At 69.1% G+C, this 112670-nt stretch carries 100 protein-coding genes and 1 pseudogene; 40 read left to right on the top strand and 61 right to left on the bottom strand.

Annotated features, from left to right (window positions below; translation table 11 throughout):
- The first annotated feature begins 433 nt into the window (after positions 1-433).
- On the top strand, positions 434-1039 hold the full coding sequence (locus SYV04_RS37335) for a hypothetical protein (protein ID WP_321550820.1): 606 nt from the start codon (positions 434-436) through the stop codon (positions 1037-1039).
- Here SYV04_RS37335 and SYV04_RS37330 read toward each other — a convergent pair.
- From SYV04_RS37330 to SYV04_RS37310, 5 genes are all read right to left on the bottom strand, one after another.
- Positions 1027-2010 carry a hydrolase gene (locus SYV04_RS37330; RefSeq protein WP_321550826.1) on the bottom strand — a complete coding sequence of 328 codons (984 nt, stop codon included), beginning with the start codon at positions 2008-2010 and terminating at the stop codon, positions 1027-1029. The genes SYV04_RS37335 and SYV04_RS37330 overlap by 13 nt on opposite strands.
- Before the next feature lie 75 nt (positions 2011-2085).
- Complete coding sequence (locus SYV04_RS37325; RefSeq protein WP_321550819.1) at positions 2086-2379, bottom strand: YkgJ family cysteine cluster protein; 294 nt, start codon at positions 2377-2379, stop codon at positions 2086-2088.
- A gap of 39 nt (positions 2380-2418) precedes the next feature.
- Entirely contained in the window at positions 2419-3588 is a 1170-nt protein-coding gene (locus SYV04_RS37320) for a hypothetical protein (RefSeq protein ID WP_321550818.1), read from the bottom strand.
- 25 nt (positions 3589-3613) lie between these two features.
- On the bottom strand, positions 3614-4570 hold the full coding sequence (locus tag SYV04_RS37315; protein WP_321550817.1) for a GNAT family N-acetyltransferase: 957 nt from the start codon (positions 4568-4570) through the stop codon (positions 3614-3616).
- A 3-nt stretch (positions 4571-4573) separates the two neighbouring features.
- Positions 4574-5248 carry a hypothetical protein gene (locus SYV04_RS37310; protein ID WP_321550816.1) on the bottom strand — a complete coding sequence of 225 codons (675 nt, stop codon included), beginning with the start codon at positions 5246-5248 and terminating at the stop codon, positions 4574-4576.
- Positions 5249-5405: 157 nt separating this feature from the next.
- On the opposite strand from SYV04_RS37310, the gene SYV04_RS37305 reads away from it, so the two are divergent.
- Entirely contained in the window at positions 5406-6386 is a 981-nt protein-coding gene (locus tag SYV04_RS37305; protein ID WP_321550815.1) for a DUF481 domain-containing protein, read from the top strand.
- A 75-nt stretch (positions 6387-6461) separates the two neighbouring features.
- Here the strand turns inward: SYV04_RS37305 and SYV04_RS37300 are convergent, their stop codons facing one another.
- From SYV04_RS37300 to SYV04_RS37220, 17 genes are all read right to left on the bottom strand, one after another.
- The gene (locus SYV04_RS37300; protein WP_321550814.1) at positions 6462-6893 is read right to left on the bottom strand and encodes a cytochrome C oxidase subunit IV family protein; all 432 of its coding nucleotides are present in this window, start codon (positions 6891-6893) and stop codon (positions 6462-6464) included.
- Positions 6894-6905: 12 nt separating this feature from the next.
- Entirely contained in the window at positions 6906-7568 is a 663-nt protein-coding gene (locus tag SYV04_RS37295; protein ID WP_321550813.1) for a cytochrome c oxidase subunit 3 family protein, read from the bottom strand.
- On the bottom strand, positions 7558-9237 hold the full coding sequence (locus tag SYV04_RS37290) for a cytochrome c oxidase subunit I (RefSeq protein WP_321550812.1): 1680 nt from the start codon (positions 9235-9237) through the stop codon (positions 7558-7560). Before SYV04_RS37290 ends, SYV04_RS37295 begins: the two co-directional genes overlap by 11 nt.
- Positions 9221-10267 (bottom strand): cytochrome c oxidase subunit II, encoded by a 1047-nt coding sequence (gene coxB, locus SYV04_RS37285; protein ID WP_321550811.1) that lies wholly within the window; start codon positions 10265-10267, stop codon positions 9221-9223. The genes SYV04_RS37290 and coxB overlap by 17 nt, the downstream gene beginning before the upstream one ends.
- Positions 10264-11139: an SCO family protein gene (locus SYV04_RS37280; protein WP_321550810.1), complete on the bottom strand. Its 876-nt coding sequence runs from the start codon at positions 11137-11139 to the stop codon at positions 10264-10266. The genes coxB and SYV04_RS37280 overlap by 4 nt, the downstream gene beginning before the upstream one ends.
- 16 nt (positions 11140-11155) lie before the next feature.
- Positions 11156-11617, bottom strand: coding sequence for a hypothetical protein (locus tag SYV04_RS37275; protein ID WP_321550809.1), 462 nt, complete (start codon positions 11615-11617; stop codon positions 11156-11158).
- Positions 11614-12828 (bottom strand): hypothetical protein, encoded by a 1215-nt coding sequence (locus tag SYV04_RS37270; RefSeq protein WP_321550808.1) that lies wholly within the window; start codon positions 12826-12828, stop codon positions 11614-11616. The genes SYV04_RS37275 and SYV04_RS37270 overlap by 4 nt, the downstream gene beginning before the upstream one ends.
- Positions 12825-13388 carry a c-type cytochrome gene (locus SYV04_RS37265; protein WP_321550807.1) on the bottom strand — a complete coding sequence of 188 codons (564 nt, stop codon included), beginning with the start codon at positions 13386-13388 and terminating at the stop codon, positions 12825-12827. The genes SYV04_RS37270 and SYV04_RS37265 overlap by 4 nt, the downstream gene beginning before the upstream one ends.
- Positions 13385-13930, bottom strand: a complete 546-nt coding sequence (locus tag SYV04_RS37260; RefSeq protein ID WP_321550806.1) for a DUF3341 domain-containing protein — start codon at positions 13928-13930, stop codon at positions 13385-13387. Before SYV04_RS37260 ends, SYV04_RS37265 begins: the two co-directional genes overlap by 4 nt.
- A gap of 2 nt (positions 13931-13932) precedes the next feature.
- Entirely contained in the window at positions 13933-15375 is a 1443-nt protein-coding gene (gene nrfD, locus SYV04_RS37255; RefSeq protein WP_321550805.1) for an NrfD/PsrC family molybdoenzyme membrane anchor subunit, read from the bottom strand.
- A 2-nt stretch (positions 15376-15377) separates the two neighbouring features.
- The gene (locus SYV04_RS37250) at positions 15378-18677 is read right to left on the bottom strand and encodes a TAT-variant-translocated molybdopterin oxidoreductase (RefSeq protein WP_321550825.1); all 3300 of its coding nucleotides are present in this window, start codon (positions 18675-18677) and stop codon (positions 15378-15380) included.
- Positions 18674-19336 (bottom strand): cytochrome c3 family protein, encoded by a 663-nt coding sequence (locus tag SYV04_RS37245; RefSeq protein WP_321550804.1) that lies wholly within the window; start codon positions 19334-19336, stop codon positions 18674-18676. Before SYV04_RS37245 ends, SYV04_RS37250 begins: the two co-directional genes overlap by 4 nt.
- Before the next feature lie 472 nt (positions 19337-19808).
- Positions 19809-20174 carry an HNH endonuclease gene (locus tag SYV04_RS37240; RefSeq protein WP_321550803.1) on the bottom strand — a complete coding sequence of 122 codons (366 nt, stop codon included), beginning with the start codon at positions 20172-20174 and terminating at the stop codon, positions 19809-19811.
- Positions 20175-20178: 4 nt separating this feature from the next.
- Positions 20179-20832, bottom strand: coding sequence for a ligase-associated DNA damage response endonuclease PdeM (gene pdeM, locus SYV04_RS37235; RefSeq protein ID WP_321550802.1), 654 nt, complete (start codon positions 20830-20832; stop codon positions 20179-20181).
- Positions 20802-23315, bottom strand: coding sequence for a ligase-associated DNA damage response DEXH box helicase (locus SYV04_RS37230; protein ID WP_321550801.1), 2514 nt, complete (start codon positions 23313-23315; stop codon positions 20802-20804). Before SYV04_RS37230 ends, pdeM begins: the two co-directional genes overlap by 31 nt.
- On the bottom strand, positions 23302-24897 hold the full coding sequence (locus tag SYV04_RS37225; RefSeq protein WP_321550800.1) for an ATP-dependent DNA ligase: 1596 nt from the start codon (positions 24895-24897) through the stop codon (positions 23302-23304). The genes SYV04_RS37230 and SYV04_RS37225 overlap by 14 nt, the downstream gene beginning before the upstream one ends.
- A 2-nt stretch (positions 24898-24899) precedes the next feature.
- Complete coding sequence (locus SYV04_RS37220; protein WP_321550799.1) at positions 24900-25922, bottom strand: ligase-associated DNA damage response exonuclease; 1023 nt, start codon at positions 25920-25922, stop codon at positions 24900-24902.
- Positions 25923-26221: 299 nt separating this feature from the next.
- Between SYV04_RS37220 and SYV04_RS37215 the strand changes: the two genes are divergently transcribed.
- The 3 genes and pseudogenes from SYV04_RS37215 to SYV04_RS43835 all read left to right on the top strand — a co-directional run.
- Positions 26222-27715: an anthranilate synthase component I family protein gene (locus SYV04_RS37215; protein WP_321550798.1), complete on the top strand. Its 1494-nt coding sequence runs from the start codon at positions 26222-26224 to the stop codon at positions 27713-27715.
- Positions 27712-28275, top strand: coding sequence for an anthranilate synthase component II (locus SYV04_RS37210; RefSeq protein ID WP_321550797.1), 564 nt, complete (start codon positions 27712-27714; stop codon positions 28273-28275). Before SYV04_RS37215 ends, SYV04_RS37210 begins: the two co-directional genes overlap by 4 nt.
- 3 nt (positions 28276-28278) lie before the next feature.
- Positions 28279-28434, top strand: a pseudogene (locus tag SYV04_RS43835) (COR family subclass B1 metallo-beta-lactamase); the annotation flags it as partial.
- Between the two features lie 7 nt (positions 28435-28441).
- Here SYV04_RS43835 and trpA read toward each other — a convergent pair.
- The 6 genes from trpA to aroF all read right to left on the bottom strand — a co-directional run bounded on the left by trpA (position 28442) and on the right by aroF (position 34002).
- On the bottom strand, positions 28442-29233 hold the full coding sequence (gene trpA, locus SYV04_RS37205; RefSeq protein WP_321550796.1) for a tryptophan synthase subunit alpha: 792 nt from the start codon (positions 29231-29233) through the stop codon (positions 28442-28444).
- The gene (gene trpB / locus SYV04_RS37200; RefSeq protein WP_321550795.1) at positions 29230-30441 is read right to left on the bottom strand and encodes a tryptophan synthase subunit beta; all 1212 of its coding nucleotides are present in this window, start codon (positions 30439-30441) and stop codon (positions 29230-29232) included. The genes trpA and trpB overlap by 4 nt, the downstream gene beginning before the upstream one ends.
- Positions 30438-31085 carry a phosphoribosylanthranilate isomerase gene (locus SYV04_RS37195; RefSeq protein ID WP_321550794.1) on the bottom strand — a complete coding sequence of 216 codons (648 nt, stop codon included), beginning with the start codon at positions 31083-31085 and terminating at the stop codon, positions 30438-30440. The genes trpB and SYV04_RS37195 overlap by 4 nt, the downstream gene beginning before the upstream one ends.
- A complete protein-coding gene (locus SYV04_RS37190) occupies positions 31082-31861 on the bottom strand; it encodes an indole-3-glycerol phosphate synthase TrpC (RefSeq protein ID WP_321550793.1) in 780 nt (259 codons plus the stop codon). Before SYV04_RS37190 ends, SYV04_RS37195 begins: the two co-directional genes overlap by 4 nt.
- Before the next feature lie 92 nt (positions 31862-31953).
- Positions 31954-32970, bottom strand: coding sequence for an anthranilate phosphoribosyltransferase (gene trpD, locus SYV04_RS37185; RefSeq protein ID WP_321550792.1), 1017 nt, complete (start codon positions 32968-32970; stop codon positions 31954-31956).
- A gap of 6 nt (positions 32971-32976) precedes the next feature.
- Complete coding sequence (aroF, locus tag SYV04_RS37180; RefSeq protein WP_321550791.1) at positions 32977-34002, bottom strand: 3-deoxy-7-phosphoheptulonate synthase; 1026 nt, start codon at positions 34000-34002, stop codon at positions 32977-32979.
- 224 nt (positions 34003-34226) lie between these two features.
- Between aroF and SYV04_RS37175 the strand changes: the two genes are divergently transcribed.
- From SYV04_RS37175 to SYV04_RS37165, 3 genes are read left to right on the top strand one after another with little or no spacing between them, the layout of a single operon-like run.
- The gene (locus SYV04_RS37175; RefSeq protein WP_321550790.1) at positions 34227-34859 is read left to right on the top strand and encodes a CPBP family intramembrane glutamic endopeptidase; all 633 of its coding nucleotides are present in this window, start codon (positions 34227-34229) and stop codon (positions 34857-34859) included.
- A gap of 19 nt (positions 34860-34878) precedes the next feature.
- The gene (locus SYV04_RS37170) at positions 34879-36810 is read left to right on the top strand and encodes a serine/threonine-protein kinase (protein WP_321550789.1); all 1932 of its coding nucleotides are present in this window, start codon (positions 34879-34881) and stop codon (positions 36808-36810) included.
- Positions 36811-36827: 17 nt separating this feature from the next.
- Entirely contained in the window at positions 36828-38561 is a 1734-nt protein-coding gene (locus SYV04_RS37165; protein WP_321550788.1) for a serine/threonine-protein kinase, read from the top strand.
- Between the two features lie 15 nt (positions 38562-38576).
- On the opposite strand, the gene htpG is transcribed toward SYV04_RS37165, so the two are convergent.
- The 3 genes from htpG to SYV04_RS37150 all read right to left on the bottom strand — a co-directional run bounded on the left by htpG (position 38577) and on the right by SYV04_RS37150 (position 41679).
- Positions 38577-40508 carry a molecular chaperone HtpG gene (gene htpG, locus SYV04_RS37160; RefSeq protein WP_321550787.1) on the bottom strand — a complete coding sequence of 644 codons (1932 nt, stop codon included), beginning with the start codon at positions 40506-40508 and terminating at the stop codon, positions 38577-38579.
- A gap of 101 nt (positions 40509-40609) precedes the next feature.
- On the bottom strand, positions 40610-41167 hold the full coding sequence (locus SYV04_RS37155; RefSeq protein WP_321550786.1) for a hypothetical protein: 558 nt from the start codon (positions 41165-41167) through the stop codon (positions 40610-40612).
- Positions 41164-41679 (bottom strand): restriction endonuclease, encoded by a 516-nt coding sequence (locus tag SYV04_RS37150; RefSeq protein WP_321550785.1) that lies wholly within the window; start codon positions 41677-41679, stop codon positions 41164-41166. Before SYV04_RS37150 ends, SYV04_RS37155 begins: the two co-directional genes overlap by 4 nt.
- Before the next feature lie 195 nt (positions 41680-41874).
- Between SYV04_RS37150 and SYV04_RS37145 the strand changes: the two genes are divergently transcribed.
- From SYV04_RS37145 to SYV04_RS37130, 4 genes are all read left to right on the top strand, one after another.
- Positions 41875-43584, top strand: a complete 1710-nt coding sequence (locus SYV04_RS37145; protein ID WP_321550784.1) for a dipeptidyl-peptidase 3 family protein — start codon at positions 41875-41877, stop codon at positions 43582-43584.
- A gap of 10 nt (positions 43585-43594) precedes the next feature.
- Positions 43595-44350 (top strand): fatty acid desaturase, encoded by a 756-nt coding sequence (locus SYV04_RS37140; RefSeq protein ID WP_321550783.1) that lies wholly within the window; start codon positions 43595-43597, stop codon positions 44348-44350.
- Between the two features lie 66 nt (positions 44351-44416).
- The gene (gene msrP / locus SYV04_RS37135; RefSeq protein ID WP_321550782.1) at positions 44417-45415 is read left to right on the top strand and encodes a protein-methionine-sulfoxide reductase catalytic subunit MsrP; all 999 of its coding nucleotides are present in this window, start codon (positions 44417-44419) and stop codon (positions 45413-45415) included.
- Between the two features lie 3 nt (positions 45416-45418).
- Positions 45419-46039, top strand: a complete 621-nt coding sequence (locus SYV04_RS37130; RefSeq protein ID WP_321550781.1) for a protein-methionine-sulfoxide reductase heme-binding subunit MsrQ — start codon at positions 45419-45421, stop codon at positions 46037-46039.
- Positions 46040-46100: 61 nt separating this feature from the next.
- On the opposite strand, the gene SYV04_RS37125 is transcribed toward SYV04_RS37130, so the two are convergent.
- From SYV04_RS37125 to SYV04_RS37100, 6 genes are all read right to left on the bottom strand, one after another.
- Positions 46101-46505, bottom strand: a complete 405-nt coding sequence (locus tag SYV04_RS37125; protein ID WP_422724008.1) for a response regulator — start codon at positions 46503-46505, stop codon at positions 46101-46103.
- 251 nt (positions 46506-46756) lie between these two features.
- On the bottom strand, positions 46757-47992 hold the full coding sequence (locus SYV04_RS37120) for a hypothetical protein (RefSeq protein WP_321550779.1): 1236 nt from the start codon (positions 47990-47992) through the stop codon (positions 46757-46759).
- Complete coding sequence (locus SYV04_RS37115) at positions 47989-50511, bottom strand: TonB-dependent receptor domain-containing protein (RefSeq protein WP_321550778.1); 2523 nt, start codon at positions 50509-50511, stop codon at positions 47989-47991. The genes SYV04_RS37120 and SYV04_RS37115 overlap by 4 nt, the downstream gene beginning before the upstream one ends.
- Before the next feature lie 2 nt (positions 50512-50513).
- Complete coding sequence (locus tag SYV04_RS37110) at positions 50514-52160, bottom strand: serine/threonine protein kinase (protein WP_321550777.1); 1647 nt, start codon at positions 52158-52160, stop codon at positions 50514-50516.
- 64 nt (positions 52161-52224) lie between these two features.
- Positions 52225-53469, bottom strand: coding sequence for a DUF1501 domain-containing protein (locus SYV04_RS37105; protein ID WP_321550776.1), 1245 nt, complete (start codon positions 53467-53469; stop codon positions 52225-52227).
- Positions 53470-53477: 8 nt separating this feature from the next.
- Positions 53478-55046, bottom strand: a complete 1569-nt coding sequence (locus SYV04_RS37100) for a DUF1800 domain-containing protein (RefSeq protein ID WP_321550775.1) — start codon at positions 55044-55046, stop codon at positions 53478-53480.
- Between the two features lie 249 nt (positions 55047-55295).
- Between SYV04_RS37100 and sitA5 the strand changes: the two genes are divergently transcribed.
- Genes sitA5 through SYV04_RS37085 form a run of 3 tightly spaced genes read left to right on the top strand, consistent with a single transcriptional unit; the run spans position 55296 to position 58278 of the window.
- Entirely contained in the window at positions 55296-56777 is a 1482-nt protein-coding gene (sitA5, locus tag SYV04_RS37095) for a SitA5 family polymorphic toxin (RefSeq protein ID WP_321550774.1), read from the top strand.
- An 11-nt stretch (positions 56778-56788) separates the two neighbouring features.
- A complete protein-coding gene (locus SYV04_RS37090; protein WP_321550773.1) occupies positions 56789-57400 on the top strand; it encodes a hypothetical protein in 612 nt (203 codons plus the stop codon).
- A 14-nt stretch (positions 57401-57414) separates the two neighbouring features.
- Positions 57415-58278, top strand: coding sequence for a cobalamin-binding protein (locus tag SYV04_RS37085; protein ID WP_321550772.1), 864 nt, complete (start codon positions 57415-57417; stop codon positions 58276-58278).
- Positions 58279-58281: 3 nt separating this feature from the next.
- Here the strand turns inward: SYV04_RS37085 and SYV04_RS37080 are convergent, their stop codons facing one another.
- Positions 58282-58671, bottom strand: coding sequence for a response regulator (locus SYV04_RS37080; RefSeq protein WP_321550771.1), 390 nt, complete (start codon positions 58669-58671; stop codon positions 58282-58284).
- Positions 58672-58849: 178 nt separating this feature from the next.
- Between SYV04_RS37080 and SYV04_RS37075 the strand changes: the two genes are divergently transcribed.
- Entirely contained in the window at positions 58850-60598 is a 1749-nt protein-coding gene (locus SYV04_RS37075; RefSeq protein ID WP_422724007.1) for a BamA/TamA family outer membrane protein, read from the top strand.
- An 11-nt stretch (positions 60599-60609) separates the two neighbouring features.
- Here SYV04_RS37075 and SYV04_RS37070 read toward each other — a convergent pair whose 3' ends face one another.
- A complete protein-coding gene (locus SYV04_RS37070) occupies positions 60610-61380 on the bottom strand; it encodes a hypothetical protein (protein WP_321550770.1) in 771 nt (256 codons plus the stop codon).
- Positions 61381-61496: 116 nt separating this feature from the next.
- Here SYV04_RS37070 and SYV04_RS37065 point away from each other — a divergent pair, with 116 nt between their 5' ends.
- Positions 61497-63704, top strand: a complete 2208-nt coding sequence (locus tag SYV04_RS37065) for a S9 family peptidase (protein ID WP_321550769.1) — start codon at positions 61497-61499, stop codon at positions 63702-63704.
- Positions 63705-63802: 98 nt separating this feature from the next.
- Here the strand turns inward: SYV04_RS37065 and SYV04_RS37060 are convergent, their stop codons facing one another.
- From SYV04_RS37060 to SYV04_RS37050, 3 genes are all read right to left on the bottom strand, one after another.
- Positions 63803-64006, bottom strand: a complete 204-nt coding sequence (locus tag SYV04_RS37060) for a cold-shock protein (RefSeq protein ID WP_321550266.1) — start codon at positions 64004-64006, stop codon at positions 63803-63805.
- 135 nt (positions 64007-64141) lie between these two features.
- Positions 64142-65350: a 2-oxoglutarate dehydrogenase complex dihydrolipoyllysine-residue succinyltransferase gene (gene odhB, locus SYV04_RS37055; RefSeq protein ID WP_321550768.1), complete on the bottom strand. Its 1209-nt coding sequence runs from the start codon at positions 65348-65350 to the stop codon at positions 64142-64144.
- Positions 65340-68222, bottom strand: coding sequence for a 2-oxoglutarate dehydrogenase E1 component (locus tag SYV04_RS37050; RefSeq protein WP_321550767.1), 2883 nt, complete (start codon positions 68220-68222; stop codon positions 65340-65342). The genes odhB and SYV04_RS37050 overlap by 11 nt, the downstream gene beginning before the upstream one ends.
- Before the next feature lie 300 nt (positions 68223-68522).
- Between SYV04_RS37050 and fabI the strand changes: the two genes are divergently transcribed.
- The 9 genes from fabI (at position 68523) to SYV04_RS37005 (ending at position 78667) form a co-directional block, all read left to right on the top strand.
- Entirely contained in the window at positions 68523-69344 is an 822-nt protein-coding gene (fabI, locus tag SYV04_RS37045) for an enoyl-ACP reductase FabI (protein ID WP_321550766.1), read from the top strand.
- Between the two features lie 142 nt (positions 69345-69486).
- Positions 69487-69870, top strand: coding sequence for a response regulator (locus tag SYV04_RS37040; RefSeq protein WP_321550765.1), 384 nt, complete (start codon positions 69487-69489; stop codon positions 69868-69870).
- The gene (locus tag SYV04_RS37035; protein ID WP_321550764.1) at positions 69867-70730 is read left to right on the top strand and encodes a chemotaxis protein CheW; all 864 of its coding nucleotides are present in this window, start codon (positions 69867-69869) and stop codon (positions 70728-70730) included. Before SYV04_RS37040 ends, SYV04_RS37035 begins: the two co-directional genes overlap by 4 nt.
- Entirely contained in the window at positions 70727-71938 is a 1212-nt protein-coding gene (locus SYV04_RS37030) for a CheR family methyltransferase (protein ID WP_321550763.1), read from the top strand. The genes SYV04_RS37035 and SYV04_RS37030 overlap by 4 nt, the downstream gene beginning before the upstream one ends.
- Positions 71935-72483 carry a chemotaxis protein CheW gene (locus SYV04_RS37025; RefSeq protein WP_321550762.1) on the top strand — a complete coding sequence of 183 codons (549 nt, stop codon included), beginning with the start codon at positions 71935-71937 and terminating at the stop codon, positions 72481-72483. Before SYV04_RS37030 ends, SYV04_RS37025 begins: the two co-directional genes overlap by 4 nt.
- Positions 72473-74656, top strand: coding sequence for a hybrid sensor histidine kinase/response regulator (locus SYV04_RS37020; RefSeq protein WP_321550761.1), 2184 nt, complete (start codon positions 72473-72475; stop codon positions 74654-74656). Before SYV04_RS37025 ends, SYV04_RS37020 begins: the two co-directional genes overlap by 11 nt.
- Positions 74653-75720, top strand: a complete 1068-nt coding sequence (locus SYV04_RS37015) for a chemotaxis protein CheB (RefSeq protein WP_321550760.1) — start codon at positions 74653-74655, stop codon at positions 75718-75720. Before SYV04_RS37020 ends, SYV04_RS37015 begins: the two co-directional genes overlap by 4 nt.
- A 3-nt stretch (positions 75721-75723) precedes the next feature.
- Complete coding sequence (locus SYV04_RS37010; RefSeq protein ID WP_321550759.1) at positions 75724-77319, top strand: methyl-accepting chemotaxis protein; 1596 nt, start codon at positions 75724-75726, stop codon at positions 77317-77319.
- A 10-nt stretch (positions 77320-77329) separates the two neighbouring features.
- Positions 77330-78667, top strand: a complete 1338-nt coding sequence (locus SYV04_RS37005; protein ID WP_321550758.1) for a hypothetical protein — start codon at positions 77330-77332, stop codon at positions 78665-78667.
- A gap of 86 nt (positions 78668-78753) precedes the next feature.
- Here SYV04_RS37005 and clpA read toward each other — a convergent pair whose 3' ends face one another.
- From clpA to SYV04_RS36990, 3 genes are read right to left on the bottom strand one after another with little or no spacing between them, the layout of a single operon-like run.
- Complete coding sequence (gene clpA, locus SYV04_RS37000; RefSeq protein WP_321550757.1) at positions 78754-81048, bottom strand: ATP-dependent Clp protease ATP-binding subunit ClpA; 2295 nt, start codon at positions 81046-81048, stop codon at positions 78754-78756.
- Positions 81049-81051: 3 nt separating this feature from the next.
- Positions 81052-81375 (bottom strand): ATP-dependent Clp protease adaptor ClpS, encoded by a 324-nt coding sequence (locus SYV04_RS36995; RefSeq protein ID WP_321550756.1) that lies wholly within the window; start codon positions 81373-81375, stop codon positions 81052-81054.
- A 40-nt stretch (positions 81376-81415) separates the two neighbouring features.
- Positions 81416-82567: a GNAT family N-acetyltransferase gene (locus SYV04_RS36990; protein WP_321550755.1), complete on the bottom strand. Its 1152-nt coding sequence runs from the start codon at positions 82565-82567 to the stop codon at positions 81416-81418.
- 168 nt (positions 82568-82735) lie between these two features.
- Between SYV04_RS36990 and SYV04_RS36985 the strand changes: the two genes are divergently transcribed.
- Together SYV04_RS36985 and SYV04_RS36980 are read left to right on the top strand one after the other, a co-directional pair.
- On the top strand, positions 82736-83296 hold the full coding sequence (locus tag SYV04_RS36985; RefSeq protein ID WP_321550754.1) for a NifU family protein: 561 nt from the start codon (positions 82736-82738) through the stop codon (positions 83294-83296).
- Positions 83206-84147, top strand: coding sequence for a class I SAM-dependent methyltransferase (locus SYV04_RS36980; protein WP_422724013.1), 942 nt, complete (start codon positions 83206-83208; stop codon positions 84145-84147). The genes SYV04_RS36985 and SYV04_RS36980 overlap by 91 nt, the downstream gene beginning before the upstream one ends.
- On the opposite strand, the gene SYV04_RS36975 is transcribed toward SYV04_RS36980, so the two are convergent.
- Positions 84125-85009 (bottom strand): ferredoxin reductase domain-containing protein, encoded by an 885-nt coding sequence (locus tag SYV04_RS36975; protein ID WP_321550753.1) that lies wholly within the window; start codon positions 85007-85009, stop codon positions 84125-84127. The genes SYV04_RS36980 and SYV04_RS36975 overlap by 23 nt on opposite strands.
- A 117-nt stretch (positions 85010-85126) precedes the next feature.
- Here SYV04_RS36975 and SYV04_RS36970 point away from each other — a divergent pair, with 117 nt between their 5' ends.
- Complete coding sequence (locus SYV04_RS36970; RefSeq protein WP_321550752.1) at positions 85127-86218, top strand: THUMP domain-containing class I SAM-dependent RNA methyltransferase; 1092 nt, start codon at positions 85127-85129, stop codon at positions 86216-86218.
- Here the strand turns inward: SYV04_RS36970 and SYV04_RS36965 are convergent.
- The 3 genes from SYV04_RS36965 to SYV04_RS36955 are packed head-to-tail and all read right to left on the bottom strand — an operon-like array spanning position 86186 to position 89161.
- Positions 86186-87811, bottom strand: coding sequence for a sensor histidine kinase (locus SYV04_RS36965; protein WP_321550751.1), 1626 nt, complete (start codon positions 87809-87811; stop codon positions 86186-86188). The genes SYV04_RS36970 and SYV04_RS36965 overlap by 33 nt on opposite strands.
- A gap of 20 nt (positions 87812-87831) precedes the next feature.
- A complete protein-coding gene (locus SYV04_RS36960) occupies positions 87832-88770 on the bottom strand; it encodes a TIGR02266 family protein (RefSeq protein ID WP_321550750.1) in 939 nt (312 codons plus the stop codon).
- Between the two features lie 16 nt (positions 88771-88786).
- Positions 88787-89161: a response regulator transcription factor gene (locus SYV04_RS36955; protein ID WP_321550749.1), complete on the bottom strand. Its 375-nt coding sequence runs from the start codon at positions 89159-89161 to the stop codon at positions 88787-88789.
- Positions 89162-89242: 81 nt separating this feature from the next.
- Between SYV04_RS36955 and SYV04_RS36950 the strand changes: the two genes are divergently transcribed.
- Entirely contained in the window at positions 89243-90640 is a 1398-nt protein-coding gene (locus SYV04_RS36950) for a M20/M25/M40 family metallo-hydrolase (RefSeq protein ID WP_321550748.1), read from the top strand.
- Here SYV04_RS36950 and sitI6 read toward each other — a convergent pair whose 3' ends face one another.
- From sitI6 to SYV04_RS36920, 6 genes are all read right to left on the bottom strand, one after another.
- Positions 90641-91363 (bottom strand): SitI6 family double-CXXCG motif immunity protein, encoded by a 723-nt coding sequence (gene sitI6, locus SYV04_RS36945; protein WP_321550747.1) that lies wholly within the window; start codon positions 91361-91363, stop codon positions 90641-90643.
- Positions 91364-91385: 22 nt separating this feature from the next.
- The gene (gene sitA6, locus SYV04_RS36940; RefSeq protein WP_479691454.1) at positions 91386-92108 is read right to left on the bottom strand and encodes a SitA6 family polymorphic toxin lipoprotein; all 723 of its coding nucleotides are present in this window, start codon (positions 92106-92108) and stop codon (positions 91386-91388) included.
- Between the two features lie 9 nt (positions 92109-92117).
- The gene (gene pip / locus SYV04_RS36935; protein WP_422724012.1) at positions 92118-93056 is read right to left on the bottom strand and encodes a prolyl aminopeptidase; all 939 of its coding nucleotides are present in this window, start codon (positions 93054-93056) and stop codon (positions 92118-92120) included.
- A 64-nt stretch (positions 93057-93120) separates the two neighbouring features.
- Positions 93121-94314, bottom strand: a complete 1194-nt coding sequence (thrS, locus tag SYV04_RS36930; RefSeq protein WP_321550744.1) for a threonine--tRNA ligase — start codon at positions 94312-94314, stop codon at positions 93121-93123.
- Positions 94315-94533: 219 nt separating this feature from the next.
- The gene (locus SYV04_RS36925) at positions 94534-95142 is read right to left on the bottom strand and encodes a TetR/AcrR family transcriptional regulator (protein ID WP_321550743.1); all 609 of its coding nucleotides are present in this window, start codon (positions 95140-95142) and stop codon (positions 94534-94536) included.
- A gap of 13 nt (positions 95143-95155) precedes the next feature.
- The gene (locus SYV04_RS36920; RefSeq protein WP_321550742.1) at positions 95156-95683 is read right to left on the bottom strand and encodes a PaaI family thioesterase; all 528 of its coding nucleotides are present in this window, start codon (positions 95681-95683) and stop codon (positions 95156-95158) included.
- Positions 95684-95751: 68 nt separating this feature from the next.
- On the opposite strand from SYV04_RS36920, the gene fabF reads away from it, so the two are divergent.
- Positions 95752-96993 carry a beta-ketoacyl-ACP synthase II gene (gene fabF, locus SYV04_RS36915; protein ID WP_321550741.1) on the top strand — a complete coding sequence of 414 codons (1242 nt, stop codon included), beginning with the start codon at positions 95752-95754 and terminating at the stop codon, positions 96991-96993.
- 9 nt (positions 96994-97002) lie between these two features.
- Here fabF and SYV04_RS36910 read toward each other — a convergent pair whose 3' ends face one another.
- On the bottom strand, positions 97003-98178 hold the full coding sequence (locus SYV04_RS36910) for a small ribosomal subunit Rsm22 family protein (RefSeq protein ID WP_321550740.1): 1176 nt from the start codon (positions 98176-98178) through the stop codon (positions 97003-97005).
- Between the two features lie 61 nt (positions 98179-98239).
- Between SYV04_RS36910 and SYV04_RS36905 the strand changes: the two genes are divergently transcribed.
- From SYV04_RS36905 to SYV04_RS36895, 3 genes are read left to right on the top strand one after another with little or no spacing between them, the layout of a single operon-like run.
- Entirely contained in the window at positions 98240-99247 is a 1008-nt protein-coding gene (locus tag SYV04_RS36905) for an ABC transporter ATP-binding protein (protein WP_321550739.1), read from the top strand.
- Positions 99244-100047 (top strand): ABC transporter permease, encoded by an 804-nt coding sequence (locus SYV04_RS36900; protein WP_321550738.1) that lies wholly within the window; start codon positions 99244-99246, stop codon positions 100045-100047. Before SYV04_RS36905 ends, SYV04_RS36900 begins: the two co-directional genes overlap by 4 nt.
- 4 nt (positions 100048-100051) lie before the next feature.
- Complete coding sequence (locus tag SYV04_RS36895) at positions 100052-100843, top strand: ABC transporter permease (RefSeq protein ID WP_321550737.1); 792 nt, start codon at positions 100052-100054, stop codon at positions 100841-100843.
- Here the strand turns inward: SYV04_RS36895 and SYV04_RS36890 are convergent.
- Complete coding sequence (locus tag SYV04_RS36890) at positions 100840-101649, bottom strand: metallophosphoesterase (RefSeq protein ID WP_321550736.1); 810 nt, start codon at positions 101647-101649, stop codon at positions 100840-100842. The genes SYV04_RS36895 and SYV04_RS36890 overlap by 4 nt on opposite strands.
- A 196-nt stretch (positions 101650-101845) precedes the next feature.
- Here SYV04_RS36890 and SYV04_RS36885 point away from each other — a divergent pair, with 196 nt between their 5' ends.
- The 3 genes from SYV04_RS36885 to SYV04_RS36875 all read left to right on the top strand — a co-directional run bounded on the left by SYV04_RS36885 (position 101846) and on the right by SYV04_RS36875 (position 105423).
- On the top strand, positions 101846-102961 hold the full coding sequence (locus tag SYV04_RS36885) for an esterase/lipase family protein (RefSeq protein ID WP_321550735.1): 1116 nt from the start codon (positions 101846-101848) through the stop codon (positions 102959-102961).
- A 95-nt stretch (positions 102962-103056) separates the two neighbouring features.
- Positions 103057-104151, top strand: a complete 1095-nt coding sequence (locus SYV04_RS36880) for a lipase secretion chaperone (RefSeq protein ID WP_321550734.1) — start codon at positions 103057-103059, stop codon at positions 104149-104151.
- A 150-nt stretch (positions 104152-104301) separates the two neighbouring features.
- Entirely contained in the window at positions 104302-105423 is a 1122-nt protein-coding gene (locus SYV04_RS36875; RefSeq protein ID WP_321550733.1) for a hypothetical protein, read from the top strand.
- Between the two features lie 16 nt (positions 105424-105439).
- On the opposite strand, the gene SYV04_RS36870 is transcribed toward SYV04_RS36875, so the two are convergent.
- Complete coding sequence (locus SYV04_RS36870; RefSeq protein WP_321550732.1) at positions 105440-105838, bottom strand: RidA family protein; 399 nt, start codon at positions 105836-105838, stop codon at positions 105440-105442.
- 116 nt (positions 105839-105954) lie between these two features.
- On the opposite strand from SYV04_RS36870, the gene SYV04_RS36865 reads away from it, so the two are divergent.
- Positions 105955-107580, top strand: coding sequence for a peptide chain release factor 3 (locus tag SYV04_RS36865; protein ID WP_321550731.1), 1626 nt, complete (start codon positions 105955-105957; stop codon positions 107578-107580).
- A 150-nt stretch (positions 107581-107730) separates the two neighbouring features.
- Positions 107731-108702 (top strand): serine/threonine protein kinase, encoded by a 972-nt coding sequence (locus tag SYV04_RS36860; protein ID WP_321550730.1) that lies wholly within the window; start codon positions 107731-107733, stop codon positions 108700-108702.
- Between the two features lie 9 nt (positions 108703-108711).
- Here the strand turns inward: SYV04_RS36860 and SYV04_RS36855 are convergent, their stop codons facing one another.
- Positions 108712-109254 (bottom strand): hypothetical protein, encoded by a 543-nt coding sequence (locus tag SYV04_RS36855; RefSeq protein WP_321550729.1) that lies wholly within the window; start codon positions 109252-109254, stop codon positions 108712-108714.
- A 56-nt stretch (positions 109255-109310) separates the two neighbouring features.
- Here SYV04_RS36855 and SYV04_RS36850 point away from each other — a divergent pair, with 56 nt between their 5' ends.
- Positions 109311-110813, top strand: coding sequence for a carboxypeptidase M32 (locus SYV04_RS36850; protein ID WP_321550728.1), 1503 nt, complete (start codon positions 109311-109313; stop codon positions 110811-110813).
- Between the two features lies 1 nt (position 110814).
- Here the strand turns inward: SYV04_RS36850 and SYV04_RS36845 are convergent, their stop codons facing one another.
- Positions 110815-111168, bottom strand: a complete 354-nt coding sequence (locus SYV04_RS36845) for a four-helix bundle copper-binding protein (protein WP_321550727.1) — start codon at positions 111166-111168, stop codon at positions 110815-110817.
- 331 nt (positions 111169-111499) lie between these two features.
- The gene (locus tag SYV04_RS36840) at positions 111500-112666 is read right to left on the bottom strand and encodes a ribonuclease D (RefSeq protein ID WP_321550726.1); all 1167 of its coding nucleotides are present in this window, start codon (positions 112664-112666) and stop codon (positions 111500-111502) included.
- Positions 112667-112670: the final 4 nt, after the last annotated feature.

Here is a 112670-nt window from a genome sequence, read left to right as displayed (position 1 = left end):
GCGGTACGGGGCAGTACGGGGCAGTACGGGGCAGGGCGGTGGGGTTGGGGCGGTACGGGGCAGTACGGGGTAGGGCGGCGGGGTCGGGGCGGTACGGGGCAGTACGGGGCAGTACGGTGTGGGGCGGTACGGGGGAGTTGGGCGGTGCGGGGCGGGTGGAGTGGGTCGGGCGGGTAGGGCGGGCGGTACGGCGGGTCGGGCGGCGGGCAGGGCGGGTCGGGCGGCGTGGGGTGGTGGGGCGTAGCGGTACCGTGGTGGGGATGGGGTCGGTCGAGGACGGGCGAGAAGGCACGGCGGAAGCACCTCGTGGCAACACGCCGGGTTGGAACGGCTCGGGGGTAAGGGCGAGTGGCGGGACGGAAGAGCCGGTTCCCGGTAGGTCAAGCACCTGCCGGGGCCGGCTGTCCTGGTCTTTGGGGGGAGGGTCGTGGGCATGAGGGCGGCGGTCACGCTAGGAGTTGCGGGGCTCCTGCTCGGGGGAACGGCGGCGGCGCAGCCTTCGGAGGTCACCCGCAGGACGCAGGACCCGGAGCGGCTGGCACCTCTTGGGCTGCTGCTGGATGCGGGAGTACCGGGAGGGGCAGGGCTGTCGGCGGCGTTCCGTCCATCGAGGCACGTGCGGCTGCACGTGGGCGCCACGCACAACGGCATCCGCCTGGGAGGCCGAGCGGGCCTGACGTTGTTACCCCTGAAAGGCTGGCTCACACCCAGCGCTTCATTCGAGGTGGGGCACGCGCTCTGCGGAGACGTGGAGAAGCTGACGCGGCGCATGGCGGACACGTCGCTGCCACCCACACCTTCGATGGAACGCGTGGGCTACTCCTACGCGAGCACGCACCTGGGCATCGAGTTCGGTAGGCCCGAGCGCTACATGTTCTTCCTGCGCGGCGGGCTGAGCTGGGTGCAGGTGGATGTGCCGGACGTGCGCGGCATGGCGGAGCCCTTCCTGGAGCGCCTCGGCACCGAGGGAGCTCAGGGCGGCCGCTTCTACTACACGATGCCGTCGGCGAAGCTGGGCTTCATCGTCTACTTCGGCTGAGCGGCGTTCACCGCATCGAAGAACGCGAGCACCTGGGCCTCGCCCCAGAATCGCGGCGAGTGCATGCGGCCCGAGACGAAGCCCACGTGGCCTCCCCGCTCGGTGAGCACGATGCTCAGGTGCGGATTGCTCGAGGCCTGGGGCGGGATGACGGGCTCCTCCAACATCGGATCATCGCAGGAGCTCAGCAGCAGCGTGGGCCGCTGGATGGCGTGGAGTCGAGGCCCGGAGGACGCCTCCGCGTAGTAGTGGGCCGCGTCCCGGAAGCCGTGCAACGGCGCGGTGACGGAGTCATCGAAGGCGCGGATGGTGTGCGCGGCCTCCATGGCCTTGCGATCGAAGGCGCCCGGAAAGCGCCGCAGCTTCTCGCGGCCCTTGTGCTTGAGCGTGCGCAGGAAGCGGTCTCGGTAGAGGCGCTGGAAGGGGCCGGGCCGATCCAGCTTGCGGCAGCAGGCGTCCAGGTCATACGGCGCGCTCACGGAGGCCGCGGCGGCCACGGGAGCCTCCGCGCCTGTCTCCTCCAGCAGCCGGCAAAGCACGTTGGCGCCCAGGGAGAAGCCCACCGCGTACAGCGGTCCGGTGATCCGGGTGCGCAGGTACTTCATCACCGCGAGCGCGTCGCCGATCTCTCCCGAGTGGTAGGAGCGCGCCAGGCGGTTGGGCTCGCCGCTGCAGGAGCGGAAGTTGAGGGCGGTGGCGCCCCAGCCCCGCTCGGCGGCGCCGCGGAGGATGGCGGTGACGTAGCCTGCCTTGGAGGAGCCCTCCAGCCCATGGAGCGCCAGGACGTGCGGCGACCCGGGCGCGCCATCGAAGGTGTCCAGGTCGACGAAGTCCCCATCGGGCAGCTCGCGCCGCTCGCGGCGCACCAGGGGCGCGCGGGAGGGGCGCACGAGCGCGGCGTAGATGGTCTGCGAGTGCGGAGAGGCCAGGCCGGCGGCGGGAGTGAAGGGCTCGTTCGGTTGGAAGCGCACGGAGCGGCGATAGCGCCAGGGGCTCGGCGAGACAAGTGCCTGGCGGGTCGTCCGGAGGGGCAATTGCCCGCCGGTTCACGCTCCGCCGCGGGCCCGGCGCATGGAGGTACAGCCCTTCTCGCGCGTCGCCTCGGCCTCGGCGGTGAGGCCAAAGAGGGCCAGGTACTTGTGGACGCGCTCCTCCAGCGTGGGCGCTTCAATCAAGCGGCACACCTCGTCGGCTCCATAGTCCCGACAGACCTGGGGCCTGCGCTCGTAGACGGAGCACAGGTTGTCGGCGCTGAGGTGCGGGCAGCGCATCCCCAGCGGCTTGTCCAGCGCGGCGATGTCCGGCGCCACGCAGCAGGCGCCACAGCGGGTGCATTCCATGGGCTCGGCTCCAGGTGACGCCAGGAGGCGTCACACCGCTCAACGCGGAAGCACCTGCTTCACTTCTCCGAAGTTGTCCACCTTGACGGACACCTGCTGGCCCTTCTTCCAACCGAGGTACTCCTGCTCGGTCTTGGGCTCATAGGTGTTCTGCTTCTTGCCGTCGTCCTCGTACTCGACGTGGACGGTGTACTTCTCCTCGCGGCGCAGGCGGTCGGCCGCGCTCACCGACAGCTCCGGCCAGCGCGGAGGCTCTCCGTCCCCGCCCGCGGCGTCCTTGCGCCCCAGCTCCTTCCACTCGTACGTGTCATAGCTGCACTGCTGGGCGTAGACCGGCTCGTTGCGGTAGCGCGTCTCGTTGTCGCAGTCCTCGTAGGACTCGCTGCAGTACTTCGTCACGTCCTCGCAGACTTCCTCCTTGAAGCCGTTGCCCTTGTCGCGCGTGCGGCACTTCTCCTCGGTGCCGCAGGCCACCTTGCGTGACTTCGTCCGGCACACGCGCTCGGTGCCGTCCGCCACCTTCCGGGTGCCGCGCTGGCGCGAGACACAGCCGCGAACGTTCTCCACGCCCGCCACCTCGCCCGCGCCGTTGACGGGCATGCGCGGCGCCTGGTTCTTCAGCTCATCCTGCCAGCCCTGCTTCGTCACCGCCGTGAAGCGCTCCTGGAACACGGTGCGCCGCCACTCGGTGTTCGTGACCTGGCCTGTGTAGTCGTGTGTCTGGGAGCCCCACCAGCCGAACACCAGCGTGGTGAAGCAGCAGAAGACCGGGATGCCGATGAGCACCATGCCGACCTTGCCCAGCCCCTTCTTCGGAGGCTTCGCGGGCGGCGGAGGCTGCTGGCGCGGGGGCTGGGGCGGAGGCATGCCGGGATCGGCCTCCTCCTTCAGGGCCTTGGCGTCCCCCGTGCGCTCGGCGCTGCAGTGCTTGCAGGCCGTCTGGTCGCCCCGGTTGGAGGCGCCGCAATAAGCGCAGAACCAGTCCGCCCCGGCGTTGGCCATCTCCAGGGCCTTCTCATCGTTGACGCCCTCGCGCAGGGACTTGCCCGTGGCCGCATCCGTGCCCCCGAAGTCGAACTCGGACTCCTTGCCCGTCAGCTCGCGCGGGTTGTTGCAGGTGGGGCACTTCTTGTGCCGGGCGAGGATGCCCTTCGTGTCACACGAGGTGCAGTTCCACGTGCCCTCGATGATCCGGATGCGCTTGGCCATGCCCCCATCCTAACCGCAGCCGGCCCTAGACCCAGAGGGCCCGGGGGATAGGCGTAGCCTCCGCCAGCGCCAGGCCCGGCCGCAGGGAGCGCAACATGGGCAGCGAGCCTTCCCGTGCCTCGCGCACCGCGCCTGGAACACCGGCCAGCAGTGGCGCCGCCGCGGGCTCCTCCCACAGCACCACGCGCGACAGGCCCGCGCGGTGGGCCACGCGCCGGGCGGACCGCAGCAGCGCGGCCGCCGCCTCCGGCGTGCGCGCGTCGAACATCAAGACCATCAGGGTGCTGCTCTTGCCCACCATGTACCAGAGCGCGGTGGACTCACCCGCCGTGGCGCCGTTGGCCTCGGGGCGAGGGCGCGGCAGCAGCTCCGAGTAGATGCGCTCCCGCTCCAGGTGCCAGTCGAGCTGCGCGGGGGTGGGCCAGTAGAAGAAGGGCACCTCGGGCCTTCGCATGCGCGCGAGCGCGGAGCCCATCTCCGTCTCCGGCAACAGCCGGTCCACCCCCTCGGAGGGCTCGCCGGGCTCCGGCTCGAAGCGCCAGTCCCACGCCGGCGTCTCCCGGTAGCCAGAGCGGCGGTAGAGCGGGGCGCCCACATCCGAGAGGAGCAGTGCGCTGTGGACGCGGGGCGAGGCACGCTCGAGCTCCGAGGCCAGGAGGTCCATCAGCCGGGTGGCATGGCCCTTCCCACGCAGCCGCTCCTCGGTGAAGACGCTGGCGATGGCGTAGCTGTCCCCGGCCTCCAGCGAGCCGTCGGCGGCGCGCAGGAAGCTGTCGGTGCGGTACGTCTCGCACGAGGCGAGCACCTCTTGGTTGTCCGCGCACAGCAGCCACGTCTTCAGCTCCGCCTGGGCCCAGGGGTGGGAGCGCAGCCGGTACTCACGCGTGACGTAGCCCTCCACGGTGAGGGGCGGCCCCCAGGCGGGGTAGTTGACGAGGTCCCGCTCGTACCTCTGGGCGTCAGTGGCGAGGACGAGGCGCATGGCTCACAGGCTGACGGTGACCGGGACGCGGAAGTGGAGCAGCATGTACGCCTGTCCCACGTGGAAGATGGAGGCATCCAGCGGTTTGATCTCGTTGAAGGTGCCCAGCTTCTGGGGGACGTACAGCGCCGAGGCCCACCCGAAGCTGACGAGGAAGCTCTTGCTGATCTGGAACTCGAGATCCGCGCCGAGCTGAAGCCCCGGCCGCAGGAAGTGCGTGTCCGGCAGCCGGTCCGAGAACAGATACGCGTACGTGAGGATCAACCCCGCATCGAGGGACAGGCGCACCGGGCTGGGCGTGAGCCCGAGGCCGAAGCCCAGCGGCTTCCACGTGGCGCCATACATGCCCGTGTCCCGGTACTTCGGCGAGATGATGATGCTGTCGGGGATGAGCTTGACGACGCCGGGCGCGTAGCGAATCTCGCTGATGCCCGAGAGCCGGCGGCGCTGGCTGCGGGGGATGAGGGCCTGGTTCTTCTTCAGCCACTCCTTGTCGAGCACCGCCTCCACGGAGATCTTCAACCCGGTGTGGATGGGCTGATCCTCGAACACCGGCCCGAAGAAGAGGAAGGCGGCGGGGCCGACGGCGATGTCCACGGGGGCGGTGATGCGCCGTTGGGCCATGGAGGCGCCGGGAAGCAGCAGCACGGACAGCAGAGCCAAGGGGGCGAGCTTCATGGCGGTTCCCTCCAAAAGGGCGGCGAGCGCCCAGGACTCAGAGTAAAAGGCCTGCGCGACAATGTCGCCAACCCCTCCGCAACGGATGGCCTCCTGGCGCGTCAGTCGCTCACGCTACTCCGGCAGTCGGGGTGGCTCCTCACTGGATGATTCGCACATGTTGACCGCATTCCTCATCGCTACCTCGCTCCAGACCCAGACTCCTGCTCCTCCCGCTTCCACCGCCGCGGACGCCGCCTCCGAGCGAGCCGCCGCCGCCGCCGAGAAGGCCGCCGCCGCCGCCGAGAAGGCCGCCGAGGCCAGCGCCCGCATGGCCGACGCCGCCGAGCGCCTGAGCCAGTCCCTCACCCAGCCGCCTCCGGCTGCTCCCGCCGCGCCGGCCGCCCCCGCCGCGGAGGCGAAGAAGGACGAGGCCCCGAAGGAGGACCCCTGGAAGGGCACCGTGGGCCTGGGACTCATCGCCCTGTCGGGCAATGCCTCGACGTTGACCTTCAACGGCCTGGCGTCCGCCGAGCGCAAGACGCGCCAGTGGATCTACTCCGCCAAGCTGCAGGCGGTGTACGGCCGCAGCCGCCTTCCGGCCACCGAGACGGAGGAGGAGCGCACGCAGGTGGTGGCGCTCGCCGCCGCCGCCCAGGTGCGAGGAGACCGACGCTTCACCAAGGTGGTGAGCGGCTACCTGCTGGCGGGCGCGGAGACGGACCACATCAAGAGCGTGGAGGCACGCGGCATCGGCGAGGCCGGCGCGGGCATCAGCTGGTGGGACGAGAAGGACGAGCAGGGGCGCTCTACCTGGCTGCGCACGGACCTGGCCTTCCGCTACTTCCGCGAGACGCGCTTCCAGTACTACCCCACCCGGATGGACCTGCCGGACGTGGACCTCGGAGGTCCGCGCGTGGGCATTTCGCTGGGCTACGGCCTCTCCAAGGACATCATCTTCACCGAGGAGGCGGAGGCGGTGCCGAACGTGCTCGGCGAGTCGCGCCTGCTCTTCAACAGCACCTCCAAGCTGTCGGCCCGGCTGACGGAGTCCCTCTCGCTGGGCACCAGCCTGATCATCACCTACGACAGCGCGCCTCCGGTGGGGAAGGTCTCCACCGACACGGCGCTCTCGGCCAGCGTCGAGGTGGCCTTCTAGCCACCCCGCAGACGCCACGCGGCGCCGGGGAGACCCTCGGCGCCGCGCGGAGACAGCTTGCGGACCTGAAGCGAACTACGGGTGCGTGTCGGGCGGCTTGAGCTGGCCACCGTGCGTGGACGCTGGCTGCTTGTGCGGCGGGAAGTTCAGGTCCGGCAGATCGCTCAGGTGCGAGCCCGGCGGGTTGGCGCCACGGAAGCGGGTGGCGAAGTCCGCCATCGGGGCGATGATCATCAGCACCACGAAGAGCACCGACACGCCGATGACCAGGCGGTTGGCTCCCTTGTGGTCCACCAGGTGCATGAAGAACAGCAGCACCAAGGTGCCCTTCACGGTGGCGATGACGAGCGCCAGCAGCAGGCCGAAGTCCGGCAGGTGCATGCGGCCCGTCACCACCGTGATGATGGTGAAGATGAGGAGCGCACCCCAGACGATCCAGTAACGACCTGAACCGTGGTGCTCCTGCATGTTGTGCTCTTCCGAGCGGGACTCGTTGGCCACGGACATGATGCGCGGCTCCTAGATGAGGTACAGCAGGGGGAAGAGGAAGATCCACACCAGGTCGACGAGGTGCCAGTACATGCTGCCCAGCTCGACCGCGACATAGTTGTTGGGGCCAAAGTTCTTCTGGCGCACGGCCCGAATCGTCAGCCACAGCAGCACGCCCATACCGATGGTGACGTGGAAGGCGTGGAGCCCCGTGGCCATGAAGTAGACCGTGTAGAAGATGGGGGCTCCGGCGGTCTGGATCTTCGCGTAGTGGTAGTACTTACCCGGCAGCGCGCCGTCGTGGATCTTGTGGCTGTACTCGAAGCCCTTGATGACGAGGAACGCGGCGGCCATGACCAGGGTGAGCGTGAACATCAACGCCACCAGGTTGTTCTTGCCCTCCTTCGCGTAATGCACGGCGAGCGCCGCCGTGAGCGAGGAGGTGATGAGCACCACGGTGTTCACCGTGCCCATCACCAGGTCCAGGCTCCGGCTGGCCTCGGCGAACGCCTCCGGGAACAGGAAGCGGTAGCAGGCGTAGCAGGCGAACAGACCGGCGAAGAGCAGCACTTCGGTCGACAGGAACAACCACATGCCCAGGCGGGCCGCGTGGTTCTGGACCTCCAGCGAGGCGAAGTGGCCCGCCAGCCGGGGAACGGGCCCCGCTCCCGCGGGGTGAGCACTAGACTGCATCGGGCACCTCGGCCTTCTTCGGATCCACGTAGAAGTGCGGCTCTTCCGGGTAGGTGGGCTGCGGGCCCACGAAGTTGTGCGTCGGCGGCGGCGACTCGCTCGTCCACTCGTAGCCCTTGCTGCGCCACGGGTTCTTGCCCGACGCCCGGCCGTACACCAGCGCGTGCGTCAGGTAGATGGCGATGATGATGAAGCCGAAGGCCAGCAGCGAGGCGCCCGCCGTGGAGGCCACGTTCAGCGCCTGGAAGCGCTCCGGGTAGTCATAGTAGCGCCGGGGCATACCCGCGTTGCCCAGCAGGAACTGGGGGATGAACGTGGCGTTGAACCCCAGGATGATGAGCGCCGCGGACACCAGGCCCCACCCCTCGTGGTACATGCGCCCGAACATCTTCGGGAACCAGTAGTGCAGCGCCGCCAGGAAGCCCATGATGGTCGCGCCCACCATGATGAAGTGGAAGTGCGCCACCACGAAGTAGGTGTCGTGCCAGGGGATGTCCAGCGACGTGGTGCCCAGCGCGATGCCCGTCATGCCGCCGAACACCGTGAAGAACAGGAAGCCGCAGAAGTAGGCAAACGGCGTCTTGAAGTCCACCGCGCCCTTGTAGACGGTGCCCACCCAGTTGAAGACCTTGATGGCGGTGAACACGCCCACCAGCATGGTCAGCACGCCGAACACGCCCGCGTCGAAGGTCGACTGACCCGACACGAACATGTGGTGGCCCCAGGCGAAGAAGCCCACGAACGCGATGCCAATCGAGGAGTAGGCCACTGCGCGGTAGCCGAAGATGTTCTTGCGGCTGTAGGTGGCGACGATCTCGCTCATCACTCCGAACGAGGGCAGCACCATGATGTACACGGCCGGGTGGCTGTAGAACCAGAACAGGTGCTGGAAGAGCACCGGGTCGCCGCCGCGCGCCGGGTCGAACATGCCGATGTTGAACAGGTTCTCACCGATGACCAGCAGCATCAGCAGGCCGATGACGGGGGTGGCCAGCACCTGGATGCAGCTGGTGGCGTAGGCGGCCCACACGAACAGCGGCAGCTTGAACCAGGTGATGCCCGGCGCACGCATGGTGTGCACCGTGACGATGAAGTTCAGGCCCGTGGCGATGGAGCTGAAGCCGATGATGAAGGCGCCGAAGAGCACCGGCGCCACCGTCGTCGTCGTGTGCGTGCTGTAGGGCGCGTAGAACGTCCAGCCCGTGTCCAGGCCGCCGTTGAGCATGCCCCACACGGCGAACAGCGCGCCCGTCATGTAGATGTAGAAGCTGGCCAGGTTCAGCTTGGGGAAGGCCACGTCCTTGGCCCCCAGCATCAGCGGCAGCACGAAGTTGCCGAACGCCGCCGGGATGGCAGGGATCATGAACAAGAAGATCATGATGATGCCATGCAGCGTGAACGCCCGGTTGTACGTCATGGCGTCCATGACCGTCGGGCCCGGCGTGAGCAGCTCCAGCCGGATCGACATCGCGAAGATGCCGCCGATCAGGAAGAAGAACAGCACGGCGCCCAGGTACATGAGCCCGATGCGCTTGTGGTCCACCGTGAGCAGCCACGACTTGATGGTCGTGCCGTCGACCAGGTAGCTCGGGTGGGCGTGATGATCGCCATGGTGAGGGTCCTGCGCGGGCAGGGCACCCTCGGCGGTGGTGCTATTGGACGGGGTCATAAGCGGGTCCCTCCGAGGCGCCCTCGCGGACGTTCGCGGTGCGCAGCGACTTGATGTACTCGACGATGGCGGCCGTCTCTGGGCCCTGCAGCTTGCCCTGGAACGTGGGCATCACGTTCTGGTAGCCGGACACCAGGTGCGCACCCGGGTCCATCATCGACTGGGTGATGTAGGCCTCGTCCACGCGGATCGTCTGTCCGTCGGCGAGCTTCTCGTTCCGGTCATACATGCCCAGGAAGGTGGGGCCGATGTGCGGAGCGCCGTCCACCGAGTGGCACTTGAAGCAGCCCTGCGTGCCGGCCAGTTTCTGGCCCTGCTCCACCATGCGCGCCACGGGCGGCACCAGCGAGGTGTCGGCCAGCGCGTCCTGGCGGTTCTGCAGCCGGCCGCGGTTCTGCTCCTTCATCCACTCCTCGAAGTCCTCCGGCGCGAGGACGACCACCTCGGCCAGCATCTTCGAGTGGGACAGGCCGCAGTACTCGGTGCAGAGCACCTGGTAGGTGCCCGGCTTGGTCGCCTCGAACCAGATCTGCGTGTAGCGACCCGGCAGGGCGTCCATCTTGATGCGGAAGGCCGGCACGTAGAAGGAGTGCAGCACGTCCCGCGAGGTGATGAGCAGACGCACCGGGCGGTTGGCCGGCACGTGCAGCACGTTCACCCCGTTGGGGCCTTCCGGATAGGCGAACTTCCACATCCACTGCTTGCCCATCACGTAGACGTCCATCGCGTCCTTGGGAGGCGTGGTCACCCACACGAAGTCCCGGAAGCCGATGGCGAACCACGCCAGGAAGAACACGAGGGGCACCGAGACGAAGAGGAACTCCGTCTTCAGTGAGGGGACCACGTACTCGGTGGTCTGGTTGGGCGTGCGCCGGCGGAAGCGGAAGAAGAAGAACAACGCCGCCAGACCCACGCCCGCCGACATCACCATGGTGGTGCCGACGACGAAGTAGTGGAGGACGTCGATTCTTTCCGCGAACGTCGACGCGCGCTCCGGGAGGAAGAGGATTTTATTGGCAATATCGCTCATGCCACAGCGCCTTTCTTCAGCTCGCGCCTCCAGAAGTAAATCAACATCCCCGAGAGGGCCAGGAACACCAGCATCCCTCCCGTGCGGATGAACCCGAAGATGTAGAAGCCGTACCGCCGCGAGGCGGTGTCATACTTGAAGCAGGACAAAACGATGCGGTCGAAGCTGGTGCCCACCCGTCCGCCGGCCGCCTCGAGCAGCGCCAGCTTCATGTCCTTGGCGGGGAACGTGGTGCCGTACAGGTACCGGGAGATGCTGCCCTCGGGCGTGGTGACGTGTACCACGGCGGGGTGGGCATACTGCTTGGTGGCCGCGTCGTAGGTGTACTTGAAGCCCACGGCGTCGGCGAGCTTGCGGATGTTCTCCTCGTTGCCGGTGAGGAAGCGCCAGGGCGCCGTCTCCGGCTTGCCCATGGCCTGCAGCTGGCGCAGGCGCCGGTGCTTGCTCTGGGCGGGAGTGTCCTTCGGGTCGATGCTGACGGTGACGGCCTCGTAGTCCTTGCCCAGCTCCAGCCCCAGCTCGCGCATGGCGCTCACCTGGCCGTTGAGCACCAGGTTACAGAGCATGGGGCAGTCGTAATACACCAGCGTCACCAGCGTGGGCTTGTCCTTGGGGAGGACCTGGCCCAGCGTCACCTCGTTGCCCTCCTCGTCCGTGAAGCGCGCCATCAGCGGCAGCGGCTCGCCGATGTGCTCCTCCACGTCCACCCCGGCCAGCTGCGGAGGCAGTTCGGCGTTGCTGACCGCCTCGGTGATGGGGCGCGGGGTAATGCCACCGCCCGGCAGCGCGAAGGCCGGCGCCGTGGCGACCAGCACCAGCACCGCCAGAGCGGACCCGGCGAGCCGGGTGAGAGTGGAGAGGGAGGGGGACATCTGAATCGAGGTCAGGCTAGCGAGGCGTGGGGGTAGGGGAGGGGGGCGTCTCCGGCGCGGGGGCCGGGGCCGGAGGAGGCGGAGGGGGCCGCTTCGCGTCGGCGATGACGCGCTCCATGGCCTGGTCGATCGGCGTGAGCGCGGCGGCGCCCTGCTCGCCCGTGCCGTTCTTCAGGGCCTCGTGCTGGCCGCGGATCTTCTCCTCGGCGTGGAAGTCCTGGTCGAAGAGGCGCTGGTTGACGATGCCGATCTCGTACTGCCCCATCGCCGCCGGCTTGCCCGGAGGGCCGTCGGGGAGAATCGCGTTCTCGGTGGCCACCTGAATGCGCCAGGCCCAGATGCCGCCGACGATGAAGATGACCAGCGAGATGATGCCCACCTGGATGACCTTGGAGAGGACCAGATGGTCCTCCTCGGCCGCCACGCCATGCGCGCCGACGATGACGCGCGACTCCTGCTCCACCTGGGTCTTCTTCATGGCTGCACGTACCTCAGGGACTCAGAGATGTACGGGTCCTTCACCGGCACCGTGTACTTGCCGCGGATGCGGTACAGCGCGAAGGCCACGGAGGTGCCGCCCACGCCCACGAAGGCGGTGATGAGCGTCCAGTGGAAGGACGGGCCGCTCTGGTTGAAGGCCGGCCAGATGAGCCAGTACAGGTCCACCGCGTGGATGACCAGCAGGTACACGGCCACCACCGCCAGCTTGCGCGGCTGCAGCTTCAGGTTGCGCGACAGCAGGATGCCGAACGGAAGCAGGAAGTGCAGGAAGAAGATCGCGATGGACATGTTCCGCCACCCGCCGAAGATGCGCAGGTTGTACCAGGGCGCCTCCTCCGGGATGTTGGCGATCCAGATGAGCATGAACTGGGAGAAGCCGATGTAGGCCCAGAACGCGGTGAAGGCGAGCATCAGCTTGCCCAGGTTGTGGAAATGAGCCGGTGTCACCAGGTTGCCGTAGAGGTCCTTGCCCTGAGCGTTCACCGTCACGATCGTCAGCACGCAGAAGGCGGCCAGGAAGCTGCCGGCGAAGTAATAGACGCCGAAGATGGTCGACTGCCAGAGCGGCGTGAGGCTCATCATCCAGTCGAAAGCAGCGAAAGTAATGGTGAGCGCAAGGAAGGGTAGGGAACCCGGGGAGAACATGCGCGCCTTGACGGTGAGTGCGAGCTCACCCACCTCGTCCTGCCGCGTGCTCCAGGAGTGCAGGCGGTGGCTGACGAACGTCCACACGCCGAAGTAGATGAGCTGGCGCACGGCGAAGAAGGGCACGTTCAGGTAGCCGTGCTGCTTGTGGCTCAGGTGCTCGAGCTCCACCTCGTTGAAGCCCTCCAGGAGCCGCGCGTCCGCGCCGGGCACCCAGGGGTAGAGGTGCTTGAGGCCCAGGGCCACGCCCACGAAGAGCAGGGCGAAGATGGGCACCGAGATGGCCATCGTCTCCATGGCCCTGCGCAGCACCGTCATCCACTTGGCCTTGGCCGTGTGGAAGATGGCCACCATGAGCAGGGCGGCCACGGAGATGCCCACCCAGTACACGAAGGCGATGAGGTAGCTGTGCGAAGCGGCGCGAGCGCCCTCTTCGCCGCCAATGAAGGCCCCGACGGCCGTCAGCACCAGGCCGAGGATGCCCAGGCCGCCCGCCAGCGGCATGAGCTTGGGCGTTCCGGTGTAACGCTCCACGGAAATCATCGGTTCTCCTGAGGAAGGGGCTGCGCGCCGCCCGCGCGAGCGGACTGGAGCGCGCGCACGTAGGCGACCACGGCCCAGCGCTCCCGGGTGTTCAGCTCGCCGCTGAAGGACGGCATGACGCCGTAGCCCTCGTTGATGGCGGCGTAGAAGTGGCCGGTAGGCTTGCTCGACAGCTCCAGCAGCGACGGAGGCAGGCGCAGGCCCATGTTCTCCGCGACGACGCTGTTACCGTCGCCGAGCACGCCGTGGCACTGCGAGCAGACGATGTTGTACTTCTTCTGCCCCAGTTGCAGCAGGGCCTTGTCCACCGGAATGGCCTGGGGGAAGGCGTTGACGAACTGAGCCCCAACACGGCCCGTCGTCAGCCCCGGGTCACCCACCAGCCGCTCGCGCGGGATGGTGCCCTCGGGCGGCGTGCGCATGGAGCGCCCGTCGGCCCAGAACTCCGAGGCCTCGTAGTACTCGTACTTGGACTGGTCCTCCATGCGATGGAGGACTTCCGAGGGGATTTCGCAGCCAGTGAGGGTCGCGAGCCCCACGGCGGGGATGAGCCACCTCATTCCTTCTCTCCCGTGACGACGGTCACCTGGGTGGCGCCCAGGGACTCGAGCTGCTTGGTGGCGTCCTGCACATTGACTCCCACCGTCGCCGGCACGCTCAGCCAGAAGCCGTGCGTGGAGGCGCTGCGGAACGCTTCGTGCTCGAACACCGGGTGGTAGGGCTGCGGCAGCCGGCTGAGGCCCAGCAACCCGAAGAAGATACCGAACGCCGCCATGAGCACCCCCAGCTCGAAGGTGATGGGGATCCACGCCGGCAAGCTCAGCAGCGGACGACCACCCACGTTGATGGGGTAGTCGATGGTGTTCATGAACGTCTGCATGGCCAGGGCGGTGCAGACGCCGGTGATGCCACCGCCCAGGGCGATGAAGGGCACCTTCGAGGGCGGCAGACCCAGCGCCTCGGACCCGCCGTGCAGCGGGTACGGGGAGTAGGTGTCCATTCCCTGGAAGCCCTTGAGACGCATCTCGTTGGTGGCCTTCACCAGGGCGTCGGGCGTGGCGAACTCGGCCAGCACCCAGCTATCGAGAACCGGGGTGTCCATGGCTAGTGGGCTCCGTGGGTGAGGGTGCCGGCGGCGGCGGTCTCCGCGCCGTGCTCACCGTGGTGGTGGGCGGCATGCTTGAGCTCCAGCTGCAGCTCCTTCACCTCGCTGATGGCCACCGCGGGGATGAACTTGAGGAACAGCAGGAAGAGCGTGCCGAACAGGCCCAGCGTGCCGATGTAGATGGACCAGTCCACCCAGGTGGGGCTGTACATGTCCCACGCCGAGGGCAGGAAGTCCTGGTGCAGCGAGGTGACGATGATGATGAAGCGCTCGCACCACATGCCGATGTTCACCATGATGGAGGCCACCCACATGATGGGGATGCTGGTCCGGCACTTCTTGAACCAGAAGATGTTCGGCGTAATCACGTTGCAGGCGATCATCAGCCAGTACACGCCGGCGTAGGGGCCCCGGGCGCGGTTCACGTAGAAGGTCCAGATCTCGAACTGGCTCTGCGAGTACCAGGCGATGAAGTGCTCCATCATGTACCCGTAGGACACGATGAGGCCCGTCGCGAGGATGACCTTGTTCATGTTCTCCAGGTGCCGGTCGGTAATCACATCGCGCAGGCCCATGTACTTGCGGGCCGGGACGATGAGGGTGATGACCATGGCGAAACCGGAGAACACGGCGCCGGCCACGAAGTAGGGCGGGAAGATCGTCGCGTGCCAGCCGGGCAGCAGCGACACGGCGAAGTCGAAGGACACGATCGTGTGCACCGAGACCACCAGCGGCGTGGAGAGGCCGGCCAGCAGCAGGTAGGCGATCTTGTAGTTGTGCCAGTGACGGCCCGAGCCACGCCAGCCGAGGCTGAACATGCCGTAGAGCACGCGCTGGAGCTTCGTCTTCGACGAGTCACGCAGCGCGGCCAGGTCCGGAATCAGGCCCACGTACCAGAACAGCGCCGACACCGTGAGGTAGGTCGAGATGGCGAACACGTCCCACACCAGCGGCGAGCGGAACTGCGGCCACGCGCCCAGGGTGCTGGGGTACGGGAAGAGCCAGAAGGCGAACCAAGGACGGCCGGTGTGCAAGAGCGGGAAGAGGCCCGCGCACATCACCGCGAACAGCGTCATCGCCTCGGCGAAGCGGTTGATGCTGGTGCGCCACTTCTGCTGGAAGAGCAGGAGGATGGCGGAGATGAGCGTACCGGCGTGGCCGATACCCACCCACCAGACGAAGTTGATGATGTCGAAGGCCCAACCCACCGGCTGGTTGTTGCCCCACACGCCGATGCCGTTGATCAGCGTGTACGTCACGCCGATGACCAGCAGGCCGAGGGCCGACAGGGTGCAGCCGAACAACATGAACCAGCCCTTGCCGGGCTTCTGCCAGACGTAGTCCAGCAGGGTGTCGTTCAGCGTCCTGTCGTCGTGGTGCGGCGGGACGAGATGCCGAGGCTCGAGCGGATCGAGCGCGGCGTTGGCAGCGGTCTCGGCCATGGTCAGTGCTCTCCTTCGTGCGCCTTGGGCGCTTGAGCCAGGGCGGGATTCGGGTTGCGCAGGCGCACCAGGTGAGCGGTGCGCGGCTGGGTGCCCAGCTCGTTCAGCAGCTTGTAGTAGCGCTCGTCGGTGTGCAGAGCGGTGACGCGGGCCGCGTCGTCATTGAGCGAGCCGAAGGTGATGGCTCGGGTGGGGCACGTCTGCTGGCAGGCCGTCTGCAGCTCGCCGCGCTGCTTGCCGTCCCTGTCCTCGAAGGTGATGGGGCGGTTCTCGACGCGGGCGCTGATGCGCACCCGCTCGATGCGCTGGACGCAGTAGGTGCACTTCTCCATCACGCCGCGGTTGCGGACCGTGACGTCCGGGTTCATCAGCATCTTCTCCGTGGGCGTCTTGCCCTTGGAGTAGTGCAGGTAGTTGAACCGGCGGACCTTGTAGGGGCAGTTGTTGGAGCAGTACCGCGTGCCGACGCAGCGGTTGTACACCATCTCGTTGAGGCCCTCGTCCGAGTGGACGGTGGCGTTCACCGGGCAGACGTACTCGCAGGGCGCCTTCTCGCAGTGGACGCACATCACCGGCTGCATGACGATCTGCGGATCCGCGTCCGGCGAGGCCTTGTTGGCGTAGCCGCCCTCGAAGATGCCCTGGCCGGTGAAGTAGCGGTCGATGCGCAGCCACTGCATCTCACGGCTGCGGGCCACCTGGTCCTTGCCCACCACCGGGATGTTGTTCTCGGCCTGGCAAGCCACCACGCACGCGGCGCAGCCGGTGCAGCGCGACAGGTCGATGGCCATGCCCCACTTGTACTCGTCCTTCGGGTACGGGAAGGGGGGCAGGTTGTTGTAGCGGTTGCCCGGCGCGTCCAGGTCCCCGCGGGTGCGGTGCAGGGCGGTGAAGGCCGGGTTGTCGTGGGGCTTGATGGACTTGTTGTCCCGGTTGCCCCACTCCTGCAGCGTGAAGTCCAGGGCCACGGGACGGCCGGCCGTGCTCCAGTGCTGCTGGGTGGACACGAGCTTGTGCGTCTTGCGCGTCTTGGTGACGGTGGCGCCGCTGTCGAACCAGGGCGCGTTCACGCTGCGCAGCAGGTTGGCGTTGAAGCCGATGTCCTTGGCGGACGTCTCGTGCAGGCCGGTGCGGCCGTAGCCCAGGGGCAGGGTGATGGCGCCATCGGCGTGGCCGGGGAGGATCCACACGGGGACCTCCAGCTTGCGGCCGCCGTAGCTCAGCTCCACCACATCGCCGACCTCGACCTTGAGCTCCTCGGCCGACTTGGGGCTGATGAGGGCCGGGCTGTCCCAGACGAGCTTGGTGATGGGGTCCGGCAGCTCCTGCAGCCAGGCGGAGTTCGCGAAGCGTCCGTCGAAGACCTTGTAGTCGGCGACGAAGTTGATCTCGAACTGGCCGGCGGCCACCGGCTGGGGCGGGGTGTAGGCGTTGATGAGGGCGGTGGCGCCGTCCGGGTTGCCCGCGGCCTCCACGGCGGCGGCGGTGGTGCCGGCGATGATGCCCTCGGAGACGAGCGTCTCCCACTTGGACTCGAAGTCCCCGGCCGCCTGCGGCTGGCCGCGCCAGAAGTCGCGCAGCAGCTGGTAGGAGGGGCGGAAGGGCTCGTCCAGGAAGAGCGCCAGCAGCTCGGACTCCGGCACGCCGTTGAAGAGCGGCTGGATGAGCGGCTGGGCGATGGAGACGGTGCCATCGACGGAGCGACCATCGCTCCACGTCTCGAGCTGGTGGGCGGCCGGAACGAACCAGTCGGTCAGCGCGGAGGTCTCGTCCTCGTAGAGCGAGGTGTAGAGGACCGACAGCTTCGTGCGGTTGGGGTTCTTCGCGGGGTCCAGCGCGTCGGCCAGGCCCGCGTCCACCGGCAGCGAGTACACCGGGTTGAAGGCGGTGATGACCAGCGTGTCCACGCGGCCGGCCTTGATGTCCTCGGCCAGCTCACGGACGCTGGCGAAGCCCGCGGGCTCGGTGGTGGTCGGCACGAAGCGCACCGTCTTGCCCACGTTGCCCAGCGCCACGTTGATGGCGTAGGCCAGGGCATGCACCGCGGCGGGCTGGCGCTCACCGGCCAGCACCACGCTGCGGCCCGCGGCGCCGCGCAGGTCACCCACGATGGCCTCGACCCACTTCTGGGCGGTGGCCGGCACGGGAGCCTTGGAAGCGGCGGCACCCGCCGCACCCGCGGCCGCGCCACCCAGGGCCTGGGCCACGGCGGCGGCCAGGCCGAAGATCTCCTGGGACTTCACGCGCAGGCGGTGGTCCGCCATGCCGCCGGTGATGGAGTAGCGCGTCTCCGCCACGTAGAGGCGGTTGAGGTTCTTCGCGTCATCCCTGCGGTCGGCGAACTGGCGCGCGTAGGCGAGGTTGGCCGGGCGGGCCTCGAGGAAGTCCGCGTCCAGCGAGAGGATGACGTCCGCGTTGGTGAAGTCGTAGAGCGCGGTCAGCGGCTGGCCGAACACCGCCTGGGCCGCCTCGAGGGAGGGGTCCTGGGTGATGGGCGCGTAGCTGTGGAAGCGCGCGCTGGGCAGCTTCTGGCGGATGCGGTCGCGCAGGTGCCCCATGAGCGGCGAGTTGAGGGGCTCGGTGAGGAAGCGCAGCCGGGCGCCACCATCGGAGGCGGTCGCCTTGTTCACCAGCGCGGAGATGTCCTCACCCAGCGTGCGCAGCGAGCGCGGCGCCTTGCCCTGGCGCAGCACGCGAGCGCGCTGCGGGTCATACAGGGAGATGAGGAACGCCTGCTCGAAGGGACCGGCGGCGCCCTGGTTGATGGGGTGCTGGGGGTTGCCCTCGACCTTGACGGGGCGACCCTCGCGGGCGGTGATGAGCAGGCCGGAGGTGTGGCCGGCGAACGTCATGCCCGAGGCGTAGTGCAGCGGGTTGCCGGGGGCGAGCTCCGGCGGCGTCTTGGTGAAGGGCACCAGGCGCTCGTCCGGGGGCCGCGTGCTGCAGGCGGTCGCGCCGGCCAGCGCCAGCGAGGCGCCGATGAGCTGCATGAACTCACGGCGGGCCACGCCGGTGGGCGGCAGGTCCGCGCCCTCGGGGAACTCGGGGCCCACGGTCTCGAGGTACTCGGGCTTGCCGAGCCGCTCCTCGAGGCTGCGCCAGTAGGTGCGGCCATAGCCACCCTCGTTGGCCACGCCCGCCGAGGCGGCATGGTCCAGCGCCGCGCCGACTTCGTCATGCGCGTGCGGGTGGTCGTGGTCGTGGTCGTGCTCCTGTGCTGCTGCCGGCCGGTCCGAATACACCGGGAGCGCGAAGGAGGAGGGAGTGTCCTGCGACGGAGCGCCGTCGTTCTTCGGGATCATCGGTGGCATGTGGTGCAGCTCGTGCGCGAGTGAACGTTGTAGTCCTTGGCCAGCTGCTCCCCGAGCTCGTGAGCCTTCTGGGGGTCAGCGGGCGGGGCCCAGGTCATGCTGGTGATGAACTCCTGCGGCCGCAGGTTCGGCTTGGGGTTGCGGTGGCAGTCGAGGCACCAGCTCATCGTGAGCGTCGAGTGCTGCTCGATGGCGGCCATCTGGTCCACGCGGCCGTGGCAGGTGGCGCAGCCCACGCCCTTGGCGACGTGGATGGAGTGGTTGAAGTAGACGAAGTCCGGCAGGTTGTGGACGCGCACCCAGGGGATGGGCTGGTCGGCGAAGAAGGCCTTGCGCACCTCGGTGAGGTACGGGCTCTTGTTCCAGACCTGCGCGTGGCAGGACATGCACACGGTGGTGGAGGGGATACCCGCCGAGGGCGAGTTCTCCACCGTCCAGTGGCAGTAGCGACAGTCGATCTGTTCGTCACCGGCGTGGTGGCGGTGATCGAACTCGATCGGCTGTTCGATGGGGCGCTGCTGGCCAGTGACGTGAGGCGAGCGCACGTACGCCATCAGGCCGCCGATCGCGATTGCGGGGACGGCGAGGAGTGCCGCGGCGGAAGCCCGCGACACCGTATTCGTCCAGCGAGGGAAGAGAGGGCCGCTCATACCAGGACCAGGGGCAAGCAGGGGACAGCACAGAGACGCGACAGGGAGGAAAAGAGGCCTCGCCGGGAGGCAACGGCACACGGCGGGAGGCAAAGAGGGTTCATCTCGTCGATGTGATCAGCGGGACGCTCGAGGCGTGCGTGAGGCATGGCAATCACGTTCACAGTCGACGACCAAATCCTGAAGAGATGCCGAGGGCGGGTCCCTCCTCCTGCACCCGACCCAACGCGGCGCGGGACCATCGACCATCGACTCCCCACTGTCAACCTTCTTTCGTTTCCCAAGAAACCCGCGAGGTGGCGAATAGCACGGCGGCACGCGCGACGTGCAGCGCAGAGGGGCTCGGGCGATGAAGTGCGCTTCTGGCGAGCGGAAGCGTCGGTGAATCGGCGGCGATCAGCGGCGCGCGCAGTGCTCGAAAGGGAAGCCACCAGCAGCCGGTTTGATGCGGCCCATCAGCCAGGGCGCTTTCTCAGTCGGGCTCGGGGGCGTCCGGGTCCCGCCAGCGCTCGCGGCGGCGCTCCTGGAGGCGGGCCACCAGTTGCTGGGCGCGCGCATCCTTATGATAGCGGGGGTCGTGCCGGGTGCCCTTGCCCTGGTTGCAGCGGGCGCAGGCCAGGCCGAGGTTCTCCAGGGAGTCGGTGCCGCCGTGGACCCGGGGGATGATGTGCTCGATGGTGGCCCGGCTGATGGGCTCGCCGGTGAGGTCCACCATCAGGTGGGCGTTGCAGTGCAGGCACTTGCCGAGCCACACCTCGCGGCCCCGGAAGTCGGCGCGCTCGAAGGTGGAGTCCGTGGCGATGATGTCGAGGACGCGGCGGCGCTTGGAGGCACTCACGGACCTACACCTCGACCACGGCGGTGTCGGCGATGGCGAAGATGCGCTCGCCCGGGCGCCGGGTGACGTTCACGCCCCCCGTGAAGGCGCTGAATGCAGGGAGTATGCCGACCTCGGGCCCGACGTGGAAGCAGGGCAGGCGCACCCGGTCCTTGCCCAGGGGCAGGCGCACCACGGGGTGGAGGTGGCCGGCCCAGAGGTAGCGGCCTGTCGCGGGTTCGGGGTGGTGGGCGAAGCGGAAGGGGCCCTCGTCCGTGTGCTCCTCCTGGACGTCGATGCGCCACTCGGGGGGCAGGAGCTTGAGGTGCCGGTCGTGGTTGCCTCGGACCAGGACCATCTCCACGGCGTCATGGCCTGCTCGCCAGGTGGCGATGCGCTGGGTGACGGCGGGGGTGATGCCGCGCCGGGAGTGGATGAGGTCTCCCACGAGGAGCAGGCGCCGGGCCCCGGTGCGGTGCAGGGCTTGGGACAGGCGCTTCAGGTCGTCCTCCAGCACGCCGGTGGGCAGGGGGATGCCGTGCTGCTGGAAGCTCTCGGGCTTGCCCCAGTGCAGGTCGGCCACGGCGAGCAGCCCGGCTCGAGGCCAGTACAGGCCCCGCTCGGGCAGCAGCTCCAGCTCCGTTCCGCTCAGGCGGACCTGGCATCCTCGCGTTGCCATCGCTCCTTGAGGCGCTGTACCCGATCCAAGAGGGACTCATTGGAGAGGCTCGCGCTGATGCGCTCGACGACGAGCGGGAAGGCCAGCGGCGTGGGCCGCCGGACGTGGACCAACTCCAGGGGAGAGCGCTCCAGGCGCTCCAGGGTGGCGGTGAGCCGGTTCTGCTCGAACTGCTGCTCCAGCACCTCGCGTCTGGCCTGGGTGAGCAGCAGGTTCTCCGGGTCGTATTTGAGGAAGACGTCGTAGAGCAGCGAGGCGCTGGCCTGGACCTGGCGCGTGGACTTCCGGGCGCCCGGCAGCCCCGGGAGGATGAGCCCCGCCACGCGCGCCACGTCCCGGAACTGGCGCCGCGCCAGCTCGCTCAGGTTGACGCTCTCGAGGATGTCCTCCACCAGGTGCTCGCGGGTGAAGAGGGCGGGGCGCAGCACCTCCTCATAAGGAAAGAAGTCCGGCGAGAGGAACTCGATGCCGTAGTCGTTCACCGAGAGGCTGAAGGTGGCCTTGCGCAGGCGGGTGAAGCGCAGCGCCAGCAGGGCCGCCAGGCCCTCGTGTACCAGCCTCCCCTCGAAGGGGTAGAGGAAGAGGTGGTAGCCGTCGCGCGTCTCGCACTCCTCGGCGAGGCAGGTGCCCTCGGCGGGGATGCGTGAGAGCTTCGCCTGCGTGTCGAGCACCGGCCAGGCGGCGGCAAGCTCCTCGGCGGTGACGTCTCCCTGGCGAGCACCGTTCAGGGTGCGGCGCACGGCGGCGGCCAGCGAGCCGGAGATGGCCAGGCGGCTGCCCATCCAGCGCGGCGTCTGCGTGGGCTTGGTCTTGGCGGGCTTCACGTACGCCGTCATGTCCTTGAAGCGGCTGAACTCCAGCCGCTTGCCCGCGAAGAGGAACGTCTCTCCGGGCCGCATCCGGCTGATGTACGACTCCTCGATGGAGCCCAGGCGGGCGCCGTTCCAGTAGCGCAGCTGCACCGTGGCGTCCGAGGTGATGGTGCCGATGTTGAGCTTGTGCATCCGGGCGATGCGCGCGTCGGCGACGACGAAGCGGCCCTCGTGCTCCACCACGCGGCGGAACTCGGGGTAGGCCTTGAGGGTGGGGCCGCCCTCGCGCACCAGCGCCAGCGTCCACTCGAACTCCTCGTCGGTGAGGCCCTGGTAGCTGGTGGCCTCGCGCACCTCGGCGCGCATGGCCTCGCGGGTGAAGCCTCCGCCCATGGCGCAGGTGACGAGGTGCTGGGCCAGCACGTCCAGCGGCTTGCTCAGGGGCAGGCGGGACTCGACCTCGCCACGCTGGAGCGCCTCGCGCGCGGCGGCCATCTCCACCAATTCCAGGGCGTGGGTGGGGACGAAGAGCAGGTGGCACGTGGCTCCGGGGCGGTGGCCGCTGCGGCCCGCGCGCTGGAGGGAGCGGCCGATGCCCTTGGGGCTGCCCACCTGCACCACGCGCTCCACGGGGCCGAAGTCCACGCCCAGGTCCAGCGAGGAGGTACACACGACGATGCGCACCGAGCCGTCCTTGAGGCCTCCTTCCACCCGCTCGCGCTCCTCGCGGTCGATGGAGCCGTGGTGGAGGGCGAGTTGCTGCTCCCACTCGGGGCGGGCGAAGCGCAGGCCCTCGAACCAGCGCTCCGCCTGGGAGCGGGTGTTGGTGAAGAGGAGGGTGGAGCGAGCCGGGTCGAGCCAGGCCGCCACCTTCTCCAGCATGGCGAAGCCGAGGTGCCCGGCCCACGGGAAGCTGTCCACGCTGTCGGGCAGCAGCGTGCTCACCTCGATGGGGCGCTCGATGTCTGCGCTCAGGACGGTGGGCGTGGTGAGCGGGCCCACCACGGCCCGCGCGGCCTGGTCGAGGTTGGCGAGGGTGGCGGACAGGGCCCAGGTGCGCACGGTGGGGGCGAAGCGGCGCAAGCGCGCCAGGGCCAGCTCCATCTGCGTGCCGCGCTTGGTGCTCAGCAGCTCGTGCCACTCGTCGACGATGATGGCGCGCAGGCCCGCGAAGCGCTCGGAGGCCTGCTCACCGGCGAGCAGCAGGGAGAGCGACTCCGGGGTGGTGATGAGCACCTCGGGCAGCCGCTCGCGCTGGCGCTGGCGCACGGAGGAAGAGGTGTCTCCGGTGCGGCTCTCCACGGAGATATCCCCGTCGAGCACGGCCAGCGGCTCGTTCAGGGCCAGCTCGATGTCGCGGGACACGGCGCGCAGCGGCGTCACATAGAGGATCTGCAGCCCCTTGCGTCCACCCTCGGCCACGTCGGCCAGAGGACCCATATAGGCGGCGTACGTCTTGCCGGCGCCGGTGGGGACATGGATGAGCCCGCTCTCGCCGCGCGAGTAGGCCTCCCATGCGTGCTCCTGGAAGGGGTAGGGCGTCCATCCGCGCTCGCGGAACCAGGCGCGGAGCCTGTCGAGCGGCTTGCCCTCGGGCTTCGGGACAGAGACGAGGGGCCTGGCCCCGCGCTTCTTGGCCCGGGAGGTCCCCTTGCGCCTAGTGCTGGGCATGGAGCAACTCCTTGAGGCGATCGAGGGTGTCGGCGTCCTGTGGCTTCTTGTCCAGGCGCCAGCGGGCGATGCGCGGGAAGCGCAGGGCGATGCCCGACTTGTGTCGAGGCGAGGAGGCGATTCCCTCGAAGTGCAGCTCGAAGACCTGCTCGGGGGACACGGAGCGGACGGGACCGAACTTCTCGCGCGTGTGGGCGCGGATCCACCGGTCCAGCTTGGAGATCTCCTGGTCGGTGAGCCCCGAGTACGCTTTGGCCACGGGCAGCAGGTCCTGCCCGTTCCACACGGCGAAGGTGTAGTCCGTGTAGAGCGAGGAGCGGCGCCCGTGCCCAGGGTGCGCGTAGAGCAGCACCGCGTCCACGGTGAACGGATCGATCTTCCACTTCCACCAGTCGCCGCGCTTGCGCCCGTGCTGGTAGGTGGACTCCAGGCGCTTGAGCATGAAGCCCTCGACGTTGCGCTCGCGCGACTCCTGCCGCAGCAGGGCCAGCTCCTCCCACGAGTCGGTCTCCACCGGAGGCGACACGGTGAAGCCGCGTTTGTCCTTCAGCAGGGCCTCCAGTCGTGCCCGGCGCTCGCGCAGGGGCTTTCCCCGGAGGTCCTCTCCGTGCTCCTCCAGCAAGTCGTAGGCGATGAACGTGGCGGGCGCCTCGCTGAGCACCTTGGCCGTCAGCTTCTGTCGGCCGATGCGCCGCTGCAGCCGGCTGAAGGGCAGGGGCTTCCCGCTCTCGTAGGCGAGCACCTCTCCATCCAGCACCGTGCCCTCGGGCAGCGCCTCGGCGGCGTGGGTAATCTCCGGGAAGCGCTCGGTGATGAGCTCCTCGCCTCGGCTCCACAGGTACACGCTGCCCGCTCTTCGGATGAGCTGGCCGCGGATGCCGTCCCACTTCCACTCGATGAGCCAGTCCTTCATCTCGCCCAGCGACTCCGCCGGCTGCTCCAGCGGCGAGGCCAGATAGAAGGGGTATGGGCGGGACGCATCCCCGTCCGACACATCGGGCGAGATCAGCTGCTCGAAGAACTCACGCGAGGGAGACCAGGTGCCCATCAGCCGGTGGGAGAGGGTGGCCGGCGGCAGCTCCGCCACCTGAGCCACGGCGCGCACCACCAGCGTGTCCGAGACGCCCACGCGCAGCTCTCCGGTGAGCAGCTTGGTGAGCAGGAACAGCTCGCGGCGGGGCAGCACCTTCCACCAGGACAGCACCTGCTCACGCTGATCGGCGGGCTCCAGCTCGCGCAGGGGCAATAGCCGCTGCTCCAGCCACCAGGACAGGGGCATCTCCTCCGGCAGGGCGGGGCGCTCGTACTGGTCCAGCATCAGGGCAATGACCTCCGCCAGGTCCCCCACGGAGGCGTACACCTCGGCGAAGAGCCAGTCGGGGATGTCCGTCAGCTCCTGCGTCCACTGCACCAGCACCTTGGTCGTGAGCAGTCGCTTCAGGCGCCGGCCGGTGAGGAAGTACAGGGCCCAGGCCGCGTCCTGGGGAGGCGCCTCCCGGAAGTAGCGCACCATCGCCTCCACCTTGGCGTTGGTGGAAGTGGTGGAGTCCAGCGCGTCATAGAGGTCCGCGAAGCGTCGCATGCTCAGTCCTCCGCCTCGCCCTCGAAGGGGGTGGACAGCGGCGCGGCATCCAGCCCCTTCTCGCGCAGGTAGCGCGCCAGCTGCTCGCTGTAGCCGTGGGTGGCGAGCACCCGGCTCGCCTGGGTGTCCTCCACCGTCTGGAGCAGCTCCGGCCAGTCCGCGTGGTCCGAGAGCACGAAGCCCCGGTCGAAGCCGCGCCGGCGCCGGTTGCCACGCACGCGCATCCACCCCGAGGCGAATGCCGTGGCCGCGTCCCCGAAGCGGCGCATCCACGTGGAGCCGCCCGCGCTCGGCGGTGCCAGCACCAGCGCTCCCGTGAAGGAGGCGCCCTTCTCCGTCTCCGAAACGAGCTGCGTGGGCACCATCGCCACACCCGCCTCGCGGTAGCAGCCCACCAGGCCATTCACGGCGCCGTGGATCAACACGGGCCGGTCCGTGAGCCGCGCGAGTTCTCCGAGGATGCGCTGCGCCTTGCCCAGCGCGTAGCAGAACAGCACCGAGGCACGCCCCGCCTCGCGGTTGCCGTCCCACCAGCGCAGGATGTCCTCGGCCACCAGGCGCGGGTCATCCCAGCGGTAGATGGGCAGCCCGAAGGTGGCCTCGGTGATGAAGGTGTCGCAGCGCACCACCTCGAACGGTGTGCAGGTGGGGTCCGGCGTGCGCTTGTAGTCGCCGGAGACGATCCACACCTCGCCCCGGTGCTCGATGCGGATCTGCGCGCTGCCGAGCACATGGCCCGCGGGGTGGAAGCTCACCGTGACGTCGCCCACGGCGAGCCGCTCTCCGTACTCCAGCGTGGCCAGCTCCGAGTCCGCGCCCAGGCGCTTGCGCAGCAGCCCCTGTCCGGCCCGGGCGCCGAGGTAGCGCCGGCTGCCGCCCCGGGCGTGGTCGCCATGGGCGTGGGTGATGAGGGCCCGGTCCACCGGGCGCCACGGGTCGATATAGAAGTCCCCCGGCGGGCAATAGAGGCCCTGGGGTGTCACCGAGACCAGCGGCGGTCTGTCCTGGAACGGGTAGGCACCCAAAGCCCCATTTGATTAACGACGTGATAGGTAGGTGGCCACGGAAGGGGGCACGCGGGGAATTCGCTACCCCGAAGCCCAAGCGAGCAGGCAGCGGCTCGACGGCCCTCCACCCTTCCTGATAGGTAGGAAAGGGAAGAAGTGGGAGCGGGGGGCGTTGTGGGGGGACTGTCGCCCTTTCCACATTTCGCCGGGCGGGGGAGACTTGGCTGTCAGCTCGCCAAGAGAGCCCTGCCCCCGGGTGGGATTCACGCGGCGCTGCAAAGAGCCCTCTCATGCACGGAGAGGGGAGAGCGAAGACCATGAACGCACAGGAGCGGAAGGCGGCGTACCGCCAGCGCGCGGAGAAGGGCGAGGCGGTCCCCGTCTCGGTGGATCTCCCTTCGGATCTCGACACGCCGCTGTCGGCCTACCTCAAGCTGGGCCCGGGCCCTCGGGGGTTCATCCTCGAGTCGTGTTACGGCGGCGAGCGCTTCGGGCGCTACAGCCACGTGTGTACCGCGCCCACGGGTCGTGTCCGGCTGGATCGCAACGGGGGCACGCTGTGGCGCGGCGAGCGCGAGGAGCGTCGCGACGGCAAGCCGCTGGAGGTGCTGCGCGCGCTGTGGCGTGAGCTGGCGGTGACGGCGCTGCCGGGCGAGGCGCCCTTCCTCGGCGGGCTCGTGGGCTACATGGGCTACAACTGCGCATCGTGGTTCGAGCGCCATGTGCCGGATCGGCACCCGAATGACTTGTCGTTCCCGGACTCCGAGTGGCTGCTGTGCGATGAGTTCGTCACCCACGACACGCGCACCCAGTCGCTCCGGCCCACGGTGATCGCTCGGCCCGCGCTGCACGGCAGCGTGGCCCTGGCGCTCAAGGACGCGGAGGAGCGCGCCGAGGCCATGGCCGAGCGCCTGCGCAAGCCGCTGCCCCCGGAGGCCTACGCGGCGGCGCCGAAGATGCGCGGCGAGCCGGAGACGGTGGCGCTCTGGGACCGGGCTGGCTACGAGGCGGCGGTGGAGCGCGTGAAGGAGTACATCCGCGCGGGCGACTGCATGCAGGTGGTGCTGGCGAGGCGCTTCGAGACGCGCGGCACGCCGCCGCCGCTGAGCCTCTACCGGGCGCTGCGGCGGGTGAATCCCTCGCCGTACCTCTTCCTGGTGGAGCTGGGCGAGGCGCGGGCGCTGGTGGGGGCCTCGCCGGAGCTGCTGGTGCAGGTGCGCGACGGGGACCTCGTGGTGCGGCCCATCGCCGGCACCCGCCGCCGGGGCGCCACCGAGGTCGAGGACCAGGCGCTGGAGAAGGAGCTGCTCGCGGACGAGAAGGAGCGCGCCGAGCACATGATGCTGTTGGACCTGGGCCGCAACGACGTGGGGCGCGTGGCGGCGCCGGGCACGGTGCGCGTCGAGGACCAGATGGTCATCGAGCGCTACAGCCACGTGATGCACATCGTCTCGCAGGTGCGCGGGAAGATGGGCGCGGGGTACGACGCGCTCGACGCGCTGGCGGTCACGTTCCCGGCGGGCACGGTGTCGGGCGCTCCGAAGATCCGGGCGATGCAGATCATCGACGAGCTGGAGCCGATGCGGCGCGGGCCCTACGCGGGCGCGGTGGGCTACCTGTCCTTCTGCGGCACGCTGGACGTGGCCATCGCGCTGCGGACCTTCTTCGTGGATGGGGACCGGACGCTGTGGACGGCGGGCGCGGGGCTGGTGTCCGACTCGGTGCCGCGGCTGGAGGCGGACGAGACGGAGGCCAAGGCCCGGGCGCTCGGCGCCGCGCTGAAGCTGGCTCGCGAGGGAGGTGGGCGATGATCCTCGTCATCGACAACTACGACTCGTTCACGTTCAACCTCGTGCAGCTCCTGTACACGCTGGGCGCCGAGGTGAAGGTGGCGCGCAACGACGAGATCGACGTGGCGGGCGTGCTGGGCTCGGGGGCCTCGCACGTGGTGGTGTCTCCGGGCCCGTGTACGCCGTATGAGGCGGGGGTGAGCATGGCGGCCATTCGGGAGGCGCGCGTGCCGGTGTTCGGCGTGTGCCTGGGCCACCAGTCCATGGGCGCCGTGTTCGGCGGCAAGGTGATCCGGGCGCCCGCGCCGATTCACGGCAAGACGTCTCCGGTGAAGCACGGCGGGACGGGCCTCTTCACGGGCATGTCCCAGGGCTTCCAGGCCGGGCGCTACCACTCGCTGGTGGTGGAGGCTTCGACGCTGCCTGCGGAGCTGGAGGCCACGGCGTGGACGCCGGACGGTCTCATCATGGGGCTGAAGCACCGGGAGCGCCCGGTGGTGGGCGTGCAGTTCCACCCGGAGAGCGTGCTCACGCCCGAGGGCCCCACGCTGGTGAAGAATTTCCTCGAGGGCCGCTACTGAGCGGATGCTGACCTGAGCGCGTGGCTAGCGAGCCTCGACCAGACGCGTGAGCGGTTCCCCACCGCGCGCATCGTGGTTCCGGGCCACGGCGCTCCGGGTGGGCTCGAGCTCCTGAGCCACACCCAGGCGTTGCTTCGCGGCGCAGCCACTCCGCGCTGAGGGGACCTCAGCGCTTCAGGCCCTGCTTGATTTCAGCGCAGAGCTTCTTCGCCGCGGCAGGGCCATCAGTGTGGGCCGCGCGCACCAGGGCGCTGCCCACCACCACACCGTCCGAGTGGGCCGCCAGCACGCGCGCCTGCTCCGCCGTGGAGATGCCGAAGCCAGCCACCACCGGCACCGGAGAGCTGCGCCGCACCAGCTCCAGCCGCGAGGACAGGTCCTTCGGCAGATCGGCGCGCATGCCCGTCACTCCCGCCACGGACACGCAGTACACGAAGCCGCGCCCCTCCTTCGCGATGGCCTCGGCTCGCGCCGGCGGCGTGGTGGGCGCGCACAGCGGGATGAGCGCCATCCCCACCGCGTCGAACGCGCTGCGCAGGTCTCCGCTCTCCTCGGGCGGCAGGTCCGGGAGGATGGTGCCGGACACGCCCCGCTCCCGCGCCAGCTTCGCGTAGCGCTCCACGCCCATCGCCATGATGATGTTGACGTAGGTCATGACCACCAGCGGCGTCTCCGGGCAGCGCTTGCGCACCGCCGGCACCACCTCGTCCAGCACGCGCTGGAGCGTGGCCCCGGCCTTCAGCGCCCGCTCCGAGGCCCCCTGGATGACCGGGCCGTCCGCGATGGGATCGCTGAACGCCACGCCGATCTCCAGCACGTCCGCCCCACCTTCCACCATCGCCGCGAACACATCCACCGAGCGCGCCAGGTCGGGGTCTCCCGCCATGGCGTACGCCACCAGCGCGCCCTCACCCCGCGCCTTCGCCCGCGCGAAGGCCGCTGCAATCTCTCCGCTCATGGCTTCCCCTCGTGGCCCGTGGCCGCCGGAATGCCCTTCGATGCGATGGTCGCCACGTCCTTGTCGCCGCGACCCGAGCAGTTGATGACCAGGTGCTTGCCCTTGCCCAGCTCACGCGCCAGCTCCGCCGCGCGCGCGAACGCGTGGGACGTCTCCAGCGCCGGCAGGATGCCCTCCGTGCGCGCCACCTCGTAGAAGGCCCGCAGCGCCTCGTCGTCCGTGGCGGTGCGCACCTCCATCCGGCCCTCCTTGGCCATGTGTGCCAGCTCCGGGCCCACGCCCGGGTAGTCCAGACCGGCGGAGATGGAGTGCGCCTCCTGGATCTGCCCGTTCGCGTCCTGGAGCACCAGCGAGCGCGTGCCGTGGAGCACGCCCTCCGTGCCCAGCGTCAGCGAGGCGCCGTGCTGCCCCGTGTTCAGCCCGTGGCCTCCGGCCTCCACGCCCACCAGCCGCACCTCTTTGTCCCCAAGGAACGGGTGGAAGATGCCGATGGCGTTCGAGCCGCCGCCGATGCACGCGGTGATGGCGTCCGGCAGCCGCCCGAAGGCCGCCTTCGTCTGCGCGCGCACCTCGTGGCCGATGATGGATTGGAAGTCCCGGACGATGGTGGGGTAGGGGTGCGGACCCGCCGCGCTGCCGATGACGTAGTGGGTGTCCTCCACCTGTGCCACCCAGATGCGGATGGCCTCGTTCATCGCGTCCTTCAGCGTCTTCGAGCCCGACTCCACCGGCCGCACCGTGGCGCCCAGCGCGCGCATGCGGAAGACGTTGAGCGACTGGCGCTCCACGTCCAGCGCGCCCATGTACACCTCGCACGGCAGCCCGAAGAGCGCGCACGCGGTGGCCGTGGCCACGCCGTGCTGCCCCGCGCCTGTCTCCGCGATGATGCGCTTCTTGCCCATCCGCAGCGCCAGCAGCACCTGGCCGATGGTGTTGTTGATCTTGTGCGCGCCCGTGTGCGCCAGGTCCTCGCGCTTGAGCCACACGTGGGCGCCGCCCCAGGCCGCGGTCAGTCGGTGTGCCGGCGTCAGCGGCGTCTCGCGCCCGACGAACTCCTTCAGCACCCGCGCCACCTGCTCGCCGAAGGAAGCATCCGCGCGTGCCGCCGCGTAGGCCGCCTCCAGCTCCAGCAGCGCCGGGACGAGCGTCTCCGGCACATAGCGGCCGCCGAAGCGTCCGAAACGGCCCGTGGAAGTCTCCGTGCTCATGTCTGTTGCTCCCCGAAGTTCACTGCCTTGGCGGCGCGGATGAAGTCCCGCACCGCCTTCGCGTCCTTGATTCCCGGGCTCGCCTCCACCCCACTCGCCACGTCCACGCCGTACGGCCGCGTGGCGCGGACCGCCTCCGCCACGTTGGACGGGTTCAGCCCGCCCGCCACCAGCACCGGCACGCCCGCGTCCGTGAGCTGGGCCACCAGCGACCAGTCGAAGGTGACGCCACCGCCGCCGTACCCGGGTGCCGCGCCGTCCAGGAGCAGCGTCGTCACATCCCCCGCACCGATATAGGTGCGGGCCTTCGCCACGTCCTCCGGCCCACGGACCCGCAGCGCCTTGATGACGGGCACGCCGAAGCCAGCGCAGGCCTCGGGCGGCTCATCCCCGTGCAGCTGCACCACCGTGAGGCCGCACTCGCGCACCCTCGCGCGGATGACGTCCGGAGCCTCGTTGACGAACACACCCACCACCGCGCCCAGCCCGGGACGGGTGCGCGCCAGGGCCGCCGCCGTGGCGGGCTCCACGTAGCGTGGCGAGCGCGGGTAGAAGTTCAGCCCCAGCGCGTCGGCTCCCGCGGCCCAGGCCTCCCGCGCATCCTCCAGCCGCGTCAGCCCGCAGATCTTCACCCGGACGCTCACGCCCCCGTGCCTCCCACGCCCAACAGCCTCGCCAGCGCCCGGCCGGGCTCCGCGTCCCGCAGCAGCGACTCGCCCACCAGCACCGCGTCCGCGCCCGCCGCCCGCGCCGCCGCGAAGTCCGCCGCCGTCTTCAGCCCGCTCTCGGACACCAGCACCCGCGCCCGCTCACGCAGCTTCGGCATGACTCGCAGCGCCGTGGCGATGTCCGTGCGCAGCGTGGCGAGATCTCGATTGTTGATGCCCACCAGCTCCGCGCCCGCCGCCAGCGCGCGTTCGGCGTGCGCCTCCGTGTGCGCCTCCACCAGCGCGGCCACTCCGCACGCCTTCGCGGTGGCAACCATCTCCCGCATCAGCCCGTCCTCGAGCGCATCCGCGATGAGCAGCACCGCGTCCGCGCCGATCGCCGCGCTCTCCTCCACCTCTCGCGGGGCGACGAGGAAGTCCTTGCGCAGCACCGGCAGCGACACCGCCGCCCGCACCTGCTCCAGGTCCGCCAGGCTGCCGCCGAAGTCCACGTCGTCCGTGAGCACGCTGATGGCGCTCGCGCCCCCGGCCTCGTAGCCCCGCGCCACCTGGACGAGGTCCTGGTGCGGGAACGGGCCGCCCGAGGGGCTCTTGCGCTTCACCTCGGCGATGACGTTCACCGCCCGGCCCGGGTGCCGTTGGAGCAGGGCCGCGGTGAAGTCCCGCGTCGGAGGACGGATCCGCGAGCCCTGGGGCGGGCGCGCGGCGAGCTCCCGGCGCTTGCGCGCGAAGATGTCCGCGAGGAGGTTCATGCCGGGTTCTCCAAGGGCCGGAGCCCCAGGGGGATGCGGGGCTTCCCCCGCACCCTAGCCCTCTGCCCGGAGGAGAGGGGACTTTTCACGGCTCACGCCACGGATCCCTGGATGAGCGCCGCCAGCTTGCGCGCCGCCGCCCCGGAGTCGATGGCCGCCTCGGCTCGCTCCACACCCTCGCGCAGGTCCACCGCCTGGCCAACCACCACCAGCGCCGCCGCCGCGTTGAGCACCACCGCCGTGCGTACCCCCGAGCGCTCACCCGAGAGCAGCGCCCGCAGAATCCCCGCGTTCTGCTCCGCGTCTCCGCCCGCGATGGCTTCGCGAGGCACCCGCTCCAGGCCCGCGTCCTCCGGCACCACGGTGAACATGCGCACCGTGCCGTCCTCGCGCAGCTCCGCCACGTCCGTGGGGCCGCAGGGCGTCACCTCGTCCAGCCCGTCCTGCCCATGCACCACCCACGCGCGCCGGCTGCCCAGCCGCCCCAGCACCCGCGCCGTCTGCTCCAGCCGCTCGCCAGCGAACGTGCCCAGCAACTGGTAGCGCGCCCCCGCCGGGTTCGTCAGCGGCCCCAGCAGGTTGAAGAAGCTGTGGAAGCCCATCTCCCGCCGCGCCTGCGCCACGTGCTTGAGCGCGCTGTGGTGCGACGGTGCGAACAGGAAGCCCACCCCGTGCTCGTCGATGTCCCGGGACACCGCCTCGTGTGCCCGCTCCATGGGCAAGCCCAGCGCCGCCAGCACGTCCGCGCTGCCGCAGCGGCTGGAGACGGCCCGGTTGCCGTGCTTGGCCACCGTCGCCCCAGCCCCCGCGGCCACGAAGGCCACCGCCGTGGAGATGTTGAAGGTATGCGCCCCGTCGCCGCCGGTGCCGCACGTGTCCAGCACCACCTCCGCCCTCGGAGACAGCTTCGCCGCGCGGGTGCGCATGGCCTCCGCCGCCCCAAGGATTTCGTCCTCCGTCTCGCCCTTCATCCGCAGCGCGGCCGCCAGCGCGCCCACCTGGGCCGCCGTCGCCTCGCCCGCGAGCATCAGCCCCATGACGGCGGCCATCTCCTCGCGGGTGAGGTCGCGCCGGCTCAACACCTTGCCCAGCGCCTCCTTGAGCGTCATTGGCCTCTACCCCAGCTTGGCCACGTCGCGGCCGAGCGCTCCGGCGATGGCGCGCACCTCGTCCATCGCCTTCTCGAACTCCGTGAAGTCCAGCGACTGGTGCCCGTCGGAGAGCGCCCGCGGCGGATCCGGATGCACCTCGACGATGATGCCGTCGGCGCCCACCGCGATGGCCGCGCGCATCATCGCCGGCACCGCCTTGCGTACGCCGATGCCGTGCGACGGGTCCACGAACACCGGCAGGTGGCTCAGGGACTTGAGCATCGGCACCGCGTTCAGGTCGAGCGTGTTGCGCGTCATCGTCTCGAAGGTGCGGATGCCGCGCTCGCAGAGGATGACGCGGGTGTTGCCCTTGGCGACGATGTACTCGGCCGCCATCAGCATCTCCTTGATGGTGGCGCTCATGCCGCGCTTGAGGAGCACCGGCTTGCGCGTGTCGCCCACCGCCTCCAGCAGCGAGAAGTTCTGCATGTTGCGCGCGCCGATCTGGAGGATGTCCGCCGTCTCGGCCACCTGGGCCAGCGTCGCGGTGTCCTTCACCTCGGTGGTGACGAGCAGGCCCGTCTCCTTGCGCGCCTCGGCCAGCAGCGACAGGCCGTCGTTCTTCAGGCCCTGGAACTCATAGGGGCTGGTGCGGGGCTTGAACGCGCCGCCTCGCAGCATGGTGGCGCCCGCCTTCTTCACCGCCTGCGCGGTGCCGACGATCTGCTCGCGCGTCTCCACCGAGCACGGGCCGGCGATGACGTGGATCGTCTTTCCGCCCACCGTGAGGTTGCCCACCTGCATCGTGCTGTCTTCGGGCTTCACCTCGCGGCTGACGAGCTTGAAGGGCTGGGAGATGGTGATCGCGTCCGCGACGCCGGGCAGCACCCGGAAGGGCTCGGGCTCGACGGCGCCCTTGTTGCCGGTGATGCCGATGGCCGTGCGTGTGCCTCCGGGGATCGCGTGCGGCGCCCAGCCTCGGCGGCGGATCTCCTCGTTGACCCGTTCAATGTCCTGAGGCGTTGCATCCGGTCGCATTACGATCAGCATGGGGGCACCTGTCTCCGAAGTCCGCCGGGCTTTCCGACGGTGATGGCACAAGCAAACCGCGGGGGACATAGGCGGGAAGTCTCCCCACCTGTTGAGTCACCTACGGTTCTTCCAACAGTGTCTCTTGTGCTCGTCCGATAAATCAAGTCACGTTGAACGGTTCTCCTGTCGATGTATAGAGCACGGGAGGTCCGGAAATTCCCGTGACGAGAGGTGGAGAAGGTGTGAGTGAGCGTCCCACGCACCTGCCCTGGCTGCTGGCGGCCAGTCTCGCCGCGGCGGTCTGGGCGGTGCTCGTCCACCTGAACCCCTCCGGCTCCTGGGCCCTGCAGAAGGTGTTCTGCGCGGGCTGGCTGGCGCTCGCCTGGAAAGCGCTGGGGCCCGGGGAGCGACTCCGGGTGCGGCCCACCCTCCGGGAGGTGCTGCTGGGAGTGGGGGTCGGGGTGGGGATGGTGGCGATCTCCGCCGGGCTGACGTGGAGCGTGTGCGTGGGTTCGGAGCTGGCCCTCTGCGCGCCCGCGAAGACCCTGGCCGCGCGAGCAGCCGAGGTGCAAGTCGGCTCCATGGTGGGGATCGGGCTGATCATCGTGCCGGCCGAGGAGCTGTTCTGGCATGGCGCCGTGCATGGGGCGCTCCGGCCGAGGGTGGGGCGGGCGGGGAGCGCGGCCCTGTCCACGGCGCTGCTCAGCCTGTCCTACCTCGGGGTTGGAGAGTGGGAGCTGGCGCTGGTGGTGCTGCCCACGTTCCTGGTGTGGGGGCTGCTCACCGAGTGGCGCCGCAACCTTGTGAGCGCGTGCGTGAGCCACGCCCTGTGGACGCTGTCGATGATTCCGCTCATGGCCAGAGCCTTCGGTTAGCATCCGGCCCCATCCAGCCATGAGCGAAGACAACAAAACCCAGCTCGCGGGGCAGGTTACCGACTCCCCAGCCAAGTCTCCCGCGCTGCACATCACCCCAGGCATGGTGCTCAAGGGCACCTACCGCATCGACGCCGAGCTGGGCAGCGGTGGCATGGGCACCGTCTTTCGCGCCACGCACCTGGGGCTCGAGAAGATCATGGCGGTGAAGGTGCTCTCGCCGCGCGCCGTCTCCACGCCTGACAGCCTCGCGCGCTTCGAGCGGGAGGCGAAGGTGGCGGGCAAGGTGAACCACCCGGCGATGACGCACGTCATCGACTTCGGGGTGGAGCAGGGCACCCCCTACATCGTCATGGAGTTCGTGGCCGGCAAGGAGCTGGCCGACATCATCGAGCGCGAGGGGCCCATGCCGCCCCGGCGCGCGGTGGCGGTGATGCGGCAGATCGTCTCGCTGCTGCGCGCCGCGCATGCGCTGGGCATCGTCCACCGCGACCTCAAGCCGGCCAATGTGAAGGTGCTCCACGACGCGGCGGACGAGAGCCAGCTGTTCGTGAAGGTGCTCGACTTCGGCGTCGCCAAGGTGGTGGATGACGTCTCCGGGCAGTTGACCAGCGAGGGGATGCTGGTGGGCACGCCGGCGTACATGGCGCCCGAGCAGATCTCCGGCAAGCCGATCGACGGACGCACGGACCTGTACTCCGCCGGCCTCATCTTCCACGAGATGCTCAGCGGCACGCGGGCCTTCAAGGGCGAGACGATCGCGCGCCTGTTGTTGGCGCAGCTGAACGATCCGCCTCCGGCGTTGACGGTGCCGGTGCCGGACATCGTCCGCCAGACTTTGCAGAAGTTCTACGAGAAGCGCCCCGAGGACCGCTTCCAGGACGCGGCGGAGGCGGACCGCGCGCTCATGGCCTGCGAGGACGTGCTGCGCCCTCCGTCGGCGAACCTCGTGGCGGCCGCGGTGCTGCCGCAGTCCAGCGACTCCACCAGCGGGGTCCGCACGCTCACGCTCCACCCGAATCCCGTCGAGGCGGACGCCGCGAAGAAGCCCCCCTCGTCGGTCGCCTTCTCGGACTCGCTGGTGAAGGAGGGGAAGTCCATCGAGGAGCCCGCGCTCGTGGCCCCGCCGGCGCCGGTGGTGGTGGTTCCGGAGCCCGTGCCCGTGCCTGTGAGCCCGCCTGTTCCCCCCGTGCCCGTGGCCCCGCCACCGCAGGCCGTCCAGCCCAGGAGTTCCTCGGGGAAGGGGACGCTGTTCGCGGTGTTGGGGGTGGCCTTCGTGCTCCTGGTGGGAGGCCTGGGCGGCGCCGTATGGGCGTGGACGAGCGGTCGGCTGGCGGGAGTCATTCCCTTCGCGCCCACTGGGGATCGGGGCACGCCCACGGACTCGGGGAGCACGGGAAGCGAGCCCGTCGCGACCCGGCCGTCCACGGACCCAGGCCAGCCCACCGAGCTCACCGAGCCGCAAGAGCCCGTGAAGAACGAGCCCCCGCCCACGGAGCCCGAGCCCACGGTCGTCGCGGGGACGGAGACGCCCACGGAGACTCCGGAGGCCCCGGAGACGGCGCCCACGGATGACCCGCAGGGAACCCCGGAGACCGGGGAGGCAGCGGGCGATGCGCCCCAGGGTGAGGACACGCCGGTCGCGGAGGCGGTGGCTCCGGGCTGCTACACCGTCGTGGTGGCGTTCGAGTCGAGCCGCGACGGGGCTGGAAAGTACGAGCCCTGGATGCCTCGGTCGGTCGATTCGCGGACGCCCATCAACTGCTCCGCCGTGCCGAAGTTTGGCGAGATCAACAACGCGCAGGGGCTGTACGACCACTGGCCCGACTCGCCCTCGGAGAAGCTCCTCTATTCGAAGCCTCTCTCCTTCCAGCCCGAGAAGAAGGGTGAGCCGAACACCCGTAGGATGGTGGTGAAGGCCTATACACGGGTGTCCGAAGGCACTCGCTGAGCAGGGGCGCGCGGCGCATGAGCGAAGACGACAAGACGCACTCGAGGATCGGGGCGGCGGCCTCGCTTGCCCTGCTGGACTCGGGGAGGGTCGGCCCGGGGACGGTGCTCAAGAGCACCTACCGCATCGAGGCCGAGCTGGGCAGCGGCGGCATGGGCACCGTCTTCCGCGCCACGCACCTGGGGCTGGACAAGACCATGGCGGTGAAGGTGCTCTCGCCGCGCGCGGTCGCCTCTCCCGAGAGCCTCGCGCGCTTCGAGCGAGAAGCGAAGGTGGCGGGCAAGGTGAACCACCCGGCGATGACGCACGTCATCGACTTCGGGGTGGAGCAGGGCACTCCCTACATCGTCATGGAGTTCGTGGCGGGCGTGGAGCTGGCGGAGCTCATCTCGCGGCACGGAGCCCTGGCGCCCCGGCAGGCCGTTGCGGTGATGCGGCAGACCGTCTCGCTGCTGCGCGCCGCGCACGCGCTGGGCATCGTCCACCGCGACCTCAAGCCCTCCAACATCAAGGTGATCGAGGAGGCTCCCGATAACGGGCAGCTCTTCGTGAAGGTGCTCGACTTCGGCATCGCCAAGGTGGTGGGCGACATCGCCGGGCAGCTGACCAGCGAAGGGATGATGGTCGGCACGCCGGCGTACATGGCGCCCGAGCAGATCTCCGGCAAGCCGATCGACGGGCGCACGGACCTGTACTCCGCCGGCCTCATCTTCCACGAGATGCTTGGCGGTGTGCGCGCGTTCCAGGGAGAGACCATCGCGCGCATCCTCCACGCGCAGATGACGGAGCCGCCGCCGCCTCTCGCGCTCCCTCTGCCGGACGTGGTGCTCCAGACGCTGCGGAAGTTCTACGAGAAGCGCCCCGAGGATCGCTTCCAGGACGCGGCGGAGGCGGACCGCGCGCTCGTGGCCTGCGAGGAGGCGCTGCGCTCGTTCTCCGCGGCTTCGGCAACAGGCTCCGGGCCACTGCCGCGTCCCGCGCCACTCCAGGGCTCGCCCTCCGAGGTGTTCTCCGCCACGATGCGGCGTCCCGAGTCGGCGGAGCTCTCGAATCCACCTCCAGCGGCCACGCCCGCTCCCTCGCCGCTCGTCACCCCGCACCGACCGGCTCCCGCGATCGCGACGGATCGGCAGCCCGCCCCCGCCATCGGGGTCCAACGGCCGCTCACGCCGATGCCGCCCGGGGTCCATGGGCCGCATCCTCCAGGGCCGGGAAGGCCTGTCCCCGCTCCACCGGTGCGCTCCTCGGGCGCGGCGAAGGGGTGTCTCATCGCCGTGCTGGCCGTGGGGGTGATGGTCTTCATCGTCGGCGTCGGAGCCATCCTGTGGGTCGTGGAGAGCGGCATCCTCAATGAGCTCGATGAGGGCTCCGCCCATGACGATCCCCATGCGTACGCGGGGCCGACCGCCTACCCCATGGGGGTCGTGCCCCAGGAGGCTGTCCCGCCCCAGGACCTGATGGCCCCAGGCTGCTACGTCTCCGAAGTCACGTTTGGCTCCACTCGGGACGAGTCGGGCCACTACGGGCCGTGGGACCTCCTGGAGGTGGGCTCACGCTCGCCAGTCTCCTGTGACTCCGTGCGCGCGAAGAAGCCGAGCCGCGACGAGCAGGAACTGCTCGAGGCCTGGCCCTCCGAGGAGCAGATCCTGCGGATGCAGGTGCTCTCCTCCATGCCGCACTCGCCGGATGACCCGGACACCCGACGCAAGGTGGTGCGCGTCCACACGCGGATGTCCGAGGAGCTTCCCTGAGTCAGCCCCGGGCCGTCAGGCCGGGGCGTTGGAGCCAGAGGCCAGCTGGGTGAGCAGCCCCGTCATCCGCTTCGCGAAGCGGTTGGGGTCCTCCAGCGTGCTGCCCTCGGTGAGCAGTGCCTGGTCGTGGAGCAGCTCGATCCACTCGGCCACCTGCGCCGAGCCCGCATCCTTCTCGGTCAGCTTGCGCAGGTGCTCGATGACGGGGTGGGTGGGGTTCACCTCGAGGATGCGCTTGGCGCGAGGCATGTTCCGCCCGTGCTCGCGCAGCAGGCGCTCCAGGAAGGCGGGTGAGCCGCCCTCGGGCAGCACCAGGCACACCGGCGAGTCGGTGAGGCGATCCGACACGCGCACCTCGCGGATGGCGTCCTTGAGCACCTCCTTCATCCGCTCGGTGAGCGCCTTGAGGCCCTCGGAGCGCTGCTCCTTCTCGCGTTTCTCCTCGTCCGTCTCCTGGAGCTTCAGGTCCGCCTGCAGCGCGGACACGAGCGGCTTGCCGCTGAACTCGCGCAAGCCCTGGGCTGCCCACTCGTCCACCGCGTCGGTGAGGTAGAGCACCTCGTAGCCTCGCTTGCGCAGCGCCTCCAGGTGGGGCGAGCCCTCCAGCGCCTTCCGCGACTCACCGAAGACGTAATAGATGGCCTGCTGGCCCTCCTTCATCCGCGACACGTAGTCGGCCAGCGAGGTGAGCCCCTCGTCGCGGCTGCTCTCGTAGCGCACCAGCGCGCCCAGCTTCTCGCGGTGCTCGGTCTCGGAGGTGAGCCCCTCCTTGAGGATGGCGCCGAAGCTCTTCCACAGGGTGAGGTAGTCCTCCGGCTTGTCCTTGGAGAGCTTCTCCATCAGGTCGAGCGTCTTCTTCACCACGTGCTTGCGGATGGAGCGCACCACCGCCGAGTCCTGCAGCAGCTCGCGCGAGACGTTGAGCGGCAGGTCATCCGAGTCCACCACGCCGCGCACGAAGCGCAGCCAGGGCGGCAGCAGCTCCTCGCAGTCGTCCATGATGAAGACGCGCTTGACGAACAGCCGCACCCCGCGCCGCTTGCCGGCGGCGTCCAGGTCGAACGGCTTGTTCTTGGGCAGGAAGATGAGGCCGGTGAACTGCTGGTGGCCGTCCGTCTTGAAGTGCGTCCACGCCAGCGGCGGCTCGAAGTCGTGGGTGAGGTGCTTGTAGAACTCCTGGTACTGCTCGTCGGTGAGCTCCGACTTCGGGCGCTGCCAGAGCGCGCTGGCCTTGTTGACCGTCTCGAAGGAGGTGGTGGTGCCCTTCTCGCCGGTGCTGGCGTCGATGACCTCCGAGGGCTTCTTCACCTGGAGCAGGATGGGGTGGCCGACGTAGTCCGAGTACTGGGTGATGAGCGAGCGCAGGCGCCACTCGTCCAGAAACTCCTTCTGGTCCGGCTTGAGGTGCAGGGTGATGGCGGTGCCGCGCGAGGCGCGCTCGGCGGGCTCCACGGTGAAGGTGCCCTTGGCCTCCGAGGTCCACCGGAAGGCGGCCGAGTCCTTGCCAGCGGCGCGGCTCACCACCTCCACCCGGTCGGCGACGAGGTAGGCGCTGTAGAAGCCCACGCCGAACTGGCCGATGAGGTTGACGTCCTGCTGCCCGCGCTGGGCCAGCGACTCGAGGAACTCGCGCGAGCCGGAGTGGGCGATGGTGCCCAGGTTCTTCACCAGCTCGTCATGCGTCATGCCGACGCCGGTGTCCTCGATGGTGAGCGTGCCCTTCTCCGCGTCCGGGATGAGGCGGACTTCGAGTGCGGGTGTGTCCCCGAGCAGCTCGGGCTCGGTGATGGCGCGGAAGCGCAGCTTGTCCAGCGCGTCGGACGCGTTGGATACCAGCTCACGCAGGAAGATCTCCTTGTGGCTGTAGAGCGAGTTGATGACCAGGTTGAGCAGCTGGTTGATCTCGGCCTGGAACGAATGGGTTTCGCGCTGGGGTTCGACGGACATGGCTCCTCCGGGCGCCTTGGGGGCGCGACCCTGTCCCCATAACCATTCCAGGAGCGTTGTCGAGTCGGAGGACTGCCTGCCTGGGCCCCGGCCGTTCAGTATCAAGGCGAGATGAGCCAGGTTTCGGGCCTGAGCGGTGCGTGGAAGTCGAGAAGGGCCCGTATCTGGGGGTGGGATGCCAGCGGGCGAAGGTCGATGGAGTCCAGGCGTCGGCGCAGTTCCGGCAGGAAGTCCTCCGGCTGGACATTCAGCAACTCCGTCAGGACCTGCTTGGGATGCGCCTGGGCGCGTTCCAGCTCTTCCAGGGTGACCGCACGGCCCACGAGTTGGCGCAGGAGTTCCGGCTCATGGAAGAAGACGATCTCCAGCTCGGGCCTGAAGAGGACGATCTTCCACCGGTCACGGTAGGCGACCATGCCCATCAGGTTCTCCAGTCGGGCCATGCGCGTGCGGATCTTCCCGAAGTTGAGTGTGCCCGTGTTGAGGACCAGGGCGACTCGCAGCCCATCCGCGAGCTTGGAGCGAGCCGAGGAGACGGGCGCCGCGCCCCCTCCAGGGCTGACGCTCACCCGGAGCGATTCCCCCAGGTGCGGCTTGAGCAGGTGTTCCAGGATCGCCGCCTCGCATTCACCTTCCGTGACGACACGTAGGATTCTCAAGCGTCCTCCTCGCTGCCGAGCTGGTAGTCAGGCGTGGCCTGTTCCACGGCCTTCCGCCACTTGAGCTGGAGCCCTGCGCGCATACCGTTCATCAACGCGTGGGTGATGTCGGCGCCCTTCCACAGCAGGACATTTCGGGTGGGGTGCCGCGTGGCTTCCTCGACGGCTGGCTCCGTGAAGCCGCTGGAGCTGAACAGGAGGCCGATGGCGGCGGAGGGACGACGATCCAGCCGGGCCTTGAATCGGGCGATGGGGCCAAAGCCGAGGCGATGGGCCTGTTGCTTGGACTCAACGAGGCAGGACATGCCATCAACGAAGACAGCGCCATCGATCTGCTCGGACCTGCTCACGAAATAGGGCCAGACGACGTGGGCTGTCTCCACCTCGAAGGCGCGAAGGATGAGGTATTCGAACGCTTTCCCCTCCGCCCACCCGTCGACGGGCTTCCCCTCCAAGAGCCAGTCCCAGAGTCGGAGCAGGCCCAGCCGGTCCAATGTGCGTATCTGCTCCACGTAACGGTGCTCCCTACCCATGACATTCCCCGCCCGACGCCCTACCCACCCTGATGGGAGAGTAACCTGACGGGAGACCTACCGGATAGGTCTGACAGCGGCTGCCAACCCCTTCGTCATCCAGGGGAAAGAGCGCGGAAGTCAGACCACAGTCGTGCTCCCCACCTGCCAGGGAAGGCGCTAAGACGCCGGCCCATGACACGCTCCCTCCTGTCTCTCCTCTCGGCGGTGCTCCTCGCGGGCGCCGCACGGGCCGATGAGCCCAAGCCCACTTCCTACCCGGATGCCGCCCAGCTCCAGCGCATGACGGCGCGCTTCGCCCCGGTGGACCTCCAGGTCGACACCTCCAAGCTCCCCGCCAACGAGAAGCGCGCCCTCGCCAAGATGGTGCAGGCCGCGCAGCTGATGGACACCCTCTTCCTGCGCCAGGTGTGGGCCGGCAACGAGACGCTGCTCCTGGAGTTGGTGCAGGACACGACGCCCCTGGGCCGCGCGCGGCTGCACGCGTTCCTCCTCAACAAGGGCCCCTGGTCCCGCCTGGACGAGGCGCGCCCCTTCATCCCCGGCGTGCCCGCCAAGCCCGAGGAGGGCAACTTCTACCCGGCCGGTGCCACCAAGGCCGACCTCGAGAAATGGGTGAAGGCACTGCCCGAGACCCAGCAGCGAGAGGCCACCGGCTTCTACACCACCCTGCGCCGCGCGCCGGACGGCAAGCTCATCTCCGTGCCCTTCAGCGTGGAGTACCAGGGAGAGCTCGTCCAAGCCGCCCAGCTCCTGCGCGAGGCGGCGGCGCTCACCCAGCAGCCCACGCTCAAGGCTTTCCTCTCCGCACGCGCCGACGCCTTCCTCTCCAACGACTACTACGCGAGCGATGTGGCCTGGATGGAGCTGGACGCCACCGTCGAGCCCACCATCGGGCCCTACGAGGTCTACGAGGACAACTGGTTCAACTACAAGGCCGCCTTCGAGGCCTTCATCACCCTGCGCGACGACGCGGAGACCCAGAAGCTCTCGCGCTTCAGCTCCGAGCTGCAGGGCCTGGAGAACGCCCTCCCCATCGATCCGAAGATGCGCAACCCGAAGCTCGGCGCGCTGGCGCCCATCCGGGTCGTCAACAGCGTCTTCTCCTCGGGTGACGCCAACCGGGGCGTGCAGACGGCCGCCTTCAACCTGCCCAACGATGAGCGCGTCACCGCCGAGAAGGGCAGCAAGCGGGTGATGCTCAAGAACGTGCAGGAGGCCAAGTTCCAGCGCGTGCTCCAGCCCATCGCCAAGGTGGCGCTCGCCGCCAAGGACCGCAAGGACGTCTCCTTCGAGGCCTTCTTCACCCACATCCTCATGCACGAGCTGATGCACGGGCTGGGGCCCCACAACATCTCCGTGAGCGGCAAGGAGACCACGGTGCGCCAGGCGCTCCAGTCCTCCTCCAGCGCCATCGAGGAGGCCAAGGCGGACATCTCCGGCCTCTGGGCCCTGCAGCAGCTGGTGAACAAGGGCTCCCTGGACAAGGCGCTGGAGCGCACCATGTACACCACCTATCTGGCCTCCATGTTCCGCTCCATCCGCTTTGGCGTGGACGAGGCCCACGGCAAGGGCGTGGCGCTCCAGCTCAACTACTTCCTGGACACCGGCGCGGTGAAGGTGAACGCGGATGGCACCTTCGCCATCGTTCCCGAGAAGATCCAGGCCTCGGTGACGGACCTGACCAAGCAGCTCATGGAGCTGCAGGGCCGCGGAGACCGCGCCCAGGCCGAAGCCCTGCTCGCGAAGCTGGGCGTGGTGCGCCCCGAGGTGAAGCGCGTGCTCGACCGGCTGCAGAACGTCCCCGTGGACATCGAGCCGCGCTTCGTCACCGCCGACCAGCTCGTGCGTGAGTTCGGTGGCTCCGAGCCGACCAAGCCATAATGCTTGGCGCATGAGTACCCGCGTCCACCATGGTCCCTGGGGAGTGCCCCTCGCGCTGATCATCCTCGGCGCCTGGCTGGGGCACCTCGCCTGGCTGCTCACGGCGGACGGGCTGTCGTGGGCTTCCCCGCTTACCTGGCTCCATGTCGTGGTGCAGAGCTACCTGTGTACCGGCCTCTTCATCACCGGCCATGACGCGATGCATGGCACGGTGAGCCGCCGCCGCTGGGTGAACACGGCGGTGGGCACGGTCGCCTGCTTCCTCTTCGCGGGGCTCTCCTACCGTCGGCTGGTGGTGAACCACCGCGCCCACCACGCCGACCCGACAGGCGAGGGCGATCCGGACTTCTCCACGCGCTCGCAGTCCTTCTGGGTGTGGCTGGCCACCTTCATGGTCCGCTACACCACCGTGTCGCAGCTCGTCATCATGGCGGTGAAGTTCAACGTGCTGGAGTGGCTGGGCGTCCCCATGTGGCGCCTGTGGCTCTTCTGGGGCGCTCCCGCGCTGTTGGGCACGCTCCAGCTCTTCTACTTCGGCACCTACCGGCCGCACCGCCGCCCGGACACCGCCGAGATGGCCCCCCACCACGCGCGCACCCTGCCGCGCAACCACCTGTGGGCCATGCTCTCCTGCTACTTCTTCGGCTACCACTGGGAGCACCACGAGTCACCGTCGACCCCCTGGTGGGCCCTGTGGCGCATGAAGGAGGCCCGCGAGCGTGCCGCGGCCCTGGCCTCCCCGGCCGAGGTGGAAGCTTCCCGGTAGGCAGGGGAGGGAGCCTGGCGTTCTCAGTGGTAACCGGGCCCCGAGTTGCCGCGTAATGCGGGTGCCATGTCCGACAAGAAGGCGCCAGAGCCCCCCAGCTCCGAAATCACCCCCGAGCAGCAGTACCTGCGTCGCCGCGAGTTCATCAAGAACGCCGGCCTCTTCGTAGGCGCCGCGGCCGTCGTGGGCGGTGGCATCTACCTGCTGGGCATGAAGCGCACCCGGCCCATGGATCGCTACGTGCCGGATGGGGGCGGGCTGGCCTCGCTGCCCACCGCCAACACGCAGGGCCCCGGGCCCTACGACACCGACGAGAAGCCCACGCCCTTCGAGGACATCACCACCTACAACAACTTCTACGAGTTCGGGCTCGACAAGAACGACCCGGCCCGAAACGCCCACACGCTCAAGACCCGGCCGTGGACCGTCACCATCGACGGCGAGGTCCACAAGCCGCAGACGGTGGACATCGACCAGCTCATCTCCTGGTCCCCCCTCGAGGAGCGCGTCTACCGCATGCGCTGCGTGGAGGCCTGGTCCATGGTCATCCCCTGGCTCGGCCTGCCGCTGGGCGCCCTGCTCAAGCGCGTGGAGCCCACCAGCCGCGCCAAGTACGTGGCCTTCACCACCCTGGTGGACCCCGAGCAGATGCCCGGCCAGAAGCGCCAGGTGCTCGACTGGCCCTACGTCGAGGGCCTGCGCCTGGACGAGGCCATGAACCCGCTCACCCTCATGGCGGTGGGTCTCTACGGCAAGACGCTGCCCAACCAGAACGGCGCGCCGATGCGGCTGGTGGTGCCCTGGAAGTACGGCTTCAAGGGCATCAAGTCGATCGTGAAGATCACGCTGACGGAGCAGGAGCCGCCCACCACCTGGAACCTCTCGGCGCCTCACGAGTACGGCTTCTACGCCAACGTGAACCCCCAGGTGGATCACCCCCGCTGGAGCCAGGCCACGGAGCGCCGCATCGGCGAGTACAGCCGCCGCCCCACGCTGCCCTTCAACGGGTACGCGGAGCAGGTGGCCTCCCTCTACGCTGGCATGGACCTTCGCAAGAACTACTGACCCATGGCCCCCCCGCCGCTGCCCTGGCTCAAGCCCGCTGTCCTCGTCGGAGGCCTCGCTCCGCTGGCGCTCCTGGCGTTCCAGGGAGCGCAGGGCACGCTGGGCGCCAACGTCATCGAGGTGGTGCTCAACCAGACCGGGTTGATCGCCCTCGTCTTCCTGGTGCTGTCGCTGGCGTGTACCCCGGCCAAGCTGCTGTTCGCGTGGACCTGGCCCATGCGCCTGCGCAAGCTGCTGGGGCTGATGGCCTTCGGGTACGCGGTGCTGCACTTCCTCACGTACGCGGTGGCGGATCAGGGACTGGCGCTGGGCGCCATCGTCGAGGACATCGCCAAGCGGCCCTTCATCACCGTGGGCTTCGCCGCGCTGATGCTGCTGGTGCCCCTGGCGCTGACCTCCACGAACGCGGCCGTACGGCGCATGGGCTTTCCCGCCTGGCAGCGCCTGCACCGGCTCGCGTACGTAGCGGCGGCGCTGGGCGTGGTGCATTTCATCTGGCGGGTGAAGAAGGACGCCACCGAGCCGCTCGTCTACGCCAGCGTGCTCGCGGTGCTGCTGGGCATCCGGGCCATCGAGGCGATCCGCAAGCGCCGGCGGGCCCGTACTTCGCCACGCCCGGCCTGATACACGGCCTCGCCTCTCGAGCGGGGCATGCGCCCCAGCTCACGGACTTCCCTGCAACGACTCAGGTGTTGCGCGGCAGGATCGTGTCCACCAGCGTCATCAGCTGCGCGCAGCTCACCGGCTTGCGCACGAAGGCGTTGATGCCGGCCTTCTGGCCCAGCGAGCGGACCTCGGCCACGTTCGACTCGCCCGTCATCATCAGGATGGGCGTGCGGGCGATGCGCATGTTCTTGTTGGCGCGCACCTGGGTGGCGAACTCGGCGCCGTCCATGCCCTCCATGCGGAAGTCGGTCAGCACCAGGTCGATCCCGCCCTGGTCCAGCAGCCGCAGGGCCTCCTCACCGGACTCGGCCTCGACGTACTCGAAGTTGCGAGCCATCAGGTAGATCTTCAGCAGCGTCCGGATGGAGCGGCTGTCATCGATGAGCAGGACGCGCTGGGACGTCCCCGTGGCGACTTTCAACACTTGGCGAGCCGACTCCACGGCGGGACGAGGAACGGAGATAGCGGCGACAGGAGCGAGCGTTGCAGCCTTCATAGACCTTGCCTCGTTCGTTCAGGAAAATCCCCCTGAACTGCATAATTTGAATAATGCAGGAATCCAGGGTGGGTGTCAAAACAAAGTTAAGTCCGAGAAACAGGTAAATCGTACAGCACCCGAGGCCAGGGTGGGAAGACCCAGGAGCGCGGGGACGAAATACCTGTCAAATCCAGGGTTTAGGGGATTTCCAGAACGAAGGCCTGGCGCTCCAGGGGAGGCAGGCCCAGCCGCTCGGCCAGCGCCGGGGAGAGCTCGTTGGGCACTCGCCACGTCTGTCCGGTCGACTGAAGGACGATGACCGCGTAGCGGCCGGAGGGCACCTTCGCGAGCATCGCGGGCGCGCTGGCGTCCCGTGCATCGAAGGCGATGGGACGCACGGCCAGGGTCAGCTCCTTCAAGGGCAGCACGGCGTCCATGCGCGGGTTGCCCTCGGCGTCGGTGAGGCCGCTGATGAACGTGTCGGGTACGAGGCCGGAGGCGAGCACCACGAGGTCCGGCTTGCCGTCCTGGGAGCCGTCGGCGTGCGCATAGTCCACGCCCTGGGTGTCGAGCACCCCGTTGTTGTCCAGGTCGTTCTCGTCGGTGAGCGCGGCGCCGTTGGCGAGCTTGCGCACCACCACGCGCGGCCAGAGGTCCGGGTTGCCGTCGCGGTTGGCGTCATCCGGCACGCCATCGTGGTTCTCGTCCATGAAGCGCACGAGGAAGAGCGGGTCCCGCAGGTTCATCACGCCCTCGGGCATGGCGCGGGAGTGGAGCTTGAGCACCTTGAGGTTCTCTCCGGCCTCGAAGCGCGAGGTGCCCTCCACCTCGAAGGCGGGGCGGTCGGTCGGCACGGCGGCCGCGTCGGAGAAGCTCACCGGCACGCCCAGCACGGGCAGGGGCTCGCCGCTGGCGCTCACGTCCACCTCCACCACGCGCTGCACGCGGGTGAGCGGGTCGATGGCGGCGCCGGCCACGTCTCCTCCATTGGGCTCGGCGGTGACGTTGAACCAGGGGATGAAGTCCGGGCCATGGCAGAACGCGCCGCCGATGCGGCACGGGTCCCCGTCGATGAAGCCGCGCAGCAGGTAACGGCCCGGAGGCACCAGGGGGAAGATGAAGGGCGCGGTGAAGGGCCCCACGGAGGCAGTGCCGAGCTCCGCGCCGAAGAGCTCCTCCTGGGGCACCACGGTGAAGGAGAGGGGGCGCCCGGTGCCCTGAGGCGGCGGCGGGCGCTCGGCGTCGTAGAGGAACACCACGGCGTTGCCGCGAGCACGGCCCTGCAGCACGACGGTGCCCTCGATGCGCGCCGTCTGCGTCTGCTGCTGGCGGTCCTCGGTGGCCACGACGTCCGGCGGCTCGCAGCCCAGCGGCAGGAGGGTGGAGAAGCAGAGGCCCACGAGGGCCAGGCCTCGGGCGGCGGAGCGGTTCATGGAGTCACCGTCAGCGTCGCGTAGACGCGGCGCTCGATGCGGTTGCCGAGCGGGTGCTGGTTGTGGGCGCTGGCCAGGTTCGAGCCCACCAGGGCCACCGTGAGCCGATCCTCGAGCACCTCGTAGCCCACGCGGGCGTTGAGCAGGGTGTAGGCGGCCAGCGGGTTGGCGATGAGCTGGATGCTGGTGGGGTCCGCCGCGTTGGGCTCGCGTTCGATCCAGGTGGTGCCCGAGGTGTAGGTCGCGTCGATGCCGAACTCCAGGTCCGCGCGCGTGCGGTAGGTGAGGCCACCGAAGAGCTTGAGCTGGGGCGCCTGGTTGCACGGGCCGCACTGCTCGTTCGCCTCGCCCTCCGCCGACACCTTCTGCAGGGCGGCGCTGGCCTTGATGCCCAGGCCGTCGATGGGGGCCAGGGAGACGCCGGCCTCCGCCCCGCGCGAGACATAGGTGGCCTGCTCGTTCTGGAAGAAGGAGCGGCCCAGCAGGTACGTGCCGGTGCTCGGGTCGAAGGACTCGTTGGCCGGCAGTCGCTGCACCGCCGACAGGTCGATGAGGTCCTTCACCGTGTTCTGGTAGAGGGCCACGTCCCAGTCGATGCCCAGGGCGGGCGCCTCGCCGCGGTAGCCCAGCTCCAGGGCCACCAGCCGCTCGGGCTTCAGGGAGCGGCTGCCTCGGGTGTTGGCGCTGGCGCCGGGCACGCCGGGAGCGGGGACGAACAGGTCCGTGTAGCTCTCCAGGAAGGTGGGCTCCCGGAAGGCGGAGGCCGCGCTGGCGCGGAAGGCGTGCCCCTCGATGGGGATGACGATGGCGGACACGCGAGGCGAGTGCGCCAGGCCCGGCTTGCCCGCGTCCAGCAGCGGGTGCCGGTCCACGCGGTACGAGGCCAGCAGGCGCAGGGGGCGCACCGGCCGCCACTCGTCCTGCACGAAGGCGGCGGCGTGGAACTCCTCTTTCAGCCCGGGGCCGAGGTAGTTCCACGTCACGCGCTTGAGGCGACCCTCGACGCCGACGTTGAGCTGGTGCTCTCCGGCCAGCTCGAAGCCCTTGCTGAAGAGGGCCTCTCCGTTGAAGAGGTGCGAGGTGACACGCGTGGCCAGCGAGCGCTGGCCGATGGGCTCGTACTGCGGCCCCGCGTCCACGTTCAGGTGGTTCCAGAAGAACTTGAGCTTCACCGGCCCCAGGCCCCCGTCCGCCTTGGCGTAGGAGGTGATGCCGTCCATGTAGAAGTTGCGCAGCACCCCCAGCGGGTACAGCTCCGTGGAGAAGCGGTTGAGGCCCGCGGACAGCCCCAGGTCGAAGCCCGGCGCGAAGGTGTACTCGGTGGACAGGTTGCCCCGGGCGCCGCGGTGGCCCACGGTCTCCTCGGGCATGCGCCGCACCACGTCCTGGCGCTCCTCGGCGAAGTCCCGGCTCCACTTGTCCATCTGCCCGTAGCCCACGGACATGCGGTAGCGCAGCGCGCCCGTGGCTCCATGGCTGAGGAAGGAGCCTCCCGCGGTGTTGCCGCCACCCGCGATGGCCTGGAACTGGGCGCGCGGCCCGGTGCCCGGCGCGCGGGTGATGATGTTGACGACGCCCAGCATCGCGTTGGCGCCGTACAGGGCGCTGCCCGGTCCGCGAATGACCTCGATGCGCTCGATCTCCTCCAGCGCGATGGGCATGCTGGACCAGAGCGTCATGCCCAGGAAGTCCTGGTACTCGGTGCGCCCGTCCACCAGCACGAGCACCTTGTTGGCCACGCGCTGGTTGAAGCCACGCAGCGAGTAGTTGGCGCTGCCCACGCCCAGCTCCATAACGTCCGCGCCAGGCACCCGGCGCAGCAGCTCCACCAGGCTGGTGGCACCCGAGAGGCGGATGTCCTCGGCGGTGATGACCGTGGTGGCGTTGGGGGCCTCCAGCGCGGACTGGGCGCGACGGCTGGCCGTCACCACGCGCTCCTCGTAGGGCACCGCGCCCTCGTCATCGGTGGAGGTGCCGGAGCCCTGCGCTCCTGGCGTGGCCGTACCGGGCGTCGCCGAGGGAGCGGGGACAGGCGTGGCGGGCGCCGCGGGCAGTGCCTCCGCGCGGGCAATGGCCTTCTCCAGCCGCTCGAGGAGCGCGGCCATGGCCTGCGCGTCCAGCGCGGGGCCGCCCTTCTGCGGGGGCGGAGGCATAGGGAGTGGATCGGCCGGCTTCGCGGGCTCGGCCGCGTTCACCGTGGCCTCCAGCCGGGCGATGGTGGCGCGTACCGACTCGGCGTCCGGTGGGTTGAAGGTGAGGTAGCGCCGGTACCACTCCAGCGCCTCGACCGAGCGGCCCGCGTCCAGGTACGCGCGCGCGATGTTGTAGAGGACGTTGGGGTGAGGCTTGATGACGTAGGCCTCTTGCAGCTCGGCGATGCCCTGGTCGAACTGCCCCTGGGCGATGAGGCTCATGCCATTGCGGAAGTGGCGGCGCGCCTCCAGGCGCTCGTCGGCCATGGCATTCCCCGCGAACAGACACAGCGCGAGGACGCCGGCGTGCTTGAAAGCTCCGGGCATTTTCACTGGTAGGGATCGTCCTTGTAACCACGCGAGCCTGACGACTTGGGCCGCGAGCTCTTCTTCTTCAGCTTGTGCGTGAAGCGCACCTCGGGGCCCTCACCCTCGGCGGTGACGGTGGCACGAGGGTAGCCAGCCAGCTCGAAGGTCAGCTCGGCGCTCGCACGGCCCGCGTCGTCTGCGGGGAGCTTCAGCTCCAGCGGCGTCTGGCCCAGCTTGCGGCCCGCGTGCGTCACCCGGGCGCCGCTCGGCTCGCTGGCGATGAGGAAGCGCACCTGCGCGGGCAGGGCCGGTGCCGTCTCGGTAGGCGGCTTCTGCGCGTTGGGGACGAGCTCCTCGGGGACGGGCTCCGCGTTCGACTCGGGGGTGAGCGCCTTGAAGGCGGGAGCGGTCTCCTGGACGGGCGCGGGAGGCGGTGGCACCGGGGCGGTGGCCACGGGCTGCTGCGCGGGCGGAGGCAGCACTGGCGGAGGGCTGGGCGTGGGCGAGCGCAAGGCGAGCACCAGGGCCACGCCGACGCCGAGCAGCACCGAGCCGCCGAACAGGGCCATGGCCAGGGAGTTGCGGCGCTTGCGCGCCTCGGGCTCCTCCACGGAGATGTCGAGCGCCACGGTGGACGCGCCCGAGGGCGAGAGGGCCGAGGCTGGCGGGGAGATGGGGCCGGTGAGCGGCCCGGTATTGCCCACGCCGGGGAAGCTGCGCGGGCCGGTGAACACGCCGCTGATGCCGCCGTTGGCCGAGGCGCGGCGCATGCTCTCGAGCACCGCGTCCATGGAGTCGAAGCGGTCCGCGGGGCGCTTGGCCAGGCACTTCATCACCAGCGCCTCCACCTCGGGAGGGATGGTGTGGTTGGGCCACAGCGCGGAGAAGGCCGGCGGCGGCTCGTTGAGGTGCTTGACGATGATGTCGATGCTCTGCTCGGCGTGGAACGGCGGGCGGCCCAGCAGCATCTGGTAGAGCACCACGCCCAGCGAGTACACGTCGCCGCGCGGATCCGAGATGTTGCGCGCCTGCTCGGGCGCCATGTACTGCGGCGAGCCGAGGATGACGCCCGCCTGCGTCAGCGACACGTCGGCGGGGAACTGGCCGCCGTCGGGGATGAAGGACTTCACCAGGCCGAAGTCCAGCACCTTCACCACGTCGTGATCCGTCTCCTGATTGAGGATCATCACGTTGGCGGGCTTCAGGTCGCGGTGGATGAGGCCGATCTTGTGCGCCTCGCGCAGGGAGCGGGCGATCTGCTGGGCGATGTTGAGCGCGCGGGCCCACGGCAGGGGGCCCATCTGCGTGAGGAGCTGGGAGAGCGTCTGCCCTTCCAGGTACTCCATGGCGATGTAGTAGATGCCGTCGTCGGTCTTTCCGTAGTCGATGACGGTGACGGTGTTGGGGTGGCGCAGCCGGGCGGTGACGCTGGCCTCGAGGAAGAAGCGACGCTGGAAGCCCGGGTCCTTGTCCTGACCGTACTGGGGATTGAGGACCTTGAGCGCGACGGGCCGGTCCAGGGGCGCTTGCATGGCCTTGTAGACACGGCCCATCCCGCCGGAGCCCAATGCCTCCAGGATCTTGAAGCGCTCGTTGAGGACTTTTCCCAGCAGGGGATCCACCACGGTGGGTGGCGCGCCCCCGGCTGAGGCGTCGCTTTCAATCATGGGCTTCCCCGCCGCCCCCGGGCGGCTTCATGGCCAATCCTGGGGGTATGGTAGCACCGGACCTTCAGTCACCCAAGAGACGGAGCAGGGCGGGCCGCGCGCCGAGCCCTGGAAATACGGCCTCCGGCGTGAGCAGGCCGCAGTGCGTCATGAGGGCCTCGGCGAGGACGTTGCGCACATCGGTGAGCGAGGGCACATCTCTCCCATCTAACAGGTTGGGTTCGGACAGACCCCTCCACGGTCCTGCGACTCGGCCGCCGCGCACGGTGCCGCCCAGCAGGAGGACGGCGCCGCCGGTGCCGTGGTCGGTGCCTCGGTTGCCATTCTCCCGGGCGGTGCGGCCGAACTCGCTGAGCACCACCACGAGCACGTCGGCCAGCCGGGGGCCCAGGTCCGTGGCGAAAGCGGCCAGGCTCTCGCCGAGGTCCTTCGCCCGGGTGGCGAAGGGGCCTTTGCCGCGTCCCTGGAGGATGTGGGTGTCCCAGCCGCCGGACTCGGTGGCGGCGAGCTGAAGGCCGACGTCGGCGTGGATGAGACGGGCCAGGTCCTGCAGGCGGCGACCGAGGGGCGAGCGGGGATAGGTGGCGCCATGCTGGGGCGGCTGGTCGGCGAGCTGGCGGTCGGTCACCAGGGAGAGCGCCGAGGAGGTCTCCACGCCGGTGGTGCGCAGGGCCTCGTCCACGGCGGAGGCATAGAGCGAGTCGAAGCTGAGGGCGCCGGTGCGCCTGGGGACGCGCAGGCGGAAGCTCTGCAGGGAGTCGAGGGCGAGCGCCGGAGCGTCTCCCGCCAGGGCGCGGGGGAGGGTGGGCTGCAGGGCCACGGCGCGGAAGGCGCCGGCGGAGGGATCCACGGGCAGCAAGGCCAGGGCGCGGTTGAGGTAGCCGTCGCGGGTGGACTTCACGCCGGGGGTGCCGGACTCGACGAAGTCCTGAGCGTCGAAGTGGCTGCGCACGGGGTGGGGCAGTCCCACGGCGGGAACGGCGGCGAGCACGCCCTCGCGCCACCAGGGGAGCAGAGGTTCCAGGCCTGGGTGGAGGCCGAAGGTGTCGTCCAACCGGAGCGCCGCGTCCTCTGCCGAGCCCGGTGCGGCGAGCGCGAGCTGTGGACGGAGGCGGTAGTAGTCCGGGTCTCCCACGGGTGGCAGGAGGGAGAGGCCATCGGCGCCGCCGCGCAGGAAGAGGGTGACGAGCACCTTGCGGCGGCCGGTGGGGAGGGCCTCGGCGGCGCGGGCGAGGAAGGGAGGCAGGGTGGCCAGTCCCAGCAGGGAGAGGCCGGCGGAGCGGAGCAGGGCGCGTCGGGACAGGGACATGACAGGCCTCACTGCTTCTGGAACTCGGGGGAGCCGAGGAGGAGGCCGACGGCACGGCGCACGTCCACGGGGCGCACCTCGCCATCGGGCATGCGCTCGTCCTCGCCCGGCTCGAGGGCGGCCAGGAGCGTGGCGCGCGTCTGGGGAGAGAGGGGCTCGTAGAGCAGGCGCAGCGCCAGGGCATCCACGAGCGCGCCAGTGTCGGCGGGAGGCGGCTGGGGCACGAGCGCCATCACGTTCACGTCGGTGCCGCGCACGCGGTCGGAGGCGAGGGCGAGGGCGAAGTTGAGGCGGACCACGAGGGCACCTGCGTTGACCCAGGGCGCGGCGTGCTCGGGGTAGCCGGTGGGCGCGGGGGCGCGGTAGAGGGGCTCGCCCATGCGCTCCACGGCGCGGGCCAGCGGGAAGTCGCCAGTGGTGGTGCCGCCGAGGGCGCGGATGCTGGAGGCCACGAGCTCCAGGGGCGTCCGGGTCTTGGCGCTCCAGGCCGCGTCGGACCAGAACTCGGGAGAGGTGAAGAGGGCGGTATAGAGGGCGCGCAAGTCTCCGTCGGTGTCGAGGAACACCTGGGCCAGCCGGTCCACGAGCGCGGCCGGGGGCTCATCCGAGACGAACTTGCGCGCCAGCTTGGTGGCGAGGAAGCGCGCGGTGGCGGGGTGACGGGAGAGCATGTCCAGGACGCGTTCTCCGTCCTGCTCACCACCGCCCGCGGGGAAGGTGTGGCCCAGCACGGTCTTCTCTCCGGCGTCATGCGCACTGGCGCGGAAGACGAAGGAGGGAGCCACGCGTGGGCGGTTGAGGGACCAGCCGGTGAAGATGCGGGCCACTTCGCGCACGTCCTGCTGGGTGTAGCCACCGTCCACGCCGAGGGTGTGCAGCTCGAGTAACTCGCGGGCGTAGTTCTCGTTGAGGCCGCGCGCGTTCTTGCGGAAGGCGGGAGGCATGCCGGAGCGGCGGCGCGGGGGCTCGAAGCCGTCGCGGACGCTCGTCCAGTTGTCCAGGTAGAAGAGCATCGCCGGGTGGCGGGCGGTGGCGCGGAGCAGGTCACGGAAGCGGCCGAAGACGTGGGGGCGGATGGCGTCGCGCTCGTAGGAGGTGACCATCCACCGCACGGGGCCCTTCTCGGCGGAGACGTTGAAGTGGTTGAACCAGAAGTCGACGAGCACCTCCTGGAGTTGGTGCTGGCTCTCCACGGCGCGGATGAGCTTCTGGGCCATGAGGTCGCCTGCCACGCGTCGCGGCAGGGCGTCGGGGCCGAGCATCATCGTGAGATCGCGGCGGTCTTCACGGGTCTCTAGGGGGAAGCCCAGCTCGCGAGCCTGCTGGCGCAAAGGCGGGTAGCGGGCGATCAGCTCCTCGGTGCTCAATCGCAGGGTGGGCAGCGGCGCCAGACGCGCGGCCATGGCCTCATCCGGGAGGTGCTCGGGATAGAGCTGAAGCGCCATCCACCGGGCGACTCCGAGGCGACGCACCTCCTGCCAGTCCTGGGGCGAGGGCCCATAGGCAAGGCGTCGCAGCGCATGGAGCGCGCGCTTCTCCTCGCTCCAACCGCTGTCCGGCAATGCGAGTGAGGGCACGGAGGGCGCGGTCGGAGTCGCGGACGGAGGAACCGAAGGCTTGGAGGCCGAGGCGCACCCCAGGACAAGGAGTGCCGCCAGGCACCACAAGGCTGAGCGACGAGGCATCGAGTCCATCACGCTGTCACCAACCCGGGGAGGGCCAAAAAGTTTCATTCCCTCTTCCACGCAGCGGAGAGGACCTGGAGCGTCGTCGTTCCCTCTGTAGCGTTTCAGTAGCCTGGGTGTCACCTCGTGCTGGAGGCATTCATGGGATTGCGTCAGGTGGGGGCCCTGCTACTGGCGGTGCTTACCGCATGCGTGAGTGCGCAGAGGGGCGCCGCCGGGAGCACCGACCCCTACGAGGCGGAACTGGCGGCCCTCCGGTATGAGGTGCGAGTGCTCACGGCTGGAGCGGTTCACGCCGAGCCGCTGGAGTTGGACGAAGGCGACTTCCAGTCAGCCATGCGGGAACTGGCCAGGAATGTGCAGTCCTCCTCTCGCCCTTCGGAGGCTGCACACTGGCTCATGGAGGGAGGGCTGGAAGCCAACCTGTTGGCGGAGGTGGACTGCGGGCGCGTGGTGAGGATGGTGCCGGTGGAGGAGGGCAGTGCCTTGGACGCCTCCAGCGCGGCGCGGATGACACGCGAGTACCTGCGCATGTGCGCGGTGGATCACGCAGGGAGCGACTGCCTGGGACTGTTGGCGGACGGGCCCACCTTGGGGATGGAGGACCGGCGCACCCTGGCGCTGGCCATGGCTTTCGGTTCGGTCCTCCAGGAGATGAAGCACGCGCTCGTGCAGATGGCGGACCCGCGGGCGGTGCTGGCCCTGGTGGTGTGGACCAGCGCCGTGTACCTCACGTTGTGGCTGCTTCCGGAGCCCATCTCGAAGGGCATCGCGGCGGTGCTGACGGTGGCACTCGTTGCCTGGCTGGGCATGGACACCGTGTGGAGCCTGATGAACGGCTGGGCGCGGTTGGTTCAGGAAGCCGACCGGGCCACCCGCTTCGAACACCTACGGGACGCAGGCGAGCGGTTCGGCAAGGTGATGGGAGAGAACACGGCACGGGGGCTGGTGCTGCTGGTGACAGCGGCTCTTGGCGGCACCACGGCGAAGCTCGCAGAGAAGCTGCCCACGCTGCCCGGCTTTGCGCGCGCGGCGGCGCAGGCTGAGGCACAGGGAGGCATGAGGCTGGCGGCGGCGGGAGAGGTGGAGGCGGTGGCGGCCCCCGCCGAGGGCACCTTCACCCTCATGGTGCGCAGCCCCGGTGGTCGAGGGGTTGCCGCGTCAGTGGAGACGCGAGTAGGCGTTGCCACGGTCATCCGCCACCAGGGAGGCAACCGGCAGGTCTTCATCAACGGGCAGCGGTGGCACGTACCCGCCGGTAAATCCGTGAAGGAGATACCCGCAGCGGATCCCGTGGGGGACCAACTTCAGGCGGCTGCGCAACGAGTGGCCGGGACCTGGAGCCGGCAGCAACTGACACCCGAAGAGCGTACCGCCATTCGCCGAGCCAGCGAGCAGGGCAAGGATTGGCTGTCTCATTTACTAGAGCGGCAGGCCCGCGGGCGCTTCGTGGAGAATGAAGTGAAGGATCAGTTCCGCCACCTCCGTTGGAGCAAGACAGGGGTCGACGCCGTTGACCCGGTTACCGGTTGCCGGTACGAGCTTCTCTCAGGGACTGATTCGAACCTGGCTTTGCATGGTCGGCGCTTAGCGGACGCGTTCTTTCGGATGATCACGTTCTGAGAGGCCTAGGAATGTGGCTGAACAACATCATCTTCGAGAACCGAGAGATCGAGCGTGAGCGACTCGTACTTGGCGATGAGGACGGCCTCTACTATCTCGGGCCCAAGCTGACACTGAGGAGCTGTACGCTTGTTTTGAGCGTGCCCGCGAAGAGGATGATCATCTCGGGAGCCCGGTTCATCGACTGTGCGATCGAAGTGAAGCAGGAGTTGAAGAACTTCCGCTGGCACAAGGGCTTCCTGAAAGGCTGCCGGTTTACGGGTCGCATCAAGGGCAACGTCTTTGGGATCCCGACGGACGGGTCACAGGATGCGGGCATAGAGGACTGTGACTTCACAGGAGCACATCTGGATCAGTGCTCGTTCCTCGGCTGCGATGTCCGCACGCTCCGGTTTCCATCCTGGCCATGCTTCACCATCTTCGACCCGGTGCGAAGGTGGCGCGAGCTGAGCGCCCTCCAATGGCCCGGGGACATCGGTCCAGTGGTCGTGGAAGGCTTCGCTGAAGGGCCACTGACAGAGGTGGCGGTGACGTACTCGGCTCCGGACCTGGCGAAGCGCAGTGGCACCACCCCGGAAGCCATCAGGGCCGTCCTGGAGAAATTGGACGGCGTGAAGTTCTGACATAAGGCCCACCCATGAACGCTCGATTGGAGAGCCTGCTCGCTTCCGCGCCGCGCTACCCCCAGCGCATCGTCTGCATGACGGAGGAGACGACGGAGACGCTCTACCGCATTGGGGCCGGGGACCAGGTGGTAGGCGTGTCCGGCTTCACCGTGCGCCCACCCGAGGCGCGCAAGAAGCCCCGGGTCAGCTCGTTCCTCGACGCCAACTTCGAGCGCATCCTGGAGCTGAAGCCGGATCTGGTGCTGGGGTTCTCGGACCTGCAGGCGGATCTGGGCCGCGAGCTGTGCAAGCGCGGGGTGCCCGTGTACCTGTTCAACCAGCGCTCGATCGCGGAGATCCTCCAGACGGTGCGAGTGGTGGGCGCGCTGGTGGGGCGGGCGGAGGAGGCCGAGAAGCTGGCGAACACGCTGACGGCGAACCTGGAGCGGCACGCGGAGGCCGCGGAGAAGCTGCCACGCCGCCCTCGCATCTTCTTCGAGGAGTGGCACGAGCCGCTCATCTCCGGCATTCGCTGGTGCTCCGAGCTGGTCGAGCTGGTGGGAGGCGAGGACGTATGCCGCGAGTCGCGCGAGCACCAGGGCGCCAAGGGCCGCATCTTCACGCCCGAGGAAGTGGCGCGCAGGGACCCGGAGGGCGTCATCGCCAGCTGGTGCGGCCGCAAGGCGAAGCGGGAGAAGATCGTCTCCCGCCCAGGCTGGTCGAACGTGCGAGCGGTAGTGGATGATCAGCTCTACGAAGTGAAGAGCACGTTCATCCTCCAGCCGGGCCCCGCTTCCCTCACGGACGGAGTGGATCAGCTGGCGCGCATCGTCGCCGCCGTGGCCCGTGGCGAGCAGCTCCCTTCGCCGCGCCCGGGAGATCTCCGCTCGGCTTGAGGCTCAGCCCGTCCTCGCTGTGCGCTGAGAGGCCGAGGTGAGCACCTTCTCCACCGCACGCAGGAACTCGTTGATGTCCAGCGGCTTGTGGAGGATATGCACTCCCGCGGGAGGTTCGACGCGCGGGTGGGCGGTGATCATCAGCACCGGCGTCTTACCGATGCACGCTTCTCTCCGGGCCTGCTCCACCATCCACCTGCCGCTCTCTCCGGGGAGCATGTAGTCGGTGACGATGATGTGGAACGACCGCACACGCAGCCGCTCCATCCCATCTTCGGCCGTGCCCACGGGAGTCACCTCGTAGTTCTCGGCTTCCAGCAGGGTACTCAGACCCTCTCGGATGTCTTCGTTGTCCTCTACGAGGAGGACCGTTGTCGCGGTGCTGGAGTCCAAGGTGTCTTTCCAGGTTCAGGCCAGTGGCATCTTCTGTCCGCCCCCGCCTCCCTGCAGCACGCGGTGCGCCACATCCGGGTGGACTGTTGACCAGCGGTAGCTTCGGCGGGCCACCGGAAGCTCCAGGTGCGTGGAAATCTCTCCCAGCCAACAGCGCCGCGCATGCCAAGATGGGTGTGTGTCGCTCGCGCTCCTCACCCTACTGGTCGCGCCGCTGATGGCGACGGCCCCGGAGCCGGAGGCCCCAACTCCGGCGGCGGGGTACGAGGAGTCGCTCCTGGCCTGGGGCCTCGCCCAGCACGGCAGTGAGCTGGAGCGCTCTCCGGAGGGCAAGCGGTTGGAGGCGGTGCTCGTCGCCGCCGAGGACGTGGTGGCCCAGAGCGACCCGTACCCCAACATCCTCAACGTGTTCCACGTGCGCACGCGCGAGGAGGTCATCCGCCGAGAGGTGCTGCTGGAGCCCGGGGCGCTGTACTCGCCCGCGCTGGCCGAGGAGACGGCGCGCAACCTGCGCAAGCTGAACATCTTCGCGGTGGTGCGCGTGGTGCCGGTGAAGGGCCAGACGCCGGGAGGCGTGGCGCTGCTGGTCATCACCAAGGACATCTGGTCGCTGCGCCTCAGCCAGGACTTCGAGCTGGTGGGCTCGTTCGTGCGCTACCTGCGGCTGCAAGGCACCGAGGCGAACTTCCTGGGCCTCAACCAGCGGCTGGCGCTCGACTTCCTGCTGCGGCCGGACACGCTGAGCTTCGGGCAGACCTATATCAACCGGCGGGTGGGGGGCAGCCGCTGGTACTTGGGGGAGACGGCTTCCCTCATCCTCGGGCGCGAGAGCGGCAAGCCGGAGGGATCTCGGGGCACGCTGGTGTTGCAGCGCCCGCTGTACTCGCTGTCCACGCCGTGGGGCGCGAGCACCTCGGTGACGTGGAACACGGCGACGACGCGGGTGTTCCGGGGCACGGAGGTGTGGCAACTGCCCTACCCGGACGGCGAGCCCGTGCCCTTCATCTACGTGACGAGCGAGGTGTCCGGCGGCGCCAGCTACACGCGCTCCTATGGCGAGTACTACAAGGTGAACGTGACGGGCGGGGTGGAGGCGTACCACCGAGAGTACGCCGCGCCTGCGGCGGCGCCGTTGGACGACGCGCAGCGCGAGTGGCTGAAGGAGAACCACCTGCCGCACAGCGAGGACGCCACCTATGCCTCCCTGTCGTTGTCGGCCTTCGAGGCCCGCTACGAGGTGATGCGCGGCGTGGACACCTACGCGCTCTCGGAGGACTACCAGATCGGCCACTATGTGGTGGCGAGCCTCCGGTACGCGCCGCCAGCATTCCCCTCCGCGGCGCACTACGCGGAAGCGGGCGCGGCGGTGCGCTACCGCTGGTTGTACGCGGATGCGCTGACCACGGTGTCAGCGGCGGGGGCAATTCGCCGAGCGCTGGGCACGGGCAGCCAGTGGACGAACCGCCGCTGGGCGGCGGAGATACATCAGGTCTCGCCGAAGGTGCTGGGCGGGCGCTTCATGGCGCGTGGCGTGCTCGACGTGAACATCGACGACCTGTTCGATCGGATCGAGCTGCTGGGCGGCGCCAACGGACTCCGCGGGGCGCGGCAGGACGCGTACTCGGGCAAGCGGCTGTTGCTGGTGAACGTGGAGTACCGCACGGCGCCGGTGGTCTTCCAGACGCTGCATATGGGCGGGGTGCTCTTCTACGACGCGGGCTCGGCGTTCGACCGGCGACCGAAGATGGTCCACTCGGTGGGCGTGGGCATCCGCTTCCTGTTCCCACAGTTCAACGTGTACCCGTTCCGGTTGGACTTCGGGTACGTGCTCAACGACACGCTGCCGCCCGTGGGCCAGCGCTTCACCTTCAGCGGCGGGCAGATCACCGAGTACCGTCCGAGCATCCTGGACACGCCCCTGCGCTGAGCCGCGCCACCTCAGGGAGGCTCGGCGTGGAGCAGCTCGCGGAACAGCACCTCGGCCGCGTCGTGGAACAGCTCACCCGAGGCAAGCAGCCCTCCGCAGTGGTGGGGCTCCCGGGCGAGCGTGAGCGCCACGGCCTTGCCCAGCACGGCGTCCCAGAAGGGCTCGCTCCCGTCGGGCAGCAGGAACTCACGAATCACGCTCCGGGGCCACGGCAGCACCGTGGTCGGATCCGCGTCACTCGGAGACGTGAAGCAGTCCAGGTCCACGTCCAGCAACACGCGCTCGGCGCGCTCCAGCACTTCGCGCACCGCATCTCCCGGAGCAGGGGAGAGGAACGCCTCCGCCGCCCGGTCCACCGTGGACACCGCCACCAGCCGGTGCTCCCGGCCGCGCGTATCCTTATATACGTCCCCCGCGAACGAGCCCCGGGGCCGCGCCCGCGCGATGAACAACGCGTCGCCTACCAGCCCCGCCTCCATGGCGGCGAGGATGTGATCGTAGTTGCGCACGTCCAGCGTCCACCGCGCGTGCTCATCCAGAGCGCGCAGCCCGGCGCTTCGATCCGGCACTGCCTCGGGCTTGCTCGGAGGCACGATGTCCAAGTGCCGATCCAGTGTCACCAGCAGTGCTGGCGGCCCCGACCCGCCGAGCGCGCACGCCCAGGAGGGCAGGGCGAGCCGATGCGGATCGAAGACGTAGGCATCCGATGGCCCGCGCCCGCCGCCGAGTGACAGGCGGATGACACCGGCGAGGCGCAGGTGGTGCGGTGCTTCTGGGTCCATCTGGGGAATAACCTCCCGGGTCCGTGCTTTCCCACCCGATGCGTGGAGCCGGAGTGTAGGCTTCGCGCCCCTCCGACGTGAAAGGAGAGGTGCCCGGTTCCGGGCGCCAGCATCGCATGCGCTACCTTGTCGCCGCGCTCCTCCTCGCGAGCCTCCCGGTTTTCGCCCAGACCGTCGCCAAGCCCATGAACGACCCGAAGACGGACACCTTCCTTCGCCAGTTCGCCGAGACGCGCCGCTTCATGAGCGGCCGTCCCACCAAGCCGCGCATCACCCCGGACGAGAAGACCGTCCTCTTCCTGCGCGCCCAGCCCACCTCCGCCACGCAGACGCTCTTCGCCTTCGACGTGGCCACGGGCGAGACGAAGGAGCTCCTCACTCCGGAGATCCTCCTGCGAGGCGCCGAGGAGACGCTGACAGTGGAGGAGCAGGCCCGTCGCGAGCGCATGCGCGTGAGCGCCAAGGGCTTCACCGGCTACGACTTGTCGGACGACGGCCAGCGAATCCTCGTGAGCCTGTCCGGCAAGCTCTACGTCTTCGAGCGCGCCACCGGCAAGGTGCTGGAGCTGAAGACGGGCCCGGGCGTCATCGACCCGCACTTCTCGCCGGACGGCAAGCAGGTGGCGTACGTGCGCGGGCACGACGTGTACCGGCTCGAGCTGGCCACCAACACGGAGAAGCGCGTCACCCAGGGAGGCACGGAGGCGAAGACCCACGGCCTGGCCGAGTTCGTCGCCCAGGAGGAGATGCGGCGCTACTCCGGCTTCTGGTGGAGCCCGGAGGCCAAGCACCTCGCCTACACGGAGTCCGACACCACCGGCGTGGAGAAGCTCACCATCGTGGACGTGATGCGCCCCGAGCGGGGCGGCAACACCTTCCCGTACCCACGCCCGGGCAAGGCCAACGCCGTGGTGCGCTTGGGCATCATTCCCATCGCCGGCGGCAAGACGGTGTGGGTGGACTGGGACGCGAAGAAGTACCCGTATGTGGCCACCGTCACCTGGAAGAAGGGCGGCCCGCTGACGGTGCTGGTGCAGAACCGCACGCAGACCGAGCAGCAGCTGCTCTCGGTGGACGCGGCCACCGGCAAGACGCGCCTGCTGCTCACGGAGAAGGATGACGCCTGGCTCAACCTGGACCAGGACTTCCCCCGGTGGCTCGAGGATGGCAGCGGCTTCCTCTGGTACACCGAGCGCAACGGTGGCCCCGAGGTAGAGCTGCGCAAGCCGGACGGCAGCCTCGCTCAGTCGTGGGTGAAGCCAGCCGCGGGCTTCTTCGGCCTGGCGCGCTACGTGGACGCCGACCGCACCCTCTATTTCTACGGGGACCCGAACCCCACCCAGAGCTACCTCTGGCGGGTGCGGGACGGGGGAGCGCCAGAGAAGCTCTCCACGGGCACGCAGGGCCCCGCGCACGAGCAGTTCGCCCACGTCGCGAAGTCGGGCGGGCTGAGCGTCGCCACCACCCAGACGGCCACCACCATGCCGCGCTTCGTCGTGCTGCGCTCGGACGGCACGCGCGTGGGCGAGCTGCCCTCCGTCGCGGTGGAGCCGCCCTTCGCTCCCAACGCGCAGTTCTTCCAGGTCGGCAAGGAGGGCTTCCACGCCTCCGTCCTCCGTCCCCGGAACGCGAAGCCCGGGGTGAAGCTGCCCGTCGTCATCAAGGTGTACGCCGGTCCCACCACCACCGTGGTGCGCCACAGCATGGCGGAGAACCTGCTCAACCAGTGGATGGCGGACAAGGGCTTCCTCGTCGTCAAGTTCGACGGGCGCGGCACCCCGCTGCGCACCGCCGCCTGGGAGCGCACGGTGAAGTACGACTTCGCCACCGCCACGCTGGATGATCAGATCGCCGCCCTCAAGGCCCTGGCCGAGAAGGTGCCCGAGGTGGACCTGGCTCGCGTCGGCATCGAGGGCTGGAGCTTCGGCGGCTACATGGCCGCGCTCGCCGTCCTCAAGCGCCCCGACTTCTTCAAGGCCGCCGTCTCCGGCGCGCCCGTGGTGGACTGGCTCGACTACGACACCCACTACACCGAGCGCTACCTGGGCCTGCCCCAGGAGCACCCCGAGGCCTACGAGAAGAGCTCGCTGCTCACCTACGCGAAGGACGAGAGCAAGCCCATGCGCCCGCTGCTGCTCATCCACGGCACCGCGGACGACAACGTCTACTTCTTCCACACCCTCAAGCTCTCCGACGCGCTCTTCCGCGCAGGCAAGCCGCACGACCTGCTGCCGCTCAGCGGGCTGACGCACATGGTGCCCGACCCGCTCGTCACCCAGCGCCAGTACGAGTGGGTGCTCGGCTACTTCCAGAAGCACCTGTAGCAGGGAGCGCCAAAAGAGAGAGGCCCGGCTCCCACCAGGGGAAACCGGGCCTCGCCTACCCACCAGTCCGTGAGGAGTGGTTCGGGCTTACGCTCACATCAGGCAGCGCGAACGTTCTGGGCCTGAAGGCCCTTGGGGCCGCGAGTCACCTCGAACTGGACCTTCTGCCCCTCCTGAAGGGTGCGGAAGCCGTCCATGTTGATCGCAGTGTGGTGGCAGAACACGTCCTCGCCCCCGCCGTCCTGCGTGATGAAACCGAAGCCCTTCGCATCGTTGAACCACTTCACGGTACCAGTTGCCATATTGCTTCCTTCGTCGACGGGCGGCGCCGGAGCCCCCCGGGTTCTTCTGCCCTCCGACTACCGGAAGGCCCCCATGTTGTAGTGGGGGCTCCCGCCACAAGTCCAGATGCGAGTGGGGAATTGACGATTAAGCCGTCAAACCTCCAGGAGCAGCCGCTCCGGATCCTCGATGACTTCCTTGACACGCACGAGGAACTGCACCGCCTCGCGTCCGTCCACCAGTCGGTGGTCGTAGCTGAGCGCCACGTACATGATGGGGCGGATGACGATCTGCCCGTCACGCACCACGGGCCGCTCGACGATGTTGTGCATGCCCAGGATGCCCGTCTGCGGCGGGTTGAGGATGGGCGTGGACAGCATCGAGCCGAAGATGCCGCCGTTGGAGATGGTGAAGGTGCCGCCCTGCAGCTCCGCCAGGGTCAGCTTGTCGGCGCGGGCGCGCGTGCCGAAGTCGCCGATCTTCTTCTCCAGGTCCGCCAGCGACATCTTGTCCGCGTCGCGCACCACCGGCACCACCAGCCCGCGCGAGCCGGACACCGCCACGCCGATGTCGTAGTAGTTCTTGAAGACGACGTCCTCGCCGTCGATCTCCGCGTTGATCTGCGGGAAGGCCTTGAGCGCCTCGATGCTGGCGCGCACGAAGAAGCTCATGAAGCCGAGCTTCACGTTGTGCTTGGCCTGGAACTTGTCGTTGTACTTCTTGCGCAGCGCCATCACCTCGCCCATGTCCACCTCGTTGAAGGTGGTGAGGATGGCGGCGGTGGACTGGGCCTGGATGAGGCGCTCGGCCACGCGCTTGCGCAGCGGCGTCATCCGCACGCGTTCCTCGCGGGCGGCGTTGGCGCGGGGGCCCGAGGGCGCCTGCTGCGCGGCGGCGGGCGCCGGAGCCGGGGTGCCCTGGTTGAGCTTGCCGCGCACGTCCTCCTTGGTGACGCGGCCGCCGGTGCCCGAGCCCTGGATCTGCGCCAGGTCCAGGTTGTGGGCCTCCGCCATCTTCACGGCGGTGGGCGTGATGGGCGCCGTGCGCGTCTCGGCGGCGGGAGCGGCGGCGGGCGCCGGAGCCGCGGCGGCGGGCGCGGACGCGGGAGCCGCGGCGGCGGCGGCACCCGAGGCCTCGATGAGGCCAAGCACCTCACCCACGCGGACCTTGTCGCCCTCCTTGAAGTTGAGGCTGACGAGCGCGCCCGCGGCGGGGGCGGGCACGTCGATGGTGACCTTGTCCGTCTCCAGGACGAGCAGCGGCTCGTCCACGGAGACAGCCTCACCCTTCTTCTTGTTCCACTTGCCGACGACGGCTTCGGTGATGGACTCGCCCAGCGGCGGCACTTTCAGTTCAACGGCCATTCTTGGTTCCTCGGAGGATGGCTTCCTCGACGATCAGCTGCTGCTCGTAGTCGTGGGTCTTCGTGAAGCCGGTTGCGGGGCTGGCGGCATCCGCCCGCCCGATGTAGCCGATCTTCAGGGGCCCGCTGGCGCGCGAGGATGCCACGTCGTGCAAGCGGGGGAACATGAAATACCACCCGCCCGCGTTGCGCGGCTCTTCCTGGACCCAGAAGAGTTCGGCGAGCTTCGGCATGCTCGCCACCATGCGGGCCAGCGTCTCGAACGGGAACGGGTAGAGCTGCTCCAGGCGGACGATGGCGATGTGGTTCGCCTTCTGCTCGTCCCGCGCCTTGACGAGATCGTAATAGACCTTGCCCGAGCACAAGAGCAGCCGCGTCACTCCCGCCGGGTCGATGTCCTTGCGGTCGGGGATGACTTCCTGGAACTGGCCGGTGGCGAGCTCCTCCAGCTTGCTCACCGCCTCGGGGCGGCGCAGCAGGCTCTTGGGCGACATGATGACGAGCGGCTTGCGGTAGGGGCGCACCACCTGGCGGCGCAGCAGGTGGAAGATCTGCGCCGGCGTGGTGGGGTAGCAGACCTGGAGGTTGTCCTCGGCGCACAGGCTGAGGAAGCGCTCCAGGCGGGCGCTGGAGTGCTCCGGACCCTGGCCCTCGTAGCCGTGGGGCAAGAGCAGCGTCAGGCCCGAGAGCCGGCGCCACTTGCTCTCACCAGCGGCGAAGAACTGGTCGATGATGATCTGCGCGCCGTTGGCGAAGTCGCCGAACTGCGCCTCCCAGATGGTGAGGCCGTCCGGCACGTCCAGGCTGTAGCCGTACTCGAAGCCCATCACGCCCATCTCGGACAGGGCGCTGTTGTAGACCTGGAACGAGGCGCGGCCGGTGGAGAACTGGGAGAGCGGCACGAAGCGCTCGGCGGTCTTCACGTCGTGCAGCACCGCGTGGCGGTGGCTGAACGTGCCGCGCTCGCTGTCCTGGCCGGACAGGCGCACCGGGTAGCCCTCGGACAGCAGCGTGGCGTAGGCCAGCGACTCGCCCTCGGACCAGAGCAGCTCCTCGGTGTCCAGCATGGACAGGCGCTTCTTGAGCACCGTGCGCTCGACGACCGGGTGGACGTTGAAGCCGGCGGGCACCTCGGTCAGCTTGCGCAGGTACTCGCGCAGCCGGCCCTTGTCCACGGCGGTGGGCACCTCGGGCGCGTTCTTCTGCGAGCCGCCCTGGTAGGGCTTCCACAGGCCCTGCAGCGCGTTGGGCTCCTTGAACTGGCGCGCCTGCTTGATGCGCGTCAGCGCGTCGTCGAACTCCTTGAGGCAGGCCTGCTTGATGGCCTCGGACTGCTCGGCGGAGATGTGGCCCTTCTCAGCCAGATCCTTGGCGTAGATCGTCCGCACCGTGGGCTGCTTGCGGATCAGGTCGTACATGAACGGCTGGGTGAAGGAGGGGTCATCGCCCTCGTTGTGCCCGTAGCGCCGGTAGCACATGAGGTCGACGACGACGTCGCTCTTGAAGGTCTGCCGGTACTCGGCGGCCATGCGCGCCACGTGGACGCAGGCCTCCGGGTCATCCCCGTTCACGTGGAAGACGGGCACGTCCAGCATCTGCGCGATGGCGGTGGCGTAGATGGAGGAGCGCGAGTCGTGCGGGTCGGTGGTGAAGCCCACCTGGTTGTTGATGACGAGGTGGATGGTGCCGCCCGTCTCGTAGCCCTTCAGGCGCGAGAGGTTGAGCGTCTCGGCCACCACGCCCTGGCCGATGAAGGCCGCGTCCCCGTGGATGAGCAGGGGCATGACGCGGGTGCGCTCGGTGTCGCCGCTGCGGTCCTGCTTGGCGCGCACGCGGCCCTCCACCACGGGGTCGACCGCCTCCAGGTGGCTGGGGTTGAAGGCCAGCGACAGGTGTACCGAGGTGCCGCCGCGCGTGGTGTGGTCCGACGAGAAGCCCATGTGGTACTTCACGTCGCCGCGGCCGATGTACGCCTTGGGGTCCGCCGGGCCCTCGAACTCGCTGAAGATCTCGTCCGGGCTCTTGTGGAGGATGTTCGTCAGCACGTTGAGGCGGCCGCGGTGGGCCATGCCGATGACGACCTCGCGGAGGTTCTGCTGGCTGCCCACCTCGATGATGGCGTCCAGCATGGGGATGAGGCTCTCACCGCCATCCAGGCTGAAGCGCTTCACACCCACGTACTTGGTGTGCAGGAAGTTCTCGAAGCCCTCCGCGTAGGAGAGCTTGGTGAGCAGGTGGCGCCGATCCTCCACCGAGAACGGGGTGCGGTTCTCGCTGTGCTCCATGCGCCCCAGCAGCCAGCGCCGCCGCTCGCTGTCGAGCATCTGCATGAACTCGACGCCGATGGAGCCTGTGTAGGTGCGGCGCAGCCGGCCCAGCAGCTCCGCGAGCTTCACCCGCTGCTCGGGGAAGACGTTGCTGGACTCGACGGTCTGCTCCAGCTCGCCGGTGGAGAAGTGGTTCTCGTCCACCATGCCCATGTCGGCCACATGGTCCAGCGGCGCGCGCTGGCGGCCCAGCGGGTCGAGCTTCGCGCGCAGGTGGCCGCGCAGCCGGAAGGCGGTGATGGTCTGATCCACCCGCGACTGCAGGCGCATGTCCTGCTGGGGGATGGCCGGAGCGGCGGCCGGGGCGGCCGCGGGAGCCTGGACGACGGCGGCCGCCGGCTTGCCGTTCTTGCCCGGCGGCGCGGCGGGAGCAGGCTGCTCCAGCAGGTTCTTGCTGTAGATGGGACGGCCGGCACCGTTGTTGCGATCGAAGATCTCCCGCCAGCTCGGATCCACGCTCGAGGGATCCTGGAGGTAGCGGGCATAGAGCCCTTCGATGAAGTCGATGTTGGCGCCGGAGAGGTACGAGTCCTGGAAGTTCGCCATGGCGGATGGTCTTTTACTGGAAGGGCGCCCTTTTGGGGGGTTTTCGCCGCGATTTGTTGGTCTCTTTAGGAGAAGGCGGGCCCAGGTTTCAGCACGAGGCTTCAGCACAGGTCATGCGCACCGTGAGCCCAACTTCACGCCAGGGACACGGGGCCACCGCCACCTCCGCGGGATCGAACCAGGCAGGTCTTCCCTGAGTTAGGCGATGACGCGAGGTGTCATACGTGGGTTTCATGCCCCCCGTCCAGCGTCAGGAGTGATAAACCGCCGGCAAGTCGTCTTCATCGCGAAAGGGTCCCCATGCTGTTGCAGGGTAAGAAGATCCTGATCACCGGTGTGCTCACCCCCCAATCCCTGGCCTATGGCATCGCCGAGCATGCGCTGGCGCAGGGGGCGGAGATCATCCTCACGGGTTTTGGTCGCGCCCGCTCCCTCACCGAGCGCAGCGCCAAGCGCCTCAAGCCCGGCACGGAGGTGCTGGAGCTGGATGTCGTCCAGCCGGCGCACTTCACCGCGCTCACCGAGGCGCTGAAGCAGAAGTGGGGCCGGGTGGACGGCGCCGTCCACTCCGTGGCCTACGCGCCCGAGGATGCGCTGGGAGGCAACTTCCTCAACACGCCCTGGGAGAGCGTACAGACGGCGTTCCGCGTCTCCACGTTCTCGCTCAAGGAGCTGGCCGTGGCGGTGGCGCCGCTGATGACGAACGGCGGCTCCATCGTCACCCTGGACTTCGACAACCGCATCGCCTGGCCCATCTACGACTGGATGGGGGTGTGCAAGGCGGCGCTCGAGGCCACCGTGCGCTACCTGGCCCGGGACCTGGGCCCCAAGGGCATCCGCGTCAACTCGCTGGCGGCCGGGCCGCTGTCCACCATCGCCGCCAAGGGCATCCCGGGCTTCAAGTCCCTGGAGCAGGGCTGGGGCAAGCAGGCGCCGCTGGGCTGGAGCGCCAAGGACAGCCACGACATGGTGGCCAAGACGGCCTGTGCGCTGCTCTCCGACTGGCTGCCGTCGACGACGGGGGAGCAGGTCCACGTGGATGGGGGGTACCACGCCATCGGCGCGCCGCCGGTGGACACCAGCGCCGAGCAGGCAGAGGAGCCTCGCCCGGCGGGTGAGTAGAGGCGGGTCGGGGGTGCCTGCCCGGCACCCTCCCGACCACAGGGAACGCACCGCCCACGCTTTCTCCGGTAGGAGCGGTCACGCTAGAGTCTAATCGTTTACGGCGGGAGCCGAGCTGGAACCCGCATGAGGAGTCGTGGGAGTGAGCGCCAACATCCTGGTCGTGGATGACAGCCCGACTGTCCGCAACATCATCAAGATCTACTTGATGGGTCTCCGGCTCAGCATCATCGAGGCCGAGGATGCATCGAGAGCCCTGCAGCTCTTGAACGTCGTGCCCGTGAGCGTCGTCATCGCGGACATCAACATGCCGGGCATGGATGGCATCACCTTCGTCAAGGAGGTGCGTGCCAGCCAGAAGCCCCAGGTGCGCGGCATCCCCGTCATCCTCCTGACAGCGGAGAAGGGCGAGGACCTGCGGCGCAGGGGCAAGGAGGCGGGCGCCAACGCCTTCATCCAGAAGCCGGTGTCCCACAGTGACTTGACCGATACCGTTCGTCAGTTCCTGCCGCAAGCCTCGCCGTGAGCCTTCCGTCCCTTCTCCTCGTCGATGACAGCGACGCCATCCTCGCGCTCGAGCGAGCCATCCTCTCCGGCCACTACTCGCTGAACACCGCGAGCAACGGCCGCGAGGCGCTCGAGAAGGTGGGGCGGCTGCAGCCTGCCGCCGTGTTGTTGGACTTGTCGATGCCGGAGATGGACGGGGACGAGGTGCTGCAGAAGATGAAGGCGGATCCGGCCATCGCCGACATCCCCGTCATCATCATCTCCTCGGAGAAGTCCCGGGCGGAGTCGTGTCTGGGGATGGGGGCCGAGGCCTTCCTGGCCAAGCCCTTCCGCGCCGAGGATCTGCTGTCGGTGGTGGCCTCCGCACTGGAGAACGCCCGGCGGCGCTCGCGCGTGGGCGCCATGCTGGTGCTGCGGATGACGGCGGGAGATCAGGAGTTCGCCCTGCCGCTGGACTCGGTGCGCGAGGTGCTGCTGCAGCCGGCGCTGCGGCCGCTGCCCGGGGGCCCCTCGTACCTGAGTGGGTACGTGGAGTTGCGCGGGGCCGCCGTGGTGGTGCTGGACGTGGCGCGTCGGCTCGGCCTGGAGCACCGCGCGTCCGTGCGCGAGCGCATGCTGGTCATCATCCACGTGGATGGCACACCGCTGGCCCTCTGCGTGGACCGGGTGCAGGACCCGGAGGAGTTCGCGGCGACGGAGATCGACCGCCGCGTGGGTGGGGCCGAGCACGGCCTGCTCAAGGAAGGGCTCATGGGCATGCTGCGGGTCGGCAATGGCCGCGCGCTGCCCTTGTTGGATCCCAAGGTCTTCATCTCGCGCGGACTGCTGCGAGATCTGCCCACGATGCTCCGGCAGGGGGGAGTGGGGCAGGACGCATGACGGGCGGAATCGAGCCGGTGCTGTTCGCCCGGGCCCGCCAGCTCGTCGCCGAGAGCACGGGCTTTCGGGAAGATGCCATCTCAGGGGAGTCGATCGAGCGGGCGCTGCGCGCCGAGCTCTCGCGGGGCCGCACCCCGGGGGACCTGATCGCCGAGCTGCAGCGGCCCGACAGCGAGTTCTCCCAGTCCGTCGTGCGCGCCACGCTGGTGGGGGAGACGTACTTCTTCCGCCACCCGGAGCACTTCCGCTTCCTCGCGCGGGAGGCGGCGCCGGCCGTGCTGCGCGGCCACCCCCGGCGAATCCGGGGCTGGAGCGCGGGCTGCGCCACCGGTGAGGAGGCCTACTCGCTGGCCGCCTGCATGCTGGCCTGCGCCTCCCCGGGCGTCGTCGTCGAGGTGCTGGGGACGGACCTGCACGAGGGCAGCCTCGACACGGCCCGTCGCGCCATCTACGGGAGTTGGTCCCGGCGCGACTCCGGCCCGCACCTGTTTCCGCTCTACCGGCCCTTTGGAGAGCGGCAGGTCATCGTCATCGAGAGCGTGCGGAGCGTCACGACCTTCATGGCCGCCAACCTGATGGCGCCGCTGTCGGGCATCGTGGCCCCGTTCGACTTCATCCTCTGCCGCAACGTGCTCACGTACTTCACCCCATCGGCCCGCGACGCGGCGATCGCCAACATCGTCCGCTCGCTGGCGCCGGGGGGCTACCTCTTCCTGGGGACGGTGGAGGTGGACCGGCCTCCCGTGGGCGTGGTGCGCGTGGGGCCTCCCGAGCTGCAGGCCTTCCACCGGCCCCTGCACCCCGAGGCGCCGACGCTCCCCATGCCCAGGGCGCCCTCGCGCACGGGGCTGTCCGCGATTCCCGCCGTGGCCCTCACGCCCGTGCCCCTGCCTCCGCGGCGCTCTCCCACGGAGCTCCACCTGGAGGCGCTTCGGCGCATCGAGGAGGGGGATGAGTACCGTGCCACCGCCCAGTTGGAGGACCTGGTGAGGCAGTGCCCGGAGTACCTGCCCGGCCTGTTGGAGCTGGCCTTGCTGCGCGAGCGCGGCGGCTCCCGCGCGGCCGCCTACCCGCTCATGCGCGCCGTCCATGCCCGGGCCGCCCGGCTTCCGCCGGATCAGATCGTCGAGGGGCCCGAGGCCCTTCCGGCGCGCTTCTACAAGGCCTCCGCCGAGGCCTACCTGAACCAGCAGGGAGCCGCTGAATGAAAGTCACGCCACGGACCCTGGAGGAGGTGCAGGAAGAGGAGCTGCGCCAACTGCTGGAGCAACGCGCCAAGCGGCTGCGTGAGGCCGAGCAAGCGGAGTCCAGCCGCGAGGAGGCGGTGCATTGGGTAGCGGAGTTCCCCCTGGGCGAGGAGCGCTATGCGCTGCCGCTCGAGTCGCTGCGCGCGGCGCTGCCCTTGAGGATGGTGACCCCGGTGCCCCTGTCGGCGCCGCATGTCATTGGCGTGCTGCGCTTCCAGGGCCAGGTGCTCGCGGCCCTCAGCCTCGCCTCGCTGCTGGGTGGCCACGGCTGGCGGCAGGATCCGGCCGTGCTCCTGGTGATGGAGCGTGGCGACGGCGAGCTGTGCGCGGTGGACTGCGAGGCCATCCCCCGTCCCCTGGGCCTGCCCGTGGGCGCGGTCGAGGCGGCGCGGGTGCGTGCCGAGGGGCCCGTGCTCGAGGTGTACGCCGACCAGAACCTCGTCCACCTGATTGATCCGCCGCGCCTGCTGTCGCGCGCGGGCGTAGGAGCGCGCCATGTCCGTTGACCCGCTCCTCCAAGGCCTGGTGACCGGCTTCGCCGCCGAGGCGCAAGAGATCTGCCAGAAGGTCACCATGGACCTGCTGGACCTGGAGCGCGGCGGGCAGGACACCGACGCGCTCAACAAGGCTTACAACCGGCTGGGGCGGCACCTGCACACGCTCAAGGGCAGTGCCGCCAGCCTCGGGCTGCAGGACCTGAGCGAGATCGCCCACAAGCTGGAGGATGCGCTCGCCCCGCTGCGCGCCAACGTGCAGAAGATGCCGCGCAAGGTGGTGGACGTGCTTCTGCACGGCCTCGACATCTTCCTGCTGCGCGTGCAGGCCCACTCGGACGGGCGAGGCGACTCGCTGCCCGACTACACCGCCGCGCTCGCCCTGCTCGTCACCGAGGCGCCCCCTGCGGAGCAGGGGGCGGAGGCGGCACCCGCCGCGGGCGCCCCCGCTGCCGGTCCCGCCGCCGCGGCCCCGGCCGCCGCTCCTGTCGCCGCTCCCGCCGCGCCCGCTCCGGTGGAGATGCCGACGCGCGAGGAGGGGCCTTCCGGAGACTCCGAGGGCGCGAGCTGGCGCGTGAGTTCGCGGCAGGTGACGTCGCTGATGCGCGAGGTGGAGCGCCTGCGCGAGGTGCGCCTGCGCACCGAGGAGCGCTCTCGCGAGCTGGACCGGGTGGTGTCGCTGCTGGCGCGCCAGGGGTTGCTGGCGGAGACGGCCGAGGCGCGCACGCTGCTGTCCGGCGTGGGGCGCGCGCTGCGCTCGGACGGCGAGGAGACGGGCGACATCGTCGACGAGCTGGAGGAGGGCCTCAAGGCCATCACCACCCGCCCGGTGCGCACCATCCTCGAGCCTCTGCAGCGCATGGTTCGCGACCTGTCGCGGCAGCTCGGCAAGGAGGCCCGGCTCTCGGTGGTGGGCGCGGAGGTGTCGCTGGACCGCCGGCTGCTGGAGAAGCTCAACGTCGCGCTGGTCCACCTGCTGCGCAACGCGGTGGACCACGGCCTGGAGTCCCCGGGCGACCGGGAGCGCGCGGGCAAGCACCACGAGGGCGCGCTCACCCTGCGCATCGAGCAGCAGGGCAACCTGCTCTTCCTGGAGTGCGCCGACGACGGCCGCGGTATCGACGTGAAGCGCGTGCGCCAGGCAGCCGAGTCGCGAGGCATCGCCCCGCCAGAAGAGCTGGCGCGGATGAACGACAACCAGATCCGCGACCTCATCTTCCGCCCGGCCTTCAGCACCCGAACCGACGTGACGGACACCTCCGGGCGCGGCGTGGGCTTGGACGCGGTGCGCGCCGCGGTGGAGGCGCTCCAGGGCCGCATCGAGGTGGCCAGCACGCTGGGCCAGGGCACGCGCTTCGTGCTCACCCTGCCGGTGGAGCTGGGCAGCTCGCCCGTGCTGGTGGTGCGCGTGTTCGATCAGATGATGGGCCTGCCCATGCTGGCGGTGGAGGCCACCCAGCTCACCCGCATGGATGTGCTGCACATCAACCGGCGGCGCGCGCAGCTCAAGCACCAGGGCCAGCTCATTCCGGTGATGGACCTGGCGGCGCGCATGGGCCTGCGCGCGGCGACGCTGCCCGCCGAGGGCCAGCCCATCATGATCATCAGCAGCGGTGGCAAGCGCGTAGCGCTCACGGTGGACCTGGTGGAGGGCGACAGGGATCTCGTCATCCGGCCCCTGCCCGCCGAGGTGCGAGACGTGCCCGCCTACCAGGGCGCGGCCACCTCCATCCGCGGTGAGCTGATGCTCATCCTGCGCCCCAGCTGGTTGGTGTCGGACCCGGCGCAGCCGACGCCCTCGCAACAGACTCGTCGGGCGCTCGTGGTGGACGACTCGCTGACCGCCCGCGCGCTGCACCGAGCCAACCTGGAGGCGGGCGGCTTCACCGTCCACCTGGCCTCCAGCGGCACGCGCGCGCTGGAGCGCCTGCAGACCGACAGCTACGACGTCATCATCTGCGACCTCGAGATGGAGGAGATGGACGGCGAGGCGCTGATCCGGAGGCTGCGCGAGCGACCGGAGACCCGGGATCTGCCCATCATCCTCGTCTCCACCCACGAGGCCGGGCGGGAGCGGGGAAGGGCGGCGGGAGCCGATGGCTTCCTCAGCAAACGGGATTGCGCCGCGGGTCGGTTGCTGTCCGAGGTGCTCGACGTGATGAGCCGTCGAGGAGGTCGCTCATGAACACGGCTCGGCGCATCCGGGTGCTGATGGTGGATGACTCGCCCACCATGGTGAACACGATGGCGGCGCTGCTGGCGCAGGAGCCGCGCATCGAGGTGGTGGGCCGGGCCGGAGACGGCAACCGGGCCGTGCAGCTCGCCCGCCTGCTGCGCCCCGACGTCATCACCATGGACCTGTTGCTGCCCGGGCTGGATGGGCCGGGGGCCATCGCGGCCATCATGGTGGATGCACCGGCGCGCATCCTGGTGGTGAGCGCCGTGGCGGACCGTGGCGCGGAGCTGGGCTTCCAGGCGATCCGCGCTGGAGCGCTGGAGCTCATCGCCAAGCCCAACGTGAGCTCGGCCGACGAGCTGCGGCGCTGGGGCAGGGAGCTGGTTCAGTCCATCTGCCTCATGGCGGAGGTGCCCGTCGTCTCCCGTCGCCCGCGGGCCCAGATGGCGCCACCTCCTCCCACCACGGGCGCTCGCGTGGACATCTTCGGGATCGCGGCCTCCACCGGCGGTCCTCCCGCGCTGTCGGAGCTCCTATCGCGGCTGCCCAAGGACTTGTCGGTCCCCATTGTCATCGCCCAGCACATCACCGAGGGCTTCACCCCCGGCATGGTGCAGTGGCTCGGAAAGATGACGCCCCTGACCGTGTGCCTCGCACGCGAGGGCGATCGGCTCGAGGCGGGCAAGGTGTACTTCCCGCTGGACGGCAATGACCTCACCATAGAGCGGGGCATCGCCCGGCTCAGCCGCACGCGCGGAGGGCCGTGTCCGTCGGGGGACTTGCTGCTCTCGTCGCTGGCGCGAGCGTATGGCAGCCGAGCGGGCGGGGGCGTGCTCACAGGCATGGGGGATGATGGGGCGCGGGGGCTGCTGGAGATCCGCCGCGCGGGAGGCGTTACTTTCGCGCAGGACGAGGCCAGCTCCGTCGTATTCGGCATGCCACGGGCAGCGCTGGAGATCGGCGGCACCGAGCAGGCCTTGCCGTTATCAGCCGTGCCGGACTTCATCCGGATGTTCTGCAGCAGGCCCTTCGACCGGCTCCGCGTGGGCCGCAACGAGGGCGAGGGAGCCTGAGCCGTGAAACTACCCCTACGGGCCCGGCTCTCGCTGGGCCTCTCCCTCAAGTTCATCCTCGTCACCGCGACGATCAGCGTGGTGCTGACCCTGCTGCTCACCGTGGCGGCCACGCGCCAGCTCCGGCGCAGCCTCGTGGAGGCCCACACCAGCGAGGGCGCCGCGCTTGCCCTGGGTCTGGCGCGCGCCGCCGAGTACTCCGCCACCTCGGATGGCAGCACGCTGCGCACCCTGGTCGATGACCTCAGCGCCCATGAGGGCGTGAGCTACATCTACGTGACGGATGCGACGGGTCGCGTGCTGGCCCACTCCTTCCGGGGGACGCCCCCCACCACGCTGCTCTCCTCCACCCGGGTGGATCCGAGCGTGCTCGCCGAATCGGCGACCAAACGGCTGATCACCCCGGTGGACGTGGACACGGCCGAGGGGCACGTCCGCGGCTTCGACGTCGCCGTGCGGCTGGGGAGCAAGCGCGGGGTGGTTCACGTGGGCATCTCGCGCGAGCACATCGAGCGCAGGGCGGAGGAACTCCCCCGGGAGATGCTGGTGCTGGCGGTGCTGATCGTCGCCGGCAGCGTGGTGCTGACGGCGGTGTTTGTGCGCACCATCGTCCGGCCACTGCGAGAGCTCACCGACGTGGCCGCGCACATCGTCGAGTCGGGAGACCTCACCCGGGCCATCCAGGTGAAGAGCGGCGACGAGGTGGGCAGGCTCGCCAGAAGCTTCTCCATGATGGTGGAGAAGCTTCGAGAGGTGACCATCAACCTCCAGCAGGCCGCCGATGCGCTCAAGCAGTCCACCGACCACCTCAACGCCTCGTCCGCCGAGCAGGCCCTGACGGTGTCGCGCCAGGCCGCCGCCTTGCAGGAGACGCAGGTGACGGCGCACGAGATTCGCCAGACGAGCCTCGTGGCCGCGCAGAAGGCCGAGAGCGTGCTGGCGGTGGCCGAGCGCGCCGACGAGCTGGCCCGCTCGGGCGAGGCAGCCATCGAGATGACGATGGCCGGCCTGAACGACATTCGCGCCCAGGCGGGAGAGATCGCCCAGAAGATCCTCGAGCTGGGCGAGCGCACCAAGCAGATCGGCGGCATTACGCAGACGGTGAAGGACCTAGCGGACCAGTCGAACATGCTGGCGCTCAACGCCGCCATCGAGTCGGTGCGCAGCGGCGAGCACGGCAAGGGCTTCGGCGTGGTGGCGCGAGAGATTCGCGCGCTGGCGGACCAGTCCATCCAGGCCACCAGCCGCGTGCGCGAGCTGCTCGACGACATCAGCGGTTCGGTGACCGCCGCCGTGCGCATCACCGAGCGGGGCGCCGAGCGCATGGAGTCGGGGCTCACGCAGGTGCGCACCTCCGGCCAGAACCTCCGGGAGCTGTCCAATATCGTCCAGGACAACGCCTCGGCGGTGCGGCAGATCGCCGCCGCGGTGAACCAGCAGAACGTGGGCATCAATCAAATCACCCAGGCCGTCAACGAGCTGTCGCAGATGATGGACGAGACGGTGGCGCGCATCGGCTCCACGGGCGAGGCCGCCACCACGCTGCAGATCATCTCCGAGCAGCTCAGCAGCGCGGTGAAGAGCTACCGGGTGGAGTAAGAATCCAGCCATGCCCAGGGGCGCGGACGCGGTCTTCCTCGCGGTCATCGCAGCGCTGTTGCTCTTCCCGTGCGTGTTTTCCGAGACGCGGGAGAGCCCGGCGTGGCCCCGCGTGGTGGGAGGGGATGAGCCGCACTACCTCGTCCTCATCGACAGCTTCCTCGAGGACGGGGACTTCGACCTCAAGAACAACTACCTCGAGGTCCACATGGGAGGGCAGCAGGCCGGGCTGCGCTTCGCGGGGAGCTCCGTGGACCACCACACGAGCTGGTACGTGAACGGCGAGCGCCGGGTCTGGGCCGAACTCTTCTGGCCGAACGTCTTCGACTGGCCCCGAGATGGCGCCGGCAGGCCCATGGCCCAGGTGCGGCCCGGCGTCGACCCGCGGATCGCCGAGGGGCCGGAGGCGCCCGCGCACCCCGTGGGCATCGCGCTCCTGCTCGCGCCCGTCCTCTATCCCTTCAAGGGTGGTTCGGGGCTGCTCGAGCCCCTGGCCATCCTGTTCGCGGCGCTGGCCACCGTGGGCGCGCTCCTGTTCACCTGGCGCCTGCTGCGGCAGCTCACGGACGACGCGGGGGCGGTGCGGCTCGCGCTGGTGGCCCTCTTCCTGGGCAGTCCGCTCTGGTACTACGCGCGCTCCTTCTTCAACGAGCCCTTCCTCCTGTTCCTCCTGGCCGGCGCCTTCGCCACGGCGCTCCGCCCGAAGCTGGCTTGGCTCACCGGGCTCTTCATCGCGCTGGCGATGCTCATGAAGCCCCAGTCGGTGCTGCTCCTGGCACCGCTCGCCCTGCCAGCGCTGCGTGAGCGCAAGTGGGGCTCGATCGTGATGCTGGGGCTGCTGCCCTTCCTGGCTGGGCTCCTCCAGTTGTGGCTGAACGCACGCCTCTACGGCTCGCCCGCGCTCGGGCCCTACCCCTTCTACAAGGGGGACTTCTGGACGGGAGCTCGGGGCCTGTGGCTCCACCCGCGCCGGGGCATGCTGGTGTACGCGCCCTGGCTCCTGTTCGCCGTGGCGGGCTGGCCCGCGCTGGTGCGTCGCAAGCCCTGGGAGAGCGCGATGCTGCTCTCCGGGTTCTTCTGCGTCTTCATCCTCACGTCTATCTGGCTCTACTGGGACGGAGGGTGGTGCTACGGCCCGAGGTTGCTCGTGCCCGTGCTGCCCCTGCTCGGCGTGGGCGTCATCGGCGCGCTCGAGTCTCCGCTGCTCCAGCGCTTCGCGCCGCGCTGGCTCTTCATGAACCTCGTGCTCTTCGCGGCACTGACCAATGGCTTCGCGGTGATGCGCTACGGGCACTCCATCGATCAGCCGGTGGTGCAGATGGTGTTCGGCACGCTCGGCCTCCTCTGAAGCAGGCTCCTGAAACGAGAAGAGGGTGACGGGGAGCGGTGTCCCCATCACCCTCGAGCTTCCCCGCTCCCGAAGGAGCGGAAGTGCTACGCGGTCGCGGTCGCCACGGGCTCGGGCAGCAGCTTCAGGCTGTCGCCCTCCACGTCGAAGCGGGCCACGCCGCCGTTCTTCAGCGAGCCGAACAGCAGCGCCTCGGCCAGCGGCTTCTTCAGGCTGTTGTCCACCAGCCGTGCCATGGGCCGCGCGCCGAAGGCCGGATCGTACCCGTGCTCGGCCAGCCACGCCTTCGCCCGGGCCGTCAGCTCCAGCTTCACGTTCTTCTCCAGCAGCATCTTCTGGAGCAGTCCCACTTCCTTGTCGACCACCTTGAGGATGACCTCGGGCGACAGGCCGCTGAAGAGGATCCACCCGTCCAGCCGGTTGCGGAACTCCGGCGTGAAGGTGTTCTCGATGGCCTTCTTCGCCCGCTTCCCGTCCGCCGGCGCCTGGATGTCCCCGAAGCCGATGGACTTGGTGCTCATCTCGCGGGCGCCCGCGTTGGTGGTGAGGATGAGGATGATGTTGCGGAAGTCCGCCTTGCGACCGTTGTTGTCCGTCAGCGTCGCGTGGTCCATCACCTGCAGCAGGATGTTGAAGAGGTCCGGGTGGGCCTTTTCAATCTCGTCCAGCACCAGCACCGCGTACGGGTGCTTGCGGATGGCGTCCGTGAGCAGGCCGCCCTGGTCGAAGCCGACGTAGCCCGGAGGCGCGCCGATGAGCCGGCTCACCGTGTGCTTCTCCGAGTACTCGCTCATGTCGAAGCGCAAGAACTCCACGCCCAGCGTGAGCGCCAGCTGCTTGGCCAGCTCCGTCTTGCCCACGCCCGTGGGGCCCGAGAAGAGGAAGCTGCCAATCGGCTTCTCCGGCGAGCGCAGGCCGCTGCGCGCCAGCTTGATGGTGCTGGTGAGGTTCCGGATGGCGTCGTCCTGGCCGAAGATGACCCCCTGCAGCTCCTTCTCCAGGTTCTGCAGCTGGACGCCTTCCTGCGCGGAGACGCTCTTGGCGGGGATGCGCGCCATCTTGGCGATGACGCTCTCCACGTCGGCCATCGTCACCTTGCCGGTGCGCTTGCCCTCCGGCTTGAGCCGCTCGGCCGCGCCCGTCTCGTCGATGACGTCGATGGCCTTGTCCGGCAGGAACCGGTCATTGATGTGCTTGGCCGACAGCTCCGCCGACGCACGGATGGCGTCCGAGTCGTACGTCACCCCGTGGTGCGCCTCGTAGCGGCTCTTGAGCCCCTCCAGGATGAGGATGGTGTCCTCCACGGTAGGCTCGCCCACCTCGATCTTCTGGAAGCGCCGCGACAGCGCCCGGTCCCGCTCGAACGAGGCCTTGAACTCCTGGTACGTCGTCGAGCCGATGCAGCGCAGCTTGCCGCTGGCCAGCGCCGGCTTGAGCAGGTTGGAGGCATCCATCGAGCCGCCGCTGGTGGCCCCCGCGCCGACGATGGTGTGGATCTCGTCGATGAAGAGGATGGCGTTGGGGTGGTCCTGCAGCGCCTTGAGCACGCCCTTGAGGCGCTCCTCGAACTGGCCGCGGAACTTGGTGCCCGCCAGCAGCGAGCCCATGTCCAGCGAGTACACCTGCGCGCCCTTCAGCGCCTCGGGCACCTTGTCCTCTTGGATGCGCAGCGCCAGGCCCTCGGCGATGGCCGTCTTGCCCACGCCCGTCTCGCCCACGTAGAGCGGGTTGTTCTTCCGCCGGCGGCAGAGCACCTGGATGGTGCGCTCCAGCTCCTTCTCGCGGCCGATGAGCGGGTCGATGCGACCCTCCTTGGCCTCGACGTTGAGCAGGGTGGTGTACGCCTCCAGCGGGCTCTTGCGCGGGTTCTCCCCGTCCTCATCCTCCCCGGCCGGCACGCCGCGGGGCTCGCCGCCGCTCCCCTCGGACGCGGAGCCGTCCTTGGTGATGCCGTGGGAGATGAAGTTGAGCAGGTCCAGCCGGGTGACGCCCTCCTGCTGCAGCAGGTAGAGCGCGTGGCTCTCCTCCTCGCGGAACATGGCCACCAGCACGTCCCCGCCGTCGATGACCTTCTGCTCGGCTGACAGCGCGTGCATGGCCGCGCGGTGGAGCACCCGCTCCACGCCGATGGTCTGCTGGGGCTCGGCCTCTACCCCTTCCGGCAGGCGCTCGACCGTCTCCTCCAGGAACGACTCCAGCCGCTCCTGAAGGCGCTTGATGTTGGCGCCACACCCCTTGAGCACCTCGCGGGTGCGCGTGTCCTTCGTCAGTGCGAGCAGCAGGTGCTCGAGCGTGAGGTACTCGTGACCCATCCGGCGCGCCTCTTCCAGCGCGTTCCGGAAGCTCGTCTGCAACTCCTTGGCAATCAGCGGTCCAGCCACGATTCAACCTTCCTCGGGTTCCATCGAGAGGCGCAGGGGAAACCCATTGTCCTGGGCTGCGGCCTCCACGATCTTGATCTTCGTTTCGGCAACCTCAAATGTATAAACGCCCGCCACGCCGATGCCGTTGATATGAACGTGGAGCATGATCTGCACGGCATCCGTCTCCGACTTGTGGAAGACCTCCTTGAGGACGGCGACCACGAACTCCCGCGTCGTGTAGTTGTCGTTGTGTAACAAGACCTTGTAGAGCGTGGGCTTCTTGAGCTTCTTCTCGGGCTTGGTCTCGGTGGCGACGTTCTCGTCGTTTTCGAACTTCTGGGCCATGGGCTCTCTCGAACAGATGAGGCGGGCGCTTCAACCCTCCTCACTTGAAACCAGTTTCCGCCTGCCACCGGGGAAGCCCGGCGCGCACGGCCGCCTGCTCCTGATACAGGAAGGCACGCACCGCCCGGTCGAGTCCAGGGTGAAGGAGCAGGTGGGCGCTGTAGGTGAAGTGGGGCTCGAAGCCTCGGGTGAGCTTGTGCTCGCCACCGGCCCCAGGCTCGAAGCGACGCAAGCCCTGGGCGATGGCTTCCTGAACGGGGTGGTAGAGGCAGACGTTGAAGTGCAGGAAGGGAAGCTCCTCGAAGCAGCCCCAATACCGTCCGTAGAGGACGCCAGGGCCGATGAAGTTGAACGCCCCGGCGATGCGCCTTCCTTCCTTGCGGGCCTCCACGAACTCGCAGCGGTGGCGGAAGGAAGCAAGCAACCGAGCGAAGAAGTCCGGGGTGAGGAAGCGGCGGCCCCACGGGTACTTGTCCACCGTGGAGGCGTAGAGGCGGAAGAGCTCCTCCGGGTCTAGCTCCGCCAGCGCCTCTCCGCGCAGGGTGTGCAGGGTGATGCCCTGGGCTTCCAGGGCGCGCAGCTCGCGCCGGAGCTGGTGGCGCCGCTTGGCGTGGAAGCGGCCGAGGAAGTCCTCCAGCGTGTGGTAGCCCTCATTGCGCCACTGGTACTGCACCCCCAGGCGCAGCGCGAAGCCCGCGGCCTCCAGGCCCGCGGCCTCCTCTTCGGTGTGGAAGAGGACGTGGACGCCCGAGACGCCCTCGGCGCGGGCGTACTCCAGGGCAGCACCGTACAGCGCGGCCTCCTGGGCGGCCCGGTCCTCTCCCGGCGCCACGAGGACGCGCCTCCCGGTGGCCGGGGTGAAGGGGACAGCGAGGACGAGCTTGGGGTAGTAGCGCAGCCCCACACGTCCGGCGGCGGTGGCCCAGGCGCCGTCGAAGACGAACTCTCCGTCGCTGTCGTCCCGGAGGTACGCGGGCGCGGCGGCCACCAGGCGCGCGCCTCGCCACAACGTCAAATGGCGTGGGTGCCAGCCCCGCTCCGGCACGGCGCTGCCGCTCTGCTCCAGCGCCGCCAGGAAGGCCCACTCCAGGAAGGGCAGGGCCGCGTCGTCGAGCAGCCCATCCCAGGTACCCTGGGGGACCTCCGTGATGGCGCGGTGGACGCGCAAGGTGAGCGGCAGCGAGCTGGACATCGGACGTGCGGGGTGAGGCGAGCCTATAACGTCCGGAGTCGGTGCTCGCCAGGAACGGGGCCGAGCGGCGCGGCATTGAACGGGTAGGACAAGGGCCCGTTTGCCTGGATGGCTTCCGGGTTGCTATGGGGCCCTCGACGCCTTAGAGGAGAGGGACAGGAGATTTCCATGTCGGTGAACATCCAGCTGGAGTGGACCCCCAACCCCAGCACCCTGAAGTACGTGGTGGACCAGCGGCTGCTTTCGAGCGGCGCGGTGAACTTCACCCAGCGCGAGGAGGCGGAGAAGAAGTCCCCGCTGGCGCGCAAGCTGATGGACATTCAGGGCGTGACGGCGGTGATGATCGGCCTCAACTTCGTCACCGTCACCAAGGGTGAGCAGGGCGAGTGGGACGAACTCAATGACGCGGTGATGTCCACGCTGGACTCGCACCTGGGCGCCAACGAGCCCGTCGTGGACGAGGCGGCGGTGGCGGCCTCGCGCGCCAACCCGGCCGAGGGCGGCTCGATAGAGCAGCGCATCCGGGAGATCCTCGACGCGGAGATTCGCCCCGCGGTGGCGCAGGACGGCGGTGACATCACCCTGGACCGCTTCGAGAACGGCATCGTCTACCTGCACATGCAGGGCTCGTGCAGCGGCTGCCCGTCCTCGACGGCGACGCTGAAGATGGGCATCGAGGGTCGGCTCCGGGAGATCATCCCCGAGGTGACCGAGGTGGTGGCGGTCTGAGGCGCAACGTCAAGGCCGCCCAGGTCCGGCGAGAGCTGCTGCCGGACCAGTCGCAGGCGCTCCTGCGTGAGCTGCACCTGCTCACGCGCGAGGGGCACCTCAACGCGGATGCCTTGCGCAAGCTCAAGCAGGTCAACCACCTCATGGGCCTGCTGCGCCCGGCGGTGGAGGACATCCTCGCGCGCCACCCCTCGCCGGTGCTGGTGGATGCGGGCAGCGGCAACGCCTACCTGGGCTTCATCCTCTATGAGTTGTTCCTCAAGGAGGCGGCCGGCGGCACGCTGCTGTCCATCGAGGGCCGCCCGGAGCTGACCGAGCGCGCGAAGGAGCGGGCCCAGCGCCTGGGCTTCACGCGCATGGAGTTCCAGACGGCGCACCTGGACGCGGCCACTTGGCCGGAGCGCGTACACCTGGTCATGGCGCTGCACGCGTGCGACACGGCGACGGATGACGCGCTGGTGGGCGCCATCCAGCATGGGGCGGACCACGTGGCGGTGGTGCCGTGCTGTCAGGCGGAGGTGGCCGCCCAGCTCAAGGGCAAGCGGCCCGAGGTGGAAACCTCGCTGGGGATGCTCTTCCAGCACCCGTGGCATCGGCGCGAGTTCGGCTCGCACCTGACCAACGTCATCCGGGCGATGACGCTGGAGGCGTTCGGCTACCAGGTGACGGTGACGGAGCTGACGGGGTGGGAGCACTCGCTGAAGAACGAGCTCATCCTCGGGCGGCGCGTACACCGGGAGAACCGCCCGGCGCGGCTGAAGCTGGAGGCGCTGCTGAGCTCCTTCGGGGTGCAGCCGAAGCTGACGCGGGTGCTGGGCGTGACGCCCGCTACCCGTACGTCTCCCGCTTGATGCGCTTGTCGTCGATGCCCAGGGTGTGGAGGTGGCCGAGCACCGTCTCCATGAAGCGGGGCGTGGCGGGCGTGCGCGTCTCCATGGCCTTGCGTCGCTCCCAGGGGCTGATGGCCGGGCCGCACGCGTAGACGAGGCACGTCTGCCGGTCGGGGATGAGCTCCTCCAGGAGGGCCTGGCTCACCCGGCCCTTGTGGACCTTGGGGCCGAAGCGCGACTCGTCCGTCTCCCGGGTGAGCGTGTGAACCAGGCGCACCTTGTCCGGGTAGGCGGCCTCGAGCGCCTCCAACGCCTCGCGGAAGAGCACGTCCGCCCACGTCTTGTTGGAGCAGAGGAAGGTGTGGCGCATCTTCAGGCCGCGGTGCAGCGCGTGCTTGAGGAGGGCGAAGTTGGGCACCGCGCCGGAGCCCGCGACGATGTGGACGATGTGCTCGGTGCGCTGCTCCACGTCGTCCGGAAAGACGTAGGGGCCCATGAAGCCCTGCACGCGGATACGGGCGCCGGTGAGCCGGCCGTGGACGAGGAGGGGCGCCAGCAGCGCCGGGTACTGGGTGATGCCGGGGATGAACTCCTCGTCCTTCACGGTGATGGCCACCCGGGGCTCATGGGGCGCGGAGCACATCGAGTAGGAGCGGAACAGCTCGCGGCGGCCCTTCTGCGCCTGGAGGAAGGCGGCCAGCGGGGTGAGGGCGCGGAACTGGTGCGGGTCGATGTTGAGGAACTGGCCGGCCTTGTACTCGACCGGAGCCTCTCCGAAGTCGAGGAAGAGGGTGGCGGTGTCCCGCGTCTCCATCTTCACCTCGGTGACGGTGACCTCATAGTCCACGGGCTTCTTCAGGCGGGGGGCGGCTTCGGCGCTCATGCGCTCCTCCCTTAACGCAACCGACGGGGGCTTGCCGATAAGGATTGCGGCCGGCGGCCCGGCGCGGACAATGCCCTTCCCGTGACTCGCGCTTCTCACTCCGAACAGCTTTTCGCCGTGGCCCCTCCCGGGCTGGAACCCGCGCTGGAGGCGGAGGCCTTGGCGCTGGGCTTCCATCCCCGGCGGGTGGAGGGTGGCGTGGAGCTGGAAGGGCCGCCCGGTCTGCACCAGGAGGCCAACCTGCGCCTGCGCACCGCCAGCCGGGTCCTGCTGCGCCTGGGAAGCTTCCGCGCGCACGACGTGGGCGCCTTGACGCGCGGGCTGGCGGCGCTGGACCTGAGGCGGGTGTGGGCAGGAGAGGGGACGCCTCGGCTCTCCGTGGCGGCGCATGGCTCGCGGGTGCCAGCGGCGGCGGTGCCAGCGGCGGCGGCTCGGGCCTGGGGGCTGTCGAGCGTGGGGCGTGCGGGCGCGTTGGACGAGGAGGAGTCCGAAGAGGGGCTGACCCTGCTGGCGCGGTTGGAGGGGGAGGGGTGTACCGTGAGCGTGGACACCAGTGGAGGGCCCCTTCACCGGCGGGGGTATCGCCAGGAGGTGGGCCGGGCGCCCCTGCGCGAGACGCTCGCGGCGGGGATGCTGGGGCTCGCGGGGTATGACGGGGTAGAGCCGCTGGTGGACCCGATGTGCGGCTCGGGTACCTTCCTCATCGAGGGCGCGTGGCTGTCCATGCGCCGGGCGCCGGGGCTGGAGCGGACCTTCGCCTTCGAGCGCTTTCCGGGCTTCGATGCGGCGGCGTGGGAGGCGCGCCGAGCCAGTGCGAAGGCCGAGGCGTTGCCGGCGCCCCGCGCGGCGCTGCACGGCTACGACATCAACGCGGGCGCGCTCGGCACGGCGCGGCGCAACGCGCGGCGGGCGGGGCTGACGCTGGCGCTGGAGCGGCGGGACGTGAAGACGCTCGTGCCTCCCGTGTCGGGCCCGGGGCTGGTGGTGGCCAACCCGCCGTATGGCAAGCGCGTGGGAGAGAGCGGGGAGTTGCCGGAGCTCTACCGCGCGCTGGGGGCCACGCTGCGGAGGTCCTTCGGAGGCTGGCGTGTGGCGCTGCTCGTCCCGGACGAGGCGGGATTGATTCGCGCGCTGGGCCTGCCCGAGGCGCGGAGCCTGCCAGTGCGCAACGGCGGCCTACGCTGCCGGGTGCTTCTCTCGCGCCTCTGAGCCGCACAGGGGCAGGAGGACCTCGAAGCGTGCTCCTCCGCCCATGCGCTCCCGGACGTGGATCTGCCCGCCGTGCGCCAGCACGACCCGCCGCACGACGGCGAGCCCGAGCCCCGCACCGGTGGCTCGGCTGGTGAAGAAGGGCTCGAAGACATGCTGGAAGTCGGTCCCGGAGAGGGTCGCGCCCTGGTCCTCCACCACGAGGGAGAGGCCCAGCGGGGCCCGCGCCAGCGCCAGCCGCACGGTGCCTCCCGTGGGCGAGGAGCGCAGCGTGTAGCGCAGCAGGTTGGCGAGCGCGAGCTGCAAGAGCGTGTCATCCGCTGGCAGCGGAGGCAGCCCTTCCTCCTCCTCGATGTGGATCTGCACCTGGGTGACTTCGCAGAGGGGCGTCAGGAACTCTGCCGTGCGCCGGGCCAGCTCGCCCAGGTGGAGTGAGCGGGGGCGGAGCTCGAAGGGGCGGACCACATCCAGCAGGTCCCGGACGATGTCATCGAGCCGGATGACCTCCTCCTCCAGCATGGACACCGCGCTGGTTCCGATGGGGCCGAGCCTCGCCTCCCGCTTGAGGACCGCCACCACGTTGAGGATGGCGCCCAGGGGATTGCGCACCTCGTGCGCCACCACGCCCGCCGCCTGGCCCAGCACCGTGAGCCGCTCCTGTGCCACGTGCTCGGCCTGCAACCGCGCCAGCTCGGCCAGGCGCTCGGCGGCCTCGCGATGGTGGCGCACGTTCTCCAGCGCGCTGCCCACCAGGCCCGCGAACAGCTCCAGGGTGCTCGCGCTGGCGGGGGAGAGTGACCGGCCTTGTACCGAGAGAATGCCCAGGGGCGTGCCGCCGACGAAGATGGGCGCGTCCAGCGAGGGCGTGTTGGGGAAGGTGTGCTTGAGCAGCGCCGCCACCTCGGGCGCGTGGAAGTGCTCCAGCATCATGTGGATGTCCTGGAAGAACGCCGCCTTGCGTTGGGTCAGCACCGCCTGGACATGCGGCACGCTCTCGCGAGGGAAGCGCACCTCGTGCATGGGGCAGCCATAGAGCCGCTCGGCGGCGGTGACCACTTCCGGGTCCTGCCTCATGGGACCGTGGACGAGCGAGTCCCCCTCGAGGCGCAGCACCGCCACGAAGAAGCCCTGCTGGTGGATGGCCTCCACCGCTGTCTCCAGCACGGCCTGCTCGTCCCGGCAATGCAGCATGGCGCCCGTGGCGGACACCAGGGCCTCGGTGAGGCGATGCACCGAGTCCTCCTGCTCCATGTCCAGCACCACCACCAGCTGCTCATCCGGCCGGGTGCCAGGGGTGACCCGGACATGGCAGGTCCGCTCGTGTCCGGCGGTGCCACGCATGCGCATCCAGAGCTGAGACTCCGGGGGCCGCTCCCCGCGCGTACGGGCCGCGTAGAGCGGCTCCAACCAGGACTGTTCCCGGGGAATGAAGCGGCCAATGATGTCCAACATGGAGAGGCGGGACAGCTCCTCCAGCGGCACCCCGAGCATCGCCGTCAGCGCGGGGTTGGCGTAGGCCACGCGCTCCGCGCGCAAGACCGCGATGGGGATGGGCAGCCCTTCGAGTGGTCGGTACTCGGAGGTGTCGGGCACGGGGGCCATCCTGTCGAGGCTCACTCCTTGCGGTGGCTGCGGACGAACTCCTGGAGGAACGTCTTCTCCTCGGGCCTCAGGCTCGCGAGCCCCAGCCCGTAGCCCTGGGGCTGCCGGCCATCGTCCATGGCATGTTCCCAGATGACGGCGCTGCGCAGCTCGATGGAGCGCTGCGGCTGGTCGAAGTTCAGCTTGAGGATCACCTTCGTCCCCAGCTTCAGGGGCCGCCGGGTGTTGATGAAGAGCCCGCCCGAGGACAGGTTGATCAGCCGGTGGTCCACGAACATGCCCACGTTGTGCGGGGTGACGTGGATGTCGGCATGCACCTGGTCATTGTGGTGGCGCAGCGTGAGGCCGACGAACTCATCGCTCGAGTAGGTGGGCGCGGCCACCTGCTTGCGCACCTGCGTCGCCATCGGCGAGGCCGGGGGGAAGGGCGCCGTCGAGCCAGGCGGAACGGCGCGCGCTCCGGCCGCGCCCAGGGGCGCCACGCCGCGGGCCGGGGTGCCCTGAGGAGGGCGGGCCTCCGCCTCGCGCATCTTCGCCGAGAGGAAGTCGAACATCTCGTGCGAGGCCTTGCGCAGGTCCGGGTGGGTGTCCGGGGCGAGGTGGTCCGGCGAGAAGCGCTTGGCCATCCGGAAGAAGGCCAGGCGCAGCTCGTCCAGGTTGGCGGTGGACAGCACGCCGAAGACCTCGTGCGGCGCCGTCTTGGCCTGCAGCATGCGCATCTGGGTGCGGATGCGCTCGGCGTTCTGTTGATCGGCGGCCGGCGAGGGCTTCGCCTTGGCGAGCAGGTCCTTCACCTCCTCGAAGTCCTGGATGGGAATCCAGTTCGTGCCATCGCGCGAGGCGCGGTTGACGGCCTTCAGGCGTCCCGAGCCGACCAGGTCACGCAGGGCTTGGAGGGTCAGCGGTCCGAGGACACGGCCGGCGGTGTCACCAATCCAGTAGTTCGTCATGGCCGTCCCTCCTTCCTTATTGAGCGAGGGCCTGACGGACGGCGGAGGCGATCTCCAAGGGGTGGAAGGGTTTGCCCACGAAGCCCACCGCCCCGGCCGCGAGGGCCTGCTCCACCACGGGCTCGGCATCCATGCTGCTGATGATGAGCACCCGCGTGCCCGGCGAGGTCTGCTTCATCGCGGCGAGCACCTCCAGGCCGCTGCGTCGGGGCATGAACAGGTCCAGGAACATCAGCGCCGGCTTCTCTCGCGCGGCGATGGCCAGGCCCTCCTCGCCATCCGAGGCCTCGAGCAGTCTCAGCTCGATGCCGGTTTCCGCCAGGGTGTCTTTGAGGATGCGCCGGACGAAGTTGTCATCATCCACCAGAAGCAGGGTCGGAGCGTCGGACATGACCCCATGATACCGACAGTGCCTCGTGTCTGCCTGACAGACCGAGGGCAGGGGGCAGGAGTTTTGAGGTATGGACGCTTCATGCCCATCGACCAAGCCCTTGCCCGTTTCGAGTCCCAGAAGAACGCGTACTTGGAGGACCTGAAGGCCCTGGTGCGCATTCCCAGCGTCTCCTTCGCAGGGTTCGACGCCTCCCAGGTGCGCAAGAGCGCCGAGGCCACCGCGAAGCTGCTCAAGGACCGTGGCTTTGAAAATGTGCAGCTCCTCGAAATCGAGGGAGCACACCCCTACGTCTACGGAGAGGTGCTCAAGGCGCCGGGCAAGCCCACGCTGCTGTTGTACGCGCACCATGACGTGCAGCCGGCGGGGGACCTGGGCAAGTGGAAGCAGAAGGATCCGTTCGAGCCGGAGGAGCGCGACGGTCGGCTCTATGGCCGCGGCGCGGCGGATGACAAGGCCGGCATCGTGGTTCACTCGTCTGCGGTGGACGCGTGGCTGAAGGGAGCGGGCTCACTGCCACTCAACGTGAAGGTGGTGATTGAAGGCGAGGAGGAGGCGGGCAGCAGCCACCTGACGGAGTTCCTGCAGAAGCACGCAAAGCTGCTGCAGGCGGACGCCATCGTGCTGACGGACACGTCCAACTTCGACGTGGGGCTGCCGTCGATCACCACGGCGCTGCGCGGGCTGGTGACGATCGAGGTGGAGGTGCGGGGGTTGAAGCAGGCGGTGCATTCGGGGATGTGGGGCGGGCCGATTCCGGATCCGGTGATGGGGCTGTGCCGGATGCTGGCGACGCTGACGAACCCGGACGGCTCGATTGCCATCCCAGGCGTGCTGGACCGGGTGAAGCCGCTGACGGAGGCGGAGAAGAAGAGCATCCAGGCACTGCCGGGAGACGACGCGCAGTTCCGCGAGCAGGTGGGCCTGCTGCCGAAGGTGGAGATGCTGGGCGGAGGGCGACACCCGTGGGAGACGAACTGGCGCCAGCCGTCGATCGCCATCAACGCCATCCAGGCCAGCACGCGAGAGGAGGCGCGCAACATCGTCTGCGAGTCGGCGTGGGCGCGGGTGGGCATCCGGGTGGTGCCGGACATGGACGCGCAGGACGTGCAGCGCCTGCTGGTGGAGCACCTGCGGAAGGTGACGCCGTGGGGGCTGGAGCTGCACATCCGCGAGGATTCGCCGTCGGGCTGGTGGTACACGGACTCGTCGCACCCGGCGTTCCAGGCGGCGTTCCGGGCGTTGCAGAAGGGGTATGGGCGGGAGGCGGTGACGATTGGCTGCGGCGGCTCGATTCCGTTCGTGGAGCCCTTCGCGCGGGAGCTGGGCGGGGTGCCCGCGCTGCTGATTGGCGTGGAGGATCCGTACACCTATGCGCACGGGGAGAACGAGAGCCTGCACCTGGGTGACTGGGAGAAGGCCATCCGCGCGGCCATCCACCTGTACGAGGAGCTGGGGCAGGCGCTGAGCAAACGCTGATCAGCGGACCTGCAGCTCCTGGAACACAACTCCGTCCAGCTCCAGGCGCTGCACCGTGTCCACGAGACGCTCATTGGCGATGATGAGCGTCGACCATTGTGCCAACCGGAACACGTCCAGGTGCTCGGGCAGTGAAGGCGCCGCGAGGATGGGCTGTTCCGGCAGGGTCAGGCGATCGTTTCCACAGGTGGGGCACGGGGGCTTGCGGTCTGGCGGCAGACAGTCGGGATGGAACTGGCCGTGCAGTTCCAACTGCATCTCCAGCAGCTCAGGCGGGTGCTTCACACGGAAGCGCACGTCGAGAGAGCATCCTCGGAGGCCGCGTACGCCGGCCTCCTGGAGTCGCCCCAGCGCATCGCGGCGCAAATAGAGAGACCAGGGCTCTTGCATGAAGAGTTGGCCGAAGTGCCCGGAGCCCTTTCCCGTCAGGGGCCCGAGTCTCGCGCCGGCCTCCAGTACAGCGCCCATGGGCGCCAGGGGACGAACCAGCTCGCGCAGCCGAGAGAATTCCTCGAAGGGGACGGGCCATGGGTCCGACAACTTCTTCAGCTCATGGTCTGGGAGGCCCGACAGGTCCACGCACGGATACTCGAGTCCAGTGACACCGCCTCCCGTGCGACAGGTGGGACAGGGCTCCAACCCCGGTAGTCCCCACTTATGCGCGGCATTCAGCGCTCCTGTGTAGCGTGGAGAGGGGTCTTGCTGCAGTCGGTAAAACCTCATGCGTAGGCTTCCCTCCTGGAGTTCAAGGCGCGATCAGCTGAGGCCCAGGTGGAGGGAGCGGTGCGTGGTAATGCGATTTGATCGGGCCAACGATGTCGAAGCGGAATGCCAGCTTGAACGCTTTGCCCAGCAGTTGCTCCCGCGATACGCGGCGGCCCGCATTGGCGTCCATGAATTGCCGCCATGCCGCGTTCCACAACCCGCCACGCGCACCTCGATGAATACGCAGGTGAACGTGCTCTGGGATGACCATCGTCCAGTCGTGGATGTTGATGCCATTCAACTTGAACCATGCCGCCATCCTGGCCTCCTGCGGAAACAGGTGGTGCCTGACCAGCTTGCCCTCGAGCCGAGGAAAGGCCGGGAGGAAGTAGCCGTCGCGGTAGCGGAAGTGAAACGTCATTCGGGGCTTGGCGTCCTCGCGTAGGCCCGCACGCCGCCAGTTACGGTGGGCGGTTGGAGGACGCCAGGGCGTACGGAAGCCCCGGGCCAGTTCTGCTCCGTGCCGCAACGGAGTGCGTGCCAATCCCTCCGGGTCCAGCTCCTCGCAGTCGAAGATGGCGCATTCGCCTTCATCACATGCGAGCACAACGCATTGGTCCGCGTTGGGTTCCTCGCAGGTGGTGGCACCTTCTCGCTCCATATCCTCCCATGCGCGTATGGCAGGCGATGAAGCGGCGCACGCTGACAGCAGTGCCGCGAGCAACAGCGTCGCCGAGAAGGGAGGGTGAGCCCGTTCGCTCATCATCAAGACTCAACGGCCACGGAAGCGGTCCGTGGCCTCCACGAGCGCGGAGGTAATGGCCGGCTCGTATGCCGAGTGTCCCGCGTTCGGGATGATCTTGAAGTCCGCCTCTGGCCAGGCCTTGTGCAGCGCCCAGGCGCTCTCCATCGGGCAGGGGATGTCATAGCGGCCCTGAATGATGATGGCCGGGATGTGACGGATGCGCGGCACGTCGTCCAGCAACTGCGTCTCGGTGCGCAGGAACGCACCGTGGACGAAGTAGTGGCACTCGATGCGCGCGAACGCGAGCGAGAACTCATCCTCCGCGTGGTGCGAGATGAGGTCCTCGTTCGGCAACAGGGTGATGGTTCGGCCCTCCCAGGTGCTCCAAGCCCGAGCCGCCTCCTGTCGCGCCCGCGCATCCTCCCCCATCAGTCGCCGGTGGTAGGCGTGGAGCAGGTTCCCTCGCTCCTCGGGAGGAATCGGCGCCAGGAAGCCCTCCCATGCGTCCGGGAAGAGGGCGCTCGCGCCTCGCTGGTAGAACCAGTCGATCTCCTGCTTGCGCAACAGGAAGATGCCCCGCAGCACCAGCTCCGTGACGCGCTCCGGGTGTTTCTGTGCGTAGGCCAGCGAGAGCGTGCTGCCCCACGAGCCACCGAAGACCATCCATCGCTCGATGCCCAGGTGGCGGCGGATCGTCTCCATGTCCTCCACCAGGTGCCACGTGGTGTTCTCTTCCACGCTGGCGTGCGGCGTGCTCTGCCCGCAGCCGCGCTGGTCGAACAGGACGATGCGATACACGTCCGGATCGAAGAAGCGCCGCTGCTTGGGGTCCGTGCCCCCTCCCGGCCCTCCATGCACGAAGACCACCGGCTTGCCCTTCGGGTTGCCGGACTCCTCGAAGTACACCTCATGCAAGGTGGACACGCGGAGCCGGCCGGTGTTGTAGGGCTCGATCGGCGGGTACATGGAGCGGGGCGCGGTCGGGGGCACGGGCTCGTCCTCCAGAGGGAAGGGCGGGCACACTACCACCTCAGCTCAAGTGGCAGGACTCCCCCAGCTCGGACACCGCGGACTCCAGCGCGACCTGCCGCTGGACTCCGCTCCGCTCGCGAATCTGCACCGAGCGCCCCGCCTGCTCCCGCGCCCCCACCAGGACGACGAACGGCACGCCGTCATGGTGCGAGTCCAGGATGCGCCGCGACAGCGTCTCGCCGCGCGCGTCCTCGTGTACCCGGAGCCCCGCCGCCTCCAGACGCCCGCGCACCTCCGAGGCATAGGCCTGCGAGTCCTGCCCCACGGGCAGCACACGGATCTGCTCCGGTGCCAGCCAGGCGGGCAGCGAGCCCTGGTGGTGCTCGAGCAGGATGCCCAGGAAGCGCTCCACGCTGCCGAAGATCGCCCGGTGCAGCATGGCCGGCCGCCGCCTCGCGCCTCCCGAGTCCACGTAGCCGAGGTCGAAGCGCTCGGGCAGCACGAAGTCGAGCTGGATCGTCCCGCACTGCCACTCGCGGCCCGAGCGGTCCTTCAGGATGAACTCCAGCTTGGGCCCGTAGAACGCGCCCTGCCCGGGTTGCATCCGGCAGTCGAGCCCCACGCTCCGGGCCGCCTCGAGCAGCGCGGCCTCGGCCCGGTCCCAGACCTCATCGCTCCCGGCGCGCTGCGCGGGGCGACTGCTGAAGGCGACCTGCACCTCCTCGAAGCCAAAGTCCCGGTAGAACGCGCGCAGCGAGCGACAGAACGCCGCGACCTCTTCGGCCACCTGCTCCTCCATGCAGAAGATGTGGCCGTCGTCCTGCGTGAATTGCCGCAGGCGGAACAGCCCCTGCAACGCTCCCGACGACTCGTTGCGGTGGACCAGCCCGAACTCCGCGAGCCGGATGGGCATGGCTCGGAACGAGGGCACCATCCGCTGGAAGAGCTGGATGTGGCCCGGGCAGCTCACCGGCTTCACCGCGAAAGGCCGCTCGCCGTCGCTCAGGACGAACATGTCGCTTCGGAAGTTCTGCCAGTGCCCGCTGCTCTCCCAGATGCGCTGGCCGAGGATCTGCGGCGTTCTCACCTCGCGGTAGCCCCCAGCGGACAGCTCGCGCCGGACGCGCTCCTCGAGCAGTTGGTACAGGATGAACCCGCGTGGGTGCCAGAACACCATGCCCGGGGCCTCCTCCTGCAGGTGGAAGAGGTCCAGGCGGTCGCCCAGGGATCGATGATCGTGTTCGCTCAGCATTTCCGTTCTCCGTGTCGGTACGAGTGAAGCCGGACCGGAGCGGGGCTGAAGCGGTTCTCGCGGAGCGCCCCGTCCGGTTCTTCCGGCGGGGCTGCGGTCTCCGCGCGCTAGCTTACGTGCGCACGACCGCCGGCCCGCCCGTGAGGGTGGTGGTGGTCGTGGGAGTCGTGAGCTGGACGCACTTCATGGTGGATAAGATGAAGCGACGCGACGGAGCTGTCAACCTGACCCATCGCGCCGAGGAGAGGACTCCTGCTCGCTCGCCAGCAGGAAGGCATGGGCCGCCTGGAGCAGCTCGTCCGAGAGCGGCTGTGAGCGCGTGGCCCGGGCCAGCGTCATCGTCCCGAAGCACATCGCCACCGTGGCCAGCGCCCGTTGCCGTGCCGTCGCGCCGGGCTCGTCCCGAAGGCGCGCCTCGACTTCTCGGAGCAGCAACTCCAACTCCTCGATGAGCACGGCCTGGGTGCTGGGGGAAGCCCGCGTGAGGTCCGACCAGAGCGAGGGCATCATGCATCCGCTCTTCAGGTTGTCGCGGATCTGCGGGTTGAGGTAGCGGCGCACGAACGGGCTCAGCCACTCTCGACCGCGCAGCCCCTCGAGTCCCCCGACCCAGCGCATCCTGCTCTGCTGCATGAAGGTCCGCAGCGACTCGGCGAGCAGTGCCTCTTTCGAGGCGAAGTGGGCGTAGAAGCCCCCCACCGTCAGGCCCGCCGCGCGCATGACCTTCTCCACGCTCGCGCCCGCGAAGCCCTGCTTGCGGAACAGGGACTGCGCCGCCGCGAGGATTCGGGTGTGCGTGGCCTGCTTGTGATCGGGTCCATACCGCATCGGTGCGTGTCTCCTATTTCTCCCGGCCGCCGGCACCCGGAGCACGGAAGACCATGCAGGTGGTCGTGCCGTGGGCATACAGCTTTCCCGCGTCGTCCGTCAGCCGCCCTTGCGCCGTTGCCACGCGCCCACCCACATGGATGATCTCCCCCGTGCAGGTCAGTCGCCCCGTGTCATGGGCGATGGGGCGCACGAGGTTCACGTGCAGCTCCAGCGTGGTGTAACCCTCGCCGACCCCCAGGGTGGAATGCACCGCGCACGCCATCGCGGAGTCGAGCAGCGTCGCCGCCAGCCCTCCATGTACCGTCCCGATCGGGTTGTAGTGGTACTCGGCGGGCTTCACCGTGAAGACCGCGCGCCCCTCCTGAACCTCCACGGGCTCGAAGCCCATCAGCGAGGCGATGGGCGCGCCAGGCACCTCTCCTTGGATGATGGCTCGCAGGTACTCCACGCCGCGGAGTGACTTCGCGGCGGTCACTCCCTCCTTCGGGTCCTTCCACGTCACGGTCCGTGTGCGGGGCGCGGCGGTCTCCTCACTCATCGATTCCTGCCTTTCAGATGGCGATAGGATTATGGTCATAATATTAAGGCGGAAGAGAGGACAACGCCATGGAGAAGCAACGTGTCGTCGTGACCGGGCTCGGGCTCATCAGCCCTTGCGGAACGGGGGTAGAGAAGAGCTGGCAGGCGCTCGTCCGAGGGCAGAGCGGGGTAGGGCCCATCACGCTCTTCGATGCGAGTGGCCTCGACTGCCGCATCGCGGGAGAGGTGAAGGACTTCCAGCCCGAGGACTTCATCGAGCGGCGGGAGGTGCGGCGGATGGATCGCTTCGCCCAGTTCGCGGTGGTCGCCGCGGACATGGCCTTGAAGGACTCAGGCCTGGAGATCTCTCCCCAGAATGCCGAGCGGGTCGCCGTCATCGTCGGCTCGGGCATCGGCGGCATCTCCAGCCTGGAGGAGACCTACCGCAAGGTGCTGGAGAAGGGAGCGGACCGCATCAGCCCGTTCTTCATCCTGCAGATGATCATCAACATGGCGCCCGGCTACATCTCCATGCGCCACGGAATCAAAGGCCCGAGCTGGTCCACCAACTCCGCGTGCTCCACCAGCGCCCACGCCATCGGCGAGGCCATGCGGGGCATCCAGCGCGGGGAGTTCGACGCGGCGGTGGTCGGCGGCGCGGAGGCTCCCATCTCCGTGTTGGGCGTGGGTGGCTTCGCCGCGATGAAGGCACTCTCGACGCGAAATGACGAGCCCCAGGCCGCCAGTCGGCCCTTCGACGTGGACCGGGATGGCTTCGTGCTGGCCGAGGGCTCCGGAATGCTGGTGCTCGAGTCGTGGGAGCATGCCCGGGCCCGTGGGGCGCGGGTGTACGCGGAGCTCACGGGCTACGGCGCCAGCTCGGACGCGCACCATGTCACCCAGCCCGCCCCGGAGCACGAGGGCGCTCAGCGCAGCATGCGGCTGGCACTCGCGGACGCGAGGCTCACACCCGGAGACATCGGGTACGTCAACGCGCATGGCACCTCCACGGACATCGGCGACGTGCTGGAGATGGAGGGCATCGCCCGCGTGTTCGGCGAGGCCTCGCGGCGGCTCGCCGTCTCCTCCACCAAGTCCATGACGGGCCACATGAACGGCGCGGCGGGAGCAGCCGAGGCCGTCATCAGTGTGCTGGCCCTGCGCAATGGCGTCCTCCCGCCGACCATCAACCTGCAGCGGAAGGACCCGCGCATCACGCTCGACTGCATCCCCAACGTCGCGCGCGAGCAGCGGGTGGACGCGGTGATGAGCAACTCGTTCGGCTTCGGCGGGACGAACGTGACGCTCATCTTCCAGCGGCCGCGCTGAACCCGGGGGTCAGGTGTCCTTCTCGGTGCTCGGAGGAGGAACACCCTGGCCCGCGTAGGCCACCACCTTGACCTCCGTGCGGTCATCGAGCCCGAGGCCGTCGCCCTTGGGCTCCGTCTCCGTCACCGAGATGACGTCGCCGCGGTGGAGCTTGAAGAAGCGCTCGTTCTTCTCCGTGCGGTGCTTCTCCTGCATCGCCAGGCCCACGCGGCCCTCGGGGCCACAGCCGATGTAGCGCTGGCGCCCCTTGCCCTCCAGCGACTCGGAGACGATGCGGAAGAGCCGGCTCTGGGGCAGCTCCGGCCATGCCTCGCCCTTCGGCGCCAGTGCCAGGTAGCTCATCTTCAGCGCCTCCTTGTGCAGCCCCGCCGCCCGCGCCAGCTCCTCCACCACGCGCGGCATGGGCCAGGAGCGCTCCGCGTGGCACCAGTCGCTCTCCTTCACCAGCGCCGGGCAGTTGCCTCGGAACATGCACGGGGCTCGCACCGCGTAGCCCTTGCCCACCAGCACGTCCCGAACCTTCAGCAGGGCGCGGGACGTCTCTCGCAGCGCGGGCTCCAGTACCAGCAGGCTGCCGCCCTTCTTCACCTGACTCAGCACCTGCTCCAGCAGCGCCGCGCGGGGACCGATGGCGCCATCCCCCGTGCCGTACAGCTCGTTGAGCACGTGGCCCATGGTGATGAGGTCGAACTGGCCCTCGGGCGGAGGCGCCTTCTTCGTTGGATCCCACTCCCGCGTGGCCAGCGCCTCGCCTGCCTCCGCGGCGAGCGCCCGGGCGAGCGTCAGGGCGGGCTTGCTCCGGTCCGCCGCCATCACCTCCTTGGCGCCCGCGTCCAGCGCGGCGAAGGCCAGCGGGCCCGGGCCACTGCCCAGGTCCAGCACCTGCCGCGGGCGCTGGGGCAGCTCCCCGAGCGCCTGTCGGGCCTGGGCGTAGGACACCGGCCAGTAGAAGAGGAGGTAGGCGCCCAGCAGGCGCGGGTCGTCCATGTACTTGGCCCCGGCCAGTTGCCGCTCCCGGGTGAGGCCAAGTGATAACTGCTTCACTCCTGCCCCGACCTCCTTCACCTCCTGGGGGGTCAGCCGCGTCTCGGGCTCGTTCCCACCCCCCTTGCGGCGCTGCTGCCTCCATACGGCGATGAGCCGTGGAATCCAGCGCTCGAGATCCTTGCTATACGCGTCGCCCATCGACACTGACTCCACACGAAGGGTCGCCTCCAGCGGGCGACCGGGTTAAACCCTGTCCCACATGATTTCCGTTCGCGGCCTGCGCAAGCACTACAAAGTCCACAAGCGCCCGCCCGGCCTCAAGGCCGCCCTGCGGTCGATCTTCCGCCGCAACTACACCACCGTGAAGGCGGTGGATGGCATTTCCTTCGACATCCGCCCAGGCGAGCGGGTGGGTTTCCTGGGGCCCAACGGGGCAGGGAAGACGACCACTCTCAAGGTGCTCTCCGGGCTGCTCCACCCCTCCGAGGGAGAGGTGACGGTGGACGGCCACGTGCCCCGTCACCGCGAGGCCGCCTTCCTCAAGAAGATCATGCTCGTCATGGGGCAGAAGCAGCAGCTGCTCTGGGACCTGCCCCCGGCGGAGACGTTCGAGCTCAATCGCGCCATCTATGACGTGCCCCGGGCGCAGTACAAGCAGACGCTGGACGAGCTGGTGTCGCTGCTGGAGCTGGAGGAGCTCATCTCCAAGCCCACCCGGCAGCTGTCGCTGGGCGAGCGGATGAAGTGCGAGCTGGCGGCGGCGCTCATCCACCAGCCCCGGGTGCTCTTCCTGGACGAGCCCACCATCGGCCTGGACGTGTCGATGCAGGCCACCATGCGCACCTTCATCAAGGCGTACAACGAGCGTCACGGCGCCACGCTCATCCTCACCAGCCACTACATGGACGACGTGGCGGCCCTGTGCCCGCGCGTCATCGTCATCGACAAGGGGCTCCTGTCCTACGACGGCGGGCTGGATGCGCTGGTGCAGCGGATCCGGCCGGAGAAGCGAGTGGTGTTCCGGCTGGAGCAGCCCGTGGAGGCCTCGCGCCTGGAGCCGCTGGGCCGCGTGGTGTCGCACGAGCCCACCTCGGCGGTGCTCCAGGTGCCTCCGGAGGCGGTGAGCGCCACCATCAGCCGCGCGCTCTCGAGCCTGCCCGTGTCGGACCTCACCGTGGAGAACGCGCCCCTGGAAGAGGTGATGAGCGAGCTGTTCTCCGAGAACAAGGCCCGCAGGGCCGCCTTGGCCAGCCAGGGGGGCACATGAGCCTGCGCACCGCCGTCCGCGCCTTCCCCACGCTCCTGCGCGTCGGCGTCTCCGAAGCCCTCGCCTATCGGGCCGAGCTGATCGTCTGGGTGCTGTCCACCACCATGCCCCTCATCATGATGGCGCTGTGGACGGCGGTGGCCCGGGAAGCGCCCATCGGCCGCTACGGCGCCCCGGACTTCGTGGGCTACTTCCTGGCCACCTTCGTGGTGCGCCAGCTCACCGGCGCCTGGGCCGCCTGGCAGATCAACTTCGAGGTGCGCCAGGGCACGCTGGCCATGCGCCTGCTGCGCCCCATCTCGCCGCTCTGGTCCTACGCGGCGGAGAACCTCGGGGCGTTCCCCATGCGCCTCCTCATCGCCGTGCCGGTGACGCTGCTCTCGCTCTCCATCGTAGGAGGCCAGGCGGTGCCCCAGCACTGGTGGGGCTGGCCGATGCTGCTGGTGGCGATTCTCGGCGGGTGGCTCATCACCTTCCTGGCCAACGTGGCCATCGGCACCATGGCGCTCTTCATGGAGAGCAGCCAGAAGCTGATGGACGTGTGGCTGGTGCTCTTCTTCGTCTTCTCCGGGTACATGTACCCGGTGGAGCTGTTCCCGCCCCTGTTGCGCTCCATCGCCGACTGGCTGCCCTTCCGCAACCAGATCGGCCTGCCCGTGGAGTTGATGACGAACAAGCACGGCCTCCAGGAGGCGCTGCTGATGCTGGGCCGCCAGTGGCTGTGGGTGCTGGTCATGGGCGTCTTCGCCATTACCCTCTGGCGGCGGGGCCTGCGGCGCTTCGCGGCGTTCGGAGGATAGGCGCATGCTGAGCCGCTACCTGCGCTTGCTGGGCGTACAGCTGAGAGCCTCGAGCCTGCTGGCCATGCAGTACCGAGGGGACTTCCTGCTGGAGGGGCTCATCTCCCTCTTCTGGACGGGCACGGCGTTGGCGCCGCTGTTCGTCGTCTACGGGGACCGAGGCAGCATCGCCGGGTGGAGCTTCGGCGAGGCGCTGCTGGTGGTGGGCTGGTTCACCTTGTTGCAGGGCGTGCTGGAGGGGGCGATTACACCCAGCCTCAACGGCGTGGTGGAGCACATCCGCAAGGGCACGCTGGACTTCGTGCTGCTCAAGCCCGCGGATGCGCAGTTCCTGGTGTCCACCACGCGCTTCCTGCCGTGGCGGGCCACCAACGTCCTCACCGGCATCGGCATCTTCATCTACGCCTTCCACCTGCTGGGGCGAGGGCCCTCCATCCCCGGGCTCTTCGCCGCGCTGGTGCTGCTGGCCACCAGCACGCTCCTGCTCTACTCGCTGTGGATCCTCACGGTGAGCGCGGCCTTCTTCGTGGTGCGCGTGGACAACCTCACCTACTTCTTCCAGTCCATCTTCGACGCCGCGCGCTGGCCCGCTCCCATCTTCAAGGGAGCGCTGGCCTTCGTCTTCACCTTCATCATCCCGCTGGCGCTGATGACCACCTTTCCGGCGGAGGCGATGCTTGGGCGCCTGCCGTTGAAGTCCCTGGTGGCCGCCGTGGTGGGCTCCTGCGTGTTCGCCTTCGTCTCGCGGCGCGTGTGGCTGCGCTCCATCGGCCACTACACCTCCGCGAGCAGCTAGCGACCCGAGAGGGTGATGATGGCCAGCTCCGGCCGGCACAGGAAGCGCAGGTCCAGGAGGGAGTTGCCCAGCCCTCGGCTCACGTACATCCGCGTCCCCTGAACGTCGTACCACCCGGCCTCGTAGGGGCCGGAGCCCGGAGGCAGCCACAGCGCTCCCAGCCCGGGCAGGCGCACCTGTCCGCCGTGGGTGTGTCCCGTCAGCGCCAAGGGGCACTTGCCGCCGATTTCGCTCGCGATGGAAGGAGAGTGGAAGAGCGTCACGCAGGGAGCTCCCGGAGGGAGCCCGGTAAATGCCTGGGCGAGGTCGGGCGTTCCCGCCAGGGCGTCATCCAGTCCGACGAGCCACACGGCGTCGGCCACCTTGTGGCTGCCGTTGAGAAGCACCTGGATGCCGGCGTTGCGGTACAGGCTCTCCTCATCCTCCATGGGTGCCCAGAACTCCCAGTTCCCACGGGTGGCGTACACCCCCAGCGGGGCTCGCAGCTTCGAGAGGAGCTGGGCGCGCACCGCGTCCGTCACCCCGGGGGAAGCCGTGTCGCCGGTGATGACGATCAGATCCGGCTGCTCCGCCTCCAGGAGCCGCAGCAGCTTCTGCTCGCGACGCCCCCACTCGCGGATGTGCAGATCCGTGAGGTGGGCGATCTTCAGCTCCTTGCTGAGCCCCGCCAGCGTGACCCGGTGGTGCGTCACCTCGATCCACGCCGGCTCGATGAGGGCGGCATACAGCAGCGCCAATCCTCCCAAGAGAGCCAGGACCAGCACGACGCGAAGAACCCGGCGGCCCATCTGTCTTCTGGTCAACATGGTATCCTTCTGGAAAAACTCAGGTTGTTCGGGTGTAAAAAAATACCCATCGCAACTTTTTCCCGAGGTCCGCGATAAGCGTGCCCGGGAACTGATTTTACAATCAACCGGGCACGCCGCGCTGCTTTGAACCGTCCTCCTCTGAAGAGCGGGCCCTGCTGAGCGAGTTCACCTCATCACCACAGTGGGAGTGCATATGACGCAGAGAAGCACGGTTCTTCTGGCGGCGCTGACCGTGGGAGCCCTGGGGCTTTCCACGCCGGCTCACGCGGGCGCGGCGAAGTCGACCTACCCTGTCGTGTTCGCGCACGGCATGGCGGGCTTTGACGACATCCTTGGCTACGACTACTGGGGTGACGACTACGGCACCTTCGTGGGCGATGCCTGCGACGAGTTCGCCGAGGTGTACTGTAACGAGGACATCAGCAGCACCCAGAAGTCCTTCGTCGCGCAGGTGCAGCCGTTCCAGTCCTCCGAGGTACGCGGGCTGGACCTGGCCAATGACGTCGAGAGCTTCATGGCCACCGCGGGCGCCAGCTACGTGAACCTCGTGGGGCACTCGCAGGGCGGCATCGACATCCGCAAGGCCGCGCGCGTGCTGCGCGAGCGCAAGGGCTACACCGTCGTCAAGGTGTCCGTCAGCGTCTCCTCGCCGCACCGCGGCTCGCCGGTCGCCAAGTACATCCTGGACCTGGGCCCCGGCGTCACCAGCGTCATCGCCGCGCTGGCCGAGTACTACGGCGATGTCGTCTACCAGTCGGGCAATGACGCGTTCGCGGCCGCCAAGCAGCTCGTCTACAACGACTACAGCGCCAGCGACGGCAAGACGACGGGCATGAAGGCGTTCAACACCACCTACCCGGTCAGCACCACCTACGCCGCGCGCCACGCCTCGGCCATCACCGCGCAGAACGGCCTCAGCGTGAACCCCGCGCTCTACCTGCTGAGCGAGTTCCTCTTCGACATCGACGGCGATGGCTACTGCGTCGATGACTGCGAGAACGACGGCGCCGCTGGCAAGGGCGACGGTGTGAAGAACGAGACGGATGACGACGGCCTGGTGGGCATCAACTCCCAGCAGATGGGCTACCGGCTGAAGTACAGCGAGTCCGCCCTGGGCTTCGACTCGATGACCACGGACGCGAACCTGGGCAACGTGACCAACCTCAACGCGCCCACCTCCGCCCAGATGACCTCCTCCTCGAGCGTCATCAACCAGGACCACATGGACGTGATCGGCGTGGGCCCGGACACCTTCGATGAGCCGGAGTTCTACGCGACCATCATCGACTACATCGCCCTCCACGACTGATCGCCGTACCGACGGAGTGCCCGGAGGGTCCAAGCAGGCGGGCCTTCCGGGTCTCCTCGCCACATTGCCTCCCTTTATGGCAAGGAGAGGGCCGCATGGAGTCGCGGACCAAGATGATGCTGGGAGGCGCGGCGGCGGTGCTGGGGCTGCTCGCCGGTGTGTTTCTCTTCTCCCGGAGTCCAGCGCCCGAGGCTCCGGTGGCCTCCGCCCCGGTGTCGGCGGCCCCGAGCGTGCGCGCGAGCCCTTCGCCGCCACCCGTTGCTCCGGCTTCCGCCGTGGGCACCGCTCCCGTCGCCACCGAGGAGCCACCCGCCGGGACGGAGGAGCTGTCGGGAGACCCGGAGCAGGACCTCGACAAGCTCGCCGCCGCCGTACGCAGCCGCTACGGCACGCGGCTCCACGAGCCCTATATCCAGGTCAAGCTGCTGGAAGAGCTCATGCGCTACTTCCAGAAGCGCTCCCCGGACCGTTGGCAGGAGGAATTGCTGGCGTTCCTGAAGAAGGCCTTCCCGGAGCGGTATGAGGAGCTGGCCACCATGCTCCGCAACCGGGTGGACTACGAGAAGTGGGTGAAGGACAACGACGCCTACCTGCGCGGCCTGAATGATCGAGAGCGCCGCGCCGCCATCTGGGACACGCGCAATCGCCTCTTCGGGAAGGAGGCCGCCGAGCGCATCTGGGCCTCCGAGCTGAAGAATCACGCCATCGCGGACACGCTGGCCGCCCTCGACGCGAAGCAGGACGCCAACCTCCAGCAGAAGCTCGAGACGTACAAGCAGCGCCTCCATGAAATCCACGGCGAGCAGACCGAGGCGTATCTGGAGCGGCACCGGCAGGAGACGATGAACCGCTTCCTGGACCTGTCCTCCGTCCAGCGCGAGTTGACGGGGATGTCGCCCGAGGCGCGTTCCCAGAGCCTGCGCGCCATCCGCCAGGGGATGGGGTTGGACGAAGAGGCGCTGAAGCGCTGGGACGCGCTGGACCAGACGCGGGACATGCGCTGGCAGTCCGGCGCCGCCTATATGGCGGAGCGCGAGTCCCTGGCGAAGCAGCTCTCCGGCCCCGCGTTGGAGGCGAAGCTCCAGGAGCTGCGCGCCCGCTTCTTCGGCGCCGAGGCGGAGGTCATCGGCCAGGAAGAGGCGAGCGGCTTCTTCCGCTATGACCGGCCGCGGCAGTGGGGCCGAAACTAGGGCCGTAAGTCTCCGTCCTCGCTCGGGAAAAATCGGGCGGAAAATCCCCCCGCAACCAACCAGCGCCTCCTGGGTTCGAGAGGTCGTGAGCGCGATGCAACGGCGCGCTCGAGACCGTCACAAACCCCTCGAACATTCAGGAGAGAAGTCATGCGTATCGGCAAGTCGATGATGCTGGGTGCTGCGCTGGTGCTGGCTGCGTGCGGTGGCAAGGATGCGGTGGAGGATGCCGAGTACGTGGAGGCCACGCCGGACCTCGCGGGCACTGTCCTGGAGATCAACGGCGAGGCGGCCGCCGAGGAGGGCGCGGCGCTCATCGCCGAGGGCTTTGGCGTGAATCAGGGCGAGCTCAACGGGCAAGGACCGGAGTTCCTCGAGAGTGCGCGCGTACAGGTCAAGGCGCTCAACAGCGCGCTCAAGGAGGCCATCACCCCCATCGTGGAGCTGGTGAACGCCGGTGGTGCCGAGGCCCAGCCGGGCGACGTGCGGGTCTACGGCCCAGAGGATCGCGCCAACGCCACCTTCCGCTTCACCATCAAGAAGGCGACCGCCGCGCGCTTCGTGTGGAAGCTGGAGGCACGGCCGCTGGGCAGCACGGATGACGCGGCGTACAAGGTCGTCGCTGCGGGTGGGCTGACCAAGGGCCCGCTCTCGCACCGGGGCCGGGGCACCATCGGCATCAACCTGGACAACCTCAAGGCGGTGGCGCCCAACACCACCGGCCAGGGCAAGCTGATGGCCTCGTTCGCGCACACCGCGGGCAATGACAAGACGCTGGCCTACCGGCTGTCGAACTTCACGCCCAACCCGGCCAACCACGAGGCTGTCACGGGTGCCTTCGTGGGGCACCGCCGCCAGCCCTCTGGAATCACCCGCGTGCGCGTGTTCGGCAAGTACAGCCTGAAGAACACGGCGACGACGGCGAAGGAGAACGTGTTCGCCACCCTGCGCCACGTTCCGGGCCTCGGCGGACGGGCGGACGTGTACGCCGCCGGCGGCGACATCGCGGCGGACAAGTACTTCGTCGGCAGCGCGTGCTGGGACCGGCAGGAGATGGAGAAGTTCCGCATCCTGCGCCAGTGCACCAAGGGCCAGCCGATGACGAGCTGCGTGGTGGTGGAGGGCTCCGAGCTGGGGACGCGGGCGGCTTGCCCGGCGGACATGCGCGGCGAGGACGCGCCTCCCGCTGGCGACCCGAACGACGGGACCCAGGAGCCCGACGCCCCGGTCGAGCCGGAGCCGGTGCCGGGGGATGTGACGGCGGAGCTGTAGTCCCGCCCCTAGGGGGTTACCGCTCGGGCGTTGCCACGATGGCGTCGGCTTCGATCTCGACGAGCATCGCGGGGTCGATGAGCCGGCTCACCTCGACCATGGAGGTGGCGGGCCGGATGGCGCCGAAGACCTCGCCATGCGCGCGGCCCACCTCCTGCCACCGGGAGATGTCCGTCACGTACATGCGGGTGCGCACCACGTCCTCCAGCCGTGCGCCCAAGGCCTCCAGCGCCGAGCGGATGTTCCTCAGCGCCTGAGCCGCCTGGGCGTAGGCGTCTCCCTCGCCCACCAGGTTGCCCGCCGCGTCCGTAGCCGTGGTGCCGGACACGGAGATGAAGGGACCCACACGCACGGCGCGGGAGTAGCCCACACGGGGCTCCCAGGGGGTACCGGTCGAGTGCTGGGTCCGCTGCATGGCTGCTCCTCGGAGGAGGGGAAGGGGGCGAATTCGAGCCGCTGGCCTCCGAGGTGGCAAGGCCAGGCTTCGAACCCCACGAAAAAACATACGCCCCGTGATAGTTCCCTCTCGATATGGCATCCGAACTCGAGCAGGAGGTCGCCCGGCGGCGCACCTTCGCGATCATCTCCCACCCCGACGCGGGTAAAACGACCCTCACCGAGAAGCTGCTGCTCTACGGCGGCGCCATCCACCTGGCTGGCAGTGTGAAGGCCAAGCGCGCGCGCCGCCACGCCACCTCCGACTGGATGGAGCTGGAGAAGGAGCGCGGCATCTCCGTCACCTCGTCGGTGCTCCAGTTCGTCTACCGGGGCCACGCAGTGAACCTGCTGGACACCCCGGGCCACCAGGACTTCTCCGAGGACACCTACCGCACCCTGGCGGCGGCGGACGCGGCGGTGATGCTCATCGACGCGGCCAAGGGCGTCGAGCCGCAGACCAAGAAGCTCTTCAAGGTCTGCCGCATGCGCGGCATCCCCATCTTCACCTTCGTCAACAAGCTGGACCGCTATGGCCGCGCGCCGCTCGACCTGATGGACGAGCTGGAGCAGGTGCTGGGCATCCGCTCCTACCCGATGAACTGGCCCATCGGCATGGGGCCGGACTTCCGGGGCGTGTATGACCGCAAGGCGCGCGTCATCCACGTCTTCAGCGCCGAGGGCAACCACGGCGAGAAGGAGGTGGCCGAGCGCTCGGTCTCCATCGACTCGCCCGAGGTGAGTTCCGTGCTCACCGAGCGCGAGCTGGCGCAGCTCCAGGAGGACATCGAGCTGTTGGACGTGGGCGGTGACGTGTTCACCCGCGAGAAGAGCGATGCGGGGCAGCTGACGCCCATGTTCTTCGGCTCGGCGATGACCAACTTCGGCGTGCGCCCGTTCTTGGACGCCTTCCTGGAGCTGGCGCCTCCGCCCACGGCGCGCCCGACGACGGACGGGGAGCGAGAGCCCACCTACCCGAAGTTCTCCGGCTTCGTCTTCAAGATCCAGGCGAACATGGACCCGGCGCACCGAGACCGCATCGCCTTTGTGCGCGTGGTGTCCGGCCGCTACGTGAAGGGCATGAGCGCGCACCACTCGCGCCTGGGCAAGGAAGTGCGTCTGGCCAAGCCCAGCCAGTTCATGGCCGCCGAGCGCACCTCCATCGAGGACGCGTGGCCTGGGGACGTCATCGGCCTGTTCGACCCGGGGCAGTACCGCATCGGCGACTCGCTGGCGGAGGACGAGGGCACGGTGTTCGAGACGGTGCCGCGCTTCAGCCCCGAGTACTTCGCCGTGGTGCGCAGCAAGGATCCGCTGCGCCGCAAGCAGATGGAGAAGGGGTTGGAGCAGCTCTCCGAGGAGGGCACGGTGCAGATCTTCCAGCAGCTCCAGATGGGCATGAAGGACCCCATCGTGGGCGTGGTGGGCGCGCTCCAGTTCGAGGTGCTCCAGTACCGGCTCGAGCACGAGTACGGCGCGAAGATCGCCCTGGACCGACTGCCCTTCAGCCACGCGCGCTGGGTGGTGGGCGCCAACTTCGAACCGAAGGCGTTCGACTGGGAGGGCAACCGGCAGACGGTGCAGGACCGGGACGGGCTGCCGCTGGTCCTCTTCCGCGACGACTGGGCGCTGCAGCACGCCGAGGAGAAGCACCCGGACCTGAAGTTCCTCAATGAGGCGCCTCAGCTCCGCCAGGCCACTCCCGCGGCCACCGGCACCTGAGCCGCCTCGACGCTCCAACCTTCCAGGTAGGAAACGGCGCCCCGTCCTCCATATGAGGGCGGGGCGCTTTCGTATGGGGATAGTGCTGGCCAGGAGGCAACCTGGGAGGTTATATGTCTGGCGTCCTACCTGACGGGAAGGGAGCAAGGCATGGCGGAGAGGGTGGTGCATCCCAGTACGTTGGTTCCTGGGGAGTGGGTGGGGGCCTGGCAGATCGTTGGGAAGCTGGGCTCGGGCTCCTTCGGCGCCGTCTACAAGGTGGAGTGCGAGGGGGAGGCGTTCGCGCTCAAGTTCTCCCTGCGTCGGCAGGAGAGCGGCGAGGACGACCTCAACCAGACCGACGCGAGGCTCCGCAAGGAGCTGGCATGTCTGCTGCGCATCCAGCACCCCAACGTGGTGCGCCTGCACGCCTTCGGCTGCTGGCCGCATCCGACCAAGGGCTACCGCTACCTGTTGATGGACTATGTGGCGGGAAAGCCGCTGGCCCGATGGGCCCGGGATGAGGTGCCCTCCATCCGGCGGGTGCTCCAGGTCTTCGACAAGCTCGCGCTGACGCTGGAGGCCATCCACCGCGCCGGGGTGAGCCACCGTGACCTGAAGTCGGCGAACATCCTCGTGCGTACACGGGATGAAGAGCCGGTGCTGGTGGACTTCGGCTCGGGGGACCACACGCAGGGCAAGCCCATCACGGAAGGACCGCTGCCCCCGGGGACGCCGCACTACCGCTCTCCGGAGGCGCTCCGATTCCAGCGCGAGTACATGCGGGCTCCCGGGGTGCGCTATGCCTTCCGCGCGACCGACGAGCTGTATGCGCTGGGCGTGGCGCTCTACGAGGTGCTGACCGGGCGGCCGCCGTTCTCACCGCAGCTCCCCCGGGAGGTCCTCAACGCGGAGATCGAGTGGAAGGATCCTCCTCCTCCGCTGGCCTATGACGCGCGGGTGCCCGTGGCCGTGAGCGATCTGGTCATGCGGCTGCTCGAAAAGCGCCCCGAGGACCGGCCGCAGAGCGGGCAGCAGCTGCACGAGGAGCTCCAGGCCGTGCTGACTCCGGCGAGCCCGGGGCTGGAGGAGAAGGTCGTCGTCCGGCCTCCGGATCTCATCACCACCGAGGACATGCCGTAGTCCCGGTGGCTACTTGTGGGGCACCACGGTGCCTCCCCGGTGCGCCGAGTCGCGCAGCACCAGTCCCTCCTTGAAGAGGCGTGCGGCCTTGGGGCCGACGAGGAAGTCCTTCGGGTCTCCCTTGCGGTAGGTCTTCTTCAGGTACTCCATGACATCGAGGTACAGGCGCCGGAAGTGGTCCGAGGCCGCGTCCTTCCGGCCCGTCTGTGGGGTGACTTCCAGCTCCGCCCAGAGCTGCCCGCTGAGCAGCTCGCCTTCCTCATTCTTCCGGCAGCGCTCCATGAAGATGACCGGCGAGCGCACCTCGTCGATGCGCCAGGAGCCCTTGTCCGGGCCGCGCTTGACCTTGTCGACGATGGCGGGGCCGATGTCGCTGGCTACCAGATAGAGGTCTTCCTCGGGCAGCTGAGGGTGGTTCTCCTCGCTGGCCCGGAACCCCTCCCAATCCGGAGGCACGCGCCGGGGGTACACCTCCAGCACGAAGCGCTCGAGGAAGCGGAAGAAGGCGACCTCGTCCTCGGGCGCCATGAAGAACTTCTGCACGTTGGCCATGGTGGCGGCAAGGTAGCACTGCCCGCGCGGCCCGGGATGGCCTAGAACGTGGGGATATGGACCGCACCTTCCCCGCGCTGCTGGCTCGGATGCAGGAACTGAAGGACCTCAACGGCGTCATCGGCCTGGCCACCTGGGACCAGGAGACGTACTTGCCCGCCAAGGCCTCCGACGCGCGGGCCCACCAGCTCTCCACCCTGCAGGGCCTCTACCACGAGCGGCTGGTGGACCCCCGCCTGGGCGAGGTGCTCGCCTGGGCCGCCTCGCGCTCCGAGCTCGACGCGGACCAGCGCGCCATGGTGCGGGTGCTCACCCACGAGCGGGACCGGGCGGTGCGCGTTCCTCAGGCGCTGGTGAAGGCGCTCGCCGAGGCGCAGAGCCGCGCGCTGAATGCCTGGCGCCAGGCACGCAAGGAGAAGCGCTTCGCCCTGTTCCAGCCCGCCCTCGCGCGCCTGCTGCAGCTGCGACGCGAGCAGGCGGATGCCTACGGCCATGACGGCGAGCGCTATGACGCGCTCCTCGAGGGGTACGAGCCCGGGATGCGCGTCTCCCGCCTCACCCCCGTGCTCACCGCGCTGAGGGATGCGCTCATCCCCATGGTGGCCGCCATCGGCTCCGCGCCTCGGAAGGTCGCGGACCTGCCCGAGGGCCGTCGCTTCGACGCGGAGGCGCAGTGGCGCTTCAGCCTGAAGCTGCTGGAGGCCACGGGCTTCGACCTGGAGGCGGGTCGGCAGGACCGGAGCATCCATCCCTTCACCGGCGGCACGCACCCGCGCGATGTGCGCCTCACCACGCGCATCGACGAGGCGAACCCCCTCAACGCCCTGTTCAGCACCATCCACGAGGCGGGCCACGGGCTCTATGAGCAGGGCTTCGATGAGGCCCACTACCGCACGCCGCTGGCCGCATCGCCCTCCATGGGCCTGCACGAGTCGCAGTCGCGCCTCTGGGAGAACGTGGTGGGGCGCAGCCGCGCCTTCTGGGAGCACTTCTTCCCGGCCCTTGGCGAGTCCTTCCCCGAGGCGCTCTCCGGCGTGGGGCTGGACACGTTCCTGGGGGCGGTCAACCGCGTGAGCCCCTCGCTCATTCGCACCGAGGCGGACGAGGTGACGTACAACCTCCACATCGTCCTTCGCTATGAGCTGGAGTTGCTGCTCATCCACGACGAGCTGCCGCTGGAGGATGTGCCCGCCGCGTGGAACGAGCGCATGCGCCGCTACCTCGGCGTGACGCCGCCGGATGATGTGCTGGGCGTCCTCCAGGACATCCACTGGTCCTGGGGCGAGTTCGGCTACTTCCCCACGTACGCGCTCGGAAACCTCTACTCCGCGTCCCTCTATCGGGCCGCCGAGCGCGCCATCCCGGAGCTGACGGGGCACATCCGCAGAGGCGAGCTGCTGCCGCTGCGCGACTGGCTGCGCGACAACATCCACCGCGAGGGCTATCGCGTGCCCGCGGAGGAGCTCATCCGCAAGGTGACGGGCCAGGGCCTCACCGACGCGGACTTCCTGAGCTACCTCAAGGGTAAGTACGGCGCGCTGTACGGCGTCTCGCTGTAGGTCAGTTCGCGAACAGCAGCAGCTTGCAGGCCCGCGCCAGGATCAGCGCATCGCGCGCCAGCGCCGCGCTCGTCGCGTTCGAGTCCAGCCACGCCACGCGCGCCACCTGGCTGCTCAGCTCGAAGCAGATGCTCGCCGTGCGCCGCGCCAGGCTGCTGTCCTTCTGAAGCGCGCGGGCGTTCAGCTCGCACAGCTCCGCACACTGCCGCAGCAACCGGACGTTGTCGCTGTCAGCCGCGTGCCCCTCGGATACCAGCCGCGTCATTCCTGCTTCACACGCGGCCTGGCACTTCAGGCTGGCGGTGATGCACTGAGAAATGTCCGACCTCGCCACGCCCGTTCTCACACCCATCATGCCGGCCACCTCCACAGCGGACCCAAAGCTATGCACGGTGTCCCCCATCGCAACTGCCTCCGGCCCCTGTCAGGCGCCCGCACATGTCCGACGCGTCGACCCTCGTCCCACCCGTGGTTGAAGAGTACGCGCAGGCTCACACCGAACCCCCTGGACCGCTCTTCGAGGAACTCCGGCAAAACGGGCGGGCCGATCAGCGCGTGCTCGAACTGGGTACGTCACAGGGTATTCCGCATTGCGGAGGGCGGAAGGGCCCTCGGGCAATGACGCGCGCATCCCGTGAGATATCGATCAGAAATCCCCGCGCGGGGCCCGCGAGGGATGCGGACCCTCAAACGCTTACAGGGTACTGCGCGAGCAGCGTCAGGAGCTCCGCCCCATAGAGGCGCACCCGCTTCTCTCCGAACCAGGGCACCTGGGAGAACTCCTCCAGGGTGCGCGGCGGTGTGGAGGCCAGCGCGTCCATGAGCGGGTTGGTCAGCACCACCGAGGGCGTCACCTTGCGCTCGGCCGCCTTCGCCGAGCGGAACGTCTTCAGCGCCTCCTCGCGCTTGCGCCGGTTGGGGTCCCGCCCGTCCTTGGACTCGCGCTCGGGCTTCAGCTCGCCCCGGCGGCCCTTCTCCACCCACTCGCGGACGATGGCGAGCACCTCGTCGCCGTGCTCCCGCACGAAGGAGCCCCGCACACCCGCGGCGCGCGCCAGCTCCTTGGGGTTGGTGGGCAGCTTCACCGCGATGTCCGCGATGGCCATGGCCGACAACATCCGCCCCATGGGCACATTGGCCTTCTCGGCCCACTCCAGGCGCTTGCGGTGCAGCGCGTGCGCCACCGCCGTCGCCAGCGTCACCTGCGCCGGCGAGAGGCCCGAGCGCGGCAGCTTGGGCTTGAAGTCCGCGCCCACGTCCGGCCGGACAGCGGCCTCCTCGCACATGCGCGCGCAGTCCAGCAGCACCTCCTCGAGGATGTCGGCCTTGCGGCACTCCTCGCGCACCTGCCGCCCCAGCTCGCAGAGGTAGCGCACGTCATTGGCGATGTAGTCGCGCATGCCTGGGGGCAGCGGGCGCAGCGAGAAGTCCGACTGCTGGTGCTCCTTGGGCAGCTCCACCCCCAGACGCTCCCGGGCGATGTCCGCCAGGCCCACCTTGGGCCAGCCGAGCAGCGTCGCCGCCCGGTGGGTGTCGAAGAGGCCCTGCACCCGCACCCCCGCCTCCGCCAGGTACTGAAGGTCTCCCTGGGCGGCGTGGAAGTACTTGGTCCGCTCCGGGTCGACCATCAAGGGAGCGAGCAGGCGAGCGTCCACCCCGGGGGCCAGGGTGTCGAAGAGGAACACTTCCGAGTCGGTGCCCAGCTGGAGGAAGCACAGCCGCGCCCGGAAGGCGTGCATGGCATCCGCCTCCAGGTCCACGGCCACTTCACGGGTCGCCTCCAGCGTCCGGGCGGCGGCCTGGGCGCCTGGGGCATCCACCACATCCACGGCACCCTGGGGAAAGGTCGGCATCGGG

This window comes from Hyalangium ruber (assembly GCF_034259325.1).
In the GTDB taxonomy this organism is placed as follows: Bacteria; Myxococcota; Myxococcia; order Myxococcales; family Myxococcaceae; genus Hyalangium_A; species Hyalangium_A rubrum.
This window is presented reverse-complemented; position numbering and strand designations above follow the sequence as displayed.

Excerpts from the sequence above, each read along its gene's own strand:
- SYV04_RS37085 (WP_321550772.1), top strand. The coding sequence starts at position 57,415 with ATGAACGCTCGATTGGAGAGCCTGCTCGCTTCCGCGCCGCGCTACCCC.
- SYV04_RS37110 (WP_321550777.1), bottom strand. The coding sequence starts at position 52,160 with ATGATTGAAAGCGACGCCTCAGCCGGGGGCGCGCCACCCACCGTGGTG.
- SYV04_RS37065 (WP_321550769.1), top strand. The coding sequence starts at position 61,497 with ATGCGCTACCTTGTCGCCGCGCTCCTCCTCGCGAGCCTCCCGGTTTTC.
- SYV04_RS36840 (WP_321550726.1), bottom strand. The coding sequence starts at position 112,666 with ATGCCGACCTTTCCCCAGGGTGCCGTGGATGTGGTGGATGCCCCAGGC.
- SYV04_RS37145 (WP_321550784.1), top strand. The coding sequence starts at position 41,875 with ATGACACGCTCCCTCCTGTCTCTCCTCTCGGCGGTGCTCCTCGCGGGC.
- SYV04_RS37115 (WP_321550778.1), bottom strand. The coding sequence starts at position 50,511 with ATGCCCGGAGCTTTCAAGCACGCCGGCGTCCTCGCGCTGTGTCTGTTC.
- SYV04_RS36925 (WP_321550743.1), bottom strand. The coding sequence starts at position 95,142 with ATGCGGTATGGACCCGATCACAAGCAGGCCACGCACACCCGAATCCTC.
- trpA (WP_321550796.1), bottom strand. The coding sequence starts at position 29,233 with ATGAGCGGAGAGATTGCAGCGGCCTTCGCGCGGGCGAAGGCGCGGGGT.
- sitA6 (WP_479691454.1), bottom strand. The coding sequence starts at position 92,108 with ATGAGCGAACGGGCTCACCCTCCCTTCTCGGCGACGCTGTTGCTCGCG.
- SYV04_RS37020 (WP_321550761.1), top strand. The coding sequence starts at position 72,473 with ATGTCCGTTGACCCGCTCCTCCAAGGCCTGGTGACCGGCTTCGCCGCC.
- SYV04_RS37170 (WP_321550789.1), top strand. The coding sequence starts at position 34,879 with ATGAGCGAAGACAACAAAACCCAGCTCGCGGGGCAGGTTACCGACTCC.
- SYV04_RS37250 (WP_321550825.1), bottom strand. The coding sequence starts at position 18,677 with ATGATCCCGAAGAACGACGGCGCTCCGTCGCAGGACACTCCCTCCTCC.
- SYV04_RS37320 (WP_321550818.1), bottom strand. The coding sequence starts at position 3,588 with ATGGCCAAGCGCATCCGGATCATCGAGGGCACGTGGAACTGCACCTCG.
- SYV04_RS37030 (WP_321550763.1), top strand. The coding sequence starts at position 70,727 with ATGACGGGCGGAATCGAGCCGGTGCTGTTCGCCCGGGCCCGCCAGCTC.
- SYV04_RS37025 (WP_321550762.1), top strand. The coding sequence starts at position 71,935 with ATGAAAGTCACGCCACGGACCCTGGAGGAGGTGCAGGAAGAGGAGCTG.
- SYV04_RS37130 (WP_321550781.1), top strand. The coding sequence starts at position 45,419 with ATGGCCCCCCCGCCGCTGCCCTGGCTCAAGCCCGCTGTCCTCGTCGGA.
- SYV04_RS37070 (WP_321550770.1), bottom strand. The coding sequence starts at position 61,380 with ATGGACCCAGAAGCACCGCACCACCTGCGCCTCGCCGGTGTCATCCGC.
- fabI (WP_321550766.1), top strand. The coding sequence starts at position 68,523 with ATGCTGTTGCAGGGTAAGAAGATCCTGATCACCGGTGTGCTCACCCCC.
- SYV04_RS37015 (WP_321550760.1), top strand. The coding sequence starts at position 74,653 with ATGAACACGGCTCGGCGCATCCGGGTGCTGATGGTGGATGACTCGCCC.
- SYV04_RS37005 (WP_321550758.1), top strand. The coding sequence starts at position 77,330 with ATGCCCAGGGGCGCGGACGCGGTCTTCCTCGCGGTCATCGCAGCGCTG.
- SYV04_RS37190 (WP_321550793.1), bottom strand. The coding sequence starts at position 31,861 with ATGAACCTCCTCGCGGACATCTTCGCGCGCAAGCGCCGGGAGCTCGCC.
- trpB (WP_321550795.1), bottom strand. The coding sequence starts at position 30,441 with ATGAGCACGGAGACTTCCACGGGCCGTTTCGGACGCTTCGGCGGCCGC.
- SYV04_RS36860 (WP_321550730.1), top strand. The coding sequence starts at position 107,731 with ATGGCGGAGAGGGTGGTGCATCCCAGTACGTTGGTTCCTGGGGAGTGG.
- SYV04_RS36885 (WP_321550735.1), top strand. The coding sequence starts at position 101,846 with ATGACGCAGAGAAGCACGGTTCTTCTGGCGGCGCTGACCGTGGGAGCC.
- SYV04_RS36850 (WP_321550728.1), top strand. The coding sequence starts at position 109,311 with ATGGACCGCACCTTCCCCGCGCTGCTGGCTCGGATGCAGGAACTGAAG.
- SYV04_RS37275 (WP_321550809.1), bottom strand. The coding sequence starts at position 11,617 with ATGAAGAAGACCCAGGTGGAGCAGGAGTCGCGCGTCATCGTCGGCGCG.
- SYV04_RS36880 (WP_321550734.1), top strand. The coding sequence starts at position 103,057 with ATGGAGTCGCGGACCAAGATGATGCTGGGAGGCGCGGCGGCGGTGCTG.
- sitI6 (WP_321550747.1), bottom strand. The coding sequence starts at position 91,363 with ATGAGGTTTTACCGACTGCAGCAAGACCCCTCTCCACGCTACACAGGA.
- SYV04_RS37050 (WP_321550767.1), bottom strand. The coding sequence starts at position 68,222 with ATGGCGAACTTCCAGGACTCGTACCTCTCCGGCGCCAACATCGACTTC.
- SYV04_RS36955 (WP_321550749.1), bottom strand. The coding sequence starts at position 89,161 with ATGTCCGACGCTCCGACCCTGCTTCTGGTGGATGATGACAACTTCGTC.
- SYV04_RS37245 (WP_321550804.1), bottom strand. The coding sequence starts at position 19,336 with ATGAGCGGCCCTCTCTTCCCTCGCTGGACGAATACGGTGTCGCGGGCT.
- sitA5 (WP_321550774.1), top strand. The coding sequence starts at position 55,296 with ATGGGATTGCGTCAGGTGGGGGCCCTGCTACTGGCGGTGCTTACCGCA.
- SYV04_RS37310 (WP_321550816.1), bottom strand. The coding sequence starts at position 5,248 with ATGAAGCTCGCCCCCTTGGCTCTGCTGTCCGTGCTGCTGCTTCCCGGC.
- SYV04_RS36910 (WP_321550740.1), bottom strand. The coding sequence starts at position 98,178 with ATGGGCGACGCGTATAGCAAGGATCTCGAGCGCTGGATTCCACGGCTC.
- SYV04_RS37215 (WP_321550798.1), top strand. The coding sequence starts at position 26,222 with ATGAACGCACAGGAGCGGAAGGCGGCGTACCGCCAGCGCGCGGAGAAG.
- htpG (WP_321550787.1), bottom strand. The coding sequence starts at position 40,508 with ATGTCCGTCGAACCCCAGCGCGAAACCCATTCGTTCCAGGCCGAGATC.
- SYV04_RS36905 (WP_321550739.1), top strand. The coding sequence starts at position 98,240 with ATGATTTCCGTTCGCGGCCTGCGCAAGCACTACAAAGTCCACAAGCGC.
- SYV04_RS36895 (WP_321550737.1), top strand. The coding sequence starts at position 100,052 with ATGCTGAGCCGCTACCTGCGCTTGCTGGGCGTACAGCTGAGAGCCTCG.
- SYV04_RS36920 (WP_321550742.1), bottom strand. The coding sequence starts at position 95,683 with ATGAGTGAGGAGACCGCCGCGCCCCGCACACGGACCGTGACGTGGAAG.
- thrS (WP_321550744.1), bottom strand. The coding sequence starts at position 94,314 with ATGCTGAGCGAACACGATCATCGATCCCTGGGCGACCGCCTGGACCTC.
- SYV04_RS36950 (WP_321550748.1), top strand. The coding sequence starts at position 89,243 with ATGCCCATCGACCAAGCCCTTGCCCGTTTCGAGTCCCAGAAGAACGCG.
- SYV04_RS37140 (WP_321550783.1), top strand. The coding sequence starts at position 43,595 with ATGAGTACCCGCGTCCACCATGGTCCCTGGGGAGTGCCCCTCGCGCTG.
- SYV04_RS37280 (WP_321550810.1), bottom strand. The coding sequence starts at position 11,139 with ATGTCCCCCTCCCTCTCCACTCTCACCCGGCTCGCCGGGTCCGCTCTG.
- msrP (WP_321550782.1), top strand. The coding sequence starts at position 44,417 with ATGTCCGACAAGAAGGCGCCAGAGCCCCCCAGCTCCGAAATCACCCCC.
- SYV04_RS36845 (WP_321550727.1), bottom strand. The coding sequence starts at position 111,168 with ATGATGGGTGTGAGAACGGGCGTGGCGAGGTCGGACATTTCTCAGTGC.
- SYV04_RS37165 (WP_321550788.1), top strand. The coding sequence starts at position 36,828 with ATGAGCGAAGACGACAAGACGCACTCGAGGATCGGGGCGGCGGCCTCG.
- SYV04_RS36865 (WP_321550731.1), top strand. The coding sequence starts at position 105,955 with ATGGCATCCGAACTCGAGCAGGAGGTCGCCCGGCGGCGCACCTTCGCG.
- SYV04_RS37105 (WP_321550776.1), bottom strand. The coding sequence starts at position 53,469 with ATGTCCCTGTCCCGACGCGCCCTGCTCCGCTCCGCCGGCCTCTCCCTG.
- nrfD (WP_321550805.1), bottom strand. The coding sequence starts at position 15,375 with ATGGCCGAGACCGCTGCCAACGCCGCGCTCGATCCGCTCGAGCCTCGG.
- SYV04_RS37260 (WP_321550806.1), bottom strand. The coding sequence starts at position 13,930 with ATGGACACCCCGGTTCTCGATAGCTGGGTGCTGGCCGAGTTCGCCACG.
- aroF (WP_321550791.1), bottom strand. The coding sequence starts at position 34,002 with ATGCTGATCGTAATGCGACCGGATGCAACGCCTCAGGACATTGAACGG.
- SYV04_RS36985 (WP_321550754.1), top strand. The coding sequence starts at position 82,736 with ATGTCGGTGAACATCCAGCTGGAGTGGACCCCCAACCCCAGCACCCTG.
- SYV04_RS37300 (WP_321550814.1), bottom strand. The coding sequence starts at position 6,893 with ATGTCCGTGGCCAACGAGTCCCGCTCGGAAGAGCACAACATGCAGGAG.
- SYV04_RS36900 (WP_321550738.1), top strand. The coding sequence starts at position 99,244 with ATGAGCCTGCGCACCGCCGTCCGCGCCTTCCCCACGCTCCTGCGCGTC.
- SYV04_RS36995 (WP_321550756.1), bottom strand. The coding sequence starts at position 81,375 with ATGGCCCAGAAGTTCGAAAACGACGAGAACGTCGCCACCGAGACCAAG.
- SYV04_RS37060 (WP_321550266.1), bottom strand. The coding sequence starts at position 64,006 with ATGGCAACTGGTACCGTGAAGTGGTTCAACGATGCGAAGGGCTTCGGT.
- SYV04_RS36855 (WP_321550729.1), bottom strand. The coding sequence starts at position 109,254 with ATGGCCAACGTGCAGAAGTTCTTCATGGCGCCCGAGGACGAGGTCGCC.
- SYV04_RS36990 (WP_321550755.1), bottom strand. The coding sequence starts at position 82,567 with ATGTCCAGCTCGCTGCCGCTCACCTTGCGCGTCCACCGCGCCATCACG.
- SYV04_RS36890 (WP_321550736.1), bottom strand. The coding sequence starts at position 101,649 with ATGTTGACCAGAAGACAGATGGGCCGCCGGGTTCTTCGCGTCGTGCTG.
- SYV04_RS36875 (WP_321550733.1), top strand. The coding sequence starts at position 104,302 with ATGCGTATCGGCAAGTCGATGATGCTGGGTGCTGCGCTGGTGCTGGCT.
- pdeM (WP_321550802.1), bottom strand. The coding sequence starts at position 20,832 with ATGGCAACGCGAGGATGCCAGGTCCGCCTGAGCGGAACGGAGCTGGAG.
- SYV04_RS37270 (WP_321550808.1), bottom strand. The coding sequence starts at position 12,828 with ATGATTTCCGTGGAGCGTTACACCGGAACGCCCAAGCTCATGCCGCTG.
- odhB (WP_321550768.1), bottom strand. The coding sequence starts at position 65,350 with ATGGCCGTTGAACTGAAAGTGCCGCCGCTGGGCGAGTCCATCACCGAA.
- SYV04_RS37315 (WP_321550817.1), bottom strand. The coding sequence starts at position 4,570 with ATGCGCCTCGTCCTCGCCACTGACGCCCAGAGGTACGAGCGGGACCTC.
- SYV04_RS37265 (WP_321550807.1), bottom strand. The coding sequence starts at position 13,388 with ATGAGGTGGCTCATCCCCGCCGTGGGGCTCGCGACCCTCACTGGCTGC.
- SYV04_RS37225 (WP_321550800.1), bottom strand. The coding sequence starts at position 24,897 with ATGCGACGCTTCGCGGACCTCTATGACGCGCTGGACTCCACCACTTCC.
- SYV04_RS37295 (WP_321550813.1), bottom strand. The coding sequence starts at position 7,568 with ATGCAGTCTAGTGCTCACCCCGCGGGAGCGGGGCCCGTTCCCCGGCTG.
- SYV04_RS36960 (WP_321550750.1), bottom strand. The coding sequence starts at position 88,770 with ATGACGAACTACTGGATTGGTGACACCGCCGGCCGTGTCCTCGGACCG.
- SYV04_RS37210 (WP_321550797.1), top strand. The coding sequence starts at position 27,712 with ATGATCCTCGTCATCGACAACTACGACTCGTTCACGTTCAACCTCGTG.
- SYV04_RS36975 (WP_321550753.1), bottom strand. The coding sequence starts at position 85,009 with ATGAGCGCCGAAGCCGCCCCCCGCCTGAAGAAGCCCGTGGACTATGAG.
- pip (WP_422724012.1), bottom strand. The coding sequence starts at position 93,056 with ATGTACCCGCCGATCGAGCCCTACAACACCGGCCGGCTCCGCGTGTCC.
- SYV04_RS36870 (WP_321550732.1), bottom strand. The coding sequence starts at position 105,838 with ATGCAGCGGACCCAGCACTCGACCGGTACCCCCTGGGAGCCCCGTGTG.
- SYV04_RS37230 (WP_321550801.1), bottom strand. The coding sequence starts at position 23,315 with ATGCCCAGCACTAGGCGCAAGGGGACCTCCCGGGCCAAGAAGCGCGGG.
- SYV04_RS37120 (WP_321550779.1), bottom strand. The coding sequence starts at position 47,992 with ATGAACCGCTCCGCCGCCCGAGGCCTGGCCCTCGTGGGCCTCTGCTTC.
- SYV04_RS37335 (WP_321550820.1), top strand. The coding sequence starts at position 434 with ATGAGGGCGGCGGTCACGCTAGGAGTTGCGGGGCTCCTGCTCGGGGGA.
- trpD (WP_321550792.1), bottom strand. The coding sequence starts at position 32,970 with ATGACGCTCAAGGAGGCGCTGGGCAAGGTGTTGAGCCGGCGCGACCTC.
- SYV04_RS37290 (WP_321550812.1), bottom strand. The coding sequence starts at position 9,237 with ATGACCCCGTCCAATAGCACCACCGCCGAGGGTGCCCTGCCCGCGCAG.
- SYV04_RS37090 (WP_321550773.1), top strand. The coding sequence starts at position 56,789 with ATGTGGCTGAACAACATCATCTTCGAGAACCGAGAGATCGAGCGTGAG.
- fabF (WP_321550741.1), top strand. The coding sequence starts at position 95,752 with ATGGAGAAGCAACGTGTCGTCGTGACCGGGCTCGGGCTCATCAGCCCT.
- coxB (WP_321550811.1), bottom strand. The coding sequence starts at position 10,267 with ATGAGCGATATTGCCAATAAAATCCTCTTCCTCCCGGAGCGCGCGTCG.
- SYV04_RS37305 (WP_321550815.1), top strand. The coding sequence starts at position 5,406 with ATGTTGACCGCATTCCTCATCGCTACCTCGCTCCAGACCCAGACTCCT.
- SYV04_RS37325 (WP_321550819.1), bottom strand. The coding sequence starts at position 2,379 with ATGGAATGCACCCGCTGTGGCGCCTGCTGCGTGGCGCCGGACATCGCC.